The organism is Dactylosporangium cerinum (assembly GCF_042653625.1).
Taxonomy (GTDB): Bacteria; Actinomycetota; Actinomycetes; order Mycobacteriales; family Micromonosporaceae; genus Dactylosporangium; species Dactylosporangium cerinum.
This window is the reverse complement of record NZ_JBHSIU010000121.1, coordinates 1-115,343: the sequence shown is the minus strand read 5'-3', so window position 1 is coordinate 115,343 and position 115,343 is coordinate 1. Positions and strand designations below refer to the sequence as shown.

The 115,343-nt window shown below is 72.3% G+C and carries 84 protein-coding genes and 1 pseudogene (1 of these 85 running past the window's edge); 41 read left to right on the top strand and 44 right to left on the bottom strand.

The features are described from left to right. From ACFPIJ_RS57280 to ACFPIJ_RS57270, 3 genes are all read left to right on the top strand, one after another. A protein-coding gene (locus tag ACFPIJ_RS57280; RefSeq protein WP_380127998.1) for an aldo/keto reductase crosses the window boundary here: on the top strand, positions 1-70 show its final stretch. It extends 830 nt beyond the left edge of the window; only the last 70 of its 900 coding nucleotides appear in the window; the start codon falls outside the window, past its left edge; the stop codon is at positions 68-70. 140 nt (positions 71-210) lie between these two features. Next, positions 211-921 carry a CPBP family intramembrane glutamic endopeptidase gene (locus ACFPIJ_RS57275; protein ID WP_380127997.1) on the top strand — a complete coding sequence of 237 codons (711 nt, stop codon included), beginning with the start codon at positions 211-213 and terminating at the stop codon, positions 919-921. A gap of 52 nt (positions 922-973) precedes the next feature. After that, entirely contained in the window at positions 974-2,638 is a 1,665-nt protein-coding gene (locus ACFPIJ_RS57270) for an alpha/beta hydrolase (protein ID WP_380127996.1), read from the top strand. Here the strand turns inward: ACFPIJ_RS57270 and ACFPIJ_RS57265 are convergent. The 4 genes from ACFPIJ_RS57265 to ACFPIJ_RS57250 all read right to left on the bottom strand — a co-directional run bounded on the left by ACFPIJ_RS57265 (position 2,635) and on the right by ACFPIJ_RS57250 (position 6,668). Then, positions 2,635-3,444, bottom strand: coding sequence for a metallophosphoesterase family protein (locus ACFPIJ_RS57265; protein WP_380127995.1), 810 nt, complete (start codon positions 3,442-3,444; stop codon positions 2,635-2,637). The two genes, ACFPIJ_RS57270 and ACFPIJ_RS57265, sit on opposite strands and share 4 nt — an antisense overlap. Further along, positions 3,441-5,843, bottom strand: a complete 2,403-nt coding sequence (locus ACFPIJ_RS57260; protein WP_380127994.1) for a YhjD/YihY/BrkB family envelope integrity protein — start codon at positions 5,841-5,843, stop codon at positions 3,441-3,443. Before ACFPIJ_RS57260 ends, ACFPIJ_RS57265 begins: the two co-directional genes overlap by 4 nt. 83 nt (positions 5,844-5,926) lie before the next feature. Next, on the bottom strand, positions 5,927-6,346 hold the full coding sequence (locus ACFPIJ_RS57255; protein ID WP_380127993.1) for a hypothetical protein: 420 nt from the start codon (positions 6,344-6,346) through the stop codon (positions 5,927-5,929). Then, positions 6,237-6,668, bottom strand: a complete 432-nt coding sequence (locus tag ACFPIJ_RS57250; RefSeq protein ID WP_380127992.1) for a hypothetical protein — start codon at positions 6,666-6,668, stop codon at positions 6,237-6,239. Before ACFPIJ_RS57250 ends, ACFPIJ_RS57255 begins: the two co-directional genes overlap by 110 nt. 122 nt (positions 6,669-6,790) lie before the next feature. Between ACFPIJ_RS57250 and ACFPIJ_RS57245 the strand changes: the two genes are divergently transcribed. Beyond that, on the top strand, positions 6,791-7,222 hold the full coding sequence (locus ACFPIJ_RS57245) for a DUF7144 family membrane protein (protein ID WP_380127991.1): 432 nt from the start codon (positions 6,791-6,793) through the stop codon (positions 7,220-7,222). 67 nt (positions 7,223-7,289) lie between these two features. Here the strand turns inward: ACFPIJ_RS57245 and ACFPIJ_RS57240 are convergent, their stop codons facing one another. Continuing rightward, positions 7,290-9,524, bottom strand: a complete 2,235-nt coding sequence (locus ACFPIJ_RS57240) for a helix-turn-helix domain-containing protein (protein ID WP_380127990.1) — start codon at positions 9,522-9,524, stop codon at positions 7,290-7,292. A 336-nt stretch (positions 9,525-9,860) separates the two neighbouring features. Between ACFPIJ_RS57240 and ACFPIJ_RS57235 the strand changes: the two genes are divergently transcribed. Together ACFPIJ_RS57235 and ACFPIJ_RS57230 are read left to right on the top strand one after the other, a co-directional pair. Then, complete coding sequence (locus ACFPIJ_RS57235) at positions 9,861-10,181, top strand: STAS domain-containing protein (RefSeq protein WP_380127989.1); 321 nt, start codon at positions 9,861-9,863, stop codon at positions 10,179-10,181. 66 nt (positions 10,182-10,247) lie between these two features. After that, on the top strand, positions 10,248-10,493 hold the full coding sequence (locus ACFPIJ_RS57230; protein ID WP_380127988.1) for a three-helix bundle dimerization domain-containing protein: 246 nt from the start codon (positions 10,248-10,250) through the stop codon (positions 10,491-10,493). Between the two features lie 131 nt (positions 10,494-10,624). Here the strand turns inward: ACFPIJ_RS57230 and ACFPIJ_RS57225 are convergent, their stop codons facing one another. The 5 genes from ACFPIJ_RS57225 to ACFPIJ_RS57205 all read right to left on the bottom strand — a co-directional run bounded on the left by ACFPIJ_RS57225 (position 10,625) and on the right by ACFPIJ_RS57205 (position 18,434). Next, complete coding sequence (locus ACFPIJ_RS57225) at positions 10,625-11,476, bottom strand: alpha/beta fold hydrolase (protein WP_380127987.1); 852 nt, start codon at positions 11,474-11,476, stop codon at positions 10,625-10,627. Positions 11,477-11,502: 26 nt separating this feature from the next. After that, on the bottom strand, positions 11,503-12,183 hold the full coding sequence (locus ACFPIJ_RS57220; RefSeq protein WP_380127986.1) for an alpha/beta fold hydrolase: 681 nt from the start codon (positions 12,181-12,183) through the stop codon (positions 11,503-11,505). A gap of 100 nt (positions 12,184-12,283) precedes the next feature. Then, the gene (locus ACFPIJ_RS57215; RefSeq protein WP_380127985.1) at positions 12,284-14,536 is read right to left on the bottom strand and encodes a helix-turn-helix domain-containing protein; all 2,253 of its coding nucleotides are present in this window, start codon (positions 14,534-14,536) and stop codon (positions 12,284-12,286) included. Between the two features lie 119 nt (positions 14,537-14,655). Further along, entirely contained in the window at positions 14,656-17,436 is a 2,781-nt protein-coding gene (locus tag ACFPIJ_RS57210) for an AAA family ATPase (RefSeq protein ID WP_380127984.1), read from the bottom strand. Next, positions 17,433-18,434, bottom strand: coding sequence for a DUF4240 domain-containing protein (locus tag ACFPIJ_RS57205; RefSeq protein WP_380127983.1), 1,002 nt, complete (start codon positions 18,432-18,434; stop codon positions 17,433-17,435). The genes ACFPIJ_RS57210 and ACFPIJ_RS57205 overlap by 4 nt, the downstream gene beginning before the upstream one ends. A 120-nt stretch (positions 18,435-18,554) precedes the next feature. On the opposite strand from ACFPIJ_RS57205, the gene ACFPIJ_RS57200 reads away from it, so the two are divergent. After that, complete coding sequence (locus ACFPIJ_RS57200) at positions 18,555-21,089, top strand: cellulase family glycosylhydrolase (RefSeq protein WP_380127982.1); 2,535 nt, start codon at positions 18,555-18,557, stop codon at positions 21,087-21,089. Here ACFPIJ_RS57200 and ACFPIJ_RS57195 read toward each other — a convergent pair. The 7 genes from ACFPIJ_RS57195 to ACFPIJ_RS57165 all read right to left on the bottom strand — a co-directional run bounded on the left by ACFPIJ_RS57195 (position 21,068) and on the right by ACFPIJ_RS57165 (position 27,383). Further along, the gene (locus tag ACFPIJ_RS57195) at positions 21,068-21,919 is read right to left on the bottom strand and encodes an ion transporter (protein ID WP_380127981.1); all 852 of its coding nucleotides are present in this window, start codon (positions 21,917-21,919) and stop codon (positions 21,068-21,070) included. The two genes, ACFPIJ_RS57200 and ACFPIJ_RS57195, sit on opposite strands and share 22 nt — an antisense overlap. A 71-nt stretch (positions 21,920-21,990) precedes the next feature. After that, positions 21,991-23,196, bottom strand: a complete 1,206-nt coding sequence (locus tag ACFPIJ_RS57190; protein WP_380127980.1) for an acyltransferase family protein — start codon at positions 23,194-23,196, stop codon at positions 21,991-21,993. A 75-nt stretch (positions 23,197-23,271) separates the two neighbouring features. After that, positions 23,272-23,892: a dihydrofolate reductase family protein gene (locus ACFPIJ_RS57185; RefSeq protein ID WP_380127979.1), complete on the bottom strand. Its 621-nt coding sequence runs from the start codon at positions 23,890-23,892 to the stop codon at positions 23,272-23,274. Beyond that, on the bottom strand, positions 23,892-24,392 hold the full coding sequence (locus ACFPIJ_RS57180) for an SRPBCC family protein (RefSeq protein ID WP_380127978.1): 501 nt from the start codon (positions 24,390-24,392) through the stop codon (positions 23,892-23,894). Before ACFPIJ_RS57180 ends, ACFPIJ_RS57185 begins: the two co-directional genes overlap by 1 nt. A 3-nt stretch (positions 24,393-24,395) precedes the next feature. Then, a complete protein-coding gene (locus ACFPIJ_RS57175; RefSeq protein WP_380127977.1) occupies positions 24,396-24,737 on the bottom strand; it encodes an ArsR/SmtB family transcription factor in 342 nt (113 codons plus the stop codon). Between the two features lie 193 nt (positions 24,738-24,930). Continuing rightward, a complete protein-coding gene (locus ACFPIJ_RS57170) occupies positions 24,931-25,428 on the bottom strand; it encodes a DinB family protein (RefSeq protein ID WP_380127976.1) in 498 nt (165 codons plus the stop codon). A 26-nt stretch (positions 25,429-25,454) separates the two neighbouring features. Continuing rightward, complete coding sequence (locus ACFPIJ_RS57165; protein ID WP_380127975.1) at positions 25,455-27,383, bottom strand: sensor histidine kinase; 1,929 nt, start codon at positions 27,381-27,383, stop codon at positions 25,455-25,457. Positions 27,384-27,712: 329 nt separating this feature from the next. Here ACFPIJ_RS57165 and ACFPIJ_RS57160 point away from each other — a divergent pair, with 329 nt between their 5' ends. Together ACFPIJ_RS57160 and ACFPIJ_RS57155 are read left to right on the top strand one after the other, a co-directional pair. Then, positions 27,713-27,982, top strand: coding sequence for a DUF1876 domain-containing protein (locus ACFPIJ_RS57160; protein WP_380127974.1), 270 nt, complete (start codon positions 27,713-27,715; stop codon positions 27,980-27,982). Positions 27,983-28,019: 37 nt separating this feature from the next. Next, a complete protein-coding gene (locus tag ACFPIJ_RS57155) occupies positions 28,020-29,720 on the top strand; it encodes a SulP family inorganic anion transporter (RefSeq protein WP_380127973.1) in 1,701 nt (566 codons plus the stop codon). 308 nt (positions 29,721-30,028) lie between these two features. On the opposite strand, the gene ACFPIJ_RS57150 is transcribed toward ACFPIJ_RS57155, so the two are convergent. Further along, a complete protein-coding gene (locus ACFPIJ_RS57150; protein WP_380128004.1) occupies positions 30,029-30,661 on the bottom strand; it encodes a histidine phosphatase family protein in 633 nt (210 codons plus the stop codon). A 136-nt stretch (positions 30,662-30,797) separates the two neighbouring features. Here ACFPIJ_RS57150 and ACFPIJ_RS57145 point away from each other — a divergent pair, with 136 nt between their 5' ends. Next, positions 30,798-31,223: a GntR family transcriptional regulator gene (locus ACFPIJ_RS57145; protein ID WP_380127972.1), complete on the top strand. Its 426-nt coding sequence runs from the start codon at positions 30,798-30,800 to the stop codon at positions 31,221-31,223. 17 nt (positions 31,224-31,240) lie between these two features. Here the strand turns inward: ACFPIJ_RS57145 and ACFPIJ_RS57140 are convergent, their stop codons facing one another. Continuing rightward, on the bottom strand, positions 31,241-31,723 hold the full coding sequence (locus tag ACFPIJ_RS57140) for an NUDIX domain-containing protein (RefSeq protein WP_380127971.1): 483 nt from the start codon (positions 31,721-31,723) through the stop codon (positions 31,241-31,243). Positions 31,724-32,141: 418 nt separating this feature from the next. Between ACFPIJ_RS57140 and ACFPIJ_RS57135 the strand changes: the two genes are divergently transcribed. Genes ACFPIJ_RS57135 through ACFPIJ_RS57125 form a run of 3 tightly spaced genes read left to right on the top strand, consistent with a single transcriptional unit; the run spans position 32,142 to position 34,299 of the window. Further along, on the top strand, positions 32,142-32,492 hold the full coding sequence (locus ACFPIJ_RS57135; protein ID WP_465252353.1) for a TSCPD domain-containing protein: 351 nt from the start codon (positions 32,142-32,144) through the stop codon (positions 32,490-32,492). Then, positions 32,489-33,742, top strand: a complete 1,254-nt coding sequence (gene fxlM, locus ACFPIJ_RS57130; protein WP_380127969.1) for a methyltransferase, FxLD system — start codon at positions 32,489-32,491, stop codon at positions 33,740-33,742. Before ACFPIJ_RS57135 ends, fxlM begins: the two co-directional genes overlap by 4 nt. A 41-nt stretch (positions 33,743-33,783) precedes the next feature. Next, positions 33,784-34,299 carry a P-loop NTPase family protein gene (locus ACFPIJ_RS57125; RefSeq protein WP_380127968.1) on the top strand — a complete coding sequence of 172 codons (516 nt, stop codon included), beginning with the start codon at positions 33,784-33,786 and terminating at the stop codon, positions 34,297-34,299. On the opposite strand, the gene ACFPIJ_RS57120 is transcribed toward ACFPIJ_RS57125, so the two are convergent. The 6 genes from ACFPIJ_RS57120 to ACFPIJ_RS57095 form a co-directional block, all read right to left on the bottom strand. Continuing rightward, positions 34,248-34,727, bottom strand: coding sequence for a hypothetical protein (locus ACFPIJ_RS57120; RefSeq protein WP_380127967.1), 480 nt, complete (start codon positions 34,725-34,727; stop codon positions 34,248-34,250). The genes ACFPIJ_RS57125 and ACFPIJ_RS57120 overlap by 52 nt on opposite strands. Positions 34,728-34,785: 58 nt before the next feature. After that, positions 34,786-35,526 carry a class I SAM-dependent methyltransferase gene (locus ACFPIJ_RS57115; RefSeq protein WP_380127966.1) on the bottom strand — a complete coding sequence of 247 codons (741 nt, stop codon included), beginning with the start codon at positions 35,524-35,526 and terminating at the stop codon, positions 34,786-34,788. 122 nt (positions 35,527-35,648) lie between these two features. After that, positions 35,649-36,839 (bottom strand): ABC transporter permease, encoded by a 1,191-nt coding sequence (locus ACFPIJ_RS57110; protein WP_380127965.1) that lies wholly within the window; start codon positions 36,837-36,839, stop codon positions 35,649-35,651. Beyond that, positions 36,836-37,489 carry an ABC transporter ATP-binding protein gene (locus ACFPIJ_RS57105; protein ID WP_380127964.1) on the bottom strand — a complete coding sequence of 218 codons (654 nt, stop codon included), beginning with the start codon at positions 37,487-37,489 and terminating at the stop codon, positions 36,836-36,838. The genes ACFPIJ_RS57110 and ACFPIJ_RS57105 overlap by 4 nt, the downstream gene beginning before the upstream one ends. Next, entirely contained in the window at positions 37,486-38,508 is a 1,023-nt protein-coding gene (locus tag ACFPIJ_RS57100) for a peptidoglycan-binding protein (protein WP_380127963.1), read from the bottom strand. The genes ACFPIJ_RS57105 and ACFPIJ_RS57100 overlap by 4 nt, the downstream gene beginning before the upstream one ends. A 23-nt stretch (positions 38,509-38,531) precedes the next feature. Beyond that, positions 38,532-39,059, bottom strand: coding sequence for a hypothetical protein (locus tag ACFPIJ_RS57095; RefSeq protein ID WP_380127962.1), 528 nt, complete (start codon positions 39,057-39,059; stop codon positions 38,532-38,534). Positions 39,060-39,180: 121 nt separating this feature from the next. On the opposite strand from ACFPIJ_RS57095, the gene ACFPIJ_RS57090 reads away from it, so the two are divergent. The 6 genes and pseudogenes from ACFPIJ_RS57090 to ACFPIJ_RS57065 form a co-directional block, all read left to right on the top strand. Next, a complete protein-coding gene (locus ACFPIJ_RS57090; RefSeq protein WP_380127961.1) occupies positions 39,181-40,482 on the top strand; it encodes a sensor histidine kinase in 1,302 nt (433 codons plus the stop codon). After that, positions 40,479-41,138, top strand: coding sequence for a response regulator (locus ACFPIJ_RS57085; RefSeq protein WP_380127960.1), 660 nt, complete (start codon positions 40,479-40,481; stop codon positions 41,136-41,138). The genes ACFPIJ_RS57090 and ACFPIJ_RS57085 overlap by 4 nt, the downstream gene beginning before the upstream one ends. Before the next feature lie 90 nt (positions 41,139-41,228). After that, entirely contained in the window at positions 41,229-41,744 is a 516-nt protein-coding gene (locus ACFPIJ_RS57080) for a hypothetical protein (protein ID WP_380127959.1), read from the top strand. A 91-nt stretch (positions 41,745-41,835) separates the two neighbouring features. Beyond that, positions 41,836-48,198, top strand: coding sequence for an SDR family NAD(P)-dependent oxidoreductase (locus ACFPIJ_RS57075; RefSeq protein ID WP_380127958.1), 6,363 nt, complete (start codon positions 41,836-41,838; stop codon positions 48,196-48,198). Between the two features lie 36 nt (positions 48,199-48,234). After that, a complete protein-coding gene (locus tag ACFPIJ_RS57070) occupies positions 48,235-56,511 on the top strand; it encodes an SDR family NAD(P)-dependent oxidoreductase (protein WP_380127957.1) in 8,277 nt (2,758 codons plus the stop codon). Positions 56,512-56,572: 61 nt separating this feature from the next. Continuing rightward, positions 56,573-62,707, top strand: a pseudogene (locus tag ACFPIJ_RS57065) (type I polyketide synthase); the annotation flags it as partial. Between the two features lie 51 nt (positions 62,708-62,758). Here the strand turns inward: ACFPIJ_RS57065 and ACFPIJ_RS57060 are convergent. Further along, a complete protein-coding gene (locus ACFPIJ_RS57060; RefSeq protein ID WP_380127955.1) occupies positions 62,759-63,526 on the bottom strand; it encodes an SDR family NAD(P)-dependent oxidoreductase in 768 nt (255 codons plus the stop codon). A gap of 117 nt (positions 63,527-63,643) precedes the next feature. On the opposite strand from ACFPIJ_RS57060, the gene ACFPIJ_RS57055 reads away from it, so the two are divergent. The 5 genes from ACFPIJ_RS57055 to ACFPIJ_RS57035 are packed head-to-tail and all read left to right on the top strand — an operon-like array spanning position 63,644 to position 70,031. Further along, positions 63,644-65,269: an ABC transporter substrate-binding protein gene (locus ACFPIJ_RS57055; RefSeq protein ID WP_380127954.1), complete on the top strand. Its 1,626-nt coding sequence runs from the start codon at positions 63,644-63,646 to the stop codon at positions 65,267-65,269. A gap of 5 nt (positions 65,270-65,274) precedes the next feature. After that, a complete protein-coding gene (locus tag ACFPIJ_RS57050; protein WP_380127953.1) occupies positions 65,275-66,297 on the top strand; it encodes an ABC transporter permease in 1,023 nt (340 codons plus the stop codon). Position 66,298: 1 nt separating this feature from the next. After that, positions 66,299-67,189, top strand: a complete 891-nt coding sequence (locus ACFPIJ_RS57045; RefSeq protein ID WP_380127952.1) for an ABC transporter permease — start codon at positions 66,299-66,301, stop codon at positions 67,187-67,189. Further along, positions 67,186-68,778 (top strand): dipeptide ABC transporter ATP-binding protein, encoded by a 1,593-nt coding sequence (locus ACFPIJ_RS57040; protein ID WP_380127951.1) that lies wholly within the window; start codon positions 67,186-67,188, stop codon positions 68,776-68,778. Before ACFPIJ_RS57045 ends, ACFPIJ_RS57040 begins: the two co-directional genes overlap by 4 nt. Beyond that, positions 68,775-70,031 (top strand): dipeptidase, encoded by a 1,257-nt coding sequence (locus tag ACFPIJ_RS57035; protein ID WP_380127950.1) that lies wholly within the window; start codon positions 68,775-68,777, stop codon positions 70,029-70,031. The genes ACFPIJ_RS57040 and ACFPIJ_RS57035 overlap by 4 nt, the downstream gene beginning before the upstream one ends. Here ACFPIJ_RS57035 and ACFPIJ_RS57030 read toward each other — a convergent pair. The 7 genes from ACFPIJ_RS57030 to ACFPIJ_RS57000 all read right to left on the bottom strand — a co-directional run bounded on the left by ACFPIJ_RS57030 (position 69,973) and on the right by ACFPIJ_RS57000 (position 78,143). After that, complete coding sequence (locus tag ACFPIJ_RS57030; protein WP_380127949.1) at positions 69,973-71,622, bottom strand: dipeptide ABC transporter ATP-binding protein; 1,650 nt, start codon at positions 71,620-71,622, stop codon at positions 69,973-69,975. The two genes, ACFPIJ_RS57035 and ACFPIJ_RS57030, sit on opposite strands and share 59 nt — an antisense overlap. Further along, positions 71,619-72,431, bottom strand: a complete 813-nt coding sequence (locus ACFPIJ_RS57025; RefSeq protein WP_380127948.1) for an ABC transporter permease — start codon at positions 72,429-72,431, stop codon at positions 71,619-71,621. The genes ACFPIJ_RS57030 and ACFPIJ_RS57025 overlap by 4 nt, the downstream gene beginning before the upstream one ends. After that, the gene (locus ACFPIJ_RS57020) at positions 72,428-73,420 is read right to left on the bottom strand and encodes an ABC transporter permease (protein ID WP_380127947.1); all 993 of its coding nucleotides are present in this window, start codon (positions 73,418-73,420) and stop codon (positions 72,428-72,430) included. Before ACFPIJ_RS57020 ends, ACFPIJ_RS57025 begins: the two co-directional genes overlap by 4 nt. Positions 73,421-73,422: 2 nt before the next feature. Beyond that, entirely contained in the window at positions 73,423-75,060 is a 1,638-nt protein-coding gene (locus tag ACFPIJ_RS57015) for an ABC transporter substrate-binding protein (RefSeq protein ID WP_380127946.1), read from the bottom strand. A 122-nt stretch (positions 75,061-75,182) separates the two neighbouring features. Then, entirely contained in the window at positions 75,183-76,268 is a 1,086-nt protein-coding gene (locus tag ACFPIJ_RS57010) for an LLM class flavin-dependent oxidoreductase (protein ID WP_380127945.1), read from the bottom strand. Positions 76,269-76,412: 144 nt separating this feature from the next. Beyond that, positions 76,413-77,282 carry a LysR substrate-binding domain-containing protein gene (locus ACFPIJ_RS57005; RefSeq protein WP_380127944.1) on the bottom strand — a complete coding sequence of 290 codons (870 nt, stop codon included), beginning with the start codon at positions 77,280-77,282 and terminating at the stop codon, positions 76,413-76,415. Positions 77,283-77,345: 63 nt separating this feature from the next. Beyond that, on the bottom strand, positions 77,346-78,143 hold the full coding sequence (locus ACFPIJ_RS57000) for an arsenate reductase/protein-tyrosine-phosphatase family protein (RefSeq protein WP_380127943.1): 798 nt from the start codon (positions 78,141-78,143) through the stop codon (positions 77,346-77,348). 185 nt (positions 78,144-78,328) lie between these two features. Here ACFPIJ_RS57000 and chrA point away from each other — a divergent pair, with 185 nt between their 5' ends. The 4 genes from chrA (at position 78,329) to ACFPIJ_RS56980 (ending at position 81,396) form a co-directional block, all read left to right on the top strand. After that, positions 78,329-79,528 (top strand): chromate efflux transporter, encoded by a 1,200-nt coding sequence (chrA, locus tag ACFPIJ_RS56995; protein WP_380127942.1) that lies wholly within the window; start codon positions 78,329-78,331, stop codon positions 79,526-79,528. A gap of 90 nt (positions 79,529-79,618) precedes the next feature. Beyond that, positions 79,619-80,002 (top strand): VOC family protein, encoded by a 384-nt coding sequence (locus tag ACFPIJ_RS56990; RefSeq protein WP_380127941.1) that lies wholly within the window; start codon positions 79,619-79,621, stop codon positions 80,000-80,002. Positions 80,003-80,196: 194 nt separating this feature from the next. Next, entirely contained in the window at positions 80,197-80,589 is a 393-nt protein-coding gene (locus tag ACFPIJ_RS56985) for a hypothetical protein (RefSeq protein ID WP_380127940.1), read from the top strand. Between the two features lie 57 nt (positions 80,590-80,646). Beyond that, a complete protein-coding gene (locus ACFPIJ_RS56980) occupies positions 80,647-81,396 on the top strand; it encodes an SDR family NAD(P)-dependent oxidoreductase (RefSeq protein ID WP_380127939.1) in 750 nt (249 codons plus the stop codon). A 48-nt stretch (positions 81,397-81,444) separates the two neighbouring features. Here the strand turns inward: ACFPIJ_RS56980 and ACFPIJ_RS56975 are convergent, their stop codons facing one another. From ACFPIJ_RS56975 to ACFPIJ_RS56955, 5 genes are all read right to left on the bottom strand, one after another. Further along, positions 81,445-82,563, bottom strand: a complete 1,119-nt coding sequence (locus ACFPIJ_RS56975) for a cation diffusion facilitator family transporter (protein ID WP_380127938.1) — start codon at positions 82,561-82,563, stop codon at positions 81,445-81,447. Between the two features lie 154 nt (positions 82,564-82,717). Next, the gene (locus tag ACFPIJ_RS56970) at positions 82,718-83,038 is read right to left on the bottom strand and encodes an ArsR/SmtB family transcription factor (RefSeq protein ID WP_380127937.1); all 321 of its coding nucleotides are present in this window, start codon (positions 83,036-83,038) and stop codon (positions 82,718-82,720) included. Positions 83,039-83,332: 294 nt separating this feature from the next. After that, on the bottom strand, positions 83,333-83,671 hold the full coding sequence (locus tag ACFPIJ_RS56965) for a gamma-glutamylcyclotransferase family protein (protein ID WP_380127936.1): 339 nt from the start codon (positions 83,669-83,671) through the stop codon (positions 83,333-83,335). A gap of 74 nt (positions 83,672-83,745) precedes the next feature. Beyond that, the gene (locus tag ACFPIJ_RS56960) at positions 83,746-84,363 is read right to left on the bottom strand and encodes a nucleoside deaminase (RefSeq protein ID WP_380127935.1); all 618 of its coding nucleotides are present in this window, start codon (positions 84,361-84,363) and stop codon (positions 83,746-83,748) included. Between the two features lie 14 nt (positions 84,364-84,377). Continuing rightward, complete coding sequence (locus ACFPIJ_RS56955; protein ID WP_380127934.1) at positions 84,378-85,415, bottom strand: Rieske 2Fe-2S domain-containing protein; 1,038 nt, start codon at positions 85,413-85,415, stop codon at positions 84,378-84,380. 341 nt (positions 85,416-85,756) lie between these two features. On the opposite strand from ACFPIJ_RS56955, the gene ACFPIJ_RS56950 reads away from it, so the two are divergent. The 4 genes from ACFPIJ_RS56950 (at position 85,757) to ACFPIJ_RS56935 (ending at position 90,395) form a co-directional block, all read left to right on the top strand. Then, the gene (locus ACFPIJ_RS56950; protein ID WP_380127933.1) at positions 85,757-86,935 is read left to right on the top strand and encodes a molybdopterin molybdotransferase MoeA; all 1,179 of its coding nucleotides are present in this window, start codon (positions 85,757-85,759) and stop codon (positions 86,933-86,935) included. A gap of 176 nt (positions 86,936-87,111) precedes the next feature. Further along, on the top strand, positions 87,112-88,410 hold the full coding sequence (locus tag ACFPIJ_RS56945; protein WP_380127932.1) for a GAF domain-containing protein: 1,299 nt from the start codon (positions 87,112-87,114) through the stop codon (positions 88,408-88,410). A gap of 77 nt (positions 88,411-88,487) precedes the next feature. Further along, a complete protein-coding gene (gene adh, locus ACFPIJ_RS56940; protein ID WP_380127931.1) occupies positions 88,488-90,011 on the top strand; it encodes an aldehyde dehydrogenase in 1,524 nt (507 codons plus the stop codon). A 3-nt stretch (positions 90,012-90,014) separates the two neighbouring features. Beyond that, positions 90,015-90,395 (top strand): DUF779 domain-containing protein, encoded by a 381-nt coding sequence (locus ACFPIJ_RS56935; RefSeq protein WP_380127930.1) that lies wholly within the window; start codon positions 90,015-90,017, stop codon positions 90,393-90,395. A 133-nt stretch (positions 90,396-90,528) separates the two neighbouring features. Here the strand turns inward: ACFPIJ_RS56935 and ACFPIJ_RS56930 are convergent, their stop codons facing one another. The 5 genes from ACFPIJ_RS56930 to ACFPIJ_RS56910 form a co-directional block, all read right to left on the bottom strand. After that, positions 90,529-91,155: a hypothetical protein gene (locus tag ACFPIJ_RS56930; RefSeq protein WP_380127929.1), complete on the bottom strand. Its 627-nt coding sequence runs from the start codon at positions 91,153-91,155 to the stop codon at positions 90,529-90,531. 393 nt (positions 91,156-91,548) lie between these two features. Further along, on the bottom strand, positions 91,549-91,914 hold the full coding sequence (locus ACFPIJ_RS56925; RefSeq protein WP_380127928.1) for an Hsp70 family protein: 366 nt from the start codon (positions 91,912-91,914) through the stop codon (positions 91,549-91,551). A 52-nt stretch (positions 91,915-91,966) separates the two neighbouring features. Continuing rightward, positions 91,967-92,506, bottom strand: a complete 540-nt coding sequence (locus ACFPIJ_RS56920) for an Hsp70 family protein (RefSeq protein WP_380127927.1) — start codon at positions 92,504-92,506, stop codon at positions 91,967-91,969. Positions 92,507-92,550: 44 nt separating this feature from the next. Continuing rightward, positions 92,551-93,411, bottom strand: coding sequence for a restriction endonuclease (locus ACFPIJ_RS56915; RefSeq protein ID WP_380127926.1), 861 nt, complete (start codon positions 93,409-93,411; stop codon positions 92,551-92,553). 27 nt (positions 93,412-93,438) lie between these two features. Continuing rightward, the gene (locus ACFPIJ_RS56910) at positions 93,439-94,425 is read right to left on the bottom strand and encodes a hypothetical protein (RefSeq protein ID WP_380127925.1); all 987 of its coding nucleotides are present in this window, start codon (positions 94,423-94,425) and stop codon (positions 93,439-93,441) included. 155 nt (positions 94,426-94,580) lie between these two features. Here ACFPIJ_RS56910 and ACFPIJ_RS56905 point away from each other — a divergent pair, with 155 nt between their 5' ends. The 7 genes from ACFPIJ_RS56905 (at position 94,581) to ACFPIJ_RS56875 (ending at position 107,359) form a co-directional block, all read left to right on the top strand. Next, the gene (locus ACFPIJ_RS56905; protein ID WP_380127924.1) at positions 94,581-96,083 is read left to right on the top strand and encodes a hypothetical protein; all 1,503 of its coding nucleotides are present in this window, start codon (positions 94,581-94,583) and stop codon (positions 96,081-96,083) included. Beyond that, entirely contained in the window at positions 96,080-97,078 is a 999-nt protein-coding gene (locus ACFPIJ_RS56900; protein ID WP_380127923.1) for a hypothetical protein, read from the top strand. The genes ACFPIJ_RS56905 and ACFPIJ_RS56900 overlap by 4 nt, the downstream gene beginning before the upstream one ends. A gap of 13 nt (positions 97,079-97,091) precedes the next feature. Next, positions 97,092-101,891, top strand: a complete 4,800-nt coding sequence (locus ACFPIJ_RS56895) for a KH domain-containing protein (protein WP_380127922.1) — start codon at positions 97,092-97,094, stop codon at positions 101,889-101,891. Positions 101,892-101,914: 23 nt separating this feature from the next. Then, positions 101,915-102,277, top strand: a complete 363-nt coding sequence (locus ACFPIJ_RS56890) for a CU044_2847 family protein (protein ID WP_380127921.1) — start codon at positions 101,915-101,917, stop codon at positions 102,275-102,277. Then, positions 102,274-106,473: an AAA family ATPase gene (locus tag ACFPIJ_RS56885; RefSeq protein WP_380127920.1), complete on the top strand. Its 4,200-nt coding sequence runs from the start codon at positions 102,274-102,276 to the stop codon at positions 106,471-106,473. Before ACFPIJ_RS56890 ends, ACFPIJ_RS56885 begins: the two co-directional genes overlap by 4 nt. Positions 106,474-106,656: 183 nt before the next feature. After that, complete coding sequence (locus ACFPIJ_RS56880) at positions 106,657-107,160, top strand: TolB family protein (protein WP_380127919.1); 504 nt, start codon at positions 106,657-106,659, stop codon at positions 107,158-107,160. 73 nt (positions 107,161-107,233) lie between these two features. Next, on the top strand, positions 107,234-107,359 hold the full coding sequence (locus ACFPIJ_RS56875) for a hypothetical protein (RefSeq protein ID WP_380127918.1): 126 nt from the start codon (positions 107,234-107,236) through the stop codon (positions 107,357-107,359). A gap of 48 nt (positions 107,360-107,407) precedes the next feature. Here the strand turns inward: ACFPIJ_RS56875 and ACFPIJ_RS56870 are convergent, their stop codons facing one another. Continuing rightward, positions 107,408-107,611 (bottom strand): DUF5988 family protein, encoded by a 204-nt coding sequence (locus ACFPIJ_RS56870; RefSeq protein ID WP_380127917.1) that lies wholly within the window; start codon positions 107,609-107,611, stop codon positions 107,408-107,410. An 850-nt stretch (positions 107,612-108,461) separates the two neighbouring features. Between ACFPIJ_RS56870 and ACFPIJ_RS56865 the strand changes: the two genes are divergently transcribed. After that, positions 108,462-111,458 (top strand): ATP-binding protein, encoded by a 2,997-nt coding sequence (locus tag ACFPIJ_RS56865; RefSeq protein WP_380127916.1) that lies wholly within the window; start codon positions 108,462-108,464, stop codon positions 111,456-111,458. A gap of 274 nt (positions 111,459-111,732) precedes the next feature. Next, positions 111,733-115,343, top strand: a 3,611-nt coding sequence (locus tag ACFPIJ_RS56860; RefSeq protein ID WP_380127915.1) for a beta-ketoacyl synthase N-terminal-like domain-containing protein, incomplete at its 3' end; no start/stop codon positions are given.

The window sequence follows — 115,343 nt, the reverse complement described above, 5'->3', positions numbered from 1 at the left end:
CGCCGCCGCGGACCTGGTGCTGACGGCCGGCGAGCGGGAACTGCTGGGCGGCGACCTCGCCGGGTCCTGAGCCCGCGCCGGGCCTGGCCGACGTGCGGGGCACCGGCACGACCGCGATCGTGGTCAGCTCGAACCTGTGCGGGCGCCGGCCGATAACCCGCTGTGGGTGAGGCATGCCACCGGCGCGCGTTCCACGCTCAGCCTGTGGGCGTGAGTTCGTCCGGTCAGCGCACCGCGCCGGCTGGTGCCGTGGTGCTGACCGTCGCATTGATGGCCACGGTCGCCGCGGCCGGGCGGCTCGGGCCGCCACACACCATGTTGATCGCCGGCCCTGCCGGTGCGCTGCTGCTGGTGGAGGTGGCCAGGCGCGCGGGTCTGCACGCCGACGATCTCGGTCTGAGCCGGCGGTCGTGGCGCAGCGGCGCGGCCTACGCAGGCATCTGCGCCGCCGCGGTGGCTGTCACCTACACCGTGGCAGCGCTGGCGCCCGTCACGCGCGGGGCGTTCCGTGACGAGCGGTACGCGACCGCCATGGGCACGGCGGTGCTCACCGCGTTGGTGGTTGTGCCGCTCGGCACCGTGCTGTTCGAGGAATTCGCATTCCGCGGCGTACTGTGGGGGCTGGTGCGCTCTCGTCGCGGCCCGGCGCAGGCCAGCATCGTCTCGTCGGTGCTGTTCGGGCTCTGGCACATCCTGCCGTCGCTGCGCCTCGGTCGCGTCAACCCGGCCGTGGCACGGCTGGTCGGGCCCGGCCCAACCGGACAGGTGCTGGCGGTCGCCGGCGCGGTTGCCTTCACCACCGTCGCCGGGTTCGTGCTGTGCGAGTTGCGTCGGCGCAGCGGCAGCCTGCTGGCGCCGATCGGGCTGCACTGGGCGGTGAACGGGTTCGGAGTGCTGGCGACGGCCGGCGCGGCGCGTTGACCGCCGGTGGCTGCCCGCATGAGTTTGCACGCGCGGCAGGGCGGAGGGCGCGATGATCGGGACGGTCCGCCGGCTCTGGCAGCGAGTGCTGCATCGCTGGCACTACAGTTTCGTCGGCGTGACCGGCGCAGTGGTCCTGTTCTGCCTGTCGCTCACGCCGTCGCTGTTGCCGCGGGGCAACCTGCTCCAGGGGCTGATTTCCGGGATTTCTGCGGCGATCGGCTACGGCATCGGCGTTCTCGCCGTCTGGATGCTGCGCAACATTGTCGTCCGGCCGCTGCCCCGGCCGGGTCCGGTGGCCTGGCGGTGGCTCGCGGGCATCGCGGCCACGACGGTGACGATCTTCCTGTACCTGGGGGCCGGTTGGCAGGCCGAGGTCTATCGGCTGGCGGGCGTCGATCGGCCGGCGGGGTACGGCTTCCCGACCGTGCTGCTCGTTGCCGTGCTCACCGCGGCCGGAGTCGTCGGCCTCTTCCGGCTGCTGCGCTCGGCGGCCGCACGGATCGCCGCGTTCGGCGGCCGGTGGATCCGGCCGGCGGCCGCCCGCGTGATCGCTGGCGCGCTCGTCGCGGTCATCGCACTGGGTGTCCTCAACGGCGTCGTCATCAACGGGTTCTTCGCCGTCACCGACAACGCGTTCCGCTCGATCAACAACGAGACGCAACCGGGCACCGAGCCCCCGGCCGACGCTCTTCGCTCGGGCGGACCCGGCTCGCTGATGCCCTGGGCGTCGCTGGGCAACCAGGGTCGCCGATTCGTCGCCGACGGGCCGAGCGCGCAGCAGCTCCAGCAGTTCGCCGGCCAGGCGGCGATGCGACCGATCCGGGTATACGCCGGGCTGGCGTCCGCGCCGACGTCGAGGGAGCGGGCCGCCCTGGCGGTTCGGGAGCTGGAACGCACCGGCGCCTTCGACCGCAAGGTGCTCTGCGTCATCACCACGACCGGCACGGGCTGGGTCGACGAGAAGTCGGTCGCCCCGTTGGAGTACATGTACAACGGGGACACGGCGATGGTCGGGTTGCAGTATTCGTACCTTCCGAGCTGGCTGTCGTTCCTCGTCGACGAGCAGCGCGCGCACGAGGCCGGGCGGGACCTGTTCAACCAGGTGTACGGCGCATGGTCGCGGTTGCCGTCGAGCCACCGCCCGAAGCTCGTCGTCTTCGGTGAGAGCCTGGGCGCGTTCGGTGCCGAGTCGGCGTTCAGCGGTGTCGACGACATCCGCAACCGGGTCGACGGCATGGTGCTCGTCGGCCCGCCGAACAGCAGCGCCCTGTGGCAGCAGATCGTCGACGAGCGCGACGCCGGGAGCCCCGAAGTACTACCGATCTACGAGCAGGGCGCGACGGTGCGGTTCGCCGGTGATCCGGCGTCCGACCTCGATCACCCGGCGAACGCATGGAACAACCCGCGGGTGGTGTACCTGCAACATGCGTCCGACCCGATCGTCTGGTGGTCGCTGCGCCTGATCGTCAGCCGGCCGGAATGGCTGGCCGAACCACGGGGCCGAGACGTGTCGCCGAAGGTCCGCTGGATCCCGTTCGTGACGTTCTGGCAGGTGACCGCCGACATGGCATTCTCGACCGGGGTGCCCGCGGGGCACGGGCACAACTACGGGCCGTCGGCCGTGCCGGCATGGGCCGACGTCGTTCCTCCTCAGGGATGGACCCCGGACCGCACCGCCGAGCTGACCCCGATCATCGCCAGTGGCGGTGGTTAGCACAGGGTGCGCAAAGGCCGTCCTGCGCCGCGCTCGACGCTGACGACACGACCGGTCCGCCATTCCCCGGCGATCTCGTAGCGCTGCTCCACGCGGATGTGGGCGGCATCGACGCGGATGACGTTCCACGAGCGGGGCACCCCTCGCAGCCGTGTGCTCGTCGCGGTCCCGGCCACCACCTCGGCCAGCTGGTGCCCGGACGGCAGGTCGATCGCGCGCACGGCCGGCACGTGCGTGTGCCCGGCCAGGACGATGTCGACGCGCGCGGCGGCGGCCGCTCGCATCAGCGCCGCGCGGCCGAGCATCCGGGCCAGGCCACCGGCCGACGGCGGGTGATGGACCGCCAGCAGGCGAAGCGCGCCGACCGGCGCCGACCCGAGGAAGTCCTCGACCAGTGCGGACTGCTCGCCGCTCACCCGCCCGCTCTTCCAGCGCCAGCGGGGCATCGTCTGCAGCCCGAGCGCCCTCACGCCGGGCAGGTCGAGTCGAGGGTCGAGCTCGGCATCGATCCACGAGCGGTAGCGGGCGTACGGTGCGACGAGGCGGCCGAGCGTGAGCAACGGGATGTCGTGGTTCCCGGTCACCACGAGGCGGGGCACCGGAAGCCGCTCGAGGACGGCGCGAGCTTGCGAGAACTGGCTGGTCCGCGCGCGCATCGTGCAGTCGCCGGTGACGACCAGCAGCGCGGGAGCGGCGGCCGAGACGTCGTCCACCAGCGTCCGCGCAACTTGGGGCAGGTGTGCCCCGATGTGCAGATCCGACAGGTGCGCGATGACCAGCGGCGGCCGGGCCGGGCCGGCGTTCACGGCCGGCCCCGGCCGGCGGGGAAGGCGAGCCGGCCGAGCCGGCGCCAGTCCAGCGGGGGACCCGGCCGGCGGCCCGGCCGGTTGCGGGGCACCCGGACCCGCAGCGCGCCGGGCCGGATGCGGCATCGGACCGGCGTGGACAGCCGGGCCGACTCACCATCGACACCGGCCGGGATCCACGGCGTGTCCGCGTCGACGACGATCTCGTCGGCCGTGCAACGGGTGAGCCCCTTCGAGCGGCCGCCGCGCATGAGCCGGACCGCGTCGGAGGCGTTGTTCGCGCTGACGGCGAGCACACCGAGCACACCGTCGGTGAGGCGTTCGCGCCGGCCCGCGCCGATGACGTCGTTGACCGCGTACGGGTTGTTGCTCACCAGGATCGCCGGTGGCCCGGACACGAGCGTCTGCCCGGCGCGCAGCCGCAGGGGCGGGTCGTGTCCGGCGGTCAGCAGGTCGGGCAGCAGATCCAGCGCGGTGCCCGCCTTGTCGTCGCGGTAGGCCGGGCTCTGCACGAGCGCGGCGTAGACGCCGAACGAGGCGTTGTTGACGAACATCCGGTCATTGACCAGCCCGACGTCGGTGCGGATCTCGACGCCGTTGGTGAGCGCGTCCAGGCCGCTCGCCGGGTCGGCGCGGTCCAGCCCGAGGTCCATCGCGAAGTGGTTGCGCGTGCCGGCGGGGATCACCAGGAACGGCAGGTCGTTGTCCACGGCGACCGCGGCGACCGCGGCCTGGGTGCCGTCGCCTGCGGCCACACCGAGCAGATCGGCGCCGGCGCGCACGGCCCGGCGGGCGAGCGCGGCAACGTCGGACGTGCCCGCCTCGTCCAGCAGCACGACCTCGGCGCCGAGCGCACGGGCCTTCCGCGCCAGGTCGCATCGCTGCACCTTTCCGCCTCCCGATCGGGGGTTCATGATGAGGAACGGGTGCAGCGGTGGCGGGACCTCGGACCCCTGGGCGTCCTCGGCCCGGCCGGTCCGCTGCAGCGCGGCCCTGCCCGCCGCCGCTGCGGCGATGCTCAGCGCACCGCAGGTCAGCACCAGCCACAGCAGCCCGGCACGCCCGTACAGCGTCACCACCGTCACCGGCGCGGCAATGGTGACGGCGGCCGCGGCGAGGCGCCGCAGGCCGCGGCGGGTGAGGAACCACCACAGACCGGCGATGCCGGCCGCCGCGCCGGCGGCTCCGACGGCGAGCAGCCCGATCCCCCGCAGTCCAGCGACGCCGACGAGCAGTCCGACGGCCGCCGCGGCCGCGGCGAACGCCGCTCGCGCCAGCCACGTCGCGGCTCGGTCGGTGGCCGGTCGACCTTCGTCCATTTCGCGCACCGCCTTCCCCAGCCAGTGTCCCTCGCCCTCGCGGCCGGGCCGGTAGGCCCCGCGGATGAGGCCCACCGGCGGCACCGCCGCCGGTTCGCCCCCGTTCACCCGCGGCGGGGGGCTGAAATCGACCCGCACCGTCTCGAAGTCCTTGAATCGCTGCGCGGCCGCGAACGTCGTGTAGATCTGCCGGTCGGCCTCGGTCAGTTCGACATCGTCGGTGAACGGGGTGAGCAGCGCCCGGGGCCACAGGCGGTAGTTCGCGATCATGTTGATCTCGGCGCAGAGCATCAGCACGAGCGCTTGCAGGTAGATCCAGGCGAGCGCGGCGAGGACGAGTCCGAATGTGCCGTAGAGCGCGCTCGCGTGGCTGAGCCGGTCGGCGATGTATCGAGCGCCTACGGTCTGCAATGCCATCCAGGAGGTCGCGGCGATCAGCCCGCCGGCGAGGACCTGGCGCACACGCAGCGTCCGGGCGGTCAGCAGCTGCATCGCCGCGGTGAACAGGCCAGCATTGATGATGAACGTCAACAGGTAGCCGAGGAACTGCAGTCCGGGCCCGGACCGGCCGGTGAGCTCGTGGGCGAAGGCCACGAACGTCGCGGCCACCGCCGACAGCAGCACCGCGCTGCCGAGCGTCAGCAACAGCCCGAGGCTGCGCAGCCTGGACCGGATCGGATTGGGCTGTTCGGTGCGCGGGACACCGTAGATGTGATTGAACCCGGCCTGCGCGGCCTGCATCGCCCCCAGTCCGCCGTACAGTGCACCGAGGACGCTGAGCACCAGGCGCGTGCCGCTGCCGCGCAACCCGCTGACGTTGCGCTGCAACTCCGTCCCGATGACCGGCAGATCCCCCACCGTCGTCTGCACGAGTTGCTGGTACAGGTCGGGGTTGGCCTCCAGGAAGAAGCCCAGCGCGGTGAGGAACAGCAGCGTCAGCGGGAACAGCGAGATGAAGCCGTAATAGGTCACCATCGCGGCGAGATATGGACCACGGTCGTCGACGAACTTGTAAACCACCGCCAGCGGGAATCCCAGCCAGGCGTGCCGACGCTGGAAACGATCCAACCACGCGACCACGGCGACCCCCTACCCCGTCGCCCCAGCGTCACGCTCGGCTGCCCGCTCGTCTCCGCTCCGGCAGGCAGTGCGGGCAGACCGGCTCACCCAGTGGACAGTGAGGAGTCCCCCGTGGTGAGCGGATCGTAGTAGTCGAAGATCCGCCGCCGCTGGTGCGCCGTGAAGCGGTCGGGCAGCAGCACCGTCGCGAGCACGACGTCGGTCTGCTTGATCACCTGATGCCGGTAGATGACCAGCGGGTGGTAGTGCAGCAGCAGTGGATAGCGCTCCGGCGGCGTTGCGGCGAAGTCCCACGGCGCCTGGTCGAGGAAGCTGTCATCCTGAAGGTGAACGCTGGCGGCCTCGTCGTAGGAAAGGTACATCCGCTCGGCCGCACGTCGCCAGGCGGCTGGCTCATCCTTGCGCAGGCCGGTGCGCTCGACCAGCCGCCGGAAGTCGGGTGGGGACTGCGCTCGAACGCGATCCACGGCGTCGGCGGCCAGGGTCAGGTTCTCGGCCGCCATCAGGTTCGTGAACAGGTTTGTTGTCGACGACCGTCGTGTACTCGTCGGGCCCCGTCACCTTGTGGATGACGAACCTGCCGCCGTGCCGCTGGGAGAAGAAGCCGAGGCCGGCCCACATGCGGGCCGTCTCGACCAGCAGTTCGGCGCCGTGCCTGAACAGCAGGTCGGAGTCGCCGGTGACCTTGACGTACTGGTCGAGCGCATAGGCGATGTCGGCATCAATGTGGTACTGCGCCGTCCCGGCCGCGTAATACGCCGACGCCTCTTCACCGTTGATGGTGCGCCACGGGAACAGCGCCCCCGCGCAGTCAACGATCGTCACTCCTTCCGAGTGAGGCGGTTCGGCGAGGAGGTGAAGACCGTTGCAGGTAGGTCGGAGTCGATCAAACCACCCGCGGCGTGATCTGTTGACCGGAGCCGGCCCGAGCGGGAGGGGTACAGGAGATGGCGGCGCAGAGCTCGCACCGGGGAGCAGGGTTGGTTCGGGAGGAGCCCTCCGGCGGGTGGGCCAGCGGCTTCACCGCCTTCGCCGGCGTGCTGATGATCATCATCGGCGTGTTTCACATGGCTGCGGGCCTGGCCGCGGTCGTCGAGAACACGTTCTTCGTGGTCACACCGGACTACCTGTTCAGGTTCGACGTGACCGCTTGGGGATGGATCCACCTCGTCGGAGGCTTCTTGGTGCTCCTGGCAGGCTGCGCGGTGTTCTCCGGACGCCTGTGGGCCCGAGCCGTGGGTATCGCGCTGGCCGGGCTGAGCGCTATCGCGAACTTCCTGTTCCTTCCCTATTACCCGATCTGGTCGCTGCTGATCATCGCGTTGGATGTGTTCGTGATCTGGGCGCTGGCCGTGTACGGACGGAAGGTCCCAGCGTGATGACCGGCGCTGCAGACACCCAGCCGAAATCGATCACCGTCGACGACAACGTCCCCGTGGACGCATCCTAGGCCGAGGCGCTCGCCAGGGCGTGGCAGCGACGGCTCGCCTCCGTGTCGCCGATCGCTTCGAAGACCTGCGCCGCCCGGGCGTAGGCATGGTGGCTGTCGCCGGTCCGACCTACCTCGGCCAGGAGGGCAGCCAGCGTTTCCAGTGCTCCGGCCTGCCGGTAGTCCGATGCCTGGAGCGTGTCCAAGAGGTCGATTCCCTCGGCGAGCGTGGTGATCGCCTCCGCGCGACGGCCGAGGTGCCCCAGGCAGAGGCCGATCCGTAACAGTGCCAGCGGCCGGCTGTGCGTCGCCACGCTCGGGGTCATCCCCGACTCGGGGTCGTCCAGGATCACGAACAGTGCGCGGTACTGCTCCAGCGCTTCGGCGTAGCGCCCCGCGTCGAAGAGGCAGTTCGTGATGGCGGCGCGGCTCTGGACGTAGGAGTCGATGTCGCCGATGGCCTTGAACATCTCCGCCGCCCGCGAGGACGACGCGGCGGCCTCGTCGAGTCGGGTGAGCAACTGCAGTGCCGAAGCGGTGTACTCGTGTGCCCAGGCGATCTGTGCGGTGGCGTCGGCCCGGGTTGCCAGCTCCAGCGCCTCGGAGGCGCACCGCAGCACGGCCTGCGGGTCGCTGGGCGGCACCGAATGCACCCAGGCCAGATAGTTCAGCTGGGTCGCCTGCTGTGCCAGGTCGCCGAGGGCGGCGGCGGCCTCCGCTCCCCGTGTGAAGACCTCCTGCCAATGCGGGCTGTGCCCCCACCGGTCCGAGAACCAGTGCATCGACTCAGCGCAGTCCAGGACGAGGGAGTGCCGGCCGCTGCCGGCCGCGGCCCGCAGCGCGCCCAGCCAGTTGTCCGCGTTCACCCGTAGCCACCAGTCGGCGTCCTCCGCGGAGGACAGCGCGGTGAGATCGGGGTCGGGCCGGGCGGGACGGCCGTAGCCGGGTTCGAACCACCGCCCGGCCAGCGTCGCCATCCGCAGCAGCCACGACGTGACCTTCCCCGTCAGTGCTGCGCGCTCGGCCTCGGTCTCCTCCTCGTAGAGCCGGTCCCGGGCGAACAACCGAACCAGATCGTGGAACCGGTAACGGCCTGCGGCGCTGTCGTAGAGCAGGCCGAGGTCGACGAGGTCGTCCAGTGCCTCCCACGCATCCTCGATCGCCATTGCTCCGGCGACGGCGGCCAGGGCGGCGTCGAAGTCCTGTCCCGGCACCACGGCCAGCCGCCGGAACATCCGCCGGGCGAAGTTCGCGAGCTGCTCGTACGACATCCCGAACGCGTTGGCGATCTTGAGGTCGCCCGCCTTGAAGTGATCCAGCCTGCGCTCCTCGTGCGCCAACCGGGCCGCGAGATCGGCGGCGTCCCAGCCGGGTCGGCTGGCAAGGCGGTTGCCGATGATCCGTAGCGCCAGCGGTAGACCGCCGCACAGCTCGGCAAGCCGGGTGAGGGCCGGTTCTCCGTCGGAGGCAGACCGTTCGCCCAGGATGCCGGTCAGCAGTTCGGTGGACTCCGGCAGCGGCAGGGGTCCCAGGACGAGCCTGCGGACGCCCTCAAGACCTGCCAGCTGCCGCCGCGTGGTGACCAGTACCCGGCCCGCGCCCCCTCCCGGCAGGAGCGGGCGCACCTGTTCCTCCGACGCTGCGTTGTCGAGCACGATCATGACCCGCTTGTCCTGCAGCAGCGACCGGTACAAGGAGGCGCGGCCCTCGGTGTCGCCCGGGACCTGCTGGTCTGCGACACCGAGCGCGCGCAGCAGCAACTGCAGGGCGTCGTCGACGGCCAGCGGGCGCTGGGACATCCCGAACAGATCGAGGAAGAACACCCCGTCGGGGAAACCCGGCCGCACGCAATGAGCGGCACGGACGGCGAAGGTGGTCTTCCCCAGGCCCGCGGAGCCGGTGATGAGCCCCACCACGCCGACACCTGGCGAACGCTCGGCGGACATGAGTTCGCTCACCCACACCAGTTCAGCGGCGCGACCGGTGAAGTCGTCGACCGACCGGGGCAGTTCACACAGGCCGGTCGCGCGCGTCCAGTGATCCCGCAGCCGGCCATCGCGCGCCAGCTCGATCAACTGCCGGCGAACGTCGCCGTCCAAGGCGAGGGCGTCCGCCACAGCGGACACGGTCCGATGCTGAGGTCCCCGGCTCCGACCGCGCTCCATGTCCGACAGCGTCCGGGTGCTGACCCCCGACATCTCGGCCAGCTGTTCCAACGTCAACCGCGCCGCGCGCCGATGAGCGCGCAGCACCTCCCCGAACTCAGGACGTCCAGCGATCGCGCCACACTCCCTCCGCGCCCCGGCCCGTGCCGCCTCCTACCGGGCAACGCCGAACGGTACCGCCGCCGGATCGACCGCGGAGACCGGGTGGTGCTGGAGTCCAGAATCCGGCCGGTGGGCCGTCGTCATAGGTGCAGAGCACCGAGGCGGTACGCAGGCGCGTGTGGTCCGTCTGCTTGATCCCGGTCGCCGTCGGGGGGTTCCCGACCGGGGCCACTGGTGCGTAGGGTGCGTTGTGTACCGGCTGGTAGGAGGACAAGCGTGAGCGAAATCCTGGTCACCTCCGAGTCACCTGACGATGCATCGGTGACGGTTGCGTTGCGCGGCGCCGTCGAAGGTGCCGACGCCCCGGACCTGCGCCGCGTCCTGCTCGACGTGATCATGCGCGTGCGGCCGAGCCGTCTGCTGATCGACCTGCGGGCCGTGACCGCGGTGGACGCGTTCGCCGTCGGCACGCTGCAGGCCGCGGTGGAGCTCGCTGGAGATGTCCAGTTGAGCGTCGCGGTGCGAATGTGCGAAACCGTCGAGCGCCGGGGCGTCGACGGCGCCGACCATGCTGTCCTGGCCCGGCTCGCCCACGACGACCTGCTGCTGGCCACCCGCGGCTGCGACGCGTCCAGCCGCTGAACGCGTCGGCCGCGGCGGTCATCGCGCGCGACGCATCATCACAGCACCGATGGGCACCACGGGGTCATGGACACCCCGCCGAGGGCAGAAGGTCCCCTCACCCCGGAGGAGCGGCAGGCGCTGCGACGTGTGACCGAAACGCTGCACGGGCGGTTCCCGTCAGCCGATCACGCGTTGATCGCCGACCTTGTCGAGCGGGCACGCGCCCGCTATGCGGATGCGCCGATCCGTGACTTCGTGCCGGTGATGATCGAGCGCCTCGTCGCCGCCGAACTCGCCGGCAACGACGCGTCCTCGACGAACGGGACATGATCACGTCCAGTCCGCGGCCGGTCGCCCGTGGTGGCGTCCAGCCGCGTCGCTGCGTCAACGGCTTCCTCGGCTCAGGTTGCCAGTGCCCCGGCGCACGGCGGCGCCGGGGCACTGGCGGGCGGAACTGGGCGTCAGGACGTTGCGGTCGCGGCGTCCTGGATCAGGTCCGCGACGGTCCCCGGATGACTGATCATGACGACGTGGGACGCGGTCGGCACTTCGACGACCTTGCGGGCGTTCGCGCGGCCGTACATGAAGCGTTCGCACGCCGGTGGGATCGCCTTGTCCCGACCGGCGACCAGACCCCACGACGGGATGGTCCGCCACGCGGCGGCCCGGGTCGGGTAGACGAAGGAGTCCGCGTCGAAGGGCCGCTGGGTGGCCTGCAGCAGCCGGAACGTCGCTGTGGGAATGTCGGCGGCGAAGGCCGCCTGGCCGTCCTTGCTCAGGTACAGGTCGGTTCCGGTGGTGCCGTCGGCCTTCGGGTACGGGACCGGGACGCTCACGGGCAGGACCTCGCTGCCGGGGAACTTGTTGATGAGGTCCCCCTGCGTCTCACCCACGTCGGGCACGAACGCTGCGACGTAGACCAGTGCCTTGACGTTGCTCTTCCCGGCGGCGGCGTTGGTGATGACGGTCCCGCCCATGGAGTGGGCCACCAGCACGACCGGACCGCTGATGGAGTCCAGCAGGCTCCCGATGTACGGGGCGTCGGTGGGGATGCCCCGCAGCGGGTTCGACGCTGCGATCGTGGGGTACCCCGCGCGCTGCAGCCTCGCGATGACCCCGTTCCAGCAGGACGAATCGGCGTAGCCGCCATGGACCAGCACGACGGTCGGTTTGACCTTCGCCCCCGGCCGCTCCGCCTCGGCCGTCGCGGCGCTCGCCGCCTCCGCTCCGAGCGCAGTGGACATCAGCGCCGCCGACCCGGCCAACGCCGCGCCGGTCGCCAACACCTGACGGCGTGAAACATTCGATGCCATATAGATCGTTGTCCTTCTCTGAACGTTCAGCGACCGGCCGCGGCCTGGCGGATGAGGTCGGCGACCGCGCCGGGCTGGGAGGCGTAGATGGCGTGGCTGCCGATCGCCTCGGCGGTGACCGCGCCGGCGCGGGTGGCCATCGCCCGCTGGGCCGGTGGCGGGATCATGCGGTCGGCGGTGGCGACCAGATACCAGGTGGGCTTGTGCCGCCATGCCGGCTCGGTGACCGTGCCGGCGAGCGCGCCGACGCCCCACGGCACCTGCCCGTCGGCCAGGAACGCGGCCTCGTCCTCGGGCAGGTCGGCGGCGAACGAGGCGTGGAACTTGTCCCGGTCGAGGAAGAGGAACCCGTCGCGGGGCGGCAGGATCGGCGGGACGGGCGCGCCGGGCGGCGGGTCGGCGATCAGCGTGTTCACGGACTCGCCCTTGTCCGGGGCGAACGCCGCGATGTAGACGAGCGCGGCCACGGCGTCGTGGGTGCCGGCCTCGCTGATGACCGCCCCGCCATAGGAGTGGCCGACCAGCACGGCCGGCCCGTCGAGCCCGTCGAGGACGAAGCGCGTCGCGGCGACGTCGCCTTCCAGCGACAGCGTCGGGTTCTGCACGATCTTGACGGTGAATCCGTCGGCGGTCAGCAGCCGGTGTACACCCAGCCAGCCCGATCCGTCGACGAACCCACCGTGCACCAGCACGACGTTGCGAATCATGGAATGCTCCTCGGGTCCGGCGGCGGGCGAGACGCCCGCCGCGTCGCACTCCATGCAAATCCCGCCGGCCGCGCCGGCCCAGGCAGAACAGCATGCAGAACTAACTCCTGGAGGTGGCGCCGGCCCGGCCCCGGCAGTACGCGGCGCGATCATGCTGGCCGACCGTCTCGTAGAGCTCGCCCGCCCGCGACAGGCATGCCCGAGCCTCGGCCGCCTGCTCGGCGCCGTAGAGTTCCTCGCCGAGGATCCGCAGCCACGCCGCCTGACCCATGACGACCTGCAGGCCGCCGAAGAGGTCCACCGCCCGCAGCATCATCGGTATCGCCTCGTCGCGGCGGCCGAGGCGGCCCAGGGCCTGGGCGGAGTGGCCGAGGATGTGCGGGAGGACCGCTTCGACGGCGAACGACGTCAGCCCGGAGGCGGGATCCTCCACAATGGTCAGCGCCTGCTGGTAGGCGGCCAGCGCCGCCGCGGCGTCGCCGAGGTCGAAGGCGATGACGCCGCCGCCCAGGACGCTCTCCACTCGGGCGCTGGCGTCGCCGACCCGTTCGAAGAGCTCCGCGGCCTGCCGGAGGGCGCCCAGCGCCGCATCCAGATGGCGCACCGGCCGGATGCGTCGGGCGGCTGCGGTGTACAGCAGCGCGAACGCCTCCTGCCGGAGGTCGCCGGCCTGCCGGGCCAGGGTCCGCGCCCGTTGCGCACAGTCCAGCGCTGCCGGCCCGTCCACCCGCCACGGCAGCGTATGGGTGTAGGCGAGGTAGTTCAGGAATTCGGCCTGCAACGCGGCGTCGCCGAGCTGGACCGCTGCGTCCAGCGCGAGCGTGAACACGTCGCTCCAGCGGGGCCAGTGCACCCAGCGCTCGTGGTACGCGTACGCGGCGCTGACGGTGCGCACCACGGCCCGGTGGTCCCCGGCGACGGCCGCGGCGCCGAGCGCCTGGAACCAGTGCTCGGCCTCCGTGCGGATCCAAGCCTCGGCGTGTTCGGTGCAGCCGAACGCGCCTGTGTCGGCCCCGTCCGGCTGGAACTGCCGGGCCGCCGTCGTCAGCGTGTCCAGGAGCCAGGCGACCATCCGCCGCCGGGCGTCGGCCACCACGTCGTCCGGGTCCTCGGCCTGCAGGCGCTGGCTCGCGTAGAGGCGGACCAGGTCGTGGAAGCGGTACCGGCCGCTGTCCGCGGCCTCCAGCAGCCCCAGGTCGACCAGATCGTCGAGTTGATCCTCGGCCACCGGCACCGCGATCTCGCCGATCACCGACGCCAGCACCGCGCTGAAGTCCGTGCCGGGCACCAGCGACGCCCGGCGGAACAGGGCGCGCACCGGATCGGGCAGCTGTTCGTACGACATTTCGAAGGCGGCCGCTACCTTCAGATCGCCGGCGCTGAGCTGGTCGAGCCGCCGCTCCACGGCCGACAACCGCGTCACCAGATCCGCCACGCTCCAGCCCGGTCGCGAGGTCAGCCGATTTCCGACGATGCGCACCGCCAGCGGCAGCCCGCCCAGCAGATCGACCAGATCCCGCAGGTCGCCGGTGCGCGGCGGGTCGAACCGCTCGGCCAGGATCCGGCTCAGCAGGTCCTGCGCGTCGGGCGTCGGCATCGGATCGAGATGCAGCCGTTGGACGCCCTCCAGTCCGGCGAGCAGCCGGCGGCTGGTGACGATCAGCTGGCTGGGCCCGGCACCGGGTAGGAGCGGGCGGATCTGGGACTCCGACGCTGCGTCGTCGACGATCACCAGGACGTGCTGTTGCCGCAGCAATTGTCGGTAGCGCCCGGCACGTTCGGCTGGATCTTGCGGCAGGTGCTGGTCACGCAGCCCCATCGCCCGCAGCACCCGCGCGAGGATCTCGGCGCTGGCGACCGGCCTCCGGCTCATTCCCAGGGCGTCGACGAAGTACACGCCGTCGCAGAACCGGTCGCGGAGCCGGTGGGCGGCGCGGACCGCGAGGGTCGTCTTGCCCACGCCCGCGCCGCCGGAGATCACCGCCGCGCCGAGCCGGTCGGCCGGCTCGTCCGGCGCGTGGGACACGCCGGAGATCCACGCCAGCTCGGCGGTCCTGCCGGTGAAGTCGCCGATGGACCCCGGCAGTTCACACAGCCCCGGCGTGGCCGTGAGGTGATCCGATCGCGTGCGCCCGGCCTTCGCCAGCGCGACGAACTCGTCGCGGCGTGCCCCGTCGAGCTTGAGCGCGTCGGCGATGAGCTCGACCGTCCGCCGCTGCGGGCCGAGCGCCCGGCCGCGTTCCATGTCGCTCAGTGCGCGCACGCTGACGCCGGAGGACTCCGAAAGCTCCTCCAGCGTCAGCCCGCACTCGTGGCGCGCGGTGCGCAGCGCCAGCGCGAACGTGGTGCTCATCGCGGGCCGGTGGCCGTCCGGCTGGCGTCGCCGGCCATGTTCATCGTCGTCTCCAGTTGCTCGTCCGGTGCAGGACCTGGAGGCGGACGCTATGGCCGGAGGGTCGCCGGCCGCGTCTGTCACATGACCGGTCCGTGGGGCGGCCGGTCCTCGAGTGCGTCGCGCAGCCCCGCCCGGGACGTGACGCCCAGCTTCGGGAAGATCTGGTGCAGGTGGTAGCCGACGGTGCGCGCGGACAGGAACAGCCGTTCACCGATCTGCTTGTTGGTCATCCCGGTGGCGGCCAGCCGCGCGATCTGGTCCTGCTGCGGGGTCAGTGCCGACGACGGAGCAGTGGCGCCCGGAGGCTCGCGGTGGGCACCCGCGGCTCGCAGCTCACCGCCGGCCCGCTGCGACCACGGGCGGGCCCCGAGCTGGTCGAAGACGTCGGCGGCGGCCTGCAGGTGGTCCCGAGCCGCGGCCGAGGCCCGGTTGCGGCGCAGCCGCTCGCCGTACGCCAGCCGGATGCGGGCGAGGTCGAACGGCCACCGGTCGGTGCCCGGCAGCGCCAGCGCCCGATCGAACAGCGGGCGGAACGACTCGTCGGCGGCCGCCATCGCGCGCGCTCCCGACACGGTCAGCGCCAAGCGGTCCGACAGGTCACCGATCCGAGCCGCGTCGGCGGCGGCCACGTGCGCGCGGGCCTCGGCGAGCCGGCCGGTGCGGGCAGCCGCCTCGACCACCTCCATGATCAGCCACAGGGCGTTCGGTGTGTGCGGGGCGAACCGGCCGGCCGGGCTGACCATCGTGGCGCACCGGTACGCCTCGTCGAACTCGCCCCGCGACAGCGCGGTCAGGGTGCGGACGTGCCAGGCGTACCAGGCGACGACGCCGACACGGCGGGGCGTGGCCCAGCGGGTCATCTCCTGGACCGCCTCACGGCCGGTCGCCTCATCGCCGCGCGCGGCGGCCACCAGGGCCTGCAGGAAGAGCCCGGGCCAGCGCAGCAGCCGGTAGTTGTGGGTCCGGCACAATTCGAGGCTCTCCGTGGTCAGGGCCTGCACCTCGTCCCAGCGGCCGGCGAAGTAGGCGTCGTTGCCCAGCAGCGCCAGTGCCTCGATGGCGGAGGTGACGGCGCCGCCTTCGCGCCCGTGCCGCACCGCCCGCCACAGCGGCTCGCGGCAGTCACCGATCCGGTCCAGGTAGCTGCCGGCGATCGCGGTGCGCACGATCCGGGCCGGGCTGTTCTCCTTGTGCAGCACCGCGATGGCGTCGTCGAGCCGGCCCAGCACCGGCAGCGCGCTCCTGGCCGGGTCACTGAACGTGCCCGTCAGGACGGACAGCAGTCGCGGCACGCGAGGCCGCAGCCTTTCCACGGCGGTGTGGAAGTCCGGCCAGAGCTCGGCCCGACCGGCGAAGAAGCAGACCATCAGCAAGGTGTAGAGGGCTTCGACGAGGGTCTTGTTGTGAGCGTCACCCGGCTCGGCCAGCGCGTTGACGGCGCCGGTCAGCAGCCGGTGGGCGGAGTCCACGTCGCCGGTCTCGTTGAGCAGGTGATAGGCGCCGGCCACGGCCCCGGCCAGCGACCCGTGGTGCTCGGGGTCGGCCCGCCGGGCCGCGTCGAGCAGTGCGGGCACATCGCGGAGGTCGCCGGTCACGATCGCGCCCAGGTACGCCGCCTCGGCCAGCCGGGGACTGCGGTCGGTGCCCTCCGGGCTCAGGTCGGCCGCGCGCAACAGCTCGCTGATCGCGCGGACGGCGTCGCCCCGGAAGAGGTTGACGTGCGCGACCTGCTGCAACAGCGCGGCGGTGGTCTCGTCCGGGCCGGTGCTCGCCTCCGCCAGGTGCCAGGCGCGCCGCTGCAGGTCCCCTCCGTAGTGCTCGGCGAGCCGTTGATGGGCTCGCCGGCGTTCATCATCCGTCGACTGACCGACGATCGCGGACCGGATCAGGGGATGCCGGAAGGCGAGCGCCGCCGCGGCGACATCGACGGTCACCAGCCGCGCGTGCACGGCCGGCGCCAGCGCCTCGGCGGCCGCCGGCGCCTCCGCCACGACGTCCAGGTTGCCGGTGCCGTCAAGGACGGCCAGCAGCAGCGCATCCCGGGCGCCCGGCGGCAGTGCGTCGATCCGGGCGGCGAAGACCTGCTGCAGCCGGCCGGTCAACGGCAGCACGGACGCCAGCGCCCCCGTGCCGGGTGACGCCAGCGCGATCGGCAGCTCCAGCAGTGCCAGCGGATTACCCCGGGCCTCGGCCAGCAGCCGCCGCCGGGCCCGGGGCGCCAGCGCCGGGTATCGGCTGTCGAGCAGGGCACGGGCCGCATCGTCCGGCAGTGGCCCGAGCTCGTGCGTGCGCAGCTGGCTCGTGTCGAACTCGGTCGGTTCGCCGGTCCGGGCGGTGGCGAGCACGCCGACCCGGTGGCCGCCGACCCGCCTGGCGAGAAACGCCAGAATCTGGGCGCTGATCGTGTCCAGCCACGGCATGTCGTCGACGACCAGCAGGATCGGGCGGGTCTGCGCGGCCCGGATGAGCAGGTGCAGCGCCGCGTTGGAGATCGCCAGCCGGCCCGGCGTCGTGGTCGGAGTCTCCAGACCGAGCGCGCCACGCAGCGCTGAGCGGTGCCCCTCGTCGAGCCCGTCCACTTCGTCCAGCAACGGCGACAGCACCTGGGACAGGCCGGAGAAGCTGACGTTGGCGTCGTGTTCGATGCCGACGGCCCAGATCACCTGGGTGGCGACCGTCGCCGCATAGCCGGCCGCGTCGACGACCAGCACCGACTTGCCCACCCCGGCGTCGCCGGTGACGACCAGCGCACCTCCGTGGACCGTGGCGTCGTCGACGAACGACCGCACCAGAGCGACGTCCTGATCACGGCCGACCAGCGCGTGCGCGCGCCACCCGGACGCGTCGCCGTCGCTCACCGCACGCGTTCCTGGCGCAGCCGGCTCTTGAGGACCTTGCCCGCCGACGAGAAGTCGTCGGCGATCCGCGTGAGTTCCGGGCGGGCCGGGTGCTGCTCCGGCAGGGCCGCGAGCACGCACGACGCGGTCAGCGCCGACAGCTGTGACCGTTGCCGGTCCGTTGTCCAGTGCCGGGCCTCCTCGGCGTTGACGGTGACGTGCACCGGGCGCACCAGGCCGACGTCGTATTCGTCGTCCTCGGCGGGTTCGCCCACGACGGGATCGAGCTGGTGTTCGTCTCCGAAGTCGATGGTGACGGCGAGCTGCACTGCGCCGACCTCGGCCGGCAGGCCGCCGTTGAGGGTCACGACCTTCGAGAACCTCAATACCAGCTCCTCGATCAGGTCCCACGAGATGTACTTCGGGGGCAGGTACGAGACGAACGGCTCCGTGCTGCCGTCCTCGTGGAACTTCTCCCCGTGGATCGGATCGGCCAGGTCGCGGCAGTCCACGTAGACCAGCCGGTGCCCTTGGTCCCACGGTTCCCGCTCGGGCTCGTCCGGCGCCGGCCAGTACCGCTCGTTCGAACCCGTCTCGTAGGACACCTTGGTGTCGAGTTCGTCACCGGTCACCTCGTCCGCGACGTACAGCAGGTGTTCGCATTCGTCCCACGTGCCGGCGGCCAGGAGCGACGGTTCGGCCAGCACGGCCTGCCAGACCGCGCGGCCACGGGCAACGATCCCGGCGCGGAGGTAGAGGAACATGTCGTCACCGAGGGGAATCGGGTCCTCGTCCGGCGGGTCGTCGGTGAACCGCACCGGCTGCCGCGCCAACTCACGGCGGTCCAGCTCGAACAGCGCCAACGCCAGCCGCTCCTGGAAGGCGACGACGTCTCGGTGACGGCGGGCCGACAACGCTTCGGTCAGCCGGGCGACCGCATCCTCGTCCACGTCGCCGTTCATGACCGCGATCAGCTTCCAGAAGTCGTTCTCAGCCATGGGGCGGCGCAGCAGACGCATGGCGGCCATCGTGCCAGCCGCCCGACCCTGCCAAGATCAGACCATCGGCCAAACCTCGGTCGGTGCCCACAAGGTCGGGGGCTGACAAACCGCCGAACGCGAGCAAGAATCGCGTTCACTATGACCCTCCGCCAGATCTGGACCGCACCGCAGGCCCGCGCCGCCGTGACCGTTGTCGCGGCGCTCGTCGCCGTCGTCGCGGCCGGCGCCGCCACGGATCCCTCCGGCCTGCTCGCGCCGATCGGCGGCCGGGGGCTACCCCTCGCGGGTGCTGGCAGTGCCTACCGCTGGGCGCCCCTGGTGGTCGGCCTTCCGGTCCTGCTGGCCGGCGCGGCCGTTCCGGTCCTGCTCGTCGGCCGGTGGTTGACGGCCCGGTGGGTGTTCGTCGCCGCCTGGGTCGCGACCGTCGGCGCGAGCGCCTGGGCCAGCGCCGCGAGTGGCTTCGTATCAGCGATTCCGCTGCTGGGGGCGCATCTTTCCGTCGGTTCGGCGCTGCGGTACGCGATGAGCACGAGCGGCTTCGCGGCGTTGAAGTACCTCGTCGTCGGCGCCGTGGTCGCGGCCTGCGCCGCGCTCGCCGTCCGCGCCGGCCCGAGGGCCCGAGGGCCCGCGCCTTCGACGGCGCAGCCGGTCGGCGCGGCTGTGCTCGTGGTGTTCGGCGTGGCCGCGCTCGCGGCGGTGGGACCGGCGGCGCAGTGGTGGCGCGGCGGTCCGGTCGGGTACGCGTTCACGGGATTCCTCGTCGCCCCGACCGCCGCCAACGGTGTGCTCGGATACGTCCTCGGCCTGGCCGTGTTCCTCGCCGTCGTCGCAGCGGCCGTCCGGACCCTGGGGCGCCGCCTGCCCGCGGCCGGCCCACTCGGCGGCGGCGTGATCGTGTCGCTGGCCTCGGTGGTCGCCGGCCTCGCCCTCGGGGTCGTCGATGCGGCCCTCGCGCCGCTGTCCGACCGCCTCGCCGGCGCCGGGCCGGACAACTGGTGGATCAGCACCGCGTTGATCGGCATCGCGACAGGGCTCAGTTACGGCGCGTTCGTCGGCCTGGCGGCGGGACTCCTGGTGATGCTCGGCTGGCGGTGGCGGTCCGTGCTGCTGCCGCGTCCGCACCCGCGGCTTCGGCTGGGGGCCCTGGTGCTGGTCGGGGTGCTGCTCCTCGCCCTCGCGCCGATCATCGGCGCACCGGTCCAGCCCGGACCGCCGTCCTTCACCGCCGTCGCGGGGGACGGTGGTATGCAACGGCTCCTCGTGCACCCGGCGCCCGATCGTGGCGGGATGGCCACGATCGGCGACATCACCGGCCGGCAGGTGATCCTCCGGGGCGTCAACGTGAATCAATTGATCGATTACTATCTGCGGGATCCGTCGGTACCGGCAACGCAGCCGTTGACCGACGGTGACTTCGCCCAGATGGCGGCGATGGGATTCAACGTGATCCGGCTCGGCATGTCGTGGTCGCGGTTGGAGCCGGAACGGGGCAGGTTCGACCAGTCGTACCTCCGTGAGATCCAGGCAGCGGTCGCCGCGGCCAAGGCGCACGGGATCTACACCGTGCTGGACATGCACCAGGACGCGTGGGGCAACGCCCTCGCGCGGCCAACCGAGCAGTGCGGCGGCGGCACCACGCCGACCACCGGCTGGGACGGCGCGCCGGCCTGGGCGACGATCACCGACGGCACGGCACACTGCCAGTTCCTGGCCCGGGACCTCGCGCCCGCGGTGGCGGCGGCGTTCGGAAACCTGTACGCCGACCGGGACGGCATCCAGACCGAACTCGTCCGCACCTGGGCGTTCGTCGCCGGCGCCTTCGCCGACGAGCCCGCCGTCGCCGGGTACGACCTGCTCAACGAGCCGGGCATCGGGCCCGATCCGCCGATCAGCTCGGGGCTGCTGCTGGGCCGGTTCTACGACGCCGCCATCACCGCGATCCGCGCGGCCGAGAGCACCGCCCGGGGGTTTCCCCACATCGTGTTCTTCCAGCCGAGTGTGCTGTGGTCCGGCCTCGGTTTCGACGTGACCCCACCGCCCGGCTTCACCGCGGACCGGCAACTGGTGTTCGCCCCGCATCCGTACAGCGAGTCCATCAGCATGGACCAGAGCCTGGGCCTGACGATCGCGTCGATCGAGCGGAACCTCACCGTGTCGGCCCGCGCGGCCGATGCGTACGGCGCCGCGTTGTGGCCCGGCGAATGGGGCTGGTTCGGCGAACCCGCCGCGGACGGTGTCAAGGTGCGGCGTTTCGCCGCCGCCCAGGACCGGCTCGGCATCGGCGGTGCGTTCTGGGTCTGGCGGCAGGGCTGCGGCTCGCCGGAGACCGGCGCCGACGCGGCCACGTCCGGCAACCTGGTCGCGGTCGACTGCCGCACGGGTGCGGCGATCCCGCCGCCGGCACCCTTCGCCGAACCGCTGACGCGGGCCTACCCCCGGGCGTTCCCGGGTCGGCTCGAGTCACTGACGGTGGGACCGCACGGCACCGAACTCCGGCTCACCGCGACCGCCGCCACCGCCCCGGCCAACTGTCAGGTCGACATCTGGTTCCCCGGCGAAGCCGCGCCGCACCTTCGTGCCGCGGGCGTGCTCAACGCATCGGCCGAGCAGGTGCCCGGCGGCTGGCGGGTCACCGGCTGCGCAAGTGGCACCTACTCCCTCGTGGCCACCTGACGGGGGTCCGCCGGTGTGGTCAGGTGCTGTTCGAGGGCATCGATGGCGGCCCGCAACGACGCCAGCTGTGCCGTGACGGACGCGCCGGCCGGCTCCTGCGGCGGTGTGCTGCGCCGCTCCTCCTGGTGGGCGTCCTGCAACGCGTTGAGCACGACACCGACGAGGAGGTTGGTCAGCAGGAAGCAGGCGGCGACCATGTAGGACACGTAGTACAGCACGGCCCATTCGGTGATCTGCCGGCCGGCCTGCAGGGTGTCGGTGATGCCGTCCAGGGACAGCAGCAGGAACAGGCTCAGCATCGCCTGCCCGACGGTGCCGTACCGGTCGGGGTTGGCGTCGCCGAACATCATCCAGCCGAGCATGGCGTAGGCGTACAGCAGCAGCACGGTGACGAGGAGGAAGCTGCCCAGCCCGGGCAGGCTGCGGCGGATGCCGACGAGGATGACGCGCAGGCTCGGGAAGAGCCGGAACGTCCGCACGATCCGGGCGAGCCGCAGCATGCGCAGCACGGTCACGTTCTCCCGCACCCCGGGCAGCAGCGGCGAGAGCAGGATGAACAGGTCGAAGAGATTCCAGCCGTCGCGGAAGAAGACCCGCGGCGTCGGCAACTGGGCGCCGAACCGCACGAGCAGCTCGGCGGCGAAACAGACCACGCAGCCGTACTCCACGACTCGGAGCACCCCGGCGGCGGCGCGGTGCGCGTCGTCGTAGGTCTCCAGGCCGAGCACGGCCGCGTTGATGACGATCACCGTGAAGGACGCGACGCTGAACCAGGGCGCCTCGATCAGGGCACGGCAGGCAGCGGCGACCCGGGTCGCAGTGTTATTCATGGACGGGCCGGTCTCCCCAGACGGTGATCGTCGAACCGGCCCGTAGCCTACGACATGATCGATGCCGGCCGTCAGTCGCGGACCCCGAACAGCAGACGGGTCGGCCGGGTGCGCCGGACCCCGAACTCGTAGACGGCGAACATGATCGCGAACGAGGCGGCGACGATCGCCACGTACTTGAGCGGCGCTGGGATCTGCCATTGCACCACCACGTAGGCCATCGCCACGACGATCGGCTGGTGCAGCACGTACAGCGGGAGCGCGGCGAGACCGAGGTAGGCATACACCCTTGGGCCGTCCGAGGCCCGCGGCACCACCGGTCGCGGCCGGTCGAGCAGGCCGAGGATCGCCACGAGCCAGCACCAGCCGGCCGTCGCGAACAGCACCCGCGCGACGGCCGCAGGCAGGGTCAGGTCCGTGAACGGATCGCCGCCCGCCGTGTCCAGCGCGACCCCGGCGGCCGCGAAGAGCGCGACCCCGGCAATCGCCGCGGGCACGGCGTCGCGGCGCATCGCCACCCGGAACCGGTCATCGGCGGCGAGGGCGAATCCGTAGAGGAAGAACAGCAGGTACGCCCACCGGCTCCAACCCGCGAACGACTCCTCCATGCCGAGCAGCGCGCCGATCACCGCGAGCGGCAGCGCCGGCAGGAGCACCACGCCCCGCCGCGCCATCGCCCCGGCGGCGGCGTCGCGGGCCCTTGCCACCCGGTCCGCCGGCAGCCACGCGACGAGTGGGGCGAGGATCAGCGAAAACGCCAGCAGCAGCACCACGAACCACAGGTGGCCGCTCTCGAAGTACTCGCCGCGCACGACGAACGGCAGGTCCGTCAGGCTCAGGTGGACGTCGAAGAACCGCAGCAGGAACCGCGGATAGGACTCGTCGTAGCCGGGATCCGCGGCCTTCAGCCGGAGCCATTGCGGCAGCGGCAGGATGGTCAGCGTCGCAACCACCAGCGGCACGCCGAGCCGCAGCAGCCGCTCGCGGGCGAAGCCGCCCGCACCGCGGCTGCGGATCGAGTGCCACGAGCCGAGGCCGGCGATGAGGAACAGCGCCGGCATCGCCCAGACCACGCACAGCCCGGCGATCCAGGTGGTCGCCTCGGTCGTCGTCGCATTCTTGACGTAGTAGTCGTCGCGGGTGTCGAAGACCAGCGCCGCGTGGAAGAACACCAGTCCGATGACCACGACCAGCCGGATGACGTCCAGCTCCGGCCGCCGCACGGTCCGCGGCGGCCCGGCCTGCGGCTGCGGCGCGGACTCCTGCGGTGCCGCCATGTCGCCTCCCCGTGCGTCGCCGGCCACACCAGGATGCCAGCCCGCCGCAAGGATGCGATCCGCGCCTCCTCGTCGCTACCGTGGGCGCACCGCGTAGGTCAGGTGCGTCGCCCGCGGGGAGGGCTCCGCGCGGACCGGCTCGAGAGCCACCCGGGCCGCGTCCACGCCCTCGAACAGGCGGACTCCGGCGCCGAACAGCACGGGCGACAGCGCGATCGAGAACTCGTCGATCAGGCCGGCGTTCAGGTACTGCAGGATCGTCTCGCCGCCGCCGGCGATGCGGACGTCGCGGTCGCCGGCGGCGTCGCGGGCCTGGTCGAGCGCGGCCTCGATGCCGTCGTTGACGAAGGTGAACGTCGTGCCGCCGGGGCGCTCCCACGGGTCACGCTTCTCGTGCGTCACGACGAAGACCGGCGTGTGGAACGGCGCCTCCTCCGGCCACGCCTGCTCGCCGGCGTCGAACATGCGCTTGCCCATGACGCTGACGCCGGTGCGTTCGAACGTCTCCCGCAGGATGTCGTTGTCGCGGCCTTCCTCGCCACCCTCGCCGAACTTCAGGTTCTCCCGGAAGAACCGCTGCGGGAACACCCACGCCTGCAGTTCCATCCACTGCGGCCCCATCAGCTCCCCGAGGGACTCGGGCGCGATGAACCCGTCCAGCGACATCGACACACTGAAGAACACCTTGCCGGCCATCAGCCCTCCGCTCCGTTCCGGATGATCTCGGCGACGTAGGCCGCCAGGTTGTTCAGGGTCTGCCGGCCGCCCTCGACCGCGTGGTACTTCTCGACCGCCTCGTCGCGCAGTTCACTGGTGGGGAACACCGTGCGCATCACGAGCCGGGTCGTCGCACCGTCCGGCGCGAAGGTCAGCACCGACTCGAAGGCGTTCGGGTCGTCGCGGGACTCACCGTGCAGCAGCGCGATCCGCTCCGGCGGGACGATCTCGGTCCAGGTGATCCACTCGGCGTAGTCCGTCCCGTCCGGCCCGTGCATCACGAAGTCCCAGACCTCGCCGACGCGGAACCCGAAGGACCGCGTGGTGGTGCTGAACCCCTCCGGGCCCCACCATTGCGAAAGGTGCCGGACCTCGGTGAACGCCTCGAACACCAGCTCCCGCGGGGCGTCGATGACCCGGGAGATCACCACCTCCCGGTCCGTCGTCGCCGGCTCCGTTTCCTGCCTTGCCCCTGCCATCGGTCATTCTCCCTGTCGTGCCTGTTTGAGGTCCTGCACGTAGGTGTCGAGCCGGTCGAAACTCTCGTTCCAGAACTGCTCGAACCCACCGACCCACTCGTGGATCGGCCGCAGCCCGCGGGCGTCCAGGCCGTAGAGGCGCTGCTTGCCCGCCTCGCGGACCCGCACCAGCCCCACCTCCCGGAGCACCCGCAGGTGCTTGGAGGCCCGCGGCTGGCTCATCCCCAGCTCTGCGGCCAGGTCGGTCACCGGCCACTCACCCGCCCGCAGCAGCGCCAGGATGTCCCGGCGCTGCGGCTCGGCAATCGCGTTGAACGCGTCCGACGTCGTTGCTGCTCGTGCCACGGCAACCATCATATTCCGATAACGGCATGCGTCAAGCCGATCGGGATTTTGAAGTGAGTGGTACGGATCGCTCAGCTGCGCGTCATCCGGCCGGCGGTCGGTGGCGGGTATGGGTGAAGGTGCCTTTGCCGAAGGCCAGAGACGAGCTGTTCCGGGCCCGGTTGCGGTGGGGGTCGCGGTGCCGGCCCGCGGCTCAGAGCCCGCGGCTGCCGTCGACGGCCTCGCGGATGATGTCGGCGTGGCCTGTGTGCCGCGCCGTTTCCTGGATCAGGTGCACCGCCACCCAGCGCAGGTTCTCGTCGACCAGGTCCGCCCGTGCGCATCGCGCGTCCAGGTCGCCGGCGGCGACGATCTCCCGGGAGGCCTCGATCTGCTCCAGGTAGTACGCCACGACGCTCTGCACCGTGTCGTCGTCGGTGAGCGCGAAGGTGGCATCCTGGCCTTCGTCCGCCACCGCCGGCCACTCGTCCGGGAAGCTGCGCCCGGCGAAGATGACCTGAAACCACCTGCGCTCCCAGACGGCCGAGTGTTTCAGCAGGCTCAGCAACGACAGCGAGCTCACCGTCGCCGCCGTGCGCGCGTCCTGGTCGGACAGGCCGTCGGCCTTGCGGATCAACGCATCCCGCGCCTGGTCGAGAAAGCCGCACAGCGCATCCCGCTCGGTCGCGGTCGAAAACGTGTCGGTCGCCACGTCGCACACAGTATCGAAGACACTCGCTACTCAGCAGGCCTCCCGGACACGGCCGAGACCAGTGGGAACGACTCATCGGCAGCGTCCGCGTCCGGCTCGGCGAGCGGGATCTCCGCGGTCAGGGTCGTTCCCGCCGCCGGTGGGCTGGCGACGCTGAACCGGCCGCCCAATGCCTCGACGCGGTCGCGCAGGCCGACCAGGCCCATTCCGCCGCCCGGCCTGGCCCCGCCGATACCGTCATCGTGGATCGACAGCCACACGCTGCGCGCGTCCGATTCCACCGCGACGCAGGCTTCGGATGCCCGCGCGTGCTTGGAGATGTTGGTCAGCGCCTCAGAGACCACGTAGTACACGGCCACCTCCGCCCGCTCGGGAAGCCGCTTCGGGACCTTCAGCCGCAGCTCGACCGGCACGATGCTGCGCCGGGCCAGCTTGCGCAGCATCGGGCCGATCCCGCCCTGGGTCAGCAGCGCCGGGTGAATGCCGCGGGCGAGGTCGGTCATGCTCTCGTGGATCTCGGTGAGACTCCGGACCGCCTCGGACAGCAGCTGCCGCGCCGCCGGCAGGTCGTTGCACGCCAACTCCTCTGCCATGCGTAGCCGCAGGGCGAGTGAGACGATGCGCTGCTGCGGCCCGTCGTGCAGGTCCCGTTCGATGCCGCGCCGGGCATCATCCGCCGCGGTGACCAGCCGCGCGCGGGAGGAGATGAGCCGGGCGCGGTTCTCGGTGTTCGCGATCGTGGTGGCGACGAGCTCGGTGAAGGCGAACAGGCGCCTCTCCGCGGCATCGGGGATCGGCTCCGGCCGGTGGGACATGACGAGCGTGACGCCCCAGAGCTCACCGTCGACGACGATCGGCACGCCGAGGCCGAGGTGGATGCCGCGGGACCGCTGTTCCATGGCGATCGGCCCGGTGGCGGTGTCGTAGTCGACCCGTGCCGTGCGGCGGGTCCGCAGGATCGTGCTGACGATGTTCTCGCCCTCAACGGGCAGCCTCGGGTGGTCGGACAGCGGCCGCCCGCGCTCGTCGCGCTCGGAGATCGCCGTGACGGTGCGGTCGGACTCGTACCGCAGCAGCGCGGTGTGGAACCCCGGGAACAGGCCGTGCAGTTCGGCCGTCACCGCCGCGAACACCGCTGCGGGCGATCCGCCCGTGGCGACCATCGTGGCCACCCGCTGGAGTGCCTCCTGCTCCGCCAGCAGCGCCTGGGTCGCCTGCTGGCTGGCCCGTAGGTTATCGATGAGCTCCTGGCGCTCGACGGCGGTGCGGACGATCGACCCCAGTGCCGGGCCGAGCCGGTCACGGAGGCGCTCCAGCGTTGCCGGCGGGGTGGCGGCGGGAACGATGAGCCGCACCGCAGGCCGCCCCCCGTCATCGAGTTTGAGCACGGTCGCGCCACCCAGACTGTCCAGGACCGTAGCGTCGCCGACCTCGATCGACATGCGCGGGAGACCGAACCGGGTCGCCAGGCGACGCGACCCGGCCTGCAGCCCGGACGGCAGATCGTCCTGGCCGAGAATCTGGCGGGCGACCTCGACGGCGATTTCAGCCTCGTCCGCCCGCTGGTGGGCCTCCTCGGCCCGCTCCCGGGCGAGGTTGGCCAGTCCGCCGCTGGCCAGGGCCACGATCACGAAGATCAGGGCCCGCTGACCATCCTGCACCAGGCTCAGGTGCAGCCCGCTCGGAGGAACGTGGACGATGTTGAACACGAGCGTGCTGGCCAGCGCGACGCCGACGCCGAGCCGGGCGCCCCAAATGATCGTCACCGCCACCACGCCGAGGATGTAGACGGCGGCACTCGGCTGGACCTGCGGATGCGTGGTATGCAGCACCGCGAGAATGGCCGTCTCGGCGGCGATGACCATCGCCGCGACGACCACCCCGATGAGGAGCGGCGGCGTCGTCGGCAGCATCCACGACATGAGCCGACGCCGAACACCGCTGGTCACCGTCATTCGGCCTCCCGGTCGGCGAGGTCGTGGGTCTGGGACCAGGCCTGCCGGGACCGGTCCGGCATGCACACGTCGACCGTTCGCCTTCCTGCCGACAGCCAGCACCACCCGATTCGGGTGACATCGCGCCGGTGGCCGTGCCGCCGCCTCCGGCGTGGAACCGCACAACGGCAGTCGCGACGCCCGAGGCAGGGTGTGAACGCCGCCGCCGGGGGAAGAGCCGTAGCTGCGGCGATCTGAGCGCACGGCTGCTGCACCCCGAGGTGCGGTCGCAGCTGGTCCTGCCGGCCGGCGCCGAAGCCGCCGACGTCACACCGCCACAGGAGGTTGACATGTCAACAGCCAAGCATTGGAGCGTTGACGTCTACATCGGCGAGGACGACGGACGGACGTCCGCCGAGGCCCGACTGCAGACCGACGACGCCACCCAGCTCCGCGGATACGGCGTGGCGCGCCTGCATCCCACCGACGACGACGTTCCGGAGATCGGCGACGAAGTGGCCGTGGCGCGGGCGCTGTCCGACCTGGGCCATCGCGTGCTGCTCGCCGCGGCGGCCGACATCCAGGCCACGTCTGCCACACCGGTACGCCTGCTCCGGTAGCCCCCTGTCGCCGCCCGGCAGCCACATCAGCAGGCTCATGCCGGCGCCGACCCGGCTGCTGCCCGGTCTCCGCGTCCTCGCCGGATACCAGCGCGGCTGGCTGCGCGCCGACCTCATCGCCGGCGTCACGGTCGCGGCGTACCTGATCCCGCAGGTCATGGCCTACGCCGGCCTCGCCGGGCTGCCACCGGCCGCCGGGCTGTGGGCCATCCTGCCGGCCCTGGCGCTGTACGCCCTGTTCGGTTCCTCCCGGCAGCTGTCCGTCGGCCCGGAGTCCACGACCGCGATCATGACCGCCGTCGTCGTGGGCCCGCTCGCCGCCGGCGACCCGGCCCGCTCCGCGCGGCTGGCCGCCGGCCTGGCCGTCGTCGTCGGACTGCTCTGCCTCGGGTGCTGGGCACTGCGGTTCGGGTTCGTGGCCGACCTGCTCTCCCGGCCCATCCTCGTCGGCTACCTGACCGGCGTGGCGCTCATCATGATGGTCGGACAGCTGGGAAGGCTCACCGGCGTGCCGGTCGGCGGCGACACCTTCTTCGCGCGGCTGCTGTCCTTCCTGCGGAACCTGCCCCACGTCCACCTCGGCACACTGCTGTTCGCCGCCGCCGTGCTCGCGTTCCTGTTCCTCGCGCAATGGCGCTTCCCGGTCCTGCCGGTGCCGCTGCTGGCGGTCCTGCTCGCCACCGTCGCCGTCGTGGTGTTCGGGCTGGAGCACCACGGCATCAGCGTGGTCGGCCCGATCCCGGCCGGCCTGCCCACCCCGTCCCTGCCGCACCTCGAGGACCTCCAGCACCTGCTGCTGCCCGCGGTGGGCGTGCTGCTCGTCGGCTACACCGACAACATGCTCACCGCCCGCGCCTTCGCCGCCCGCCAGGACAGCTACATCGACGCCAACCAGGAACTGCTCGCCCTCGGCGCGGCGAACATCGGCGCGGGCCTGCTCCGCGGGTTTCCGGTCAGCAGCAGCGGCAGCCGCACCGCACTCGGCCACGCCGCCGGCAGCCGCACCCAGCTGTACTCGCTCGTCGCTCTCCTCGCGGTGCTGGCCACGCTGTTCTTCCTCGGCCCGCTCCTGGCCCGCTTCCCCACCGCGGCACTCGGCGCCATCGTCGTCTACGCCGCCGTGCAGCTGATCGACGTCGCCGGGTTCCGGCGACTCGCCGCGTTCCGCCGCAGCGAACTGCTCCTCGCACTCGCCGCCCTGGGCGGCGTCCTCATCCTCGACATTCTTTACGGCGTGCTGCTCGCGGTCGCCCTCTCCGTCACCGTGATGCTCGCCCGGATCGCCCGCCCCCACGACGCGATCCTCGGCATCGTGCCAGGCCTGGCCGGCATGCACGACGTCGACGACTACCCCGCCGCGCAGACCACCCCCGGGCTGGTCGTCTACCGGTACGACTCGCCGCTCTTCTTCGCCAACGCCGAGGACTTCCGCCGCCGCGCCCTCGCCGCCGTCGACGACCATCCCGGACCGGTCGCCTGGTTCGTCCTCAACGCCGAGGCCAACATCGAGGTCGACATCACCGCACTCGACGCCCTCGAGGCGCTGCGCCGCACACTGGTCAGCCGCGGCATCGTCTTCGCGCTGGCCCGGATCAAACGGGAACTCCTGGACGACCTCGACGCGTTCGGCCTCACCGCGTCCGTCGGCCCCGACCGCATCTTCCCCACCCTGCCGACCGCCCTGGCCGCCTACAACGACTGGCGCCGCCAGCATCCCCCGGAACCCACCGGCCATTGATGCGGCCTGGCTGTATTTGGGCCGGCCCGACAGCTGCCGTGCTGCGGGGGGCGATGAGTCCGGTGGATATCATCTGCGGTAGGACCGACCCGGCTCCAATCAACCACGCTGCGATGTCGCCGTCGTCGGCCTGGCCGCTCGCCGTAGGTCGATGATCGGACACTTCCCTGCCGCCGAAGCGTCGACCCCTGTCGAGTGAACGCCGGGCGCCCGCAGCCATCGGGTGAGGTGGCCGCGCAGCCCTGACGGGCAGGCGGGCGGGACGCGGCGACCTTGTCAGCGGACCTGGTCGTCAGCGGACCTGGTCATCAGCGGACCTCGCCGGAAGTGCCGTCTGGCAACGGTGCCGGTGGCAGCCCGATGGAGCGGCATTCCCGGGTTGCCGGATCGATCTGAAAGACAACATCGTGCGGGTGTGCTCGGGCAAGAGCGGCCTGCGGGGCGAGGTCGAGCAGATGCCGTTGCAGCATGCGTCCGATCATCTCGTGCGAGACGATCAGCGGCCGTTGGGCCGGCCTGTGGCGTATCCGGTGCAGGGCCTGGGCCGCTCGGGTGTCGGCGTCGGCGTAGCTTTCGCCGCCGGGGAACCGCCACTGGTACTTGTCGGCGGCCCTGCGCTGCCGCTCGCCGGGGAACTGCGTGTCGACCTGCTCGTCGGTCATGCCGCTGAACTGACCGTGGTCGAGTTCGGCCAGCTCGTCGACCACGTCGATCTCCAGGCCGAGGGCGTCGTTGATGATGCCGGCCGTCGCGATCGCTCGCCCGAGAGGGCTGACGAAGATGCCGTCGATGCCGCGCCCCTGCAGGGCGGACGCGTGGCGACGAGCTTGCGCGACACCGTCGTGCGTCAACGCCGAGTCGAGTCGGCCTTGCTTGCGTCGCTGCAGGTTCCACTGCGTTTGACCGTGCCGGGCCAGGAAGACCGTGTCCCATGAGTTCACCCGGCCATCCTGGCCGAAGGTTCCTCTGGACGGGCAGCAGATTCCACAGTGGAGAACGGCACACCGCCGGTATCGCAACGAAGCGGCAGTTCATAGCCACTTGTGGCCACATGGTTCTTGCGCTACGTTTGCCAGCGTGCAGCCCTCTGACATACCCCTCTACCTTGCGTTGGCCGATGCTTTACGCGATCGCATCCAGCGAGGCGACTACCCGGCCGGGCAGGCCTTGCCGATCGAGTCCGCCATCTGCCACGAGCACGGCGTCAGCCGCATGACCGTCCGGCGTGCCCTCGCCGTGCTCCGCGAAGAAGGCCTGGTCACCACCAGACGCGGCGCGCCCTCCACCGTTCGACCAGTCTCAGTACGCCAAACCCTTGTCCTGCGGCACGACGACCGCCTCATCAGCCGCATGCCGAGCCGTCATGAGCGAATGAAACTCGGCTTGGATGTCGGCGTTCCGGTGCTGGAAGTCGACCGCAGCAACGGGACCAGCGAGCTGCACGCCGCGGACCAGGTGACGGTCGCGTGTCACGCGTTGTCCCCGTCTCCCCCACCACACTGATCTGCTGCGCGGGCCGTTCACACCAGCGGGCTGCCGTCCTCCAGATACACCGTCACCCCATCCGCGGCCGCCCGCAACGCGGCAGCCGTCCGGCGGGCCAGCAACGGCGACAGCCGCTCGTCGGCTTCTGCCGCCGTACACCACGCCCAACTCCGCAATTCCTCGGCCGGCAGGCGAATCTCGCGCTCGGTGATTGCCGGGAGCACCCCGCCGTCGAAGAGGAACATGACCCCCTCGGTGCGGCCCGGTCGGGGTGGCACCCAGTCGACCACCAGCAGCCGGCCCGGCGACACCACCAGGCCCAGCTCCTCATGCAGCTCCCGCACCGCGGCGTCGTACGGCGACTCGTCGCCCTCGACCGCACCTCCCGGCAGCTCCCAGTGGTCCTTGTACGTCGGCTCGACCAGCATCACCCGGCCCGCTGCGTCACGGAAGCACACACCGGCACCCATCCGCTTGCGCGGCAGCGTCGCCGTGTAGTCGTCGGTCAATGTCGTCACCACCGCAGGCTACCGCCCCGCTGGTCGCCGCGATGACGCTGCTCGTATGGCGGACCAGCCCCAGGCCGGTGGTCTCGCACAGCCGTCGCATCAGCTCCGCCTCGAGCAGCGTCAGCGTCTCGTGCGGTCCGTCCAGCGGCGGTCGCGGCACTCTGGACACGTACTCCACGCCCACAACATCGCCGATGCCCCGCCGGCATCGCGCGCCGGGATGGTCCAGCCGCGCTGCCGCCAGCATCGAGCCGGCGCCGATCCCGGACGAGCGCCCGGCTGCGGACATTTTGCGTGGGCTTCGGCGTGTCGGACGCACGTTCGATTTCAGTCGGCGTGGGTACCAACGCCGCAACGTCCAGGCCCATAGCCTACGGAGACATCGCCGGCCCGTGGGTGGTCGGCAGCGATCAAACGGGGTTGATCCATGGCGGGGATTGCGGTACCAGGGCCGCGGGAACGGCACACGTTCGGATGCACCGTGGACGTCACGGTCGGCGGCGAACCGGGTGTCCTGACGGTCGGGCGGGCCTCCGACGGTGCCCCGCGTCGCATTGAGCTGCGGGCAGGCGTGCACGGCTCGACGCTGGCCGGGCTCGCGGACGCGCTGGCAACGGCCATCACGGTCGGTCTGCAACACGGAGTCCCTGCCGAGGTGCTCGCGGACGCGCTGCGCCGCACCGCGCTCGACTCCCCCGGCGACGGGCACGCAGCACTGCTGGCCGAGACGTTCGCCGCGGTGCCGCCCGCCTTCGTGGTCCCCGCGTCAATCCAATGACCGGAGGCGCCGAGGTGGCCGACGAACCGACACGGCTACGGCACGTGCTCGTCCGCACCTTGGTCGACGCGGGCTGGCTGACCGAGCCGCGGGTGGCGGCCGCGCTGCGCACTGTGCCGCGGCACCGGTTCGTGCCGGGCGTTCCGGTGCTGCAGGCGTACGCGAACGACGTGGTGCAAACCAAGTTCGACGTCGACGGGCGCCCGATCAGTGCGGCGTCGCAGCCGCGGATCGTGGCGGCGATGCTGCAACAGGCCGGAGTCCGGGCCGGCGACCGGGTGCTGGAGATCGGCCTGGGCACGGGCTACAACGCGGCGTTGCTCGCCGAGCTGACCGGACCCGACGGCCGGGTGACCAGCATCGACGTGGACGCCGACATCGTCGACGCCGCAGCGGCGAACCTCGCCGCGACCGGCTATGCGTCGGTGCAGGTGGTGTGCGGCGACGGCGCGCTGGGCCATCCACCGGCGGCGCCGTTCGACGTGGTGATCGCAACCGTCGCCGCGTGGGACGTGCCGGCGGCGTGGCTGGAGCAGATCGCCGAGGGCGGCCGGCTGGTGGTGCCGCAGCGGATCCGCGGTGGCATCACCCGGTCCGTCGTGTACCAGCGCGACGCCGCCGGCCGGTGGGTGAGCGCGGACCACCAGATGTGCGGGTTCATGCCGCTGCGCGGCGGTGTCGCCGACGACCCGCAGCGCAGCCACGACCTGACCGGCGACGGCCGCGTCCGGCTGGACGTGTACCAGGAGCAGCACGTCGACACCGCCGCGCTGGCCGGCGTGCTGGACCAGCCGCGGACCCAGATCCGCACCGGGGTGCGGTTCGACGACGACGAGAGCCTGGAATGGCTGTGGCTGTGGCTCGCCTGCGCATTGCCGGGCGGCCTGGGCACCCTGCACGCCGGCCGGGTCGCCCGCAACGCGGGGCTGGTCGTCGCGCCCTACGGGATCTGGCTGATGGCGACCACCGACCACGGCACGCTGGCGTACACCACCGCGGTCGATCCTGGTGCCGGCGGGGACGGCATCGAGATCGCCGTCGTCGGTCACGGCCGGCAAGGGCAGGCGCTCGCCGAACGGTTGGCGGCGGAGGTCGTGCGCTGGGACCGCCGGGCCCGTTCCCTTGACGTACGACTGACGCTCGAACCGAACGCAGCACCGGACACCGCCGGCGACGTAGACCAGGGCCGGTTCGTGTTCACGTTGCCGAGCGGACTGCTCACGGTGCGGTGGCTCGATGACGCCACCTGACCCGGCCCGGTCGAGGCCGGCCGCCGGCACGGTCGGCTGACATGCGCCGCGTGGCGATCGTCGGGGCGGGTGGCGCCGGCAAGACCGTCCTGGCCAACCATCTCGGCGCCCGGCTCGGGCTGCCGGTCACCCACCTGGATGACCTGCGGTACGACGCGGCCTGGGACGTCGTGCCGGAGCCCGAGTTCGTCGCCGCGCAGCGGGCGGTCGTGACGAGGGACCGGTGGATCATCGACGGGAACTCGACCGCGAGCATGCCGATCCGGTTCGCCGCCGCCGACACGATCATCTTCCTCGACCTGCCGCCGCTGGTGTGCCTGTGGGGCATCGCCCTGCGGCGGCTGCGGTACCGCGGCGGCCGGCACTCCGACGGCGTCCACGACCGCATCACCCTCGCGTTCCTGCGGTACGTCCTGGGCTTCCGGCGCCGCCACGCCCCCACCGTCCGGGCGCACATCGCGGCCCACGGCGAACACGCCGAGCTGTTCGAGGTGACCAGCCGCCGTCAGGTCAACCAGCTCATCACCGGTCTCGACAGCGGAGGCCGGGATGTTTGACCGGTACGCAAGCGGTCGAGGGCGGCCGTCCAGCCTGCGTCGTACAACTCTTGGGACACTCTGAACCACCTGGTGTAGGTGTTCTGTTCCCGGTCCGCATCCCACTCCCCGTCGCCCTCTGCGACGAAGATCTTGCCGTCCAGCTGCCAGACCACGATGTTCCATCCCTGGTCCGACTGGTAGTACGGCTTCTTGAGCGTGCCGCAGGGGATATCCGCAACGGTCCAGGCACGGATCTTGTCTACCGGTTCGCTCCACCAGACCCAACGGATTCTGGTTGCGGGCGTTGCGACGACGTAGGCCAGATTGAGCGACTCCACCCCCTGGTCTTTCCCCCACACCGTGAGCTCGACGGTGAAATCGCGGGCATCGGGGAATTCGTCCGGGCTGAACCCGGTCAGGCCGCCGGCGAGGTAGTCGATCATCATTAGCTTCACCTTCTCACGGCGGTGAGGTCGAGGCGAGCGCCCTGGAGCCTAGGCTCATTCATGAGCGACGGGCGATAGTGATGATTTCTCGACTGTCGGCCGTGATCGGTCCTCCGTCCCAGTCCCCGTACTGGGCCTCGATCGTGAACGCTGCATCGGCGAGGAACGTGTTCAGCGTCGCAACGTCGAGGAAGCGCAGGCTCGCGCTGTCGACCCGCAGCACCGTTCCGTCAGGCTCGGCCGTCGTGCCGTGGAACGTGACCACGTCGTCGAGGACGGAATCGACGTCGTGCCAGACGCGAAAAGCCCGGCCGGTGGCGTCGACGAGTTCGACAACATCGTCGGGGTTCGACCGCCTCCACTCCTGCCAGGCTTTGACCTGCGGATGGCGTGTCTCGAAGGCGAAACGACCGCCAGGCCGCAACGCCGCACGGATCGCGACGAGCGACGCGCGCACATCGTTGTCGGTGACGAGGAACTGGAAGGCATGGCCGGTCATCGTTGCGAGATCGAAGTTGGCGTCCTTCGGGGCGTCGGCCGCGGTGCCCTCGACCCACTCGACGTCGGCCCGACGCCGGGCGCGCTCCAGCGCGACCCGGTCGGGGTCCAGGCCGACCAGCCGGCCGCGATGGCCGCGCGCACGTGCCAGGTGCAGCATGGCGCCGGTCCCGCAGCCGATGTCCAGGACCGATGCCGCGCCCATGACCAACGGGTAGTAGAAGTGGTCTTCAGGATGACGGTCCGGATCCCATGGGTTCAGCAGGTCATACAGGGCGGCAGCGTCAGCATCCGAGAACACTGCGACAGTGTCCGTTCCCCTGAGAGCCGCCATCAACCGTTTACGCCTGCGGCCTGCTGCAGCGACCCGCCGACACCCCGCCGCAGCCGTCCGGTGATCCGACGCGGCCAGCACGGGGAGATCTATGCTCCGAGAGCCTCCGTGGGGGAGATGCGGGCGGCTCGCCACGCCGGATAGACGCCGGCGCCGGCCCCGATGAGCACGGTGGCGAGCACGCCGCCGACGGTGGCCCAGGCCGGCACGACGACCGGCCAGGTCTGATAGGTCGAGTACGCCGCGGTGGCCAGGATCCCCAGGAGTACCCCGCCGACCCCGCCGAGCGTCGAGAGCAGGAGCGACTCGGCGAGGAACTGGAGGCGGACGTGGTGGCGGGTCGCTCCGAGCGCTCTGCGTAAGCCTATCTCCGGGCGCCGTTCGAGGACGGATATGATCATGGTGTTCGCGACGCCCACCCCGCCGACCAGCAGCGCCACCGCGCCCAGTCCGAGCAGCAGCGCGTTGAGCGTCGTGTCGGTGGCGTCCTTCGCCGCGAGTGCGTCCGACGGCCGTGACACGTCGACCTCGTTGGGACGCTCCGGGTTGGCGGTCGCGGCCAGGATTGCCCGCACCGCGACGACCGCGTCGTCGCGGGTGCGCGTGAAGATGGTCGTCGGGTATCCGTCGAAGCCCAGTTCCGACACGGCCACCGGCCAGCCGACCAGGGCCGCGTAGTCCAACTCCGGCGCGAGCGCGACGGGGTTGAGCACACCGACGACGGTGAACCACCGGTTCCCGAGCCATACCTGCACGCCGGGGGCGGCCTTGGTGACACCGAGGCGTTTCGCGGCGCCGGCGCCGAGGACGACGGCCGGGAAGCGCGCGGTGGCGGCGTTGAGCCAGACGCCGTCGGCGATGCTCGCGCCGACCGTGTCGAGCAGGTCGGTGCGGGTGGCGGCCACCGTCACGTTGCCCGTCTGGGCCGGCGGTATGCGGTCGCTGCGGTACACGTGCGCCCCGTCGAGCGTGGCCGTGGCCGTGACGGAGCTGACCGCGCCGATCCGACCGATCATCGCGACCGCGTCGGCGGGCAGGTGCGACGACTCGCCGCCGAGGTTGTGACCGGGCCCGACCGTCAGGAGGTTCGTCCCGAGCAGGGCGAGCTGCCGGTCGAGGCTCTCCCGGCTGGAGCTGGCGACGCCGACCACGCAGACCATGGCGGCGATGCCGATCGCGATGCCCACGGCGGAGAGGAAGACCCGCAGCGGCCGGGTCCGCAGTCCGGCCGCGCCGACCCGGACCACGTCGCGGGGCAGCAGGCGAGACGGGGCGTTCATGCCGTCACCCGCCCGTCCCGCATGTACACCCGGCGGTGCAGGCCCGCGGCAATGTCTCGATCATGGGTGATCACCACGATGGTCGTGCCTCCGGAATGCAGTTCCCGTAGCAGGTCCATCACCTCCGCGCCCGAGGTGGAGTCGAGGTTGCCGGTCGGTTCATCGGCAAGCAGCAGATCCGGATCGCCGACGACCGCCCGGGCGATCGCCACCCGCTGCTTCTCACCGCCGGAGAGCTGATGCGGGCGATGAGCAAGGCGGTGTCCCATGCCTACCCGCTCCAGCGCGTCGCCGGCGCGGCGTCGCCGCTCGCGCAGGCCGATCCCGGCGTAGAGCAGGCCGTCGGCGACGTTGTCCAGCGCGGGCACGCCCCCGGCGAGGTGGAACTGCTGGAAGACGAAGCCGATGGTATGGCTGCGCAGCGCGGCCAGCCGGTTGTCGGAGAGTTGGGACAGGTCGTTTCCGGCGATGGTGACCGTGCCCGTCGTCGGCAGCTCCAGCGCCCCGATCAGGTGCAGCATCGTCGACTTGCCGGAGCCGGACGGGCCGACGACGCCGACCAGTTCACCAGGGTCGATGGTCAGCGACACCTCGCGGAGCGCCTCGACCCCTCCCGGGTAGGTCTTGCCCACCCGCTCGAGCGTGATCATGACGGCACGACCACGAGGGTGCCTTCGGCGATGCCGTCCGCGGTGATCTGCACCTTGCCGTCCGCGAACATCCCCAGGTGCACGGCGACGTCGTGGATGCCCGAGCCGGTCATGACCTGCACCCCGTAGCCGCCCTCGGGGAGCACGACCAGCGCGGCGACCGGGACGGCCAGCACGTTGTCCAGTTTGGCCGAGACGAGGCTGACCACCACCGGCGCCTGGTCGAGCGGGCCCAGCTTGGACTGGTCGGCGATGGCGACCGTCACGTCGATCGTGGCCGGTTGGTGGTCCGCGCCGGCGGTGGCGACGGCGCCGACCTTCGTGAGCGTGCCGTCGACCGTCTTGCCGTCCGGCAGCGTGACGGTCGCGGACAGGCCCGGGCTGACCAGGCTCTGCAGCGTCACCTCAAGGGCGATGGTGACGACCCTGGTGGTGCCGGCGTAGGCCAGCAGCGGGCCGCCGGCTTGATCACCGAGGTGCGCGACCACCTCGGAGACGCGCAGCCCGGCGGGCGCGATCACCATCGCGGCCGGGTCGATGACCCCGGTCTGGACGAGTCCGAGATCCTTCTGCCAGCGCCGCACGGCGTTCGCGGTTGTCGATGTGTAGCTCCTGTCGACGGTGTAGCCGGTGTAGCCCAGGGCGGCGAGGTTCTGCTCGATCTCCTGCACGTCCTCGCCGACGTCTCCCGATCGCAGCGTCCGGTAGAGCGGAAGCGAGCCGTACAACAGCGGTATGGCCCGGTTGTCCGCCTTGTAGACAGGTTGGCCGCGGGTGATCGTCGCGCCCGGGGCCGGCAGCCAGGTGATGGTGCCGTGGCCCGGGGCGTTGATGGTGACTGGTGCGCCGTAGCCGAGCACCCCGTTCACCTGCTGGGTCCTGATCAAGGTGGTCCGGGTGACCGGGGTGGTCGTCGCCGGCAGATGGGCGGTGTCCGACGGGGTGGCCGGGTTTCGGCCACCGAATCCGATCGCGGCGGCCGCCACGGCGCCGGCGACCACGACCGAGGAGCTGGTCACGAGCGCGATCCGAAGCGGTTGCTTCACTTGGTGCCGCCGTTGGCGCTCGCGGGCAGTTTGTCCCGGCAGGCTTCCATCGCGGCCTTGTAGACAGGGTCGTTGTCGGCCTCGGCCCGGGTGGCGTTCGCGAGCCGGCCGTGAATTTCGATCTTGCCGATGTCGGCCCCACTCGTCTCCGGATCCGACATGTCGATGTCGTGGGCACGCATGCACACCGCGAACGCGCGCAACTGCTCCAGTTCCTGCGCGTTCGGGGGCGGGTTGAACACGCCGCCCGGCAGGAAGTGCTGGCACGCCTGGGTCGCGACGTCCCAGGGAGAGCCCCGCTCATGGGAGGAGGGGGGCGGAATCCGGAGTTCGCCCGTCGCCGGATCGGGGTCCGGCACGTTCTGGCCGTGTTCCCGCATGCATTTCGCGAAGTTCAACAGGGCGTTGGCGACCTCGGCGGCCTCCGCCGACGCGCGGGCCTTGGCCGCTGGGGAATCGTTGGCGGGCTTGGTGCAGGCGGTCGCCAGCATGATCCCGCACAGCAGCACGGGCATCGCGAGCATTCGTCTCATGGTGGTCCACGGTGCGCCCGGAGCGGGTGTGCCGTCGTCTGACCGTGCTCATAGTTCCGCGTACGAGCACGGTTGGATGTCTCGGGCCTCCCGCATGGCTAGCATCAGGCCCATGCGTCGTCCAGCCGGCTGGCATTTCTTCGTCCACACCGGGCGGAGTTACCTGCTGTCGGCCCTCCTGGCGGTGGTGCTGCTGGCCGCGGCGGCCTACCTGCCGCCGTCCGGTGGGACGAGCCTCGGCCGCTCCGGCGAGAACGTCAGCGCCGTGCCGTACTGGTGGCTGTTCGCCGTTGCGCTCTTCGCCGCGCTGTTCGTCCAGCACCGGTGGCCGTTGCCGGCGCTGGCGCTCGCAGTGGTCGGGGCGGCCGGGCACCTGTACTACGCGAGTCTGGAGGTCGTCTCGCTGGTCGACCTCGTCGTGGCGATCACGCTGTTCACCGTCGCCAACCGGGCCCGCGCCCGGTGGACGGCCCTCGCCGTCACCGGCGTGCTGCTTGCCGGCATTTTCCTGATGAACCTCCTCGTCCTCAGCGCGGCGCCCGGCGCACAGCCGGCGGCGGCGGACGGCCAGGCGATCCCGGTGGGGACCGTGGCGAAGGAGAGAACCCAACGCAAGCCGTGGCCGGCCATCCTCGCCGGCGCCGCCGGTTACGGGACGGGGATGATGCTCGTCCTCGCATCCGCCGCCGCGCTGGGCGAGAGCGCGCGCGCCCGTCGCAGGTATCACGAAATGGCCGAGCAACGCGCCGCGGACCTGGACCGGGACCGGCGTCGCCAGGTCGAGCTCGCGACCGCGGCCGAGCGGGCCCGGATCAGCCGGGAGCTGCACGACGTCGTCGCGCACAGCCTGACCGTCATCGTCGCGCAGGCCCAGGCGGCCGGCGCTACCCAGCGCCGCCGGCCCGAGCTCAGCATCGAGGCCATGCAGGACGTGGTCACGACCGGCCGGGCGGCACTCGCCGAGATGCGCCGCCTGCTCGGTTCGATCGCCGGCTCCTCCGACCGTGAGGGACCCGGCCTCGACGGGCTGTCGGAACTCCTGGACCGGGTCCGGGCGGCCGGGACACCGGTCCGGCTGGGCATCGACGGCCAACCGGTGCCGCTTCCGCCGGCCATCGACCTGACCGCGTACCGCATCGTGCAGGAAGCCCTCACCAACACGCTCAAGCACGCCCCACCCGGCGCCCGCGCGGACGTGCGGCTGGCGTTCGCCGCCGACCGCCTCGACGTCGAGGTCACCGACGACGGAGCCGGCCTCCCGGTGGTGCCGGCGCCACCGGGAGGCAACGGGCTGCGCGGCATCACCGAACGGGTCGACCTGCTCGGCGGGCGGGTGACGGTCGGGCCGCGCCCCGACGGCGGATTCGGTGTCCAGGCGTCCCTGCGCCTCGACGAACCGGCTGCGGGCCGATGAGCGAGCCGATCCGGACCCTGCTCGTCGACGATCAGACGCTGCTGCGCAAGGCATTCCGCGCCACCTTCGGCGAGACCGACGACATCACCGTCGTGGGCGAGGCCGCCGACGGCGCGGCGGCGGTCGACCTCGTCCAGCGCGTCCGCGTCGATGTCGCGGTGATGGACATCCGCATGCCCGGCATGGACGGCGTCGAGGCGACCCGCCGGATCCGGGCGCTGCCCGACCCGCCGCGCGTGCTGATCCTCACCACGTTCGACCTCGACGAGTACGTCTACGCCGCGCTCCGGGCCGGCGCCAGCGGCTTTCTGCTCAAGGACGCGCTCACCGAGGACCTGCTGGCCGCCGTGCGGACCGTCGCCTCCGGCGAGGCGGTCACCGCGCCGACGATCACCGCGCGCCTCATCGCGCACTACGTCAATGCCGCCTCGCCCGCGCCGGTCCGGCCCGAACGGCTGGCGCCGCTGACCGCTCGGGAACGCGACGTGCTGACGCTCATCACGTGGGGCCTGTCCAACACCGAGATCGCCCGGAAGCTGCACCTGACGCCGGGGACGGTCCGGACACACATCAACCGCATCTTCGGCAAGTTGCAGCTCCGCGACCGGGCACAGGCCATCATCCTGGGCTACGAATCCGGTCTGGCACCGCGATGAGCCGGTAGTCGTCGACCAGGCATCGACTGTCGACGACTTGTCTGACCATGCAAACTGGCGCACACTCCGCAAATTTTGTGCAGGCGACGCGTGATCCGCCAACCGCGCGACGCCGCTGCGGACAGCGCGGCGACGATGCCGTGGGCGCGGGCGGCGGCCAGGTCGCAGATCGCGCTCATTGACCGATTGCTACGTATATTCCCCCAACAATGCCCGCTGCAATCCATTTCCCGGTATTCACCGCAGCAATTCAGCAGATCCAGCGACGCGCTCCACGCGGCTCCTATCACCGTCGATGCAATCGCGCCACCCGTGGAGACCTACGTCACGCCGACACACGGAAGCGGCTCCCACCGACCAGCCCTCAATGCGACCGGAGCGACCCACGCCGCGCGCCGGAAGCGCCACGAGCTGCCGAAACTGGCCACGCTGGAGCCACGTGCAGCGACTGTAGCCAATATGTGGCGTCATCATGACGGGAGTGTTGCATTTCCCGTGCCGCCGCCGCACCCGGCCGGCGCGAAGTGGGGTCCGACGTCGGAAAACATCACTTCCGAGCAATGTCTTGATCCACGCATGACGATCAGCCCGCGATTCAAACATTGACTTTTCCTATCGGAAAGATAGGATTACTGGTGCCGGTGGCGGGGAGTGTCTCGCCACCGGCCTCATATTTGCCGGATTCGCGGTGATGGGAATGCCTGTGGACGTCAACCTCGCTCCGATCGCGGTCGTCGGGATCGCCGCCCGCCTGCCCGGGGCACCCGACCCGGATGCCTTCTGGCGGCTGCTGTCCGACGGTCGCAGCGCGATCGGCACGCCGCCCGCGGCGCGCCAGGCACTCACCGGGTCGCGCCCCGGCGGCTGGCTCGACCGGGTCGACACGTTCGACGCCGACTTCTTCGGGATCTCACCGCGGGAGGCCCGCCACCTCGACCCGCAGCAGCGGCTGATGCTCGAGCTGTGCTGGGAGGCGATCGAGGACGCCGGCATCGCACCGGCGCGGCTGGCCGGGTCCCCGGTCGGGGTGTTCGCCGGGGCGATGGCCACCGACTACGCGACCCTCGCCGCCCGGGCCGGCGCCGCTGATGTCGACCGGTTCACCCTCACCGGGCTCAACCGGGGACTGCTGGCCAACCGCGTCTCATTCACCCTCGGGCTGCGCGGCCCGAGCTTCACCGTGGACGCCGCGCAGGCCTCGTCGCTGGTCGCCGTCCAGCTCGCCGTGCAGAGCCTGCGCCGCGGCGAGAGCGACGTCGCCCTCGCCGGCGGGGTCAACCTCAACCTCGTCGCCGACAGCACCCTGGCCGCCGAGGCGTTCGGTGGTCTGTCGCCGAACGGGCGGAGCGCCACGTTCGACGCAGCTGCCGACGGCTACGTCCGCGGCGAGGGCGGTGCCGTGGTGCTGCTCAAGCCCCTCGACCGGGCGCTCGCCGACGAGGATCCGGTGTACTGCGTCATCCTCGGCGGCGCGGTCAACAACGACGGCGCGACCGCGGGCCTGACCTTACCCGGCGCCGCCACCCAGGCGGCCGTGGCGCGCGCGGCGCTGACCGACGCCGGGGTGCGACCGGCCGCGGTGCGTTATGTGGAGCTGCACGGCACCGGGACGCGGGCCGGCGACCCGGTGGAGGCCGCGGCGCTCGGCGAGGCGTACCGCGCGGACCGTCCCGCCGGTGAGCCGCTGCTGGTCGGGTCGGCCAAGACCAACGTCGGGCACCTGGAGGGGGCGGCCGGCGTCGTCGGGCTCGTGAAGGTGGCCCTCGGCCTGGCCCGCGGTGTCGTGCCGGCCAGCCTCAACTTCACCACACCCAACCCGGCCATCGACTTCGAGGGGCTGCGGCTGGCCGTGGCGCGCGAACCGGTCCCCTGGCCCGCGGGCGGCCTCGCCGGGGTCAGCTCGTTCGGCATGGGCGGCACGAACTGCCACCTCGTGCTCGGTGGTCCGCCGCCCGGCCCGGCCGATCGGCACCCGGCGCCCGCGACCGCCACCTGGGTGGTCTCGGCCCGTTCCACGGCCGCGCTGCGGGAGCAGGCCGGTCGCCTGCACGCGGCGTTGTCCGCCGACCCGGCACTGCGGATCGACGACGTCGCGCTGACCCTCGCCACCGGGCGCGACCGGTTCGCGGTCCGGGCCACGCTGCACGGCACCCGCGCCGAACTGCTCGACGGTCTCGCGGGTCTCCGCGACGGTGCCGCACCGTCCACATCGGACCCCGGTGCCGGGCCGGTGACCGGCGCACGCCGGGTCCGGCTGCCCACGTATGCGTTCCAGCGGCAGCGGTACTGGCTGGGCGACGACACCCCGGCAACCGCTGCGCCGGCCGGCGGCGACCTGCGGGTGCTGGTGCGCTCGGTCGCGGCCGACGTCCTCGGGCACGGTGACGCCGCGGAGGTCGACCTCGACCGGCCGTTCCGCGACCTCGGCCTGGACTCCCTCGGCGGCGTCGAACTGGCCGAACGCCTCGCCGCGGCCACCGGGCTACCGCTGACCGACACCCTCGTCTACGAGCACCCGACGCCGGCCGCGGTCGTCGCGCACCTGACGACGCGCACCACCGGCACCGCTGCCACCGGCGAGGACGAGCCGCGGCCGGCGACGGCACCGGCCGGCGACGATCCGATCGCCGTCGTGGCGCTGGGCGGCCGCTGGCCGGGCGGCGCCGACTCGCCCGAGGCGCTGTGGCGGTTGCTGCAGTCCGGCACCGACGTCATCGGCGGCTTCCCCATCAACCGGGGCTGGGACGTCGACCGGCTCCACGACCCCGAGCCGGGACGGTCCGGCCGGACCTACGTGCGGCAGGGAGGGTTCCTGTATGACGCCGACCGCTTCGATGCCGGACTGTTCGGGATCGCCCCGCGGGAAGCCGCCGCGATGGACCCGCAGCAGCGGCTGCTGCTGGAGGTCGCGTGGGAGACCTTCGAACGCGCCGGACTCGACCCCGCCCGGCTCCGGGGCAGCCGCACCGGCGTCTTCGTCGGGCTCACCTCGCACGACTACGGGCCGCGGCTGCACCGGGCGGCGCCCGCGGCGCAGGGCTACGCCCTGACCGGCAGCACCGTCAGCGTCGCGTCCGGCCGCCTCGCCTACGCGCTGGGGCTGCAGGGCCCGGCCATCTCGGTCGACACCGCGTGCTCCTCGTCGCTGGTGGCGCTGCACCTCGCCGCGGCGTCGCTGCGCGCCGGCGAGTCGGACCTGGTGCTGACCGGCGGCGCGGCGGTGATGGGCGCGCCGGGCATGTTCACCGAGTTCAGCCAGCAGCGCGGCCTGGCGCCGGACGGCCGCTGCAAGCCGTTCGCGGCGGCCGCCGACGGCACCGCGTGGGCCGAGGGCGTCGGCCTGATCGTCCTCGAGCGGCTCTCCGACGCCCGGCGGCTCGGCCACCCGGTGCTCGCGATCCTGCGCGGCACGGCGGTCAACTCCGACGGCGCGTCCAACGGCCTGACCGCGCCGAGCGGCCCGGCGCAGCGGCGCGTGATCCGTCAGGCCCTGGCGGCCGCCGCGCTTGCACCGTCCGATGTGGACGTCCTGGAGGCGCACGGCACCGGCACGACCCTCGGCGACCCGATCGAGGCGCAGGCGGTCCTCGCCACATACGGCCAGGACCGGCCGGCAGATCGTCCACTGTGGATCGGGTCGGTGAAGTCGCAACTCGGGCACACCCAGGCGGCGGCCGGCATCACCGGGGTCATCGCGATGGTCCTGGCGATGCGCCACGGCGTGCTGCCACCCACGCTGCACGTCGACGCGCCGTCACCGCACGTGGACTGGTCCTCCGGGTCGGTGCGGCTGCTGACGGCACCGACGGCCTGGCCGGTGGTGGACCGGCCCCGGCGGGCCGGGGTCTCGTCGTTCGGCATCAGCGGCACCAACGCCCACGCGATCCTGGAGCAGGCGCCGCCCGCCGCACCGGCACCCGCACCGGTGGTGCGGGCGTTCGACGGCCCGGTGCCGCTGCTGGTCTCCGCCGCGGGTCCGGCCGCGCTGGCCGAGCAGGCCCGGCGGTTGCACGACGCGCTGGTCGCCGATCCCGGCCTGGACCTCCTCGACGTCGCGTGGACGCTCGTCACCGCCCGGGCGAACCTCGACGAGCGGGCCGTCGTGCTGGCCACGGACCGTGCCGAGGCGGTGCGGGGCCTCGCCGCCCTGGCCGGCGGAGCCCAGGACGGGCTCATCCGCGGCACCGCAACGCAGGGCCGGCTCGCCGTGACGTTCACCGGTCAGGGCGCGCAGCGCGCCGGCATGGGTCGTGAGCTGTACCAGCGCTATCCGGTCTACGCGGCGGCGTTCGACGCCGTGATCGACGCGCTCGACGAGGGGCCGGCGGTGCGCCGGGCCGTGTTCGACGGCACGGACCTGGACCGGACCGACCGGACCCAGTCCGCGTTGTTCGCGGTCGAGGTGGCGCTGCTGCGCCTGCTGGAGTCGTGGGGCGTGTCCCCGGACCTGGTGGCCGGGCACTCCGTCGGGGAGATCACGGCCGCGCACGCCGCCGGGGTGCTGAGTCTGCCGGACGCGGCGCGGCTGGTCAGCGCCCGCGGCGGACTCATGGCGAGCCTGCCGTCCGGCGGGGTGATGCTGTCCGTCGCCGCGGGTGAGGCGGAGGTGCGGGCCGTGCTGCCGCCGGGGGCGGGCATCGCCGCCGTCAACGGGCCGGCCGCCGTCGTCGTGTCCGGTGACGAACCGGCCGTGCACAAGGTCGCCGAGCACTTCGAGGCGCAGGGCCGCGCGCTGCGCCGGCTGCGGGTGAGCCACGCGTTCCACTCGCATCACATGGACCCGATCCTCGAGCAGTTCCGGGCCGTGGCCGGCCGGCTGGTGCCCGGCACCGCCCGGGCTGCGGTCGTGTCGACGGTCACCGGCGGGCCGCTGACCGCGCCGGACGCGAGCTACTGGGTGCGGCAGGTGCGGGAGCCGGTCCGGTTCGCCGACGCCGTCACCGCCATCGCCGAAGCGGGCGTCACCGACGTGCTGGAGCTCGGCCCCGACGCGGTGCTGACCGGCCTCGGCCGGCAGGTGCCGCTGGAGCGGGCGCCCCGGTTCGTCGCGGGCCAGCGCCGCGGCCGGCCGGAGCCGCAGACACTGCTGGAGGCCGTGGCGCGGTTGCACGTCCACGGCGTGTCGGTGGACTGGACGGCGCTGTTCGAGGGCGTGCCGGCGCGCCGGGTGGACCTGCCGACCTATGCGTTCCAGCGGCAGCGGTACTGGCTGGAGGACGCCGACGACGCCGCACCCACCTGGTGGCACCGGGTCGCCTGGCGGCCGCTGCCGGAGACTCCGCGGTCCGCCGCCGACGGGACCTGGCTGATCGTCGTGCCGGACGGTGCCGCGCCGACGCCGCAGGCGGCCGCGCTGGCCCGGGCGCTGCCCGGCGACATCGTCTCCCCCGCCGAGGCGGCCACCGCCGACCGCCCCGCGGGTGTGCTGTCGCTCCTCGCCCTCGCCGACGACGGGCTCGCCGCCAACCTCGCGCTGGTCCAGGCACTGTCCGGGGTGGACGCTCCACTGTGGATCGCCACCCGCGGCGCCGTGTCGACCGGCCCCGGCGACGCTGTCACGGCGCCGGAGCAGGCGGCGAACTGGGGCCTCGGCGCCGTCGTCGCCCTGGAGCACCGGGACCGCTGGGGCGGGATCATCGACCTGCCCGCAGCGGGCGACGAGACCGACCAGGTGGCGGCGGCGCTGCGCGGGCGGCACGGGGAGACCGAGCTTGCGGTGCGGCCGGGTGGCGTGCTCGTGCGCCGGCTGGAGGCGCTGCCGGCACGGCCCGCACCGGCGGGCACCTGGCAGCCGGCCGGCACGGTCCTGGTCACCGGCGGCACCGGCGGGCTCGGCGCCCACGTGGCCCGGTGGCTCGCCGCCCGCGGCGCGCCGCACCTGCTGCTGGTCAGCCGCCGCGGCCCGCAGGCGCCCGGCGCCTACGCGCTCGCGGCCGAGCTGACGGCGGCCGGCACCCGGGTCACGATCCTCGCCCTCGACGTCACCGACCGCACGGCCCTTGCCGCGGCGGTGTCGGCGCTGCCCGCCGAGCACCCGCTGGACGCGGTCGTGCACACCGCCGCCGTGCTCGACGACGCCCTCGTCGCCGATCTGACCCCGGACCGGCTCACGGCCGTGCACCGGGTGAAGGCCGGCGCCGCGGCGGCGCTGCACGAACTCACCCGCGACCGGGCGCTCTCCCGGTTTGTGCTGTTCTCCTCGATCGCCGGCACCGTCGGCCTGCCCGGGCAGGGCAACTACGCACCCGGCAACGCCTACCTCGACGCCCTCGCCGCGCACCGCCGCGCCGCGGGGCTGCCGGCCACCGCGATCGGCTGGGGCCACTGGGCCGGCGACGGCATCGCGGGCGACGGCGCCCGGGACCACCTGCGCCGCCAGGGCCTCACCCCGATGGACCCGGCCGCGGCACTGGCGGCACTGGCCGAGGCCCTCGACCACGACGACCACGCGCACGTGGTGATCGCGGCCGCCGACTGGGACACCGCACAACGGGCGAACACCCGGCCGGTGCTGCGCGGGCTTGCCCGTGCCGGCGAAACCGCCACCACGACAGCAGCGCCGGGCGACGTGCAGACCGGCGTGCAGGCCGACACGGCCGGCCTGAGCGGGACCGACCTGCGCCGGACCGTGCTGGACCTGGTGCGGGAGCACGCCGCCGCGGTGCAGGCGCACGCGTCCGGCGCCGCCGTCGACCCCGGCAAAGGCTTCCGCGACCAGGGTTTCGACTCCCTCGCCGCGCTCGAACTGAGCACCCGGCTGGCCGGCGCGACCGGGCTGCGGCTGCCGGGATCGGTCGTCTTCGACCACCCCAACCCGGCCGCGCTCGCCGAGCACCTCGTGCGGCTGCTGCGGCCCGAGGCGGACACCGACCCGATCGGCGCCCAGCTCGACCGGCTGGAGGAGGCCCTGGCCACCGCCCCGGACCGGCAGGCGGTGGCGCAGCGGCTGTACAGGCTCGCGGACCGGCTCACCGAGGAGCCGGAGACCACGGGTGACCTCGACGACGCCAGCGACAGCGAATTGATCGACTTCATCACCAACCAGCTCGGCATCTCCTGACCGTCCCCAGACTCCGCACGCTGAGAGGGCCCCACCATGTCCGACGACCGCATCCGCCACCTCCTGCGGCGGGTCACCAGCGAGCTGACCGACACCCAGCAGCGGCTGCGGCAGGCCCGCGACGAGCGGCACGCACCGATCGCGATCGTGGCGCTGGCCTGCCGGTTCCCGGGCGGTGTCAACAGCCCCGAGGACCTGTGGCGGTTGCTGGCCGAGGGACGCGACACCACCGGCGAGTTCCCCGCCGACCGCGGCTGGGACCCCGAGCTGCACGACCCCGACCCCGACAGGCCCGGCAGGTCGGTCACCCGCAACGGCGGTTTCCTCACCGGCGCCGCCGACTTCGACGCCGACCTGTTCGGCCTGTCACCGCGGGAGTCCGTCGCCACCGACCCGCAGCAGCGGCTGCTGCTCGAGCTCACCTGGGAGGCCCTGGAGCGTGCCGGGCTCGACCCGGCGGCGCTGCGCGGCGGCCCCACCGGTGTCTTCGCCGGCACCAACGGCCAGGACTACGCCGCGGGTCTGCCGGACGTGCCGCCGGAGGTCGAGGGATACCTGCTGACCGGGACCGCGGCGAGCGTGCTGTCCGGCCGGCTCAGCTACGTCTTCGGCTGGGAGGGCCCGTCCGTCACCGTGGACACGGCGTGCTCGTCGTCGCTGGTCGCGCTGCACCTGGCGGTCCGGGCGCTACGGTCCGGGGAGTGCGACCTGGCGGTCGCCGCCGGGGCGACGGTGATGGCCACGCCGCACCTGTTCGTCGAGTTCTCCCGCCAGCGGGGCCTGTCACCGGACGGGAGGTCCCGGGCGTTCGCGGCCGCCGCGGACGGGGTCGGCTGGTCCGAGGGTGGTGTGGTGCTGCTGGTCGAGCGCCTCGCCGACGCCCGGCGCCTCGGCCATCCGGTGCTGGCCGTCGTCCGCGGCTCGGCGGTCAACTCCGACGGCGCGTCCAACGGCCTGACCGCCCCGAACGGCCCGTCGCAGCAGCGGGTCATCCGCGCGGCGCTGGCCGACGCCCGCCTCGAGGCGTCCGACGTGGACCTGCTCGAGGCGCACGGCACCGGCACCCGGCTCGGCGACCCGATCGAGGCGCAGGCGCTGCTGGACACGTACGGCGCCGACCGGCCCGGCGGCCCGCTGTGGCTGGGCACCATCAAGTCGAACATCGGCCACACCCAGGCGGCCGCCGGGCTGGCCGGGGTGGCCAAGGCCGTCCTCGCGCTGCGGCACGCGACGCTGCCCCGCACCCTGCACATCGACGCGCCCACCCCGCACGTGGACTGGTCGGCCGGGACCGTGCGGTTGCTCACCGAGGCCCGGCCGTGGCCGGCGGGCGACCGAGTCCGGCGGGCCGGGGTGTCGGCGTTCGGCATCTCCGGCACCAACGCCCACGTCCTGCTGGAGGAGGCGCCCGCCGAGCCGGTCACCGAGGCGGCGGCGCGAGAGCCCTGGGCCGGCGCGACACCGTGGCTGCTGACCGCGGCCACTCCGGAGGCGCTGCGGGCGCGGGCCGCGCAACTGCTCGACGCGGGCCCCCGTCTCGACCCGCGCGACGTCGGCTTCACCCTGGCCACCGGCCGGGCCCGGCTCGCGGAACGGGCCGCGGTCCTCGCCGGTGACCGGGACGCGCTGCGCGCCCTCGCCGAGGACCGCGCCGCGCCGGGCCTGCTGCGCGCCGAAACCGTTGCCGGGCCCCGGGTCGCGGCGCTGTTCACCGGGCAGGGTGCGCAGCGCGCGGGAATGGGCCGCGAGCTGCACCGCGCGTTCCCGGTCTACGCCGCCGCGTACGACGCCGTCATCGACGCGCTGCCGGACGGGGCCACGGTCCGCCGGGCGGCCGACGACGGCGTGCACCTGGACCGCACCGGGTTCGCCCAGCCGGCGCTCTTCGCGCTGGAGGTCGCCCTGTTCCGGCTGCTGGAGTCGTGGGGGGTGCGCCCGGAGCTGGTGAGCGGGCACTCCGTCGGCGAGCTCGCCGCGGTGCACGTGGCCGGGGTGCTGTCGCTGCCCGATGCGGCGGCGCTCGTCTCGGCCCGCGGCCGGCTCATGCAGGCCCTCCCGGAGGGCGGCGCGATGCTCGCGGTCACCGCCGCGGAGGCCGACGTCCTCGCCGTGCTCGACGGGCGGCCGGGGGTCGGGCTGGCGGCGGTGAACGCGCCCCGCGCCACGGTCGTCTCCGGTGACGAGGACGTCGTGGCCGCGCTCGCCGACGCGTTCACCGCCCGCGGCTGGCGGCACCGGCGGCTGCGGGTCAGCCACGCGTTCCACTCCGCGCGGCTCGACCCGATCCTCGACGAGCTGCGCGCGGTCGCGGCCGGGCTGCGGTTCGAGACGCCGGCGCTGACGGTCGTGTCCACCCTCACCGGCGGTCCCGTCACCGCCGACGAGCTGGCCGACCCCGACTACTGGGCGCGGCAGGCGCGGCAGCCGGTCCGGTTCGCCGACGCGGTCGGGCACCTGGTGGACGCCGGTGCCACGGCCCTCGTCGAGGTCGGTCCGGGCGAGGTCCTGACCGGCCTGGCGGCGCAGACGACGGCCGAGCGGGACGGGCCCGGGCCGGTGCTCGTCCCGGCGCTGCGGGTGACCGGGCCGGAGACCGGGGCAGTGGCGCTCGCGGCGGCGCAGCTCGCCGTCCACGGCGTCGGCGTCGACTGGCCCGCGTACTTCGCCGGTTCCGGCGCGCGGCTGGCCGACCTGCCGGGCTATCCGTTCCAGCGGCAGCGGTACTGGCTCACCGCCGGACGGACCAGCAGCGGCCCCGCGGAGTCGGTGGTGCGCATCGCCGGCACCGACCGGTGGCTGCTGACCACGCGACTGTCCGCCCGGCACCCGGGCTGGCTCGCCGACCACGTCGTGCACGGGTCGGTCGTGGTGCCCGGGACCGCCGTCCTGGAGCTGGTGCACCGCGTCACCGCGGCGGCAGGTGGTGGCACGGTGCAGGAGCTCGTCGTGCAGCGCCCGCTGCGGCTGCCCGCGCGGGACCAGGTCGAGATCCAGGTGACGCTGGACGAACCGGCCGGCGACGGCCGGCGCACGGTCACGCTGCACGCCCGCCCCGACACCGAAGGCGGCGACGACGGCTGGACCCCGCACGCCACGGGCACCGTCGGACCGGCCGCCGCCGGGCCCGGGTTCGCGCTGACGCCGTGGCCGCCGGCCGGTGCGGAGCCGGTCGACCCGGCCGGGCCGGCCGAGGCCCTCGCGCTGGCCGGCCTGAGCTACGGCCCCGCGTTCGGCGGGCTGCGCCGGATCTGGCGCGACGGTGACACGTTCTACGCCGAGGCCGAACTGCCCGGCACCGTGCCGGCCGCCGAAGGCCTGCACCCCGCGCTGTTCGACGCGGCCCTGCACGCCACCGCCGCCGCCGGCGACGACCCGGGCATCGCGGCGCTGCCCTACGTGTGGTCCGGTTTCCGGCTGCACCGGCCCGCCGGGGACCGCATCCGGGTGCGCCTGGACCGGACCGGGGCGGGACGGTGGTCGGTCCAGGTCGCCGACGCGTCGGGTGCGCCGGTTGCCGCGGTCGAGTCGCTGGTGCTGCGGCCGGCCCCCCGGTTCGACGACGACACCCCACCGGCGCTGCTGCCGACGTGGGTACCGCTGCCGCTGGACCCTGCGGACACCGACGAGGACTGGCACCTCGTCCGGGTGCCGGCCGCCGCGGACACCCGCGCCGCGCTGACGTCGGTGCTGGCCCAGCTGCAGGACCGGCTCACCGGCGACGGCCCACGCCTGGCGGTGCTGACCCAGGGCGCCGTCGCCACCGGGAACCCGGACCCGGCAGGCACCGCCGACGAGATCCTGGACCAGGCCGGCGCCGCCGGCGAGGGCCCGGACCCGGCCGGCGCCGCCGTCTGGGGGCTGGTCCGCACGGCCCAGACCGAGCACCCCGGCCGGGTGCTGCTGATCGACGCCCAGGTGGCACCGCCGCCCGGGCTGCTGTCCGCCGCCGCCCGCGCCGGCGAGACGCAGCTCGCCCTGCGCGGCGACCGGATCCTGGTGCCCCGCCTCGTGCACGCCCATCCCACCGAGGCGCGGCCAGGTGCTTGGGACCCGGACGGGACGGTCCTGGTCACCGGCGGCACCGGCGCCCTCGGCGCGATCCTCGCCCGGCACCTGGTCACCACCCGCGGTGTGCGGCACCTCGTGCTCGCCGGGCGCCGCGGCCTGGCCACCCCCGGCGTGGCGGACCTCGTCGCCGAACTCGCCACGCACGGCGCCGAGGTGACCGTCACGGCCGCCGACGTGGCCGACCGGGCCGCGGTCGCCGGGCTGCTGGCCGCGATCCCGGCCGAGCACCCGCTGACCGCCGTCATCCACGCGGCCGGGGTCCGCGCCGACGGGGTGCTCACCCGCCTCGGCCCGGAGCAGCTGGAGACCGCCCTGGCGGCCAAGGTCGACGGCGCCCGGCACCTGCACGAGCTGACCCGCGGCCTCGACCTGGCGGCGTTCGTGCTGTTCTCCTCCGCCGCCGCGGTCCTCGGCACCGCCGGGCAGGCCGCCTACGCCGCCGCGAACGCCGGGCTGGCCGCGCTCGCCGAGCGGCGCCGCGCCGCCGGCCTGCCCGGCACCGCGCTGGCCTGGGGCCTGTGGACCGAGGCCGGTGGGATGGCGGCCGAGCTGACCGGCGCCGACCGGCTGCGGCTGGCCCGGCAGGGCCTGGCGCCGCTGCCGGACGCGACCGCGCTGCGGATGTTCGACGCCGCGCTCGGCCGCACCGAACCGGTCCTGGTCACCGCCCCGCTCGACCTGGCCGCCCTGCGCCGCGCCGACCGGCTGCCACCGCCGCTGCGGGGCCTGGTGCCGGCGAAGCAGCCGCGGCCGGCGTCCCGTCCCGTGACAGCACCGGCCGGGCAGGAGGCGCTGGAGCTGGTGCGGGCCGAGACGGCCGCGGTGCTCGGGCACCCGGACGTGACCCGGATCGGCGCCACGAAACCGTTCAAGGACCTCGGCATCGACTCGCTGACGTCGGTCGAGCTGCGCAACCGCCTGGACACGGCGACCGGGCTGCGGCTGCCGGCGACGCTCACGTTCGACCACCCGACCCCGGCCGCGGTGGCCGCGCTGGTCACCGCCGAGCTCGCCGGCACCACGGCCGCGCCGGCGCCCACACCGGCACCGGTCCCGGCGGCGGCCGGTGACCCGATCGCGATCGTCGCGATGGCGTGCCGGCTGCCGGGCGGGGTCACCTCCCCGGACGACCTGTGGCGGATCGTCGCCGACGGCGTCGACGCGGTCACCGAGTTCCCCGACGACCGGGGCTGGGACGTGGCGGACCTGTTCGACCCGGACCCGGACCGGGCCGGGAAGTCCTACACCCGGCACGGCGGGTTCCTGCACGACGCCGGGTTGTTCGACGCCGACTTCTTCGGCATCTCCCCACGGGAGGCCCTGGCGACCGACCCGCAGCAGCGGCTGCTGCTGGAGGCCACCTGGGAGGTCCTGGAGCAGGCCGGGATCGCCCCGGACACGCTGCGCGGCAGCCGCACCGGGGTGTTCGCCGGGGTGATGTACCACGACTACGCGCCCCGGCTGGCCGACACGCCAGAGGACCTCGGCGGATACGTCGTCAACGGCGGCGCTGGCAGCGTCGCGACCGGGCGCATCGCGTACACGTTCGGGTTCGAAGGACCGGCGGTCACCGTCGACACGGCGTGCTCCTCGTCGCTGGTGGCGCTGCACCTGGCGATCCAGTCGCTACGCACCGGCGAGAGCGACCTGGCCGTCGCCGGCGGGGTCACCGTCATGGCCACCCCGGCGTCCTTCGTGGACTTCTCCCGGCAGCGGGGCCTGTCCACGGACGGGCGGTCGAAGTCGTTCGCGGAGGCCGCCGACGGGGTCGGCTGGGGTGAGGGAGTGAGCCTGCTGCTCGTCGAGCGGCTGTCCGACGCGCGCCGCAACGGCCACCCGGTCCTCGCGGTGGTGCGCGGGACCGCCGTCAATCAGGACGGCGCGTCCAACGGGCTGACCGCGCCGAACGGCCCGTCGCAGCAGCGGGCGATCCGCTCGGCGCTGGCCGCGGCCGGCCTCGGACCGTCCGATGTGGACGCGGTGGAGGGGCACGGCACCGGCACGAACCTCGGTGACCCGATCGAGGCGCAGGCGATCCTGGCCACCTACGGGCAGGGCCGCGGCGCCGGCGAGCCGCTGTGGCTCGGGTCGCTGAAGTCGAACATCGCGCACACGCAGGCCGCGGCCGGGGTCGCCGGGATCATCAAGATGGTCCAGGCGATGCGGCACGCCACCCTGCCCCGCACGTTGCACGTCGACCAGCCGTCCACGCACGTGGACTGGTCCGCCGGCGCGGTGCGGCTGCTCACCGAGGCCCGGCCGTGGCCGCGAGGGGCCCGGCCGCGGCGGGCCGGGGTGTCGTCGTTCGGGGTCAGCGGCACCAACGCCCACGTCATCATCGAGGAAGCCGGCGCCCAGCCCAGGGCCCAGCCGACCCGGGCAGCAGTGCCGTTGCCGCTGCCGGTGTCCGGGACGACCCCGGCGGCGTTGCGGGCCCAGGCCGGGCGGCTGGCGGTGCACCTGCGCAACCACCCGGATGTCGACCTCGCCGACGTCGGGCACACGCTGCTGCGGCACCGGGCCGTGTTCGCCGAGCGGGCCGTCGTGGTGGCCGCGGACCGGGACGCGGCCCTGGCGGGGCTGGACGCGCTCGCCGCGGGCCTGCCGGCCGACACCGTGCCGGTCGGCACCGCACCGGCGGCCGGCAAGGTCGCGTTCCTGTTCACCGGGCAGGGCTCGCAGCTGCCGGGCATGGGCCGCGAGCTGTACGCCGCCTACCCGGCCTACGCCGAGGCGTTCGACGAGGTCATCGCCGCCCTCGCCGACGGCGCGGCGGTGCGCACGGCCGTCGACACCGGCGCCGGGCTGGACCGCACCGACCTCGCACAGGCCGGGCTGTTCGCCGTCGAGGTGGCGTTGCACCGGCTGCTGGAGGCGTTCGGGGTGCGACCCGACCTGGTCGCCGGGCACTCCGTCGGGGAGATCGCGGCCGCGCACGTCGCCGGGACCCTGTCGCTGGCGGACGCGGCGGCCCTGGTGACGGCCCGCGGCCGGCTGATGCAGGCGCTGCCGGGCGGCGGTGCGATGGCGGCGGTGCGCGCCGGTGAGGGTGAGGTGCTGGCGGAGCTGGCCGGGCTGGACGGCGTCGAGCTGGCCGCGGTCAACGGGCCCGGCTCGACCGTGGTGTCCGGCACCGCCGAGGCGGTGCGGGAGCTCGTCGCGCGGTTCGCGGCGCAGGGCCGGCGCGGCACGCCGCTGCGGGTCAGCCACGCGTTCCACTCCTCGGCGATGGACCCGATCCTGGAGCAGTTCCGGGCCGTGGTCGCGGAGCTGGACCTGCGCCCGCCGCAGCTGCCGCTGGTGTCGACGGTGACCGGCCGCGGCGAGGCCGACCTCACCGACCCCGGCTACTGGAGCCGGCAGATCCGCCAGCCGGTCCGCTTCGCCGACGCCGTCACGCGTCTGGTCGAGGCCGGCGCGACGACGTTCGTGGAGGTCGGCCCGGACGCGGTGCTGCGCAGCCTGGCGGAGCTGGTGTTCACCCAGTCCGAGCAGGCCGGGCAGCGGCCGGTCGCGGTCGCCACCCAGCGGTCCGGCCGGCCGCAGGCGACGGCGTTGCTCACCGCGCTCGGCGAGCTGCACGTGCGCGGGGTGCCGGTCGACCTGTCCCCCGCCTACGCCGACCTCGAACCCGTCGCGGTCGACCTGCCCACCTACGCGTTCCAGCACCGGCGGTTCTGGCTCGACCCGGTCGGCATCGCGACCTCCGGGCGGGCCCCGCAGCTGCCGGAGCCGCAGACCGCGGCGGACGGCGGTGACCTGCGGTCCCGGCTGGCCGCGCTGCCGCCCGCCGAGCGGGACCGGGCGCTGCTGGACCTGGTGCGGCGGGAGGCCGCGGCGGTGCTCGGCCAGGACACGCCCGACGCGGTCGCGGCGGCCACCGCGTTCCGCGACGTCGGGTTCGACTCGATGACCGCGGTCGAGCTGCGCAACCGGCTGATCCGGGCGACCGGCGCCGAACTGCCCGCCACGCTCGTGTTCGACCACCCGACCCCGGCCGACGTCGCCGGTCTGCTCGCGGCCGGCCTCGGCCCGGCGGGCCAGCCGTCCGGATCGGCCCGGTCCACGTTGGAGCAGCTGGAGCTGCTCCTCGCCGGCGGGGGTGGGGAGCTCGGCACCGACGCCGTGCTGACCCGGCTCCGGGCGCTGCTGGACCGGTACCGGCAGCAGCCGGCCGAACTCGACCTCGCTGCCGCCTCCGACGAGGAGCTGTTCCGGCTCCTGGACGACAACGAGATCCACTGACCTGTTTCGTACGCGAAGGGACCAACCCAGCATGGCCGACGACGACAAACTCCGCGACTATCTACGACGGGCGATGGCCGACGCGCAGCAGGCCCGCCGGCGGCTGCGGGAGGTCGAGGACAGCCGGCACGAGCCGATCGCGATCGTGGCCGCGGCCTGCCGGCTGCCCGGCGGTCTGCATTCGCCGCAGGAGCTGTGGCAGGCCGTCATCGACGGCCGGGACGTGGTGTCGGAGTTCCCGACCGACCGCGGCTGGGACGAGCACGTCTACCACCCGGACCCGGACCGGACCGGCACCTCGTACACGCGCCACGGCGGCTTCCTGGCCGACCCGGCCGGCTTCGACGCCGAGTTCTTCGGCATGTCACCGCGGGAGGCCCTGGCCACCGACCCGCAGCAGCGGCTGCTGCTGGAGACCACGTGGGAGGCGTTCGAACGGGCCGGGATCGCGCCGGCCGGCCTGCGGGGCAGCCGGACCGGGGTGTTCGCCGGCATCTCGGCCCGCGAGTACGCCGCCGGGCTGCTGCCCGCACCGCCGGAGCTAGAGGGGTATCTGAGCGTCGCCACGCTCGGCAGTCTCGTGTCCGGCCGGGTCGCCTACTCGTTCGGGTTCGAAGGCCCGGCGGTCACCGTCGACACGGCGTGCTCCTCGTCGCTGGTCGCGTTGCACCTCGCGGCACAGGCGCTGCGCAACGACGAGTGTGACCTGGCCGTCGCCGGCGGGGTCACGCTGCTGGCCTCGCCGGTCGCGTTCATCGACTTCTCCCGCCAGCGGGGGCTGTCGCCGGACGGGCGGTGCAAGTCGTTCGCCGACGCCGCCGACGGGGTCGGCTGGGCCGAGGGCGCAGCCGTGCTGCTCGTCGAGCGGCTCGCCGACGCCCGGCGGCTCGGCCATCCGGTGCTGGCGCTGCTGCGCGGGTCGGCGGTCAACTCCGACGGCGCGTCCAACGGCATCACCGCCCCGAACGGCCCGTCGCAGCAGCGCGTCATCCGCCAGGCGCTCGCCGCCGCGCGCCTGTCACCGTCCGATGTGGACGTCGTGGAGGGCCACGGTACGGGTACCACGCTCGGCGATCCGATCGAGGCGCAGGCGCTGCTGGCTACCTACGGCCAGGACCGCCCGGCGGATCGTCCGCTGCTGCTGGGCTCGGTGAAGTCGAACATCGCGCACACCCAGGCCGCCTCGGGCGCGGCCGGCATCATCAAGATCGTGGAGGCACTGCGGCACGAGGTCCTGCCGCCGACGCTGCACGTCGACGCGCCGTCGACGCACGTGGACTGGTCGGCGGGCGCCATCGAGCTGCTCACCGACGCCCGGCCGTGGCCGCGGGCGGACCGGCCGCGGCGGGCCGGCGTGTCGTCGTTCGGGGTCAGCGGGACCAACGCCCACGTGATCATCGAGGAGGCGCCGGACGTCTCCGCGCCCGCGGCCGGCGGGTCGTTGCCGGCGGTGCCGTTGCTGCTGTCCGCGCGGACCGGCCCGGCCCTGCAGGCGCAGGCGGCGCGGCTGGCCGACGCGTTGCGTGGCGGTGCCGGCCCGGACCTGGCGGTGGCCGGGCGGACCCTGGCCACCGCGCGGACCGTGTTCGACCGGCGGGCCGTCGTCACCGCCCGCGACCGCGACGAGGCCGTGCGGCAGCTCGACGCGTTCGCCGTGCGGGACACGCCGCCGGCCACCGACCAGGGGCGGCTCGCCTTCGTGTTCACCGGGCAGGGTGCCCAGCGCCCGGGGATGGGCGTCGAGCTGTCCGCCGCCTACCCGGCCTACGCCAGCGCGTTCGACGCGGTCATCGCCGCGCTCGGCGACGGCCCCGCGGTGCGCGCCGCGATCGAGACCGGCACCGGGCTGGAACGCACCGACCTCGCCCAGGCCGGGCTGTTCGCGGTCGAGGTTGCCCTGTTCCGGCTGCTGGAGTCGTGGGGGATCCGTCCCGACGCGGTGGCCGGGCACTCGATCGGCGAGCTGGCGGCGGCGCACGTCGCCGGGGTGCTGACCCTGGCCGACGCCGCGACCCTCGTCACCGCCCGCGGCCGGGTGATGCGGCAGCTGCCCGCGGACGGTGCGATGCTCGCCGTCGCGGCGGCCGAGGCCGACGTCCGGGCCGTCCTCGCCGAGCTCGGCGAGGGCCTCGACGTCGCCGCCGTCAACGCCCCCGCGGCCGTCGTCGTGTCCGGCGACGAGGATGCGGTGCTGCGGGCCGGTGCGGCGTTCACCGCGAAGGGCTGGCGCACCAACCGGCTGCGGGTCGCGCACGCGTTCCACTCCCGGCACGTCGACCCGGTCCTGGCGGAGTTCGCCGCCGTCGCTGCCGGGCTCACCTACCGCGAGCCGCAGCTCCCGCTGGTGTCCACCGTGCACGGGCGGCCGGTCGAGCCCGGTGAAGTGACCGACGCGGGCTACTGGGTGCGGCAGGTCCGCGAGCCGGTCCGGTTCGCCGACGCCGTCACCGCCCTCGCCGCCACCGACGTCACCCGCTATCTGGAGCTGGGCCCCGACCCGGTGCTGACCTCGCTGGTGCAGCAGAACCTGGCCGAGCATCCAGGCCTGCGGGTGGCGGAGGTGGTGCTGCGGCGCGACCGGCACGAGCCCACGACGCTGCTGGCCGCCGTCGGCCGGCTGCACGAGGACGGCGCCGACATCGACTGGCCGGCCGTGTTCTCCCAAGATGACGAACGAACGGTGGACCTGCCGACGTACCCGTTCCAGCACACCCGGTACTGGATCGACCCGGCCGGTGCCAGGGACGCCGCCGACCCGGCCGCGCTCGGGCTCACCGCGACCGGTCACCCGCTGCTCGGCGCGGCGGTGGTCGCGGCCGACGGCGGCACCGTGCTGTTCACCGGGCAGCTCGGCACCCGCACCCAGCCGTGGCTCGCCGACCATGTCGTGCGCGGCACCGTCGTCGTGCCCGGCACCGTGCTGCTGGAGCTGGCGTTGCGGGCGGCCGACGAGGTCGGCCTGGACCTCGTCGAGGAGCTGATCGTCGAGGCGCCGCTGGTGCTGGCGGCCCGCGGCGCCGTCCAGGTGCAGGTCGCGGTCGGGCCGCCGGACGGCGCCGGCCGCCGCACGCTGACCGTCCACACCAGACCCCAGGACGGCGACGACTGGGTCCGCAACGCGACCGGCCTGCTGGCGACCGCCGGTGCCGCGGCCTCGGCGGTCGAGCCGTGGGCCGCCGCGGCGTGGCCGCCGCCGGGTGCGGAGCCGCTGGACGCCGCCGAGGTGTACGAGGCGCTGCACGCGGCCGGGCTGGAGTACGGCCCGGCGTTCCAGGGGCTGCGCGCGGCGTGGCGGCGCGGTGCGGAGCTGTTCGCGGAGGTGACCCTGCCGGACGGGCCCCGCGCCGGCGCGGCCGGGTTCGGGGTCCACCCGGCGCTCATGGACGCCGCCGTGCACGTCGCGGCCCGCGACGGGCTGCGCGAGTTCAACGACGGGCGCAACCGGCTGCCGTTCGCGTGGACCGGGGTGCGGCTGCGCGCCGCCGGGGCCGACACGCTGCGGGTGCGGCTGCTCACCCCGGAGGCCGACCGGCTCTCCCTGACCGCGGTCGACGCCGCCGGTGCCGCGGTGGTCTCCGTCGAGTCGCTCGTCGCCCGCCCGATGTCGGTGGAGCAGATCGCCGCCGCCGACCCGGCCGGACGGGCGTCGCTGTACCGGGTCGGCTGGTCCGACCTCGGTGGCGGCGCGGGCAGCGCGGCCCTGTACGCGGTCCTGGGCGACGACGAGCCGCTCGTGGCGGCGCTGCGCGACGCCGGGGTGCCGACCGACGGGTACGCCGACACCGACGCGCTCGCCGCGGCGCTGGAGCTCGGGCAGCCCGCCCCGGCAGCCGTCCTCGTCCGCGCCCCGGCCGGCGCAGGCGACCCGCTGGACACCGCCCGCGCGGGCGCCAGGTGGGCACTGGACCTTGCGCAGCGGTGGTTGGCCGTCCCGCAGGCGGAGTCCGCGGCGCTCGTGGTGGTGACCGAAGGGGACCCCCTGGCAGCGGCGCCGGTATGGGGTTTGCTGCGGTCGGCGGCGGTGGAGAGCCCGGGCCGGTTCGTGCTCGCCGACCTCGACGGGAGCCCGGCGTCCCTCGCGGCGCTGCCGGACGCGGTCGCGGCCGCCCTCGCCGCGGGCGAGACACAGCTGGCGATCCGGGACGGCCAGGCGCGCGTGCCCCGCCTCGTCAACGCGGCACCCCCGGCCGACGCGCCGGCGCGTGGCTGGGCCCCGGACGGGACCGTTCTCATCACCGGCGGCACCGGCGTGCTCGGTGGGCTCCTCGCCCGGCACCTGGCCGAGCGGCACGGCGTGCGGCACCTGCTCCTCGCCGGGCGGCGCGGCTCCACCGACCTGACCGACGGCCTCACCGCGGAACTCGCCGGTCTCGGCGCCACGGTCGCCGTCGTCGCGGCCGACGTCGCCGACCGGGACGGTGCCGCGGCGGCGCTCGCCGCCGTCGACCCCGCGCACCCGCTGACCGCGGTGATCCACGCCGCCGGCGTCAACGACGACGGTGCCATCGCCTCGCTCACCGCCGACCGGGTCGACGCCGTCCTGCGGCCGAAGGTCGACGGCGCCTGGCACCTGCACGAGCTGACCCGCGAGGCGGACCTGGCCGGGTTCGTGCTGTTCTCCTCGGTCGCCGGGGTCCTCGGCGGGGCCGGGCAGAGCAACTACGCGGCGGCCAACGCCTACCTCGACGCGCTCGCCGGGCACCGTCGCTCGGCGGGCCTCGCCGGCACCTCGCTGGCGTGGGGTGTCTGGGACGTGGCCAGCGACATCACCGCCGGGCTGCGGGCCGCCGACCGGGCCCGCATGGCCCGCAACGGCGTCCGTGCGCTACCGGAGGCGGAGGCGCTTGCGCTGTTCGACGCGGCGCTGCGGCAGGACGACGCGCTGCTGGTGCCGGCGCCCTGGGACCGCACCGCGCTGCAGGCCCTCGCCGCCGCCGGCGGGCTGCCGCCGCTGCTGCGGGGCCTGGTCCGGGCGCCGCGGCGCACCGCCCGCTCCGCCGGCGCCGGCGGTGCGGACGGAACCGCAGGGTCGGCGCTGGCCGCGCGGCTGGCCGGGCTGTCGACCGATGAGCAGGAGAAGGTCCTGCTGGAGCTGATCCGCGCCGAGGTCGCCGCCACGCTGGGCTTCCCGCAGGCCGACGCGGTGAGCCCGGATGCGTCGTTCGTCGAGCTCGGCGTCGACTCGCTCACCGCGGTGGAGCTGCGCAACGCGCTCGGGGGGCTGACCGGGCTGCGGCTGCCGGCGCAGCTGACCTTCGACCAGCCGACGCTGCCGGCGGTGGCGAAGTACCTGCGGACCGAACTGTCCACTGTGGCCACGGCGCCCAGCGCCGCCACCGCACCGGCACCGGCCGGCGCGGCGCTCACCTCGCTCTACGGGCAGCTGCATGCGGCCGGGAAGTACCTGCAGGCGGCGGAGCTGATCGTGGTCGCCTCGCACCTGCGCTCGTCGTTCCCCACCTCTCGGCGGGCGGAGCACACAGAGCCGCCGATCCGGGTGGCGACCGGGCCGAACCGGCCGACGCTGGTGTGCTACCCGGCGCTGAGCGCCATCTCCGGGCCGCACGAGTACGCCCGGTTCGGCCAGCGGTTCCGTGATCACCGGGCCGCGTTCGTCATCCCGACGCCCGGGTTCGCCGGCGAGAACGAGCTGCTGCCCGACTCGTCCGGCACGCTCATCGACCTGTACGCCGACCAGCTGCGCGGGCACGTCCCGGACGACGAGCCGATCGTCGTCGTCGGCCGGTCGATGGGCGGCTGCATCGCGCACGCGGTCACCCACCGGCTGGAGCAGACCGGCCGGGAGGTGAAGGGCCTCGTGCTCATCGACGCGTATCCGATGGACGCGGCGCTGGGCATGGAGTGGTGGCTCGCCGCGATGATCGGTGGGGTGCTGGACCGGATGGACCGCTTCGACATGCAGCTGCAGGACTCGCGGCTGTCCACGATGGGCACCTACAACCGGCTCTTCGCCGAGTGGGTGCCGCTGCCGGTCACCGCGCCGATCCTCATGGTCCGCTCCAGCGAACCGTTGCCACGCACCGTCATCGACCCCGACGGCAAGCGGGACTGGCGGGCGTACTGGCCGCTGCCGCACGAGGTGGTCGACGTGCCCGGCGACCACTTCACGATGCTGGAGGAGCACTCGGGCTCCACGGCCGAGGCCGTCGAACAGTGGGTGGCCCGGCTGGGCTGACCCTCGGAGCACCGTCCGGCGGGCCCGACCGCCCGCCGGACGGGCCGGCCCTCAGCCGAGACGGTCCGGCGGAGGCAGGAGCAGGCCGGTGTTGGCGTCCAGGCCGCCGTCGACGGTCAGCGTGGTCCCGGTGATGAACGACGCGGCCGGCGAGGCCAGGAACCACACGGCCTCGGCCTGCTCGGCCGGCTTGCCCCAGCGGTGCATCGGCACGCGGCTGAGCACGTCGGCGGCGAGCTCGGGGTCGGCGCGCAGCCCGGCGGTGCGCGGGGTGGCGACGAGTCCGGGCGCGATCGCGTTGATCCGGATGTGCTCGACGGCGTAGTCGAGGGCGAACGCCCGGACCAGGTTGATCACGGCCGCCTTCGACGCGTTGTACGCCCACACCCCTGGGTCGCCGCGCAGCCCCGACACCGACGAGGTGACCACGACGGAACCGCCGCCCGCCGCCCGGAAGGCCGGTGCCGCGGCCCGGACCCCCAGCGCCACGCCGCGCACGTTGACCGCCAGGACCTGGTCGAACCGTTCGATCGCACCCGGTGCCTCGACTGGCGGCGCGCCGCCGATGGCCGCGTTGAGCACGACGGTGTCGAGCCGCCCGAACCGCTCGACGGCCAGCCGCACCATCGCGGTGTTGGCGGCCTCACCGGACACGTCTCCGGCGAGAGTCACCACGCCCTCCCGCCCGTCCAGGACCGACAACGCGGGCCCGTCGGCGTCGACGGCGACCACCGCATGCCCACGCTCGGCGAACAGCTCGACGCAGGCAAGCCCGATCCCCCGCGCGGCCCCGGTGACAACGACGACAGGCTGACTCATGACCACTCCGTTCGACCGTCCATATCGGACGGTTCGGTAGACTCGACCATTGTTGTCTGGTGATCCTATGTGGTAAGTATGATTTATGCACGCTGATACTGCCTTGGAGTCATGCTGATGCGCAGAAGCACGCCGTCCGCCTCGATCGCCGCCGCGCTTGTCGCCGTGCTGGGCGCCGCCGGCTGCACCACCTCGACCGATACCGGCACCGGCACGGACGCCGGCGCGCAGAAGATCACGATCGGCACGACCGACCAGGTCAGCAGCATCGACCCGGCCGGTTCCTGGGACGCGGGATCCGGCACGGTCGCGTCCGAGGTCTACGCCACCCTGCTCAGCGCGTCCAACGGATCGACCGACGTCAAGCCGGACCTGGCCGCGGTGATCTCGCTCAGCGCGCCCACCAGGTACACCGTGAAACTGAAGCCCGGGCTGACCTTCGCCAACGGCCACGAGTTGACGTCCTCCGACGTCAAGTTCAGCTTCGACCGGCAGCTGAAGATCGCCGACAAGAACGGGCCGTCGGCGCTGCTGTACAACCTCGACAGCGTGGCGGCGCCGGCCGCGGACACGGTCGAGTTCACGCTGAAGTCGGCCAACGACACACTCTTCCCGCAGATTCTCACGACCGCCGCCGGTCTCGTCGTCGACGAGCAGGTCTTCCCGGCCGACAAGGTCCTGGACGACGACGCAGTGGTCGCGGCGAAGCCGTGGTCGGGGCCCTACGTCATCGACAGCTACGCCAAGAACTCGCTGGTGTCGTTCGGGCCCAACGCCGCCTACAAGGGCCTCCTGGGCACGCCGAAGAACAAGGGCGTGCTGCTGAAGTACTACACCAACGCCGGCAACCTCAAACTGGACATCCAGCAGGGCAACATCGACGTGGCGTACCGGACGCTGACCATCCCCGACCTGCAGGACCTCGGCGGCAAGACCGGCGTCGTCGTGCACACCGGCGCCGGCAACGGCATCCGGTTCATCGTCTTCAACGTCAAGACCCAGCCGTTCGGCTCGGCCACGAGCTCGCCCGACCCGGCCAAGGCCCTCGCCGTGCGCCGGGCCGCGGCGTCGCTCATCGACCGGGCCCAGCTCGCCGAGCAGGTCTACAAGGGCTCGTTCCAGCCGCTGTACTCCTACGTGCCGCAGGGCATCACCGGCGCCACCGAGTCGCTGAAGCCGCTCTACGGCGACAAGCGCGGCGGCCCCGACAAGACCGCCGCGGCGGCACTGCTCAGCGCGGCCGGGGTCAGCACGCCAGTGGCCTTGAGCCTGCAGTACAACACCGACCACTACGGCTCCTCCTCGGAGGACGAGTACGCGCTGGTCAAGACGCAACTGGAGGCCGGTGGGCTGTTCAAGGTGACGCTGCAGTCCACGGAGTGGTCGCAGTACGGCAAGCAGCGCGTCGCCGACCAGTACCCCGCCTACCAGCTCGGCTGGTACGCCGACTACCTCGACGCCGACAACTACCTCGGCTCGTTCTTCGCCAAGGACAACTGGGTCAACAACGGCTACCAGGACCCGGCCGTGCTGGCGCTCATCAAACAGGAGCAGACCGAGGTCGACCCCGCCAAGCGCACGCAGATCCTGCAGCAGATCCAGGACACCGTCGCGGCGGCGGTGCCGATCGTGCCGCTGCTGCAGGGCTCCACCGCGATCGTGACCCGGACCGGTGTCGACGGGGTGCCGAAGCAGCTGGACAGCGCCTACCAGTTCCGCTGGGCCGAACTCACCAAGCGCTGACCGGGATGTCCGGCCTGGCCCGCTACCTGACCATGCGGTTCCTGCTCATCTTCCCGACCGTCTTCGTCCTGGTGACTGCGGTGTTCTTCCTCATGCGGCTCACCGGGGACCCGGTCACCAACGCCTTCGGTGACCGGCTCACCCAGGCACAGCTCCAGCAGCGGCTGCATCAGGCCGGATACGACCGGCCGCTGCTGGAGCAGTACCTGGACTTCCTCAAGGGCGTGGCGACCGGGGACCTGGGACGCACCGCGACCGACAACCGTTCCGTGTCCGACCTGCTCGGCACCTACGGCACCGCGACGCTGGAGCTGGCCGCGTACGCGCTCCTGGTCGCGGTGCTGATCGGCCTCCCGCTGGGCCGGCTGGCGGCGTATCACCGGGACCGGCTGCCCGATGTGGTGCTGCGGTTGTCGGCGATCCTGGCGTACGCCATGCCGGTCTTCTTCGTGGGCCTGCTGCTGAAGCTCGTCTTCTCCGTGTGGCTCGGCTGGTTTCCGGTGGCCGGCCGGGCCAGCACGCAGGTCCAGCTGAACCTGTCGCACCGCTCCAGCGTGACCGGGCTCTACCTGCTCGACGCGCTGCGCAGCGGCGACGGCGGCGCGGTGCTGGACGTGCTGCACCACGCGGTGCTGCCCAGCGTCGCGCTGGGCCTGCTCGTCGCCGGGATCTTCCTGCGGCTGGTGCGCACCAACGTGATCGGCACGCTGTCGACCGGCTACGTCACCGCGGCCCGCTCACGGGGCGTCGACGAGCCACGGCTGCGCAACCGGCACGCCACCCGCCCGGCGCTGGTGCCGGTCATCACGATGCTCGGCCTCCAGGTCGCCGGGCTGCTGGGCGGGGCGGTGCTCACCGAGACCACGTTCGAATGGAGAGGGCTGGGCTTCGAGTTGGCGCATTACCTGACGGTCCGGGACTTCGTCGCGGTGCAGGCGCTCGTCGCCGTGTTCGCGATCGTCGTCGCCGTCACCAATTTCCTCGTCGACGCGGTGGCCGCGCTCGTCGACCCCAGGGTGCGGTACTGACGTGGCCACCCGGATCCTGCGCGGCAGCGTCGGCGTGCAGCGCGGCATGCTGCTCGCCGGGGCGGTCCTCACCGGCCTGTTCGTGCTCACGGCGCTGCTGGCGCCGGTCCTGGCCCCGCACGGCTACGCCCAGCTCCAGGACGGGGGCGGGCTGTTCGGCTCCCAGCAGCGGCCCGGCGGCGACCACCCGCTCGGGACCACGATCACCGGCTACGACGTGCTGTCCCGCACGCTGTGGGGCGCGCGCACCGCGCTGCTGGTCATCCTGCTCGCGGTCAGCCTGTCACTGCTCGCCGGGGTGCTGCTCGGGCTGGTCTCCGGCTACGTCGGCGGCCGGCTCGACCGGCTGCTCGTCGGGGTGGCCGACATCATGTACGCCTTCCCGTCGCTGCTGCTCGCCATCCTCGTCGCGATCGTGGTCAGCCAGGGCCGCTCCAGCTTCGCCGGCGGGCTGCTCTCGGCCGGGCTGTCGGTCACCGCGGTGTTCGTCCCGCAGTACCTGCGGGTCGTGCGGGCCGAGGTGGTCCGGGTCAAGGGCGAGGCGTTCGTCGACGCGGCCAGGGTCATCGGCGCCGGCCACGGCCGCATCATGTTCCGGCACGTGCTGCGCAACTCGGTCCGCAGCCTGCCGGTCGTGGTGACCGTGAACGCCTCGGAGGCGATCCTCACCCTCGCCGGGCTCGGCTTCCTGGGCTTCGGCATCGAGCCGAACTCGGCCGCCGAGTGGGGCTACGACCTGAACAAGGCGGTGCCCGACGTGACCGCCGGGATCTGGTGGACCGCCGTGCCACCCGGCATCGCCATCGTCCTGACCGTCCTGGGCATCACCCTGATCGGCGAGAGCCTCAACGACCTGACCGATCCGCGGCTGCGCCGGCGGGCGGCATCATGACGGAACTGCTGCGCATCGAGGACCTGCGGGTGCGGTTCGCGGTCGACGGCGGGCACGTGACGGCGGTCGACGGGCTCGACCTCACCGTGTCCGCGGGCGAGATCGTCGCCCTCGTCGGCGAGAGCGGCAGCGGCAAGACCGCGACCGCCACGGCGGTGCTCGGCCTGCTGCCGGACACGGCGACCGTCACCGGCCGGATCCTGCTGCGCCCGGCGGACGGCTCGGCGCCGCTGGACGTCCTCGACGTCGACGCCCGGCAGCTGCGCCGGCTGCGCGGCACCGCCGCCGCCATGGTGTTCCAGGAGCCGTCGACAGCGCTGAATCCGGTGTACCCGGTGGGCTGGCAGATCGCCGAAGGGCTCCGCGCCCACGGGGTCGGCGGGCGAGCCGCGCGGCGGGCCCGCGCCGTGGAACTGCTCGACGCCGTCGGCATCCCGGAGCCACGGACCCGGGTCGATCATTACCCGCACCAGTTCTCCGGCGGCCAACGGCAGCGGGTGGTGATCGCGCAGGCGCTCGCCCTCGACGCCAGACTCATCGTCGCCGACGAACCCACCAGCGCGCTCGACGTGACGGTCCAGGCGGAGATCCTCGAGCTCCTCCTGCGCTGCCGCACCGACTTCGGCACCGGCATCCTGCTCATCACCCACAACATGGGCGTCGTGGCGGACATCGCGGACCGGGTGGCGGTCATGCACCGCGGGCAGATCGTCGAACAGGCCGGCGTCGACGCGCTGTTCGCCACCCCGGCGCACGCGTACACCCAGGAGCTGCTGGCCGCGATCCCGGTCCCGGGCACCACCGCGACCCGGACGCCACCTGCGGGTGAACCGATCGTCGCGGCTTCACAGCTGGTCGTGGAGTACCCGCGGCAGCTCGGACGCGGCGGCACCCGCGCGGTCGACGGGGTGAGCTTCCACATCGCGGAGGGCGAGGTCCTCGGGCTGGTCGGGGAGAGCGGCTCCGGCAAGACCACGATCGGCCGGGCGGTCGCGGGGCTGACCCCGGTCACCGGCGGCACCCTCGACGTCCGCACGCCCGCCGGGAAGCTGGGGTACGTCTTCCAGGACCCGGCGACGAGTTTCAACCCCCTGCTCACGATCGGCGACAGCATCGCCGAGCCGCTGCGGGTGCACGGCCGGGACCTGTCCCGCGCCGCCACCGGCCGGCGGGTCGGCGAGCTGCTGGAGCAGGTCGAGCTGCCGGCCGCGTACGCCGGGCGGTACCCGCACGAGCTCAGCGGCGGCCAGCGGCAGCGGGCCGGCCTGGCCCGCGCGCTCGCCCTGGGCCCGCGCCTGCTCATCGCCGACGAACCGACCTCCGCCCTGGACGTGTCCGTCCAGGCCAGAATCCTGGAGCTGCTCGTGCGCCTGCACCGCGAACTCGGGTTCGCCGCCCTGTTCATCAGCCACGACCTGGCCGTCGTCGAGGCCGTCGCCGACCGGGTCATGGTCCTGCTCGACGGCGTCGCCGTGGAGACCGGCGACACCCGGCAGGTCCTGCACGAGCCGGTGCACCCGTACACCCGCCGCCTGATCGACGCGGCACCCGTCGCGGATCCGCGCCGCCGGGCAAGGGTCGCTCGATGAGCGCCGCACTGGTCCGTCGGGTGCTCGCGGCGATGCCGGTGATCGACGGGCACAACGACCTGCCGACGGCGCTGCGGGCGCGGGCCGGCTACAGCGTCGCCGGCCTGGACGGCCACCGGCCGGAGCTGCACACCGACATCCCGCGGCTGCGCGCCGGCGGGGTCGGCGGCCAGTTCTGGTCCGTGTACGTGCCGTCGCACCTGCCCGAGCCGGAGGCGGTCGCCGCCACGCTGGAGCAGATCGACGCCGTCTACCGGCTGGCGGCGACGTACCCGGAGACGTTCACGATCGCGTACACGGCGGCGGACACCGAACGGGTCATCCGCGAGGGACGCATCGCGTCGCTGATCGGCGTCGAGGGCGGCCACAGCCTGGCGGGCTCGCTCGGGGTGCTGCGGTCCTTCGCCCGGCTCGGTGTGCGGTACCTGACGCTGACCCACAACGACAACACCGCCTGGGCCGACTCGGCGACCGACAAGCCGGCCGTCGGCGGCCTCACCGACGTGGGCCGGGCGATCGTCACGGAGCTCAACCGGCTCGGCATCCTCGTGGACCTGTCCCACGTCGCCGCGTCGACGCAACGCGACGCGCTGGACGCCTCGACCGCCCCGGTGATCTTCAGCCACTCCTCCGCCCGGTCGGTCAACGACCATCCGCGCAACGTCGCCGACCCCGAACTGCACCGGCTGCGGACCAACGGCGGCGTCGTCCAGCTCACGTTCGTGCCGGCCTTCGTGTCCGCCGACGTCGCCGAGTGGACCCTGGCGGCCCTCGCCGAGCGGCAGCGCCTGGACCTGCCCGTGCCGTGGACCTGGCCGCGGGCGCCGCGTCCCGGGGAGTCCGCCGCCGCCGTGCGGGCCGAGGCGGTCCAGCCACCGGCCGACGACCGGTTCTCCCGGTGGCTGGCCGCGCATCCCCGCCCGGCGGTGTCGCTGGCGCAGGTGGCCGATCACGTCGACCACGCCCGCGACGTCGCCGGCGTGGCGCACGTCGGCCTCGGCGGCGACTACGACGGTGTCGACTGGCTGCCGGCGGAGCTCGCCGACGTGTCCGGCTACCCGCGGCTGCTGGGCGAGCTGGCCGACCGGGGGTGGAGCGGCGCGGACCTCGAGGCGCTCACCGGCCGCAACATCCTGCGGGTGCTCCGCGACGCCGAGGACGTCGCGGAGGCACCACTGTGGCCGGTCCAGCCCGTCAGGAGTGCACGTCGACCGCTGGCCGGGTCGCGGCGCGGCCGGGGACGGCGTCGATGAGGTCGCGGGTGTGCGGGCTCCGCGGGTTGGTGAACACCTCGGCGACCGGCCCCTCCTCGACGACCCGGCCGCCGCTCATCACCGACACCGTGTGCGAGATCTCGGCGACGACGGCCAGGTCGTGCGACACGAAAAGGTACGACAGGCCCAGTGCCGCCTGCAGGTCGACCAGCAGCCGCAGGATCTGGTCCTGGACCAGGACGTCCAGGGCCGAGACGGGCTCGTCGAGCATGAGCAACTGCGGGTCCAGGGCGAGGGCCCGGGCGATCGCCACCCGCTGCCGCTGGCCGCCGGACAGTTCGCCCGGGAGCCGGTCGAGGTACGCGGTGGGCAGCGCCACCTGGTCGAGCAGCTCCCGGGCGCGGGCCTCGCGGCTGCGCCGGTCGCCGACCTTGAACGACAGGAGCGGCTCGGTGATCGACTGCCGGACGGTGAACTTCGGGTCGAGCGCCGCGAACGGGTCCTGGTGCACGAGCTGAGCCTTGCGGCGCAGCGGCCGCAGCCGGCTCCAGCGCAGGCCGGCGATCTCGGTGCCGTCGAGCACGATCGACCCGGTCGTGGCCGCCTCGAGGCCCAGCGCGATGCGCAGGGTCGTGGTCTTGCCGCAGCCGGACTCGCCGACGAGCGCGTGGGTCTGCCCGCGACGCACGGTGACGCTGACCCGGTCGAGCGCGTTGAAGCCGCGCCCGCCACGGCGCAGGTCGTCGGCCGCGAAGGTCTTGCTGACGTCGGTGAGGGTGAGGATCGGCTCGGGCCGTTCGTGGCCGCGCACGTCGAAGCGCGGCACGAGCTGCCCGCCGTGCGCGAGGCGCGGGGCGGCCGCGATGAGCTGCCGGGTGTAGGCGACCTTCGGGTCGGTCAGGATCGTGCCGGGCTCGCCCTCCTCGACCTTGCGGCCGTCGCGCATGACGAGCACCCGGTCGGCGCGGTCCGCGGCCACGGCCAGGTCGTGGGTGATGATGAGCAGCGAGATGCCCTGCTCGCGGACCAGCCCGCCGAGGTGATCCAGGATCTTGCGCTGCACGGTGACGTCGAGGGCGCTGGTGGGTTCGTCGGCGACGATGAGCTTCGGCCGGCCGGCGAGGGCGATCGCGATCAGCACCCGCTGGCGCAGCCCGCCGGACAGCTCGTGCGGGTACTGCCGGGCCCGCAGTTCGGGATCGGGGATGCCGGCCTGGCTGAGGTACTCCACCGCCTCGGCGTGCGCCGCGGCCCCGTGGATGCCGCGCAGCCGCACGACCTCGGTGAGCTGGGCGCCGATGCGTTTGGTCGGGTTGAGCCCCACCATCGGGTCCTGCGGGATCAGCCCGACGACCGAGCCCCGCAGCCGGCGCAGGGTGCGTTCCCTCGCCCCGGCGACCTGCACGCCGTCCACGAGCGCCGAGCCCGCGGTGATCCGGCCGTTGGGCGGCAGCAGCCCGATGATCGCGTTGGCGGTCGTGGTCTTGCCCGAGCCGGACTCCCCGACGATCGCGACGACCTCGGCCGCGTTGACGGTCAGGTCGAGGCCGGTGACCGCGGGGATGACCTGCCGGTGCCGGGTGTACCCGATGTCGAGCCCGGTGAGCTGCACGAGTGGGTCGGCGGTCATCGGGTCAGCTCCTGCATGGTCTTGGAGATGTGGTTGAGGCTGAGCACGAGCAGCGCGACGAACAGCCCCGGCAGCAGGCTCAGCCACCACGCCGTCACCAGGTAGTTGCGGCCGTCGGCGATGAGCGTGCCCCACTCGGCGGCCGGTGGTGCGGCGCCGAAGCCGAGGAAGCTCAGCGAGGCGATGGCGATGATCGCCACGCCGGCGTCCAGCACGGCGAGGACCGCGACCGGGCCCCACGAGTTGGGCAGGATGTGCCGCAGCAGCACCCGCGACCAGGTGGCGCCGGCCCCGCGGGCGGCCTCGACGTAGGGCAGGGTCTTGACCCGCAGGACCTCGGCGCGGGTGGTGCGGGCGAAGCCGGGCACGATGCCGACGCCCACGGCGACCGCGACCGGGATGGTGCCGTAGCCGAGCGCGGTGACGATGGACAGCGCCAGCAGCAGCCCCGGGATGGCCAGCAGCACGTCGACGATACGCATCAGGACCGCGTCGGCACGGCCACCGAAGAAGCCGGACACGACACCGAGCCCGAGCCCGGCCACGATGGCGATGCCGAGGGCAAGGATGGTCGCCTGGATCGTCAGCGGTGAGCCGTACAGCACCCGGGTCCACAGGTCCCGGCCGTAGCTGTCGGTGCCGAACGGGTGGTCCAGGCTCGGCGCGGCGATCGCCAGTTCGGGCTGGGTGTCGTACGGGCCGGCGGAGGTGAACAGCCGCGGCCAGAACGCGGAGATCACGACGAACAGCAGGTAGGCCGCCGCGATGACGAACAGCGGCTTGCGGACCAGCGCCCCGAGGCTCCTCACAGCGCACCGCCTTCCGTGAGGACCGCGACCGGCCGCGGGCGGGCCTGGCCGCGGGTGTAGGAGATCCGCGGGTCCAGCAGCGGGTAGAGCAGGTCCACGACGAGGTTGACGAGGACGAAGACGCTCGCGGCGATGGTCACCACCGCGAGCACGACTGGCACGTCCTGGGACAGCACCGACTGCTGGGCGAGGTTGCCGATGCCCTCGCGGGTGAAGACGGTCTCCACGACGATGGAGCTGGTCACGGTGAGCCCGACGAGGACGCCGAGGATCGTCATCGCCGGCAGCGCCGCGTTGCGCAGGGCGTGCCGCAGGTGGACCGCGTTGCGGGACAGGCCCTTGGCGCGGGCCGTGGCGATGTAGGGCAGTTGCAGGGTCTCGTCGAACGTCTTGATGAGGACCTGGGCCAGCACCGAGGAGGCGAGCACCGCGATGGTCGCGACCGGCATCACCAGCGTCGCCGCGCCCTGGGTGCCGTTGGCCGGGAACCAGCCGAGCTGGAAGGAGAAGAACTGGATCAGGAACAGCGCGACGAAGAACTGGGGGAAGGACGCGCCGAGTGCGGGCAGCCGGGTCAGGGCCAGCCGCAGCGGGTGCCAGCGCACGAACGTCGCCAGATAGGCCAGTGCGGTGCCGAGCACGAGTGACGCCGCGGCCGCGCACAGGCTCAGCAGCAGCGTCTGGCCGATCCGCTGGCCGATGAGCTGGCTGACCGGCACCTGCTGGCTCAGCGAGGTGCCGAAGTCGCCGTGCAGGAAGCCGGACAGGTGGTGCCAGTACTGCAGCCAGATCGGCTCGTCGAGGCCGAACCGGTGCTGCAGCCCGGCGAGCTGCTCGGGGGTCAGGCTGTCCTCCTGGATGCCGGCCGCGGCGAGCTGCAGCTGCATCGGGTCGCTCGGCAGCAGGTAGAGGATCGCGAACGTCAGCGTGAACGCGGCCCACAGCACGAGGACGGCCTGACCGACCCGACCGGCGATGTACCTGATCATGGTCAGTCTTTCCAGACGTCGTTGAGTTTGAGGAAGCTCTCGGAGGTGAACGCGAACCCGTGCACGTGGCTGCTCACGCCGGCCTTCTGGACCCGTTCGAACAGCGGGAACGTGACGCCCGCGGCGATGAGGTAATCCTGCAGGTCCGCGTATGCCTGCTTGGTCTGCGCCGCGTCGGTGGTCTGGAGCGCCTTGACGAACAGCGCCTGGATGTTCGTGACCCCGTCCTGCGGCGCGGAGCGGCGGGCGAGCGCCTTGGAGTTCGCGACGTCGGGGTTGAGGATGAACTGCAGCGCGCCCGGGTCGGCGCGGGTGAAGTAGTTGGCGGTCAGGTCGTAGTCGCCGTTGGAGAGGTACGTCGCCTGCTGCGCGGTGGTCAGGGTGCGCAGGCTCAGGTTGATCCCGACCTTCTTCAGCTGCGCCTGCAGCAGCTCCGAACCGGGCGTGAACTGGTTGGTCGGGTAGTCGATGGTCAGCTGCTTGCCGTCCTTGACCCGGATGCCGTCCTTGCCGGCGGTCCAGCCGGCCGCGTCGAGGGCCTTCGCGGCGCCGTCGGGGTCGTAGCCGAGCTTGTCGGTCTGCGCCCGGTAGAACGGCGTGGTCGAGTTGAACGCCCCGCCGACCACCGGGTAGGTCGCGCCGAACACCGTGGCGGCGTAGGTCTTGCGGTCGATGGCCTGGTTCAGCGCCTTGCGCACCGCCGGGTCGGCCAGGACGTGGCCGGCGTCGGTGTTGGCGAACAGGGTGAACGAGACGCCGGGCAGCGAGCGCTGCTCGACCTTGTGGCCGGTGCGCTGGATGAGCTGCTCGTCCTGGGGCGTGAACGGGTTGCGCGGCCAGGCGATGTCGATGGCGCCGCTGGTGAGGTTGCCGGTGCGGACGCTGTCCTCGGCGATGTAGTTGAAGACGACCTTGTCCAGGTACGCCTCACCCTGGTTCTTCGACAGCGACGACGGCCACTGGTAGCCGGCACGCCTGGTGAGGACCGTCTCGACCTTCGCCGTGTAGTGGTCGAGCACGAACTGCCCGGAGCCGATGACGCCCTTGCCGGTGCAGCGTTCGGCCGGCGTCAGCTGGTACTCGGCCGGGTCGGTGATCGCGAGGTTGGTCGTCGACGTCGCCTGCAGGAACGACGAGTTGGGCTTGCTGAGGCGGAATTCGACCGTCTTGGCGTCGACGGCCTTCGCGGCGGTGAGTCCCTGCACGTAGGAGGCACCGAAGGCGGCGCCGTTGGTGGCCTTGACGGTGGCGATCCAGCCGGTGGCGTTGTCGGCGACGGCCTGCGCGTCGACGGGCTTTCCGTTGCTGAAGGTGACGCCGTCACGCAGCTTGAACGTGTACGTGAGCCCGTCGGTGCTGATCTGCCAGCTCGCCGCGAGCCACGGCACGATCTCGCCGGTCTTCGGGTCCTGGTCGGTGAGCGAGTCGGCGAAGTTGCGGATGATCGACCGGCTTTCGATCCAGTACACCTGGAACGGGTCGATGCAGGAGAACGTCGGGTTGTCCGGGAAGTAGGAGACCTTCAGCGTGCCGCCGCGCTTGGGTGCGCCGGCGTCAGCGGTGGTGGCCGGTGCGTTGCTGCCGCAGCCGGCCAGGGCGAGCAGCACGGCGCCGGTGGTGAGGCGTCGAAGTTTCCGCATGGAAGAATTCCTTCTCGGGTCGCTGGGCACATCTCCTACTATGCCTATCAGACTGATAGGAAATAGCCACGGTGTCCAATGCGGAATCGAGGTCGGCACCGACCACGAAACGCGATCGGTCCTCAGCGATGCGCCAGCTCCTGGCGGACCAGCGGGATGATGTAGCGGCCATAGTCGATCGCGTCGTTGAGATTGTCGTAGCCGCGGATCGAGATGAGGTCGGCGCCCAGGTCGACGTAGTCGAGGATGGCCGCGGCGACTGTCTCGTAGCTGCCGACCAGCGCGGTCGAGGCGCCGGCCGCACCGGTCGCCGTCGCCGTGGGCGTCCACAGTGCACGGTCGTGCACGTCCCGGCGGGAGGCGATCTCCAGCAGCCGCTGGGAGCCGACGTTCGCCGGGCCGCCGGTCGCGCCCCGGCGCTGCGGGCTGGACCACAGGCCGGTGCCGCCGCGCCGCTGCAGGATCTCCAGGATCCGGTGCGCCCGGTCCCAGGCGAGCGCGTCGGTCGGCGCGACGATCGGACGGAAGGTGACCCAGATGCGTGGCGTGTCGGCACGGCCGGCCGCGCGGGCCTCGGCGGTGATCCGGTCGATCTGCTGCCTGGTGTCGGCCAGCGGCTCGCCCCACAGGCCGAAGATGTCGCCGTGCGCGCCGCCCACGCGGTACGCCTCGGCGGACGACCCGCCGACGGAGACCGGGATCGTGCCGTGCACCGGCCGGACCAGCGACACGAAGTCCTCGAAGGCGTAGTACTTCCCGGCGTGGTCGAACGGCACGGTCGAGGACCAGACCTTGCGCAGGATGCCGAGGTACTCCTCCTCCCGCTCGTAGCGCTCCGCCTTGCCCAGCCGGTCGCCCTCCCGGGCCTGCTCGGCGTCACTGCCGCCGGCGATGAGGTGCACGACGGCCCGGCCGCCGGACAGCTGATCCAGCGTTGCCAGCGCCCTGGCCGCGACGGTCGGATACATCGTGTTCGGTCGCAGCGCGATGATCGGCCTGATCCGCTCGGTGAACTGGGTCAGCGCGGCGGCCACCGTGAACGGGTCGTGGAAGGTGGTGTTGTACGGCACCAGCGTGTAGTCGAAGCCGCCGTCCTCCAGGACGCGGGCGTAGCGGCGCAGGAAGTCGACGTCCAGCGCGGGGTCGCCCCGCCCGTTGACCTCGTTGCTGGCGTTGACGTTGATGGCGCTGATGAACTCGACCGGCATGGCTCGCACTCCTCGGTAGGGACGCAACGGCGCCGGATCCCGGCCGCCCGCGTCGCGTCGGCTAAAAGCCTATGAATCCGATGGGAATTCATCCAATTCGGATTGCCGGGCGGCACCAATCGGCAGCCCCGATCGATGCCGGCGTCAGGCGACGCTGCGCAGGTGGGCGCGGGACGCGAAGAACTCGCGGCACACCTCGCCCGCCAGCTCCTCCAGCTCGGGGTCGATCCCCCGGCGGGCCGCGACGTGCAGCCCGACCGTGCCGACCTCCGGCAGCTCGCGCCGCACGACCAGGCCGGCGGGTGTCCGCCCGGTGCTGGGCAGCATCGCGACCCCCAGGCCGGCCCGGACCGCCGCGACCACGCCGTCCAGGCTCGTCGACTCCGCGATGATGACGGCGGGGTGCTCGCCCCCGTCCAGCGCCTGCAACGCCCGCTGCCGCAGTCCGCACGGCTCCTCGAACGCCACCACCGGCCACGCCTCGCCGGCCGCCGGCGGCACGTACTGCGGCGCGGCGTACCAGTGCAGCGGCAGCTCGGTGACCTGGGCGCCGAACGTCTCGGCCCCGGCCAGCACGATGGCGAGATCCACCGTGCCCCGCGCGACCGCCTGGGCCAGTTGCGTCGAGCGGTCGATGCGGAAGCGCACCGTCCGCCCGGGAAAGCCGTGCCGCATCGCGGCCAGCAGCTGCGGCAGCACCTGGTCCGCGGCGTGTTCGGTGCAACCGACCAGGATGCCCCGCTCCGCCACCACCTCCAGGCGGCGCAGCGACTCGTCGTGCACCGCCAGGATCCGTCGCGCCTCGATCAGCAGCGCCTCGCCGTGTGCCGTCAGCCGCACCCCGCGGCCGGCCTTCTCGACCAGCGGCTCCTTGAGCCGCCGCTCCAGCAGCCGCACGTGCTGGCTCACGGTGGACTGGCTCACCCGGATCGCGGCCGCGGCACGATGGAAGCCGCCGCAGTCGGCGATGGCCACCAGCGTCCGAAGATGGACCAGGTCCAGCGGATCAGTCATGACACGTGACTCCACACGGGGAACCTGTAGTAATTACTAGTGAACCTATCGGGAATAGGTACTTTACTGCAGCGATTCACGAATGCCTAGTGCTGCCGGCGACTTGCCGATCGGGCGGCCGCCGAGCTGGTGCAGCAGGAAACCGATCCGTTGCGCGAGCTCGGCCGCCGTGCGGCGGAACGCGGCCACGCCGTCGGGCTGACCGGCCGGGTCGACGGTCGACCAGTGCACGGCGTCGGGAGCACCCGGAAGCGCCGGGCAGACCTCCCGGACCTTGTCGCACAACGTGATGACGTGGTCGAACCGGTCCGCGGCGAACTCGTCCAGATGCTTGCTCCGCGCGCCGGTGAGGTCCACGCCGTGCTCACCCATCACCTTGACCGCGGTGCGGTGCACCGGCTTGGGATGGCTGCCGGCGCTGCGCACCAGCACCCGATCGCCGCCCCGGCTGCGCAGCAGCCCTTCGGCCATCTGCGACCGGGCGCTGTTGCCCGTGCACAGGAACAGCACCGACCCGTCGGCGCCGTCCGGCTGCGGCGGTGGTGCCAGCATCAGCGCCGGATGCAGCGCGCCGCCGGCCCCGGCCAGCAGGTCCGCGCAGCGAGCCAGGTCGACGGCGTAGTAGGTGTCCCGGCCGTCGAAGGAGCTGCGCCGGCCGTGCACCAGGCCACCTTTGCGCAGGAGGCCGAGGTGGTAGGACACCAGGTTCTGCGGTTTGCCGATCAGCTCGGTCAGCTCGGTCACCTGCCGGTCGCTGCGAGCGAGTTCGCCGAGCAGCCGCCACCGCAGCGGATGCCCGGCGAGGCGCAGAAAGTCCGGCGGATCGAAGCCACTGCCGGCCGGGGACTGTCGACGCTGCACACGCGGATAATACATCAAAGCAGTAAGATACATTCCGTCAGGAGTGGTGCGCGGCACCGCGTCATCGCAGGCCGCACGGCGCCGCATCGAGATGTTCACCGAGGCGTCGCCAGGCGGCCATGATCGCCCCGGCCGGTCCGATTACGCTCCGGCGCACCACGGCGCACCCCAGGGAGTGGAACACGGTGACGGCAGCCCAGCCATCCGACCCGGACGACCTCACGACCGGACCCCATCCGCCGCACGTGTCGCTGCGCACGATCATGACGCAGTGGACGCGGATCGGGATCACCGGATTCGGCGGGCCGCCGGCGCACATCAGCCTCCTGCGGCAGCTGTGCGTCACGAAGCGGGGCTGGATCAACGCCCACGAGTTCGAGGACGGCATCGCCGCCACCAACCTGCTGCCCGGCCCGGCCTCCACCCAGCTGGCGATCTTCTGCGCCTGGCGGCTGCGCGGCTGGGTCGGCGGGCTGCTCGGCGGGGTCTGTTTCATCGTCCCGGGCCTGATCGTCATCCTCGGCCTGTCCGTGCTGCTGCTGTCCTGGCACCCGGCCCCGGCAGTGATCGGCGCCGCCGCCGGAGCCGGCGCAGCCGTCGCCCCGGTCGCCGTCCAGGCCGGTGCCAGCCTCGTCCCGGCGAGCTGGCAGCGCACCGGAGCGACCCGCGGCGGGCGGGCGCGGTGGGTCGCGTACGCGGCCGTCTCGGCGGCCGCGGCGATGCTGCTCGGCCCCTGGCTGGTCCTGGTCCTGCTCGCCGCCGGGGTCGTCGAAGCGGCCTGCCAGGGCCATCGCCTCCGAATCACGCGCGCTCCCCTGCCGGGGCTCGCGCTGGCGGGCTGGGCTTCGGTCGGGACCCTCGGCTCGGTGGCCTGGACCGCGCTGAAGGTCGGCGCGCTGTCCTACGGCGGCGGCTTCGTCATCATCCCGCTCATGCGCGCCGACGCCGTCGACCGGCACCATTGGCTGACCGGCGACGAGTTCCTGTACGCGGTCGCGCTCGGCCAGATCACCCCCGGGCCCGTGGTGCAGACCGTCTCGGTCATCGGCTACGCCGCCGCCGGCATCGCCGGTGGCCTGCTCGCCGCCGTGGTCGCGTTCACCCCGTCGTTCGTGTTCGTCCTCGGCGGCGGCCGGCACTTCGACCGCCTCCGCGCCAACCCCGCCGCACAGGCATTCCTGTCCGGAGCCGGACCCGCCGCGATCGGCGCCATCCTCGGCTCGTCGGTGCTGCTCGCCCGCTCCATCTCGCACCCCTGGCAATGGCCGATCCTGGCCCTCGCCGCCATCTGGCTGCTGGTGTTCAAACGTGGCGTCGTCAGTGCCCTCATCGGCGCAGCCGCGCTCGGCGTCGCCGCCGCACTGGTCGGCCTGCCGTTGCACTGAGCCACCGGCGGGGCCGAACTCCGGCAGATCGAGTACATCAAGCTGATTAGATGTATTCTGTGGATGACTGGACACTCCTGGAGGTGCGTCATGACCGACCCGGACCGGCACGCCAGCGTCCGCTACCTGGTCGACGACGTCGCGGCAGCCGTCGACTTCTACACCGCCCACCTCGGGTTCGAACTGCACACCCGCGCCGGGGACGCCTTCGCGGACGTCCTGCGCGGCCCGCTCAGGCTGCTGTTGTCCGGCCCCGCCAGCTCCGGCGCCCGGGCCACACCCCCGGACGCCGCGACACCCGGCCACAACCGCATCCACCTCGTCGTCGACGACCTCGACCGCGAAGTCGACCGGCTCCACACCGCGGGCGTGCACTTCCGCAGTGCACCGATCTCCGGGCCCGGCGGCCGCCAGATCCTGCTCGCAGACCCGGCCGGCAACCTCATCGAACTGTTCCAGCCCGTCGCCCGATAGCGGCGGACCGGCACCGCAACGACAGCCCGTCAGGGTCGTCGACGCATTCGGCCCGCCCGACGGACCGTGCAAATCAATGCCGGTGTCCGCGCCGGATTTCTCATCCCACGGGCGAGATCACAAATGAGTGATTCGTTGTGGGAGATGGCGGACGCGCGATACCGGGCCCGCCCGGTGGGTGCCAGCATCGGTCCATGAGCAGCGGCAAAGGCTTGGCGGAACCGCGCACATCGCGCGCTTGCCGCCGCAGTGTGCCAATGGCGCTCGCTCTGCTCGTGACGCTGGTCGTCGCCGCGCCGCTGTCGGCGGCGCGGGTGCTCCATCTCGCCGTCGGGCATGCGTCCGCGGCGACCGTGACGGTCGACCACTTCGACGAGGACGACGTGGACCACCACGGCAACGATGAACACCAGTTCCTGGACACCGCCATCACACCCGTGCCCCAGCAACGCTCACAGTCCATCGGTGACGCACCGCCGGCATTGGACAAGCCCATCAGCGTTCTTCACACCGTCCCGGACACTCTTGCTCTCCCCTGTGCCCGACGGCCGAGCATCGCACCCACCACCGCGGTGTTGCGACTGTAGGCCGCCGCGACGTTCGAGACACGGTCCCGGTCGATCCGCCCACACAGGAGTCCGAACATGTCCCCAACCGCCGGCCGGCGGTCAGTCCGCCGCGCCATCATCACCGGCATCTCCCGCGGCCTCGGCGCCGCCCTCTTCGACGTCCTCAACGACGGCCGGACGCCACTGCTCGGCATCGGTCGCACCTTCACCGACGCGCAGCACCGCACGGCAGACCAGTCCGACGGCCTCGTCACCTTGCGCACCACCGACCTGTCCGACCCCGACCAGTTGCCCACCCGGGCCGAGCTGACCGCGTTCACGGCAGGGTGCGCCGGCGACGATGAGCTGCTGCTGATCCACAACGCGGCGACGATCGGTCCGATCGGGTTGGTCGGCAGGCTCGACGACCGCCAGGTCCAGGACGCGCTCGCAACGAATCTCCTCGCACCGGCATTGCTCACCAATTCGCTGCTGTACGCCGCGCCGGCAGCGCTGCACACCATCCGCATCCTGTTCATCTCCTCGGCCGCGGCCCATCGCGCGTACGCGGGCTGGGCGACCTACTGCGCGACGAAGGCGGGAGCGGAGGTGTTCATGCGTTGCATCGCCGAAACCGCACCACGACCATGCACCGTCGAGATCATCGACCCGGGTGCGATGGAGACCGAGATGCAGCAGGCCATCCGTACACTCGGCCACGGCCTGCCCGGCCACGAACGCCTCGTTGAACGGCACCGCCTCGGCCAGATCGGCGACGCGAACATCGTTGCCCAGCGCATCGCGTCCGAGCACCTCACTCCACCCGCGGAACTCCTCGGGGCGTGAAGGGCCCGGGAGGTGCCGGTCGGTGAGCACGAAGGGGCGGCGGACCTGTCAGTGGTGCGCCGCCACGGGTTCGTGGTGGATGGCCCGGTCAGGGCCGTCGGGCTCGGCGTGCACGACCGCCGCGGTCAGCCGGGGCACCGTGTGGATGAGCCGATGCTCGGCGTCGTGCGCGACGGCGTGCGCCTCCACGATGGTGGCGGTGTCGGCGACGGCGATCTGGCACTCCGCGCGCAGCTGGTGGCCGATCCACCGCAGCCGTACCTCACCGACGCCACGGACCTGTGGCGTGCCGCGCAGCGTCTCCTCGACCTGGTCGACGAGTTCCGGGTCGACGGCGTCCATGAGCCGCCGGTACACCTCACGCGCGGCGTCCTTGAGCACGAACAGGATCGCGACGGTGATCAGCAGCCCGACCACCGGGTCGGCCCACCGCCAGCCGATCGCCACGCCACCCGCGCCGACGAGCACGGCGAGGGACGTGAACCCGTCGGTGCGGGCGTGCAGGCCGTCGGCGACGAGCGCCGCAGAACCGATCCGGCGGCCGACGCTGATGCGGTACCGGGCGACGACCTCGTTGCCGACGAACCCGATCAGTGCCGCCGCGGCCACGTACCAGAGGTACTGCACGTCGGCCGGGTGACGCAGCCGCTGGATCGCCTCGTAGGCGGCCAGCGCCGCCGAGACGGCGATGAACACCACGATGACGATGCCGGCGAGGTCTTCCGAACGACCGTAGCCGTAGGTGTACCGCCGGGTCGCGGCGCGGCGGCCCAGCATGAACGCGATGCCGAGCGGCACCGCGGTCAGTGCGTCGGCGACGTTGTGCAACGTGTCACCGAGCAGCGCGACGGATTGGGAGTACACCACGACGACGGCCTGCATCACGGCGGTCGCGCCCAGCACGGCAAGGGAGATCCACAGCGCGCGGATCCCCTCCTTGGAGGCCTCCATCGCCGAGTCGACCTTGTCCATGGCGTCGTGCGAGTGCGGCGTCACCACGTGCCGGACCTTGTGCCACCAGCTCGACGGACCCGTCCCGTGGTCGTGCCTGCCGGCACCGTGCCCGTGGTCGCCGTGCTCGTGATCGTTGTGGTCGTGATCGCCGTGGTCGTGGACGTGCGGCTGACCACGGTTGCTGCTCTGGGGCTGGCCCTGCTCGGCGGTCATCGGTGCGCTCCAGGACTGATCGTCGGATGTCGTCCGTCTCGCACTATAGGTGCTCATGTACGCACGCGACAACGCTGCAACTGCCAACCGGCTGCAACAAGCACCTGGAGGCGGCCGCCCGGTCCGGTCAGCGTGGCCTCCGCCCCGGTGGCGCTCAATCGTGGTCGGGTTTGCCCGAGAGGTGATGATCGGCGGCGTGGAGCACCTCGGCGACGAGGCGGCGCACGTGACCACCGCGGGCCCGGTAGAGCACCCGACGCCCGTCCCGGCGGGTGATGACGAGGCCCGCCAGCAGCAGCTTGCCCAGATGCTGCGAGACAGCGGGACGGGCGGCACCGACCGCCGCGGTGAGCGTGGTGACATCGTGCTCGCCGTCGCTGAGCTCCCACAGGAGCCGCAGCCGGGTCGGGTCCGCAAGCATGCGTAGCGCGGTGACCGCGGCCTCGACCTGCGCACCCGACGGCGGCTGTTGCATATTCCTTGCAGGTGCATCAGGCTGGCGTGCTTGCATGAGCGCCAAGTGTGCCACCCTGCCACGGCGGATCGCCACCGTCTCCCGCTCAGCCCACCGATCCCGGCCGCAGGCATCAATACGGGTTGCCGCGGGGCGCGGCGTTCGTTCCACCACCGGGCAAGTACGACAGGGCAGCACAGGCCGAGGCCTGAGCCGGCCCTGGTTGGTGGAACGCTACCCGTGAACCGCGTCCTTGGAGCGGGTGATCGCGGGCCACGCGGTGATCCAAGTCGATCAGGAGGCGTTTCGGCAGGCTCAGGCGGCGGCGCTCACGTACACCCAGGCCCGCACGCCCGAGGCGAGCGACACCAGGATGCGGTGGTAGTCGTCGACCTCGTAACCGTCGGCGGCGACGAGGTCCTCGTCGGTCACGTCGAACACCACACCGGGGACCTGGTCGGTGGGCACACCGGTGGCCACGACGATCGGGTGGTGGGTCTCGCCGCTGACGGCGAGCACGTTCGGGTCGGTGATCTCCAGCAGCCGGGTCGCGTAGCCGGGCAGGGCATCCTCGCGGCCGTCGAGCTCCCGGCCGAAGTTGGCCCGCTGCACCGCCGGATCCCGCAGCGTGCCGTACGAGAAGAGCAGAGGCATGCGGTGATCATCGCACTCCCGAGCAGCTCCTCGACCTCCGGCACCAGCCGAACCGACCGGCGGGAGCAGCCCGGTCACTGGGACAGGGCCGGGGTGACGCCGCGGCCGCCGCCGTTGTAGACGATGACGTCGTCGCGGGCGCCGTACTCGGCGAAGGTGGCGAGGGCCTCGGCGCGCAGGACGTCGGTGTGGACCTCGACGCCGCGGGCCTGGAGTTGTTCCTTCCAGTCGGGGCGCATCGGGCCCTCGTCGAAGCCGGTGAGGTGTTCGACCTCGTCGCCCTCGCCGGCGATGACGAGGCGGGCGACGCCGGACCACAGGACGGCGCCGTAGCACATGGCGCACGGGCGCCAGTTGACGGCGAGCTCGATGGGGCCACGCTCGGGGCCGCCGAGGTTCCAGGTGCCGAGGTGGGCCTGGGCCAGGGACAGCGCGACGACCTCGGCGTGCATCCCGGACAGGCCGCTCGCCAGGACCAGGTTGACGCCCACGGCGATGATTTCGCCGGTACCGGCATCGGTGACCACCGCGGCGAACGGGCCTCCGGTGCCCTCGCGGTGGTTGCGGCCGGCGAGGCGGTGCGCGACCCGCATCCTCTCCTCGGCGTCCGGCAGGACGGGGTCGACGGCGGCCAGCTCAAGAGCGACCCAGTCGGGCAGCTGCGCGCCGAAGCGGGTGGTGGTCATCTGCATGGCGGGACCCCGTTCTACGCGGTGAAGAAGTGGCTGAGGCCGAGGCTGCGCAGGCCGCGCCGGTATGCCACGGAGCTGCGGTCGGCGGCGATGTTGACCTCGATGCGCGGGTCGAGGGGCAGGTTCTCCGGCTGCTGCACCTCGACGATGCGCCGGTCCTCCTCGAAGACCCGCAGGTTGAAGTCGAAGATCTCCTGCGCCGGCTGGCCGGTGTTGAAGTCCTTCGCGATCGGCGCGAACATCCGGGTGCGGCGCGCCGAGACCGGTGCGGCGGCGTTCATGATGCACAGCCGGCCGCCGTCGGGAAAGTGCACGACCAGGGTCGCGGTGAACGGCAGGTGCAGCGCGAACCGGCGCAGCCACAGGAACCCGGGCGGCGCCGGGTTCGGCACGCCGTGCGGGACGTTCGGCACGGTGGACCAGTAGTCGACCGTGAACCCGTCCGCGGTGCTGACCGGGTTGTACGCGGGCACCTCCACGTCGCCGGGGTCGCCGAACGTGTCCAGGTGCACGAAGCCGAAATGGGCCACGTCCAGGAACCCCTCGACCTGCCGCCCGGCGAACGCGGCCACGTCGAACGGCGGGCACGTCACCCGCTGGAAGCCGGGCTCGTCCCAGCCCGGCATCGGCGGCACGCCGTCGTCGGCAGGGCCGGTCAGGGTCGTCCAGATCAGGCCGTACCGCTCGATGACCGGATACGTGCGCAGCTGCAGTCTCGCCGGGATCTTCGCCGTGGGGTGCGCCGGCACCGCGACACACGCCCCGCCGGCCCCGAAGCGCAGGCCGTGGTAGGCGCAGGCGATCGCCGTGCCATCGCCGACGCCGAACGACAACGGCACGCCTCGATGCGGGCAGAGATCGTCGGCGACGACGACGGTGTCACCGGCGCGGTAGACGACCAGTTGCGCGTCGAGCAGCGTCGCCGCGACCGGAGCGGCACCGACGTCCGCACAGCGGGCGACCGGATACCAGGCACGGGCGAGGATGGCCCAGTCGGCCGGCTCGAAGGTGCAGTTGCGGGGCAGCGACGGCGCAGCGTCGACAACGGTCATCGCAATGGCTCCAGTGACGTGCGGAGGGCAGGGTGGACCGCGGGTTCAGCGCTGCGGTTGCCAGCCGTGCGCGACCCGGCCACGGGTCCACGCGCTCTGGTGGGTGCGGCGGCGCACATCGGTCACCTGCACTCACCTCCTCGACGCCTCGTCCCGCCCATGCTGCGCGGGCGGCGTTTCACCGACGTTTCCACGGTGTTGGATCCTGGACGCAGTCGCGGGCGCGCTCACAGCGGCCGGATCCGGTTCGGGAGGTCTTGGTTGCACGCGCGAACCCGGAACGGCACACCGTGGACACCCCGTTGCGGTGCGGTAGCGGCATGCCCGCCGCAGGAGCACAGGTGATCACGCCGATGACGGACCCGCGCCGGCCCGTGGGCCTGCCCTGGGCGCAGGCCCACGCCACCGCGTGGCAGGTCGCGTGGCCGCTGCCGCCGGTGTCGCTGCCGGTCGGCGACGCGGTGCGGCACCTGCTCGCGGCACCGGTGCGGGCGCGCACGGCGGCGCCGGCCTTCGACGCCGCCGCGATGGACGGCTACGCGGTCGCCGGCGCCGGACCGTGGCAGGTCGTCGGCAGGACGCTCGCCGGTGATCCGGATCCGCCGGCGCGGCTGGCGCCCGGCGACGCGGTCGAGATCGCCACCGGTGCCCGCGTCCCCGCCGGTGCCGAGGCGGTGCTGCCGCACGAGGACTGCCACCGGTGCGGTGACACCGTCTCCGGAACGCGGACCACGCGGACCCACATCCGGCGGGCCGGCGAGGACACAGTGCCCGGCGAACTGCTCGCGCCCGCCGGGCGGGTGGTGACGGCGACGGTGGCCGCGGCCGCCGCTCAGGTCGGCGTCGAGCGGGTCCAGGTGCATCCCCGGCCGGACGTGGACGTGCTCGTCACCGGCGACGAGGTGGTCCTGCACGGCCGTCCCGGGCCGGGGCAGGTCCGGGACGTGTTCGCACCCCTCATCACCGCGATCACCGAACGGGCGGGCGGCCGGCTCGGCGCGTACCGCCGCGTCGACGACGACCCGACGGCGTTGCGGACGGCGATCGACACCTCGGACGCTCCGGTCCTGGTCGTCACCGGCTCGTCGTCCGTCGGCGTCGCGGACCACCTCCACGACGTCCTCGACGAGCGGTCGGCGACGTGGCACGTCGACGGCGTGGCGTGCCGGCCCGGGCATCCGCAGGCCCTCGCCCGCACGGCCGACGGACGGTGGGTCGTCGGGCTGCCCGGCAACCCGTACGCCGGGCTGGTCGCCGCGCTCACCCTCCTCGAACCGCTGCTGTCCACCCTCGCCGGTCACCGCCGTCGCCCGCTGCCGGTGGCCCCGGTCTCCGGCACGGCCGGGCTCTACCCGGGCGGATGCCGGATCGTGCCGGTCGAGACGGTCGACGGCGGCGCCCGCATCGTGCCCGGCGCCCGGTCGGGGAGCCTGCGCGCCGCCGCCGCAGCCGACGCGCTCGCCGTCCTCGACGCCGGCTGGGCCACCGGCGCGGCGGCGCCGCTGCTGCGCCTCCCCTGACCTGGGCCCGACCGCATCTACCAGGTCAGGCGGGCACTACGGCCTGCATTTGCCGGGTCGGCATTGCGCGGAGCATGCGCCGGAGGCAAGCTGGTGGCAGAACCCTGGTGGCGGCCTCCGGGTCCGCTGATCGACGCCGGGTTGAAGCGGGGCGGCACGGTCAGTGGCGGGAGCTGATGGGCAACGCATGGCTCGCGGACGTCGGTGCGGACCCGCAGCAGCGGGCCCGCGAGATCGCGGCCGCCCATGAGCGGTTCCTGTCCACGCAGGCCCTGGCCGGGATCGGCCCGGGACTGCGGGATGTGGTGGCCAGGTCGTGGCAGCGTTCGTCGGACGCCCACCTCGGCCAGGAGGTGAGCCCGCCGGTCATCCTCACCGACGATGACCTGGTCGCGTACCGCTCGGCGCACCCCTTGTCCCGGGTCATCGGCGTGCTGCGGCAGCTCGTCGGGGAGACGGCCGACGACGGTGACTATCTGATGGCGGTGTCCGATGCCGCCGGCCAGCTGCTGTGGGTCGAGGGGCACCGGGTCGCCCGGGCCCGCGCCGAGCGGATGAACTTCGTCGAGGGCGCCCGCTGGGACGAGGCGCACGCCGGGACCAACGCGCCCGGCACCGCGCTCGCGCTCGATCATGAGGTGCAGATCTTCGCCACCGAGCACTACCTGTCGTCGGTGCAGGCGTGGACGTGCTCGGCGGCGCCGATCCACGACCCGGTGAGCGGGCGGCTGCTGGGTGCCATCGACATCACCGGAGGGCACGATGTGGCGAGCCCGCTGAGTCTGGCCCTGGTGCGCTCGGCGGCCCGCGCGTCGGAGGCCGAACTCGCCCGGCAGTTCCTCGCGCCGCAGGGTCTGTGGGTGCCGGGGTCCGGGCCGTCCGGGCGGCTCAGCGCGCTCGGCCGGGGCGACGGCACGCTGCACCTCGACGGGCGGGCGATCCGGCTGCACCGCCGGCACGCCGAGATCCTGACGATGCTGGCGTTGCATCCGGCGGGGCTGAGCGGCGAGCAGCTGCTCAGCGCCCTGTACGACGACCTGGCGAACCCGGCGACCCTGCGAGTGGAGCTGAACCGGCTCCGGCACGTCGTGGGTGATCTGCTCGGCTCGCGTCCGTACCGGTTGCGCGGGCAGATCGGCGCCGACTTCCTCGACGTGGCGGCTGCGCTGCGCGGCAACGACATCGCGCGAGCGCTCGCCGGCTACGCGGGGCCGTTGCTGCCCGGCTCGGAGGCGGCCGGTGTCGTGCGGCAGCGGCAGTGGCTGCACACCCAGCTCCGGTCGGCGGTGCTCGCCTCCCCCGACCCCGACCTCGTCCGGTCCTGGGCGGACCACAGCGGCTTCGACGACCTGGAGGTGTGGGAAAGGCTCACCGCCGTCGCGGCGCCCCGCTCGGCGCACCGGGCTGTCGCCACCGCCCGGATCCGTCAGCTGCGCCTCGAGTACGGCCTGAGCGCCGACGCTACATTCATGTAACGTCGCCGAAACTAGGGTGCCGTCACGGCCTGACCGTCCAACGGTGGACGGCGGCAGCTGACGGGAGGTCACCCACAATGACCGATTTCGCCGCGCCCGGCGCGTCCGGCGCGAAGATGAGCTACCAGCCCCGCTACGACAACTGGATCGGCGGCGAGTTCGTGCCGCCGGCGAAGGGCCAGTACTTCGAGAACCCGAGCCCGGTCACCGGCCAGACGTTCACCGAGATCGCCCGGGGCACCGCCGACGACGTCGAGCTGGCCCTCGACGCAGCGCACGGTGCCGCACCCGCCTGGGGGCGCACCTCGGCCGGCGACCGGGCCAACATCCTCAACAAGATCGCCGACCGGATGGAGGCCAACCTCGAGGCCCTCGCCGTCGCCGAGACCTGGGAGAACGGCAAACCGATCCGCGAGTCCCTCGCCGCCGACATCCCTCTCGCGATCGACCATTTCCGGTACTTCGCCGGCGCCATCCGCGCTCAGGAGGGGTCGCTGTCGGAGCTCGACGACGACACCGTCGCCTACCACTTCCACGAGCCGCTCGGCGTCGTCGCGCAGATCATCCCGTGGAACTTCCCGATCCTGATGGCGACGTGGAAGCTGGCGCCCGCGCTCGCCGCCGGCAACGCCGTCGTGCTCAAACCCGCCGAGCAGACCCCAGCCTCGATCCACTTCCTGATGAGCCTCATCGCCGACCTGCTCCCGCCCGGCGTCGTCAACATCGTCAACGGGTTCGGGATCGAGGCCGGCAAGCCCCTCGCCTCCAGCGCGCGGGTCGCGAAGGTCGCGTTCACCGGGGAGACCACGACCGGGCGGCTGATCATGCAGTACGCCTCCGAGAACATCAAACCGGTCACGCTGGAGCTCGGCGGCAAGAGCCCGAACATCTTCTTCGACGACGTCAGCAGCGCCGACGACGACTTCTACGACAAGGCCCTCGAGGGCTTCACCATGTTCGCGCTCAACCAGGGCGAGGTCTGCACCTGCCCGTCGCGGGCGCTGATCCAGCAGGGGCACTACGACCAGTTCCTGCACGCCGCGGTCGAGCGCACCCAGCGGATCGTGCAGGGGCACCCGCTCGACCTGGCCACGATGATCGGCGCGCAGGCGTCCAACGACCAGCTGGAGAAGATCCTGTCGTACCTCGACATCGGCCAGCAGGAAGGCGCCAAGATCCTCACCGGCGGCGCCCGCGCGGAGCTGTCCGGCGAGCTGGCCGGCGGGTACTACGTGCAGCCGACGATCTTCCAGGGCAACAACGCGATGCGCATCTTCCAGGAGGAGATCTTCGGACCCGTGGTCTCGGTCGCGCCCTTCGCCGACTTCGACGACGCCATCAAGATCGCCAACGACACCCTGTACGGCCTGGGCGCCGGCGTCTGGACCCGCGACGGCTCCACCGCCTACCGGGCCGGCCGGGCCATCCAGGCCGGTCGCGTGTGGACCAACTGCTACCACGCGTACCCGGCGCACGCCGCCTTCGGCGGCTACAAGGGCTCGGGCATCGGCCGGGAGAACCACAAGATGATGCTCGATCACTACCAGCAGACCAAGAACCTCCTCGTCAGCTACTCCCCCAAGAAGCTCGGCTTCTTCTAAGCCATGGCTTCGCTTTCCCGCGTCGAGGTCACCGAGGCCGCCGCCGAGCTGCTGCGCAAGCTGTACGCGGCGAACGGCCCGCTGATGTTCCACCAGAGCGGCGGCTGCTGCGACGGCAGCTCCCCCATGTGTTACGTCGACGGCGAGTTCCGCACCGGCGGCTCCGACGTGCTGCTCCAGTCGCTGCGGATCGACGGCGTGCCGGAGCCGGTGACGTTCTGGATGTCGGTCGCGCAGTTCGAGACGTGGCGGCACACCCACCTCACCGTCGACGTGGTCAAGGGGCGCGGCGGCGGGTTCTCCCTCGAGGCCCCCGAGGGCGTCCGGTTCCTGATCCGGTCCCGGCTGCTCACCCCCGAGGAGAACGCCGTGTTCAACCCGTAGACCCGTCCGGGTGCGACGACCCCCGCGTCGCACCCGGCCGGCCCATGATCTCGACAGCAGCCCGGCAGGCCTCATTGCACCGATGGCACGCGCGCCGTGCCGGGGCGCGGCCTTCCCGACCGATGGCCCGGAACTACGCGCGCCGGAACGTGGCCCTGTAGTTCGAACCGTCGTCGCCCGTCCAGACCAGTGTGGTCGCGTCGCACGTGTACGACGCACCGCAGTTGCCTTCGCTGAACAGCGTCCACGACGTGCAGTAGCCCGCGGCGAAGTCGCCGACGCCGTCGTGTTGCAGGAAGAAGAACTTGCCGTCGTAAGCGCGGAACTTGAACTTCTGGTACGGGTTGTTGGTCATGTCGGAGACGTCCGGATCCGTGGCTCGGTACCTCACTGGCGAGGTGTTGCCGTAGATGCCGTCCTGGCCGCTCAGGGTCAGGTGTACTCCACTGCTCTCCCAGGCGCCGATGTCCTCAGCGGTCGCGGTCCAGTCGCCGGTCACGCACTCGTCGACCCGGGTGGCGTACGCCCGGCTCATGGTGGCGGCAGTCAGCACAGTCACCAGAACGGCTGCGATCGCCGAGGACGACACGACCAGCCATCGCTGGCTCGGGGTGCGCTCACGCAACTGGATTGCCACGTTCACGACGCTCAGGAGCGACAACACCGCACCGACGGCGGCAACGGCCAGCGCGACCCCGGAGAAGCCGTTCCGGTACGCGGTCGTCGACGCCGCACCCAACAGCACCAGACCTGGGATCACCGGGCCCACCGCCCGGCCGGTCCCAGACCGCGCAACAGTCCGCAGCGCCCGGGCGACATGCCCCGGCCATGCAGACCGGGACCGGGTCGGTAGCGCCGGCGTCGCCGCAGGGACCGCAGGCGCGACGGCGGGAACTTGCGCGGCAGGTCCTGCTGGCGTGGCCGACGACGTAGGCACGCCGATGGCGGGTCCGTGTACGCTGCCGTGCGCGACCACCAGTTCGGGCTGTTCGATGACGACCGGCGCAACACCCAGTGCGCGGTGGATCAGCGTGGCCACCAACGGGATCCGGCTCGATCCGCCTACGAGAAACACGCCGGCCAGCCGGTCGGCGGTGACGCCGCTCGTGAACAGCGTCGCTGTGGTGAGCGTGAGGGTCCGGTCCAGGTGAGGTCATGCGAGCTCCTCGAATTCCTCGCGGGTGACGTGGATGTCCCGGTCCAGGAACGGCACCGGCATCCCGGTGGTGCTGCCGCGGGTCAGCTGCTCCTTGACTGCACGGGCGTCGTCCCACAACTGGCGGCGGGCCCGGTACTCGGCTGTGGTGCTCGGCGCGACCATGCGTTGCCACTGCTCGTCCTCGCCGACCAGTGTGCCGACACGTTTCACGATGGCCTCGTCGAGGTCCAGGCCGCCTACGTCGTCAAGTCCGGCCGCCGCTACGACGTCCCAGCCGTTGTCGGCCCGCCGGCGCACCACGGAGATGTCGAACGTGCCGGCGCCCAGGTCGTACACCACCAGCGCTTGACCGGCCTGCACCTGGTGGCCCAGCACAGTGGTGAATAGCCCGCCGCCGCGATTGGCTCTGCGATCAGTGTGACCTCACCCCGAGGCCGGCCGACATCGCGGCGGCCGCCAGCAGCGACTGGCGCGGTTGTGCCCAGGCCGCCGGATGCGTCAGCACGACCTTGGACGGGCTGGCACCGAGAACACGCCGCGCCTCCTGGCGGACGCGGCCCAGCACCGCTCCGACCGCTTCGATGACGGGGATCTCTGCGGATCCGAGCAGCAGCACACCGTCATCGATGCGGCGCTTGGGATTCGGTTCGTACGGCGCCGGGTTCATCCGGGCGGCTCGCTCGCCGTCCCGCCCGACAAGAAGCTTGCCGTTGTCCGCGTACACCCCGGAAGCCAGCAGCGGCGACGAGTCGAAGAGCAGCGCCTCGCTCCGGCCGTCGGGAAATACCACGCTGGCAACGGTGTGTGAGGTGCCGAAGTCAATGCCGAGCACTGAAGTCACGCCGCGACGGTATTTGGCGCTGTGCCCGAACGGCACGGCCGACCCGACGGACGAATCAAGCCGGATGGTCAATTGCCGGCGCTTGATGCCGTCCTGACTTCCGGAAAGCACTGCGCCATGGCGCAGGGCGCCTCTGAGCGGTGTGCCACCTCCGACTAGATGTCCCGCGTTCCAGGAATCTGCGGTGTCCAGAGGGATCTCGGGACCCAGAGCCACGTCAATCGGCCCGCCGAAACGGCAGAGTTCAACGCTATGACGATCACGATGCCCACCGCCGCACCGACGACTGCGCCGACGCCCGGGGATCCGTCTGCCGGTTTGCCGCCCACTACCGCCCATAGGAGGTTCTGGATACTGATGGAGGCCAGCAGGACGGTTCCGATCACTCCTGCCGTCGTGACGATTGTTCGCCGTTGCGCACTGCTGTCGGTTGGGTCGCCTTGAGCTGATCGTCGGGACGCTTCTCTCCCGACGGCGAAGAGGACCGGGCCAGCTATCGTGACGGCGGCCGGCGTGAAGAGGACTACAGCGATCTTCCTGGATGTACTCCACTGCTGCCATCTGGATCTCGACGGCGTGGGGACACCAGCGGACGACACGGCACCGGGATGAGGATCCCATCGTTGCCCAGGCCCGGCGAGTAACGCCAGGTGCTTCGCGAAGTCGTTGACAGCATTTGGAATGAGGCCGGGTCCGAAGGTGAACAATGCGATGCGAGCTTCGGTTGCATACGCGACGGCGGCAGGCGTGTAGCCGTTGAGGCTGAAGAACAATGCCGTGGCTACGTTGAACGAGGCTCCTCGTAGACGTTGCAGGTCAGGACGTCCCACCGGCGTCGCCAGGGCCTTCACTTGCGCGGCGGCCCCAGTTGCCACCACGTCCAAGCCGCCGTCTGCGCCCGCGCTGGTCGTCACGGCGTCAGTGAAACCAATGGTGTGCATGAACTGCAAAGCCGCCTGTTCTGCGCTCTGCCACAACGTCTGCTGCCCGAGGTAGCCGTTGTCGTTCGCTGTCATGTGCCTTCCCACGATCGGCGTTGCTGCTCAGCTGAGTTGGTGGGGTTCGTTCAGCAGGATGACCTCGTCACGTTCTTCCGCTTCGACCCAATAGCGAAGGATGACGACCGACGGGTTCTTGTCGCCGGCGGTGTCCGTCGCGAAACGCATCTCGTACTCCACGCGCACGCCGGCCTCCGAGAGGTTGCGGAACTCGTTCTCGAATCTCGCGAAGACGCTGGTGTTCATCCGCTCGTTCTGCCCGAACAGTGCCGGTCCCGAGGGGTATCCGCCGAGGCTGACCGCTCCGGAGTGTCCACCGACCAGTTTGCCCATGGCCTCGGTGGCCGTGGCCTGCGCCTCTCGGCCGACGTTCCGCTGGATGGAGCGGTGGCGGGGAGCGGCCGGCGTGTAGTGGGCGATTCCGCGCATATAGGCGAGTTGGCCGGCCTCGTCCGTGACGTAGACGTAGTCGCCGTAGTCGTACGCCGTGTGGGGTTGTACGTCCGCGGGACGCAGAGGCCGGTCGAGGTGGAGCGTCTCGCGCCGGGTGATTGTCAGCTCGGGCGGCACGATGGCGGCCCCGTCAAGTCGCACGTCGATGGACGGCCGCGCACTGGCCGGTGACGTACGGGTCGTCGGTTGACGGTCTGGCCTGGCCGAAGCGGGCACGCCAAGGCTGCGGCGGGCGAGGCGGTCGTGGACGGTGGACGTTTCCGGGACCTTCGTCCGTGCCTCGCGGCGGACCTTCTCAACGGCCCTTTCCAAGGCGCGCAGGACGGTCTTGTCGACGCCGGGGATGCGACGTGCGGCCTGGAGCGCGTTCTCGGCGTCGCGCACCGCCTGTGTTGCCGACTGCTGCGAGCTCGCCGCGTTGACTGCGCTCTCCGCCGCCGCGATGGCGAGGCGCGCCACCTGCTCGAGTTCGGTACGGCGGGACGCAGGCATCGGTGCCGAGGCGTGCACCGGGTGTGCCGGAGCGGTGGGTGCACTCTGCAGCCCGGCACGGGAGACCATGTTGTTTCCGCAGGCCATGGCGCTCCCCCTATCCCAGCAGTTCGAGCAGTCTGACATTTCCGTTGCCGATCCGCTACCAACCGAGTGTCCCGCACGGGGTGGGCGGACAGGCGATTGCTTCCGTGTGGAAGCCGCTTTCAGGATGGTGGCTCTACCGGCGCGAGGAGCGGTTCTTGTCCGACGACGTGATGACGCACCTCGCTGAACGCGGCCTTACCGCACCCGGATCGTTGCTCGAGGTGTACGAGGAGCAGTGGCCCTCGGCGGTTCGGGAACTGGTGTACCGGCCTGGCACCCCCGAAGGCCGGCCTTCGATGCGATGGGCTGAGGACCTGATCGGTGGCAGCTCATGGCCATTGTTGCCGAATCTGGTGCCGATCATGCCGGTCGACGAGCGCTCATTCGCCTGTGTCGTGGTCTCCGATCTCGGCGAGGAGCCACTGCCCGGCGAGGGTGCCGTGGTGCGGTGGCATCTGGACGTTCGTGCGGACGAGCATCAGGCGGCGTTGTTGGACACCGACTGCCACCTGTACGTAGCGTCGGTTGCTGACGAGCTCGCGGCCCGCGAGGAGGGCCTGCGACGTGTTCTTGACGAGATCGGTCCGGCCTATCAGGAAACGTATCTCGCCAATGAGAAGCGGCCGCGGGACTTCGTCGTGCGGCCGGTCCGGATCGCCTGTCAGAACGTCATCGTCGCGCTGGCCGCATTCGCGCAGGACTCTTCGTTCGACGGACTGGCGGTGGTCGCCTGGCAGACCTGCGAGGTGCCGCATGTGGGCACGCATGAGGCGAACCGGGCCCTTGCCGCGCTGACGCTCTGTGACGCGTTTCAGAGCGGCGGCACCATGGAGATCCGTTTCGACCGCCCTGCGAGCGTCCAGATTCACGGTGCGCGCCGGTCGTACCCGGGCCATCCGGAGCGCCGTGTCCCGGCCAGCCTTCGCCGGTACGGGCGGACCGTGGGTGTCGAGCTCGGCGTCGAGGACCCGGCCGCAATCAGCCCCGCCGAGGCGCGTGAGCTGTTCCTCGCCGTCACACCGATGCCGGACGACCTGCGCGACCGGGTCGCGGAGGCGATCTCACTGCGCGGCCTCGCGCCCGAGCGGCTGTGCTACGCACTCATGACGGGGACGTGGAGCCCGGTCGAACTCGACTTCCTGCTGGCCGGCAGCGGCCGGGTCGCCTCCATCATCGCTGGTGGGGCGCCGTGGACGGACCGGTCGGCGCGCCAGGCCGAGACGGAGGCGTGCCGGGCTGCGCTGCTGTCCGGCATGCTGTTCAACCGCTTCAACAACCGGGACCAGGCCGGCACGTCCGGCGCGGTACGGGTCCTCGAGGACGATCGGTTGGGTGTGCGCTGGTCGTGTCTGCCGGACGAGGGTGCGGTCCGGTTCAGCAATCTGGACGTCACCGCGCCGCTGCCGTGGCTGCGGGGCCGCACGATGCCCGGTGGTGAAGAGCTCACGGTGGTGCCGCGCGGCACGTTCGGGACAGGCACGGCAGAGACGCTCGAACGGCTGGCCGTATACGGCGCCGTCGCGCTCCTGCTGCCGTTGGACGTGGCCGAACCGCAGGTCCCGGAAGGAGTCATGGTGTTGCGCTGCCCCGACCGGCTGGCCGACCTGGACAAGGCCATCGAGGCCAAGCTGCTCACCGCGCGGATCTCCCGCGGATGACCATCGAACGCACGGTCCTGGTCACAATTGCAGTTTCCGACGACATCGACGGCCTCCTGCGGGACGTCGCTGCGGCGCGCCGACGGGCGGAGAAGGCCGATCCTGGCGACCGGGACGACGTCGTTCGCTACGAAGCGCTGTGCGCTCGGCTCGAGTCGACCGCCATGGAGATTGCGTCCGCCGGTCGCGCCCCCGTGACGGCGGCTGAGGCACCGCCGGATCCGTTTGTACGCCGGGGAAACGTGGTCGACGTGTTCGTGACTCAGCCGCTCGAGGCCGGCACGGCACAGTGGACGTGGGACGCCGCAGCCGGCGTTGCACCCGCGGCCGAGGCGTGGCGATCGCAGAGCGGTTCGGGTGGTCGCCGCGCGGTGGAGGAACGGTTCCGTGGACAGATCGAAGCTGCCGTGTCGGACGCGGCGACCGATCGCTCCGCGGCGCTGAGCCCGAGCGGCGTAAACAACAGGGTCATCACCGAGGTACTGCGCCAGTTCGTGGCCGGCGATCCCGGCCGGCGTCGCGACGTTCCGGTCGTGTACCGCGACGGGTCGGCGGCGTCCGCACCGTTCCCCCTGCGGTGCCTGCGGCTGCTCGACGAATCCTCCGGACCGGTCGACCTGGAGTTGCGGCTGGCGCTGTTGTCGATCCGGCACACCGAGATGGACCCGGTCATTGACGGCGCTTGGCTGCGCAACGCCGACGTTTCCCGCCCGCGTCCGGCCGGGCAGACCGACGACTTCGTCTACCGGGCGAGTGTTCAGCAGCTCGACGCGCTGTTCGGCGATGGGGTGGACCGGTTGCGGATCATCATGTTCCAGACCGGCCTGGACACCGCGGTCGTCGGGTTCTACCGCGCGGTGGTCGACCGCCTGCTGCGTCGGCCGGGTTCGCTCGAGGTCGTGCCGATGTTCTACGCCGCAGGCGGCGGCGATGCGGGGGCGACCGTGACGCAGAGCGCGAACTTCGAACCCGGCGCCGTCTGGGCTGCCGGCTGAGACGGGGACTGCGATGACACAGCCAGGGGACCGCGGCTCGTCCAGCTCCCAGATGCGAAGCGCCGCGTGCAAGGACTGCCTGCGGGAGTACCGCGCCGGGCTGCGTGGTGAGGACGAACTGCGGTTCGTCTACAACGAGGGGGCCGCGCTCGCCAAGGTCGATCGTGGGCAGAGCCGGTCCGACCGCTGTCCCGAGCACCGGGGCAAGCATCGGCTCAACACACAGGGCATGGCGGTGCCGTACATCGATCTGGAGACGATCGGTGAGGTGGCCGATCGGGACAACCCGACCGGGCCGTTCGGTGGGCTGGGCCCGCTGCCGGGGGTGCACGAGCAGCGGGATGGCTCGGTCGATCTCGGCACGTTCGGGTTCGGCATGGAGGACCGCGACATCCGCCAGATCCTCACCTATCTCGCCGATCCCCGGACCCGGATCGTGGTCGTGAAGGCCGGCACCGGGACCGGAAAATCCACTTACATGCCGTACCGGCTGCTCGACCCGCCGGCGGACGCCCCGATCCGCCTGGCCGATCTCGGCCCGATCGTCGTCACCGAGCCGCGGGTGCAGGCGACGACCGGTGTGGCCGGTTTCGTCGGTACCAAGATGTCCGGCGCGGGTGGCGTCGGTCCGGGGTTCCCGGTCGGTTTCCAGGTCAGCGGCTCGCGCGCCCACGACGAGTCTTGCCAGCTCATCTACGTCACCGACGGCACTATGATCAACTGGTTGCGTGAGGGCAGGCTGAGCCGCATCGGGACGGTCATCGTCGACGAAGCTCACGAGCGGTCGACGAACATCGACTTCATCATGGGGTACCTGAAGCGGGAGATCGACCGGTACCCGCACCTGCGGGTGATCATCACGTCAGCGACGTTCAACGAGGAGTTCTACCGCGAGTATTTCGGCGGCCACGGCCAGGTCGAGGTCGTCAACGTCCCGGCGGTCAAAACCATCGGGTACGGCTTTCCGCTGTTCAGTGAACTGGACCGCGAGGAGAGGGCCGGCCAGGGCGAGCGCTGGCAGGCGACGTTCGGCGCGGACATGCCGCTCGGCCAGGACTACGACGAGGCAGCGTTCGTCGGGCGGCACTTCACCCACCACGCCCCGCCGTTGAAACGCGACGAGGTCAGCGACGCAGCCGCGAACGATGTGGGCTGGGCCGAGGACCTCCACAAGACGACCCGCAGTCTGCTGCCGCTGCGCTGGAGCCGGGTGATCCCGGCACATCTGTGGAAGGAGCAGATGCCGGGTGCGCTGGGCCGGTTCGTCGTCGAACTGGCTGCCGGTCTCGACGAGGCCGGCATCTACGGTGACATTCTGGGCTTCCTGCCGACCGCGAAGTCCATCGACGAGGCCGTCGCGATCATCAAGGACGGTGTGGGTGACACCGCGGACGTGTTCGCGCTGCTGTCGAGCCTGCCCGTCGAGGAGAAGGAGGATGCGCTCGCCGCCCGTCGCAAGGGTGACCGTCGCAAGATCGTGGTCTCGACGAACCTGGCGGAGACGTCCCTGACGGTCGAGGGGGTCCGCTTCGTCGTCGACTCCGGCCTGATCGCCCAGTCGGACTGGGACCCGGAGCTCGCTCAGGGCGGCATCCCGACCATTCCGCACAGCCGCGCCGGTATCCGGCAGCGCTGGGGACGGGTCGGCCGCAAATCGCCGGGGTGGGTGTTCCCGCTCTACTCCAAGGAACAGTTCCTCGAGCTTCCCGAGGACACCCCACCCGGGTCCACCCGCGACAGCCTCGAACAGTTCGTCATGACCGCGAAGATGGGTGGCATCGACGACGTGGTCGGGTTCCCCTGGCCGGCCGCGTTCGAGCCGAAGACCGTCGAGCTCGACGAGTCGGCCCGCGCGGCCCGTGACGTGTTCGTGCGTGAGCTCCAACGCGCGGCACAAGCGCTCGGCACGTCGGGGGCGATCGACGCGCAGGGCGACCCGACGTCGTTCGGCAAGGAACTGTCACGCTCCCCAGGCCTGGGCTCCACCGCAAGCGCGATCGCGATCATGTACGCCGACCGGCTCGCCTGCGTACCCGAGGTCGTCACCATCCTGGCACTGCTGGAAAGCAAGTCGATCGTCGGCTCGAAAGGTATCCTGCTCGATTCGCCGAGCTGGCCCGACGAGTGGCGCTACGAAGCGGCCGAACGCCATCGGGCGTTGTCGTCCGCGTGCCAGGACGACGCCGAACTGGTCCTGCAGGCCATGGCGGTCTGGGAACGCAGCGACTCCGACTCCCCTCCGTGGGTCGACTCCCCCGCCCGCCGCCTCTGGGCGGACCGCTGGTGGATCAACCACGACGTGCTCCTTGCTGTCGCGGTGAAACGACGCGAAGTCCTCTCGGCGCTGTCACCGGCGATGAAGGAGGAGGTCAAGCGCTTCGTCGAGCCCGCGTTGATCGGTCGGGCGCGCGGTGTCATCACCCGGGCCATGGGTTCGCTACGCCACCGAAAGACCGGCTCAGGAGAGTACGCGGCAGTGGAGCCTCCGCCGGGTGAGCCTGCAATCGCCGTCCTCGCCCCGAACGTCATGGCCGAAGCGAACGACATCATCCCCCTGGCCCGCCGCAAGGACCGGCGCACCGGCAACACCGTGCTGTCCAACATCGTCACCGTCGAGCAGTGGGCGCTCGCCACGGACGACTCGGCCACCTCGGACAACGCGGAGATGATGCGACTGCTGAAACTGGCGGCTGTCCACGCTCGCCCGGACGGGACCCGCGACGTGCTCAGCAGCCTCCAGCACGTGTGGCCGGCCGGCGCCCGCCTGCGTCTCAGGTTCGGTCGCGGCGACGACAGCATTCCGGTCGTCGACACGGCCCTCGCCATGATCGCGCCGTCCGGCCTGCCCGCGAAGCCGGAGCCGGAGGCGGCCGGGGATGACGCCACCGCCACGGACGCGCAGCCCGAACTCGACACGAGCTGGCCGTCGCCCGTTGCGCTGACCCCCGACCCGGACGTCGTCAACGCCCGCGCGCTCCTGCACGTCGAGCGGCTCGAGACGCTGACTCGGGCGTGCGACGTCTGCCACCGGTGCCTGGCCGGGGAGCCCGAGAACTGCCTCGACCCGCTGCACACCGCGGAAGCACACGCGACCGACGAACTCGAGGCCTGGCGGAACCGTGCCTCCCGCCGGCCCGACGTCAGCCACCCGCGCGCCGTCGTCGTCGGTGGCGAGATGCTCGACGAACAGTGGTATGAGATCGTCGGCTACGACCTCGACCACGGCGTGCCCTGTCTGATCCTGCGCCAGGACTGGCGTCCGCCGGGCACCGCCTGGGCTCCGGCTGTCCACCCCGGGGCAACCGCCGGTGAAGCCGTCGAGGTCGTCGTCGGTGACCTCGTCCACGACCATCAGGGCGAGTTGCGTGTCTTCCACCGGGCCGACGGCCTCGGGCGGTTCGTGCTCCGGGAGGCCCACTACAAGCCCGAACACCAACTCGAGCACCGCCAGCTGGCGATGTCGCTCAACCGGCGGATCCCCGGCCTGCTCCGCAACCTCACCCCGGGCCAGCGTCTCACCGGACGCGCGATCCCCCGAACACAGCCCGGTTGCTTCACCATCACCTTCCTGGAAACGCTTCACGCACACTGGCAGACCGCCACGCACGAGGAGTACTTCTACCCGGCGATCGCCGTGACGGCGCCCAACGACGCCGGGTACGTCCAGTTCGAGTTCCTCGTCCACGACCCAGACACGGGCATCACGCACACCGCGTCGATGCAGATGACCGACGTGTTCCCGGAACCGGTGCGGATCGGTGACCCGGTGGCCATCCGCGTCGGCACCGATGTCGCGCGGCTCGGTGTCGGCGGCCGGCTCCTGGCTCCACTGCTCGAACTGGCCGACCGGCACAGATCCGCGTTCTACCCACTGCTGAAATCCGACGAGGCGATCACCGAAATCGCGGCCCGGGATCTGACCCTGAACGTCCGCGGGCCGCTGGACCGCGACATTGCCGAGACCCTCGCGGCGCTGGACCCGGCGCCGGAATGGCAGGCGGACTGCTGGCTCTTCTGGGCGCGCAGCCACCACCTACGCACCTACCCGGGCGACGTGCGTCCCGGCAGCGCCGTCGACCGGATCGTGCAGCCGGTCACCGCTCCGGCGACCACCGCTCCCGGAGAGCCCATCGTCGTGGTACGCGCCCAACCCGAACCATTCCGCATCGCCTCGCTGCGCCGCCAGTCCGCGCGGCTCCGCGCCGACCTCGGCGCGACCGCGCTCGACGTGGACGGGTCGGAGATCGTCGCGACATTCGGCTCGGCCGAGGCCGCCGAGACCGGCACGAAACTGCTCCAGGCGGTGCTCAACCTTCCCGCCGCCGCCATAGTCGTTCCTCGCGACCAGGTCGGTGCGGTCATCGGCAAGGGTGGGCAGAACCTCAACGCGCTGCGAGCGACAGCCGGCCTCCTCGGCTGCGACCTGGACAACGACTCAGGCGAACTGGTCGCGATCGGCACGGCAGACGCCGTACGCGACGTCGTCGCCGCCGTCCTCGCAAAAGCCACCACCGCCACCGGCCTGCTGCACCTTGCCTCACCCGGCGACGTCGGCGCGCTGATCGGCCGGGGCGGCAGCGTCGTGAAGGACCTGCGGGAGCGGTCCGGCCTACGACGCGCCGACTTCGGCCGCGGCACCACTGCCGCCACGCTCGGCCCGGGACCGATCGCTGCGATCGAGGAATTCATCCGCCTGGCCGCCGAGATCGTCCCGACGGTGCGCGGCGAGCTGGTCGACGCGCGGATTCCCTCGGTCACTGATCTCGTCAGCGGCCAGTCGATCACCAACGTGGTGGAGCACAGGTTCAGTTGACCGTTGATTTGAAGAGGAGTGCGATGGCGAGCGTGATCGGGCCGCGAAGAGTGGTGCGGTACGAACTGGAGGACGGTTCGCAAGCACTCTTCGAGATCCAACCCGTGCCGGGGTTCGAGGACGCGGCGGGTCCGGACCGAGCGGTCGGAATGGTCCGCGACGCGACGCGGCAGGCGTTGCGAGCGGCGACGGAGGTCCTGCAGCAGGTCCGAGCGCACGGGCCGCAGGAGGTCGAGGTCAAGTTCGGCCTGAAGGTCAGCGGAAAGGCCGACTGGCTGGTCGCGTCGGCGGCCAGCGAGGGCAGCTTCGAAGTGACGTTGAAGTGGACCCACGCCGCCACGAGCGGAGCTGATACCGACCAGCCGGACGAGGTGCCCGGCACGTGAACGCACCAGCGCGACCGACGGCGGCCACGTGGACGTTGGGCGTCCACGATCAGCCGACAGGGTTCGCACCCATAGGGACGGCGCTGGCCATCGGGCCGCGACTGGCCTTGACGTGCGCCCACGTCGTCCTCGACAACAGCGGAAAGCAGACGTCCCCGCTGTTCGTGTCCTTCCCCAACGTTCCGGCGGCGTGGAAGCGCCGATGGGAGGTTCGCCAGGTCGAGCTCGACGTGGACGACTGGCAGGTCGCCGACGTGGCGCTGCTGCACCTGGCCGAGGACGCACCACCGGGTGCGCAGCCGCCGCGGTTACGGCTGCTGGAGCCGGGAGCGCTGGTCGGGCGCCGGTGGTGGGCTTTCGGCTTCCCGGGCGGCAACCGCCACGGCAACGAGGCGGACGGGACCGTCGGTGCGCCGCTGGCCAACGGCTGGGTCCGGTTGGACACCGGATCGCGGTTTCCGGTGGAGCGCGGCTTCTCCGGCGGCGGGCTGTGGCTGCCCGACTACCAGGCGGTCGCCGGGATCGTCGGGCGGGCGCTGGTCAGCGCCCAGCAGGAGGGTGACGCTCAGGCGCTGACCCTGGCCCAGGCCGACGTATTCCTGCCCGACGCCAAACTCCGGGTGCTGTCCGGCTGGTCGCCACCCGACGCCGGCCATGCCGCGATGGCAGCATGGGGATGGCGGCTGGACACCGACCCCGAAGCAGGCCAACACTGGCGACCCCGCGGGCGTGGGGTGATGACCGACCACGATCCCGGCTTCCGGTTCACCGGCCGTCGCGCGGCGCTCCGGCAGATCGTCGCCTGGCTCGACCGCGACGCGACAGACCGGCGGGTGCTGGTGGTCACCGGTTCGCCGGGCGTGGGCAAGTCAGCGGTGCTCGGGCGGGTCGTGACGACCGCAGACCCGGCGCTGCGGGCGCAGCTCCCGTCCGGTGACACGGCGGTGCGGGCATCGGTCGGCTCCGTCGGCTGCGCGGTCCACGTCAAGGGCAAGACCGCCCTCGACGTCGCAGCCGAGATCGCCCGCGCGGTGGGCGTCGCCCTGCCGGAGCGGATCGAGGACCTGCTGTCCGCCGTCCAGGAACGTCTGGCGGCAGAGCCTGGCCACCGGCTGAACATCGTGATCGATGCGATCGACGAGGCGAGCAGCCCCGCCGACGCACGGCTGGTCCTGGCCAGAGTGGTGCTTCCCCTCGTGCAGGCATGCGGTGACGCCGGAGTGCAGGTCGTGTGCGGCAGCCGGCGGGGCGACGCGGCCGGGGAGCTACTGAGCGCGCTCGCCGGGGCCGCGGTCGAAATCGACCTGGACGACCCCGCCTACTTCGACCTGGTCGACCTGGAGACGTACACCCTCGCATCGTTGCGGCTCCTCGGAGCGGAGCGGCCCGGCAACCCATACATGGACGCGACGACGGCAACACCCGTCGCGCGGCGCATCGCCCTGCTCGCCGAGCCGAACTTCCTCATCGCCGGTCTCGAGGCGCGGCGTCGCGGCCTGTACGACGACGTCGCGGCCCATCCCTCGACACTGACGCTGACCGCGACCGTCGACGCCACGCTGCACGCCTACCTGGAGCGGCTCCCGGCCGTCGACGGCGTCGCCGCCCGCGAACTGCTGACCGCGCTCGCCTACGCAGAAGCACCCGGCTGGTCCAGCGAACTGTGGCACACCGCCACCGTCGCCCTCGGCTGCGGCGTCGGCGCCGTCCAACTTGACCGCTTCGCCCGCACGGCCGCCGCCGCGTTCCTGATCGAGACCAGCGGCAACCGGGACGCTTCTGTCTTCAGGCTGTTCCACCAGGCCCTGAACGACGCGCTGTTGCGCGGCCGCGGGCCTGGCGGCATGCAACTGGATGAACTGCAGATCACCACTGCATTCCGCCGGCTCGGTGCCAGCACGGACTGGGCCGATGTCGACACGTACCTCCTTCGCTCACTGGCTGGCCACGCCGACCGGGCCGGTCGCATCGACGATCTGCTCGCCGACGACGACTACCTCCTGCACGCTGACCTGTTGCGGCTGCTGCGGCCGGCGAACCGCGCCACCACCGAACACGGCCGGCAACGAGCCAGACTGCTGCACCTCACGTTGCCCGCGGTGAGCGCCGGCCCAGCCGAACGCGCCGCGATGTTCAGCATCACCCAGGTCCTCGAACAGCTCCCGGCAATGATTCCCCGGACAGCCGCCCCGTATCGAGGACGCTGGGCCGTCGCCCGCCGACGCACCGAAGTCCGCGAGCTTCACGGGCACTCCGGACCGGTGTACGCGGTCTGCGCGGTGCCGGTCGACAACCATGCCCTCCTGGCCACCGCCGGCAAGGACGGGACGGCGCGGCTCTGGGACCCTGCCACCGGCACCGAACTTCGGCGATTGGCCCCGTATCCCGGGACGTTGCAGGCAATGTGCTCAGTGCCGGTGAACGGTCGCACCTACCTGGCCACCGCCAGCAAGGACGGGACGGTGCGGCTCTGGGACCCGGACACTGGGACCGTGGTTCGGCAGCTGACTCCCAATCCCGCAGCGTCGCAGGCGATGTGCGCGATACAGGTCGATGGACACGATCTCCTTGCAACGGCTGGGGTCGGCAAAATTGTCCAGCTGTTCGATCCGGCCACCGGCATGGAACTGCGCCGGTCTGATGGTCCTTCGTGGCGAGTAAGGGCCATGTGCGCGTTGCTGGTCAACGGCAGAATCCAGTTGGCGATTGCCGGCGACAACGCCGTGGAATTCTGGAACCCGGCCGCCGACACCCGACTGCGCCGGTCCGCCAGTCCCGACGGCGCCTGGAGCCTCTTCCTCCAAGATCTCTCCACCGTCTGGTTGGACCCGTTCGCGCCACGTCCGACGTTGCAGGCCATGTGTGTGATGCCGGTCGACGGACGGCACCTGGTCGCCACAGTCCTCAGCACGGGGACGGTAGAACTCTGGGACCCGGCCACCGGCAAGAAACTCCCCCGACCCGTCGACCCCGTCCCTCCCAGCCACCCCCGCGACCCATTCCAGCGGCCACCGGCGGTGAAGGCGAGGAAGGCTGCCTGCGCGGTGCCGGTCGATGGCAAGACCTTGCTGGCGATCACTGGCACCGCGGGAAGGGTGCAGCTCTGGGATCCTGCCGCAGGTGTGCAAGGCCGACAGATCGCCCGTCACATCGGATCGGTCGATGCGGTGTGCACGGTGGCCGTCGACGGGCAAACCCTGCTTGCCACCGCTGGCAGCGACCGCGCGGTTCGGCTTTGGGATCTCGATTCCGCCGCCGGTCGCGGCCAGCCCGCACACCGGAGCGGTTCGATGGAAGCGGTGTGCACTGTGCCATTCGACGGGCGGGCCGCGCTGGCTACCGCCGGTCCGGCAGTGCGCTTGTGGGATCTCGCCACCGGCGCGGAGCTGCGCCGGCTGGCACATCGCACCGGCCGCGTGCACGCCGTATGCACAGTGCCGGTCAACGGCGAGGCACTGCTGGTCACCGCCGGCAGCGACCGGACGGTGCGGCTCTGGAATCCGTCCACCGGCACCGAACTGCACCAGCTCACCCGCCATACCCGACCGGTACGGACGATGTGCACGTTGACCGTCGGCGGACAGTCCTTGCTGGCCACCGCGACCGACGCCGGAATCGTGAGGCTGTGGCACCCGGCCACCGGCGAGCTGCAGCACGAGATTGCCGGCAGCCCCGGCCACCTGGAGGCAATGTGCGCGATGCCGGCTGGGGACAGCACCTTCGTGGTCACAGCCGGGGAGATCGGGACAGTGCACATCTGGGATGTGGCGGGCAGTCCTCGGGTGCGCCACCTCACCGGCAACACAGGCCTGGTCTACGCAATGTGCCCGGTGCCGGCCAACGGGCGAACGCTGCTGGCCATCAGCAGCGAGAATGTCTTCGCAGGTCCGGGCAGCAGAACGGCGGTGCGGCTGTGGGATCCGGTCACTGGTGCCGAACTGCGACGGTTCTCCGGCCATGCCGGCACCGTCAAGGCCATGTGTGCCCTCCGCATCGAGGGACGCACGGTGCTGGCCACCGCCGGCGACGACCGGACCGTGCGCATCTGGGACGTGGAGTCAGGCCGGATACTTGCGGTCATCCCCGTGTATCACGCGGCCACGGATTGCACGTCCACCGCCACCGGGCTTGCCGTGCTCCTGGACGCGGGCCTGCTCGTCATTGACCTCGGCGCGCTGCCGTCAACCAAACGGTAGGTCCTGCAGCAGGCACGACGCGCTTCGCTGTCGTCACCGCGGATACCGCCCCACCACCTGAGGTGGCCTTTTCCGCGGGCCGGTCGGGGAGCTGAGGTTTCGTGCGAGGAACCGTTCAGGTGCAGCGCGGTTGCGCCGACGGTCTGGGCGTCACACGGACGCGACGGACCGCAGGGGGCACGGATGAACCGCAGCACGATCACGACGACGCTCGCACTCGCCGGGTTCGCCGCCGCTGCCGGGCTCAGCAGCCTGATCGGCGCGACCGCCGCGCACGCGGCGCACACCGGCACCGAGGTCTACGCCCGCGCCGGGGTCATCTACGCCAGCACCGCCGGTCACGAGACCCGCCTCACCGAGGACGAGGTCAACGCGGAGCCGGCGCTGTCCCCCGACGGCAAGCGCATCACGTACACGCACAACAACACCGTCTGGGTCATGCGCGCCAACGGGGCCGGCAAGCACCAGGTCAGCGACCGCACCGCAACCGCACCCGCCTGGGCACCGGACAGCACCCACATCACGTACACCGCGACGTCCTGCACCGGTGCTCCCGGCACGTTCCGCGTGGGCCTCGCCGGCGGCACCGCCTCCGAGGCGGTCCTGCCCGCCGCGTGCCGCGACCAGGACACTCCCCAGGTCGGCTACATCACCGACCAGCCCGGCGCGCAGCCCGCCACGATCTGACGGCGGATCGCAACACCCGATTGCTGCGCCGCGGACACCCGTTCCGCACCGAACGGCCGACAGACTTCTCGGCATGGTGGTGATCAGCAGCTGGCGCCCGGAAGACCGGCCGCAGGGAACGCTCGACGTGGCCCGCGAGTTGGTCACCGTCTGGATCGTGCATCTGCAGCGGTCCTACCGGATGATCCGGGACGCCTGACGGCGCTCAGGCCGCGTCAGATGTCCGGCGACGCTGAAGGTGCCGGCCCTATTCGGCGATCCGGGTGCGGGTGGTCCAGCGGAAGACGGCGAGACCGTCGGTGGTGCGCTCGCTGGTGCGCTCGAAGTGTTCGTGTCCACCGCAGTATTCGAGCTTGACCTTCTCCGGGTCGCCGGTGAGCTGGAGCGTGCGCTGATCGGGCGTCAGATCCTGCGGACCGCCCGTGAGCAGTATGAGGACGTTGTCGGTCACGGTCACACCTCCGTCGGCCGGCAACCGGGAGTGATTGCCGTCTCATCCGACGGTAGGGGTGCCCGGAGGCCTCCTCAGCCCCTAAGCCACCCTGGGAACGTCCGGACCGGACCGGTAGGGGTCAATAGGGGGCTGGATACGGGTTGGACCGTCCACCCCCTTGCCCTAGCCTCCTCGGGGTGAGGCCGAACCTGTGTGTCCATCGTGGAGGAGGCAGGTGCGCGACGAGCGAGCACGACACTGCCGGCAGCCGCCTCGCACCAAGTCCACGCAGGCAACTTCAACGGGCGCATACCCCGACCAGATCGGCGTCGAACCCGGGCGCGAATCCCGCAAGCGGCCCGATATGGACACCCCTGTGTATACGAATCGTAACGTAATCTTTCCCAGATGATGGAAAGCGGCCGCATCCGCCGAGCTACTTTATACTGAAATCCGAGGGTGGATTCCGCACATCACCTGCACATTCACACCGACATTGGCATTACCCCTAAACATCGGCAGAATTATCCAGCCTGATCATCGGGCCGGCACGGTGCGCGGCCAGGCGCCGCATTCCCGGTCCGGCGTCCCGAGGGCCTTCCTCACCGGCCGCTGCGGGCCGGGGCCGGTCATCCGCGCGCGCGTCGTTCGGTGTCGATTACTGCCGGCGTGGCATCCCGGCCGCCGCAGACGTGACCCAGACGTATCGTCACAGCAGGTGAGCCGCCCAAACCCGGGGACCGTGGCCGCCGAATCACGCGCCGCGGCCCGGCGTGTCGCGCAGCGTGCCGCGATGTTCACGACTATTCCTTGCCATCAATATGGTCGCTGTATATATTGACCCAGGCGGATCAACGGGCGATAACCCATGCGTATGACGTCGTCCCACGAACCAGAGCACCACCGACTCGACTCAGCCCGGCCCTCGGGCGATGCCCCCGGGGATCGCGGGCTTTGCCACGGTACGGCCGATGTTCTGGGTTTGGCTACGGGGGAGGCAACAATGAATCATTCCACGGGGGCGCTGGTCGAGAGGGATGAGCACTTAAACGTACTGAAGGATCTGTTGTCCGCATCCGTCCGGGGACAGGGCCGGGCCGTCATGCTCACCGGCGCCTCCGGCAGCGGCAAGACCGTCCTGCTGAACCGTCTCGCCCAGCTCGCATGGGAGGCCGGCGCCAAGGTGGTCACGGCCGTGGCCTCGCATGCCGAGCAGTCGCTGCCGCTGGGCGTGATCGGGCAGCTGGCCCACAGCGCCGGGCTGCTGGCCGAGAGCGACTCGCCGGTCGCGGGACTTCTCGAAGAGGCCATGTCCGCCCGCTGGGACAGCACCGATACGGAGCAGGCCCGCGACGCGACACCGGCCCGGAAACTGCACGCGCTGTGCATGGCGCTGCTGAGCCGGGCCGCTGACCAGCCACTGCTGCTCTACGTGGATGACGTGCATCACGCCGACCCGTCGTCCCTGCAATGCCTGTCCTACCTGATGCGCCGGATTCACACCGCGCGGATACTCGTCGTCCTGGCGGCGATACCGCAGCTCGCGCCGGTCCATCCCATGCAGTACGCGGAGCTGCTGCACAGTTCGTCCTCCGTCCCGCTGTCACTGCGCCCGCTGACCCGTCAGGGCATCGGCCAGGTGCTGGCACAGCTCCCGCAGCCCGCCGACCGCGGCCTGGCCGCGCAGTACCACGCCATCACCGGTGGCAACCCGAGACTGGCCACCGCGCTGGCGGACGACTCGCTGCGGCGCATCGACCACGGCGCGGAAGGCGCCCGCACGGTGGTCGGCGAGAAGTTCATCGAGGCCGTGCGCACCTGCCTCTACCGCAGCGAGCCGCCGGCCCTGCCGGTGGCCCGGGCCCTCGCCGTGGCCGGGCAACCGACCGAGCCCCCGGTGCTGGCCCGCCTGCTGAACATCAATGAGGAGATGGTCCGGTGCGCGCTGTTGACGCTGCGCCGGGTCGGCCTGCTCGCCGACGGCACCTTCCGGGATCCGCGGATCCGCACCGCCGTACTTGCGGGCATGCTCCCCGACGAGAGGATGGACCTGCACCGGCGGCTGGCGAGCGCCAGCCACGCGGCCGGCGAGCCCGCTATCGTCGTGGCCCGCCATCTCGTCGACGCAGACCGGGTCGACGAGGCATGGGCGGCGCCCACCCTGCACGAGGCCGCCGATCAGGCCCTGGCCGAAGGCCGGATCGAAGACGCCATCAGCTTTCTGGACTCCGCCTGCACGGCCAGTGTCGACGATCGCCAGCGGGCCGAGGCCACCTCGGCGCTGACCCGGATCGAGTGGCAGACCAACCCCGCCGACGCCGCCCGCCGGTTACCGGAGCTGGTCGCGGCCGTGCGGGCCGGCCTGCTGGTGCGCCGGCACGCGGTCGCTTCGGCGGCGCACCTGCTCTGGCACGGCCTCATCGACGACGCGGTGGACGTGATCCTCATGATCAGCGCGGCCGAACAGATGGAGCCGGAGTTCGCCGCCAGCCTGAGCGTGCCGCTCCTGCTGCTCGCCTACCTCTTCCCCGGCCACCTGGACCGGGTCCGCGGGCCGTGGGAGAGCCTCGCCGCCCGCGGGCTGATGCCGCCGCCGTGCCGGCCGTTGCAGGCGGCGGCGGAGCTGACGGCGCTGGCCGCCCGGAGTCCGCACGGCGACGCGGTGGCCGCCGCCGAACAGGTCGTGCACAACACCCGGGTCGATCATGAGGCGCTCGGACCGATCGCGATCGCGCTGCTGGCGACGATCTTCGCGGACCGGATCGGTGCCACGGGCACCTCGCACTACCCCGTGCTGCACCGCGCTGCCGGCCGCCGGACGCCGACCACACACGCGCTGGTGTCCGCGATCCTCGCCGAAGGCAACCTGCGCCGCGGCGACCTCGCGGCGACCGAGGAGCACGCCCGGCGCGCCCTGGACCTGATTCCGGCGAAGGGCTGGGGGGTGGCCGTCGGCGCGCCGCTGTCCGACCTGGTCATGGCCACCACCATCTCCGGCGCCTACGACGCGGCCGAGGAGTGGCTGTCCGTCCCCGTTCCCGCGGCCATGTTCGACACCCCGTTCAGCCTCAAGTACCTGCACGCGCGGGGCACCTATTACCTGCGGACCAACTGCGTGCGGGCCGCGCTCATCGACTTCCAGGCCTGCGGGCGGATGATGGTCGCGTGGGACCTCGACCTGCCGGAGCTCGTGCCCTGGCGCACCGAGCTGGCCAGGGCGCACATCGCCCTCGGCCGCGCTCAGCACGGTCGGGAGCTGGCCCGTGACCAGCTGAGCCGCCTGCCGCAGCACAACGTGCGGGAGCGCGGGTCCGCGCTGTGGGTGCTGGCCATGGCCAGTGATCCCGCCGAGCGGCTCACGCTGCTGCAGGAGGCGGTGATGCTGCTGCGGGCCAGCGACGACGAGCTGTCGACGGCCTACGCCATGGCGGACCTGGGTGAAGCCCTGCACCGGGCCGGCGACGTCGACGCGGCGCGGGCGACCTGGCAGACGGCCCGCCGCCTGGCCCGGCGCAGCGACGCCGGGCCGCTGCTGGACCGGATCCGACCGATCATCGGCACCGACGATCCGGAGGAGCCCTCGGCGCCGGATGCGGCCGGCGGGTCCCGCCCGGACCTCGCCGCGGCCGTCGCCCTCGACGGGCTCACCGACGCCGAGCGGCGGGTGGCCGCGCTCGCGGCGCTCGGGCACACGAACCGGGCGATCGCCACCAAGCTCTACGTCACGGTCAGCACCGTCGAGCAGCACCTGACCAGGGCCTACCGGAAACTTCAGGTGAGCCGACGCGCCGACCTGCCCACCGGCCTCATCGACGACGGCGCCGCGGAGCGCTTCCCCGACGGCAGCGAGGTCAGCGCGGCTTGAGCGGTCGGCGGGCACGGTGCGGACGGTCCCGCTGACTGGTGGCACCGCCGAGACGCCGGGCACGACTGATCGGGCTGCGCGGCCAGGCACTGTCCATGTTCGACGGCACGGCGCGTCCGCGTACCCGTGAATCCTGTTCTTGATCTTGCTCTTGCTCTTGGTCCGGCACCGCTTTAGGCGGCGGCAAGGCCCGGTCAAGCCCGGACGGCGACCCTGGTGAGGGCCGGCGCGGGACACAGCGACGGCCACCGTGCAAGCGTAAGGGGCCGACACGATGACCGATGCGCACCGGCAGCCGACCGACGAGCCGATCGCGGTGATCGGCATGGCCTGCCGGTTGCCACAGGCCCCCGACCCGGATGCGTTCTGGCGTCTGCTGGCCGCCGGCGGCGACGCCGTGACCGACGCACCCACGGACCGCTGGCCCGTCGAACGGCTCGCCACCGCGGAGCCCGGGGCACGTCGTGGCGGCTACCTGACGGACGTCGGCGGATTCGACGCGGGCTTCTTCGGCGTCTCACCGCGCGAGGCGCTCGCGATGGACCCGCAGCAGCGGCTGATGCTGGAGCTGGCCTGGGAGGCGCTGGAGGACGCCGCGATCGTCGCCGGCGACCTGCGGGACAGCGCCACCGGTGTTTTCGTGGGCGCCACCTGGGACGACTACGCGACACTGACGACGGCACCGGGCCCCGACGGTGCCTCCCCCTATGCCATGACCGGCGTGAACCGGGCCATCATCGCCAACCGGGTGTCCTACACGCTCGGCCTGCACGGTCCCAGCATGACGGTCGACGCCGCCCAGGCCTCGTCGCTGGTAGCCGTCCAGCTGGCCGCGGCGAGCCTGCGCCGCGGCGAGTCCACGATGGCGCTGGCCGGCGGCGTCAGCCTGATCCTGACGCCGGACAGCACGCTGCGGGCCGCGGCGTTCGGCGGACTCTCACCGGACGGGCGCTGCCACACCTTCGATGCCCGGGCCAACGGCTTCGTCCGGGGCGAGGGCGGCGCCGTCGTCGTGCTCAAGCCGCTGGCCGCCGCGCTGGCCGACGGCAACCACGTCGTCTGCGTGCTGCTCGGCGGAGCGATGAACAGCGACGGCGGAACCGACGGGCTGACCGTCCCCAGCCGCAAGGCCCAGGCACACGTCATCTCGGCCGCCGTTGCCCGCTCCGGGCTCGACCCCGCCGACGTGCAGTACGTCGAGCTGCACGGCACCGGCACCCGCGTCGGCGACCCGATCGAGGCCGGCGCCCTCGGCGACGCGCTCGGCGCGGCCCGACCGGCCCGCGACCCGCTGATCGTCGGCTCGGCGAAGACCAACGTCGGCCACCTGGAGGGCGCCGCCGGCATCACCGGCCTGCTGAAGGTGGCGCTGAGCATCCGGCACCGGGAGTTGCCGCCGAGCCTGCACTTCCGCACCGCCAACCCGGAGGCCCGGCTCGACGAGGCGGGCCTGTCGGTCCGGCTCGGGCACGGGCCGTGGCCGCACCCCGGGCAGCGGCTGGTCGCCGGGGTCAGCGCGTTCGGCATGGGCGGCACCAACTGCCATCTGGTCCTCGCCGAGGCACCCCGCACCGAGACGCCCGCCGCCGAGCCCTCCTCGCCCCGGATCGCCACCGCGCTGACGCCATGGGTCCTTTCCGGGCAGACCGGTGCCGCCCTGCGGGCCCAGGCCGGCCGGTTGCGCTCCTGGGCCGACCGCTACCCGGACCTCGCCCCCGGCGACGTGGGCCGGGAGCTGGTCACCTCGCGCAGCACCTTCGCCCATCGTGCCGTCCTGGTCGCCGAGGACCTGCCGGGTCTCGCCCAACGGCTGGACGCGCTGGCGGCCGGCGAGGACGCCGAAGGTCTCGTGGAGGGGGCCACCGGCCCGGGCGAGGTCGCCTTCGTCTTCCCCGGGCAGGGCTCGCAGTGGCCGCTGATGGCCCGGGAACTGCTCGACACCTCCGCGGTGTTCCGTGAGCAGATCGCGGCGTGCGCCGCCGCCCTGGAACCGCACGTGGACTGGCGGCTGGCGGAGGTGCTGCGCGGCAGCCCGGACGCGCCGCCGCTGACGCGGGTCGACGTGGTCCAGCCGGTGCTGTTCGCGATGATGGTCTCGATCGCCCGGCTGTGGGAGTCGTTCGGGGTCGTGCCCAGCGCCGTCGTCGGCCACTCGCAGGGCGAGATCGCCGCCGCGCACATCGCCGGGGCGCTGTCGCTGTCCGACGCGGCGAAAGTGGTCGCGCTGCGCGCCCGCGCCCTGGCCACGATCGCCGGCAGTGGTGGTATGGCGTCGATCCCCCTGTCCGCGGCCGACGTCACGGCCCGAATCGCACCGTGGGGCGACCGCCTCACCGTCGCCGCGGAGAACGGGCCGTCCGCCACCGTCGTCGCCGGCGACAGCGCGGCCGTGGACGCCCTGGTGGACGCCTGCCAGGCCGAGAACATCCGGGCCCGCCGCGTGCCGGTCGACTACGCCTCGCACTCGCCGCACGTCGAGGCGGTCCGGGAGCGGCTGCTGCGCGACCTCGCCGACGTGACGCCGATGTCGGCGCCCATCGCGTTCTGTTCGACGGTGACCGGCGGGATGCTCGACACCGCCCGGCTCGACGCGGGCTACTGGTACGACAACCTGCGCCAGCCGGTCCGGCTGGAGGCGGCGGTCCGATCGCTCGCCGCGGCGGGGCACCGGGTGTTCGTCGAGTGCAGCCCGCACCCGGTGCTGGTGGCGGGCGTGCAGGAAACCGTCGGCGGTCTGGCGGGCGATGCCGAAGACGACGCCGAGCCGCTGGTGGTGAGCTCGCTGCGCCGCAACCACGGCGCCTGGCAGCGGATGCTGGACGGGTTGGCGCAGGCGTACACCCGCGGGGTCGGCGTCGACTGGCGTGCGTTCTTCGCCGGGCGCCCGGGAGCCCGGGTGCCGCTGCCGACGTATGCGTTCCAGCGCCGCGACTACTGGCCTTCGGTGTCGGCACCGGCCGCGGTCGGCCCGGCGCTCCCGGTCGGCGTGCCGGAGCCGGTGGCCGACGGGTGGGCGGACCGGATCCGGGTCATGCCGAAGGCCGACCGGGACCGGCGACTGCGGGAGCTGGTCCGGCGCACCGTGGCCGTCGTGCTCGGCCACGCCGCGCCGGAGGAGGTCGACCTCGGCCGGGCGTTCAAGGACCTCGGCTTCGAGTCGGCCGCAGCGGTCGAGCTGCGCGACCGGCTGGCGAGGATCACCGGACTGCGGCTGCCCAGCAGTCTGCTCTACGACAACCCGACGCCGGCGGCACTGGTGCGCCACCTGCGGGCGCGCGCGCTGGGCGAGAGCGGCACCGCGGCCGACCACCACGCCCGCGGCGCGGGCGACGGCAGCGACCCGATCGTCGTCGTGGGAATGGCCTGCCGGTTCCCGGGCGGCGCGGCGTCACCGGAGGCGCTCTGGGAGCTCGTCACGGCCGGCGGGGACGCGATCGGCGACTTCCCCACCGGCCGCGGTTGGGGCGACATCCACGACCCGGACCCGCAGGCACACGGCAAGACCTACGTCCAGCGGGGCGGCTTCCTGCACGACGCGGACCGCTTCGACGCGGAGTTCTTCGGGATCAGCCCGCGGGAGGCCCTCGCCATCGACCCGCAGCAGCGGCTGCTGCTGGAGACCTCGTGGGAGGCGCTCGAACGGGCCGGCATCGATCCGGCGTCGTTGCGGGGCAGCCGCACCGGTGTGTTCGCCGGCTGCATGCCCTCCGGTTACGGGCCGCAGCTGCACGAAGCGCCGGAGCAGCTCGGCGGTTACCTGCTGACCGGGACCTCCATGAGCGTCGCGTCGGGCCGGATCGCCTACACGTTCGGTCTCGAGGGCCCGGCCGTCACCGTCGACACCGCCTGCTCCTCGTCGCTGGTCGCCATGCACCTGGCCGGTCA

What these genes read in the sequence shown, in the direction of transcription:
- ACFPIJ_RS57020 (WP_380127947.1), bottom strand. Translation starts at nt 73,420, where the DNA reads ATGATCAGGTACATCGCCGGTCGGGTCGGTCAGGCCGTCCTCGTGCTG.
- ACFPIJ_RS57245 (WP_380127991.1), top strand. Translation starts at nt 6,791, where the DNA reads ATGGCGGCGCAGAGCTCGCACCGGGGAGCAGGGTTGGTTCGGGAGGAG.
- ACFPIJ_RS56965 (WP_380127936.1), bottom strand. Translation starts at nt 83,671, where the DNA reads ATGCCTCTGCTCTTCTCGTACGGCACGCTGCGGGATCCGGCGGTGCAG.
- ACFPIJ_RS56935 (WP_380127930.1), top strand. Translation starts at nt 90,015, where the DNA reads ATGGCTTCGCTTTCCCGCGTCGAGGTCACCGAGGCCGCCGCCGAGCTG.
- ACFPIJ_RS56875 (WP_380127918.1), top strand. Translation starts at nt 107,234, where the DNA reads ATGGTGGTGATCAGCAGCTGGCGCCCGGAAGACCGGCCGCAGGGAACG.
- ACFPIJ_RS56960 (WP_380127935.1), bottom strand. Translation starts at nt 84,363, where the DNA reads ATGCAGATGACCACCACCCGCTTCGGCGCGCAGCTGCCCGACTGGGTC.
- ACFPIJ_RS57095 (WP_380127962.1), bottom strand. Translation starts at nt 39,059, where the DNA reads ATGCTCGCGATGCCCGTGCTGCTGTGCGGGATCATGCTGGCGACCGCC.
- ACFPIJ_RS57125 (WP_380127968.1), top strand. Translation starts at nt 33,784, where the DNA reads ATGCGCCGCGTGGCGATCGTCGGGGCGGGTGGCGCCGGCAAGACCGTC.
- ACFPIJ_RS56915 (WP_380127926.1), bottom strand. Translation starts at nt 93,411, where the DNA reads ATGACAGCGAACGACAACGGCTACCTCGGGCAGCAGACGTTGTGGCAG.
- ACFPIJ_RS56990 (WP_380127941.1), top strand. Translation starts at nt 79,619, where the DNA reads ATGACCGACCCGGACCGGCACGCCAGCGTCCGCTACCTGGTCGACGAC.
- ACFPIJ_RS57010 (WP_380127945.1), bottom strand. Translation starts at nt 76,268, where the DNA reads ATGCCGGTCGAGTTCATCAGCGCCATCAACGTCAACGCCAGCAACGAG.
- ACFPIJ_RS57200 (WP_380127982.1), top strand. Translation starts at nt 18,555, where the DNA reads ATGACCCTCCGCCAGATCTGGACCGCACCGCAGGCCCGCGCCGCCGTG.
- ACFPIJ_RS57015 (WP_380127946.1), bottom strand. Translation starts at nt 75,060, where the DNA reads ATGCGGAAACTTCGACGCCTCACCACCGGCGCCGTGCTGCTCGCCCTG.
- ACFPIJ_RS57090 (WP_380127961.1), top strand. Translation starts at nt 39,181, where the DNA reads ATGCGTCGTCCAGCCGGCTGGCATTTCTTCGTCCACACCGGGCGGAGT.
- adh (WP_380127931.1), top strand. Translation starts at nt 88,488, where the DNA reads ATGACCGATTTCGCCGCGCCCGGCGCGTCCGGCGCGAAGATGAGCTAC.
- ACFPIJ_RS57215 (WP_380127985.1), bottom strand. Translation starts at nt 14,536, where the DNA reads ATGAGCACCACGTTCGCGCTGGCGCTGCGCACCGCGCGCCACGAGTGC.
- ACFPIJ_RS57040 (WP_380127951.1), top strand. Translation starts at nt 67,186, where the DNA reads ATGACGGAACTGCTGCGCATCGAGGACCTGCGGGTGCGGTTCGCGGTC.
- ACFPIJ_RS57105 (WP_380127964.1), bottom strand. Translation starts at nt 37,489, where the DNA reads ATGATCACGCTCGAGCGGGTGGGCAAGACCTACCCGGGAGGGGTCGAG.
- ACFPIJ_RS57155 (WP_380127973.1), top strand. Translation starts at nt 28,020, where the DNA reads ATGCCGGCGCCGACCCGGCTGCTGCCCGGTCTCCGCGTCCTCGCCGGA.
- ACFPIJ_RS57160 (WP_380127974.1), top strand. Translation starts at nt 27,713, where the DNA reads ATGTCAACAGCCAAGCATTGGAGCGTTGACGTCTACATCGGCGAGGAC.
- ACFPIJ_RS57075 (WP_380127958.1), top strand. Translation starts at nt 41,836, where the DNA reads ATGCCTGTGGACGTCAACCTCGCTCCGATCGCGGTCGTCGGGATCGCC.
- ACFPIJ_RS57110 (WP_380127965.1), bottom strand. Translation starts at nt 36,839, where the DNA reads ATGAACGCCCCGTCTCGCCTGCTGCCCCGCGACGTGGTCCGGGTCGGC.
- ACFPIJ_RS56900 (WP_380127923.1), top strand. Translation starts at nt 96,080, where the DNA reads ATGACCATCGAACGCACGGTCCTGGTCACAATTGCAGTTTCCGACGAC.
- ACFPIJ_RS57035 (WP_380127950.1), top strand. Translation starts at nt 68,775, where the DNA reads ATGAGCGCCGCACTGGTCCGTCGGGTGCTCGCGGCGATGCCGGTGATC.
- ACFPIJ_RS56865 (WP_380127916.1), top strand. Translation starts at nt 108,462, where the DNA reads ATGCGTATGACGTCGTCCCACGAACCAGAGCACCACCGACTCGACTCA.
- ACFPIJ_RS56975 (WP_380127938.1), bottom strand. Translation starts at nt 82,563, where the DNA reads ATGACCGCCGAGCAGGGCCAGCCCCAGAGCAGCAACCGTGGTCAGCCG.
- ACFPIJ_RS57255 (WP_380127993.1), bottom strand. Translation starts at nt 6,346, where the DNA reads ATGGCGGCCGAGAACCTGACCCTGGCCGCCGACGCCGTGGATCGCGTT.
- ACFPIJ_RS57085 (WP_380127960.1), top strand. Translation starts at nt 40,479, where the DNA reads ATGAGCGAGCCGATCCGGACCCTGCTCGTCGACGATCAGACGCTGCTG.
- ACFPIJ_RS56945 (WP_380127932.1), top strand. Translation starts at nt 87,112, where the DNA reads ATGGGCAACGCATGGCTCGCGGACGTCGGTGCGGACCCGCAGCAGCGG.
- fxlM (WP_380127969.1), top strand. Translation starts at nt 32,489, where the DNA reads ATGACCGGAGGCGCCGAGGTGGCCGACGAACCGACACGGCTACGGCAC.
- ACFPIJ_RS57195 (WP_380127981.1), bottom strand. Translation starts at nt 21,919, where the DNA reads ATGAATAACACTGCGACCCGGGTCGCCGCTGCCTGCCGTGCCCTGATC.
- ACFPIJ_RS56985 (WP_380127940.1), top strand. Translation starts at nt 80,197, where the DNA reads ATGAGCAGCGGCAAAGGCTTGGCGGAACCGCGCACATCGCGCGCTTGC.
- ACFPIJ_RS57270 (WP_380127996.1), top strand. Translation starts at nt 974, where the DNA reads ATGATCGGGACGGTCCGCCGGCTCTGGCAGCGAGTGCTGCATCGCTGG.
- ACFPIJ_RS57005 (WP_380127944.1), bottom strand. Translation starts at nt 77,282, where the DNA reads ATGACTGATCCGCTGGACCTGGTCCATCTTCGGACGCTGGTGGCCATC.
- ACFPIJ_RS56895 (WP_380127922.1), top strand. Translation starts at nt 97,092, where the DNA reads ATGACACAGCCAGGGGACCGCGGCTCGTCCAGCTCCCAGATGCGAAGC.
- ACFPIJ_RS57180 (WP_380127978.1), bottom strand. Translation starts at nt 24,392, where the DNA reads ATGGCAGGGGCAAGGCAGGAAACGGAGCCGGCGACGACGGACCGGGAG.
- ACFPIJ_RS57220 (WP_380127986.1), bottom strand. Translation starts at nt 12,183, where the DNA reads ATGATTCGCAACGTCGTGCTGGTGCACGGTGGGTTCGTCGACGGATCG.
- ACFPIJ_RS56890 (WP_380127921.1), top strand. Translation starts at nt 101,915, where the DNA reads ATGGCGAGCGTGATCGGGCCGCGAAGAGTGGTGCGGTACGAACTGGAG.
- ACFPIJ_RS57070 (WP_380127957.1), top strand. Translation starts at nt 48,235, where the DNA reads ATGTCCGACGACCGCATCCGCCACCTCCTGCGGCGGGTCACCAGCGAG.
- ACFPIJ_RS56880 (WP_380127919.1), top strand. Translation starts at nt 106,657, where the DNA reads ATGAACCGCAGCACGATCACGACGACGCTCGCACTCGCCGGGTTCGCC.
- ACFPIJ_RS57165 (WP_380127975.1), bottom strand. Translation starts at nt 27,383, where the DNA reads ATGACGGTGACCAGCGGTGTTCGGCGTCGGCTCATGTCGTGGATGCTG.
- ACFPIJ_RS56955 (WP_380127934.1), bottom strand. Translation starts at nt 85,415, where the DNA reads ATGACCGTTGTCGACGCTGCGCCGTCGCTGCCCCGCAACTGCACCTTC.
- ACFPIJ_RS57230 (WP_380127988.1), top strand. Translation starts at nt 10,248, where the DNA reads ATGGACACCCCGCCGAGGGCAGAAGGTCCCCTCACCCCGGAGGAGCGG.
- ACFPIJ_RS57120 (WP_380127967.1), bottom strand. Translation starts at nt 34,727, where the DNA reads ATGATGATCGACTACCTCGCCGGCGGCCTGACCGGGTTCAGCCCGGAC.
- ACFPIJ_RS56980 (WP_380127939.1), top strand. Translation starts at nt 80,647, where the DNA reads ATGTCCCCAACCGCCGGCCGGCGGTCAGTCCGCCGCGCCATCATCACC.
- ACFPIJ_RS57135 (WP_465252353.1), top strand. Translation starts at nt 32,142, where the DNA reads ATGGCGGGGATTGCGGTACCAGGGCCGCGGGAACGGCACACGTTCGGA.
- ACFPIJ_RS57225 (WP_380127987.1), bottom strand. Translation starts at nt 11,476, where the DNA reads ATGGCATCGAATGTTTCACGCCGTCAGGTGTTGGCGACCGGCGCGGCG.
- ACFPIJ_RS57030 (WP_380127949.1), bottom strand. Translation starts at nt 71,622, where the DNA reads ATGACCGCCGACCCACTCGTGCAGCTCACCGGGCTCGACATCGGGTAC.
- ACFPIJ_RS57185 (WP_380127979.1), bottom strand. Translation starts at nt 23,892, where the DNA reads ATGGCCGGCAAGGTGTTCTTCAGTGTGTCGATGTCGCTGGACGGGTTC.
- ACFPIJ_RS56970 (WP_380127937.1), bottom strand. Translation starts at nt 83,038, where the DNA reads ATGCAACAGCCGCCGTCGGGTGCGCAGGTCGAGGCCGCGGTCACCGCG.
- ACFPIJ_RS57190 (WP_380127980.1), bottom strand. Translation starts at nt 23,196, where the DNA reads ATGGCGGCACCGCAGGAGTCCGCGCCGCAGCCGCAGGCCGGGCCGCCG.
- ACFPIJ_RS56910 (WP_380127925.1), bottom strand. Translation starts at nt 94,425, where the DNA reads ATGGCCTGCGGAAACAACATGGTCTCCCGTGCCGGGCTGCAGAGTGCA.
- ACFPIJ_RS57060 (WP_380127955.1), bottom strand. Translation starts at nt 63,526, where the DNA reads ATGAGTCAGCCTGTCGTCGTTGTCACCGGGGCCGCGCGGGGGATCGGG.
- ACFPIJ_RS57050 (WP_380127953.1), top strand. Translation starts at nt 65,275, where the DNA reads ATGTCCGGCCTGGCCCGCTACCTGACCATGCGGTTCCTGCTCATCTTC.
- ACFPIJ_RS57055 (WP_380127954.1), top strand. Translation starts at nt 63,644, where the DNA reads ATGCGCAGAAGCACGCCGTCCGCCTCGATCGCCGCCGCGCTTGTCGCC.
- ACFPIJ_RS57205 (WP_380127983.1), bottom strand. Translation starts at nt 18,434, where the DNA reads ATGCGTCTGCTGCGCCGCCCCATGGCTGAGAACGACTTCTGGAAGCTG.